Here is a 114996-nt window from a genome sequence, read left to right as displayed (position 1 = left end):
ACAACGCGCAGGGCCCGGCGGTCTTCTACGGCCTGGGCTCGGTCAAGCCCGGCAACCGCATCGAGGTGCAGCGGTACGACGGGCGCACGGCCGTGTTCGAGGTCTACGGCGTGGAGGTGTTCTCCAAGGAGGCCTTCCCCGGAGCCCGGGTGTACGGGGACACCGGGCACCCGGAACTCCGGGTGATCACGTGCGGCGGCGGGTACTCGAAGGCCCGCGGCTACGACGGCAACGTGGTCGTCTTCGCCCGCATGGTGGAGGCCCGCTGAGCGGGGCCCGCCGGGGAGCGGGCCGCTCAGCGGGGCGGCAGCGTCGGAAGGGTCATCCGGTAGCCCCGCGCCAGCAGTTGGGGCAGGTAGGAGGAGATCGCCTGGACGCTCTGCGAGCGGTTGCCGCCCGCGTCGTGCGACAGGACGATCACGCCGGGGCCCGCGCCGCCGAGGACCCGGGAGATGATCGTGCCCGTCCCGGGCTCCTTCCAGTCCAGGGTGTCCACGGTCCAGGCGAGCGGCTCCATGCCCAGCTCGGCCCCGATCTCGAAGGCGGCCCGGTTCCACGCCCCGTAGGGCGCCCGGAACCACACCGGCGCCTCGCCGACGGTCTGCTGTACGACCTCGCTCGTGCGGCCGATCTCGGAGGCGAGGGCGGGCCGGCTGAGCTTGGGGATGAGCGGGTGGGTCCAGGTGTGGTTGCCGATGACGTGCCCTTCGGCGACCATCCGGCGCAGCAGGTTCGGGTTCTCCGCGGCCATCTCCCCGCAGACGAAGAACATGGCGCGTACCCCGTACCGGGCGAGGGTGTCGAGGATGCCCGGGGTGTAGCGGGGGTCGGGGCCGTCGTCGAAGGTGAGGACCATGGAGCTCGCGGTGCTCGCGTCGGCCGGGAGCTCCAGGATGGGCCGTGTCCGGACGGCCGGCTTCACGGCGGCGGGCCGGGCCGGGGCGTCGGAGGTCATGGGGCGCAGCCGGTAGGCCTTCTCGGGCAGTCCCTGGGGGAAGGCGGCCCCGGGTGCTCCCGCCGCGGGGTTCGGCCCCGGCCCGGCGGCGCCCGGCGCACCGCCCACGCCGCCCCCGCCGGGCGTTGCGCCCTCGCCGCCCGTGACCAGTCCGGCGGCGGCCGCGACTCCGAGGAAGACGGCGGTACGCAGGAGCGCGCGCCGCCCTACTGTCGGCTCGTCATTTTTCATTATTACTACGTATCAACGACATCGCGCCAGATGTCGAGAGGCGCGGACGCGCCCCGTCCCCGTCACCCGCCCGGACCAGCCGGGCTGCCGGTCAGCCGCGCCGCACCAGGGGGAACGGGAGCGTCTCGCGGATCGTCAGGCCCGTGAGGAACATGACCAGGCGGTCCACGCCGATGCCCAGGCCGCCGGTCGGCGGCATCGCGTACTCCAGCGCATCCAGGAAGTCGTTGTCGAGCTCCATGGCCTCCGGGTCGCCGCCCGCCGCGAGCAGGGACTGGGCGGTGAGCCGGCGCCGCTGCTCGACGGGGTCGGTCAGCTCCGAGTACGCGGTGCCCAGTTCGGTTCCGAAGGCGACCAGGTCCCAGCGCTCGGCGAGCCGCGGGTCCTTGCGGTGCTGGCGGGTGAGCGGGGAGACTTCGGTGGGGAAGTCCTTGTAGAAGGTGGGCAGTTCGGTCTTCTCCTCCACCAGCCGTTCGTACATCTCCAGGACCACGTCGCCGCGGGTGTCCTCGGGGGCGTGCGGCACGCCGGCCCGGTCGCACAGCCTGCGCAGTACGGGTGCCCCGGTGTCGGCGTCGACCTCCTCGCCGAGGGCCTCGCTGATGGCCCCGTACATGGTCTTGACCGGCCAGGGCCCGGAGATGTCGTGGACGACGAGCTTCCCCTCCGCACCCGCCTTGTGGGCGATCGGGGAGCCGAAGGCGGCGGTGGCGGCACCCTGGATCAGCTCGCGCGTGAGGTCGAGCATCACGTCGTAGTCGGCGAAGGCCTGGTAGGCCTCCAGCATCGTGAACTCGGGGTTGTGCTTGTAGGAGACGCCTTCGTTGCGGAAGGTGCGGCCCATCTCGAAGACCTTCTCCATGCCGCCGACGCACAGCCGCTTGAGGTACAGCTCGGGCGCGATGCGCAGGTACAGGTCGAGGTCATAGGCGTTGATGTGGGTGCGGAAGGGCCGGGCGTTGGCGCCGCCGTGGATCTGCTGGAGCATCGGGGTCTCGACCTCCAGGTAGCCGCGTTCCAGCAGCCCCTGGCGCAGGGCCTGGACGGCGCTGGAGCGGGCCCGTACGACGTCGCGCGCCTCGGGGCTCGCGACGAGGTCGAGGTAGCGGCGCCGGACCCGGGCCTCGGGGTCGGCGAGGCCCTTGCGCTTGTCGGGCAGGGGGCGCAGGCACTTGCCGGTGAGCTGCCAGGAGCGGACCACGAGGGAGGGTTCGCCGCCCTTGCTCGCCCCGGCCTCGCCGCTGACCAGGACCTGGTCGCCGATGTCGACCTGGGAGCTGAAGGAGTCGAGCACCTCGCTCCCGGACTCGTCGCGGGTGAGCATCAGCTGTACGTCGCCGGACCAGTCGCGCAGGACGGCGAAGACCACGCCGCCGAGGTCGCGCACGACCATCACGCGCCCGGCGAGGGTGGCCTGCTCGCCGGACCGGGCAGCGGGCGCGAGGCCGGGGACGGCGGTCTTCAGCTGGGCGACGGTGTGGGTGCGCGGGCGGATTCCCACCGGGTAGGGGTCGATGCCGGCGGCCCGGAGGCGGGCCAGTTTGGCGTGGCGGACGCGGACCTGCTCGGGCAGCCGCTCGGCCGGGGCGAGGCCCCCGCCCTCCTCCCCCACGGCGTCCAGGCCCAGGGAGTCGATGGAGGGCAGCCCCTCGGTGGAGGCGGGGTTGGTGAGTCCCCTGGGATGGCCGTTGCCCCACAGGGTGCGCAGGCTGGGTACGGAGACGAAGCCCTCGGCGATGCCGGAGGCGAGGCTGACGCGGGCGAGCGATCCGGCGTCCTGGTAGCAGAGGAACCGCGGGTACCACTCGGGGCCGTACTTGACGTTCGAGCGGTACAGCGCCTCCAGCTGCCACCACCGGGAGAAGAACAGCAGCAGCTTGCGCCACAGCTTGAGGACGGGCCCGGCGCCGATCCGGCCGCCCTCCTCGAAGGCGGAGCGGAAGACGGCGAAGTTCAGGGAGATCCGCCGGACGCCCAGGCCGGGGGCCGCGGCGCACAGCTGGGCGACCATGAACTCCATGACCCCGTTCGGGGCGGCGCGGTCGCGGCGCATGAGGTCGAGGGAGATGCCGTCCTTGCCCCAGGGGACGAAGGAGAGCAGGGCGATCAGTTCGCCCTGCGCGTCGAAGGCCTCGACCAGCAGGCAGTCTCCGTCGGCGCGGTCGCCGAGCCGGTCCAGGGCCATGGAGAAGCCGCGTTCGGTCTCGGTGTCCCGCCAGCGGTCGGCGCGGTCGACGATCATCTGCATCTCGTCCTCGGAGAGGGCCGAGTGACGGCGGATGAGGGTGGTGGCGCCGGTCCGCTTGACCCGGTTGACGGCCTGGCGGGTGACGCGCATGTCCCGGCCGTCGAGGTCGAAGTGGGCGACGTGCAGGATGGCCTCGTCACCGAGCTGGAGGGCGCTGAGTCCGGAGCGGGCGTAGGCGGTGGCGCCGTCCTCGGAGGCGCCCATGACGGCGGGCTGCCAGCCGTGGCGGCGGGCCACGGCCAGCCAGGCGTCGACGGCCGGGGTCCAGGCGGCGGGGTCGCCCACCGGGTCCCCGCTGGCGAGGCAGACGCCGGCCTCGACGCGGTAGGTGACGGCGGCCTTGCCGTTGGGGGCGAAGACCACGGCCTTGTCGCGCCGGGTGGCGAAGTAGCCGAGCGAGTCGCCCCGTCCGTAGGCGCCGAGGAGGGCGCGGATGCGGAGTTCCTCGTCCCCGTGCAGGGCGGCGGTCAGCCGCTGGGAGCGGAAGAGGGTGGCGGCCGCGTTCAGCAGGGCGAGGGCGCCGAAGAGGCCGAGCAGGAAGTACAGCGGGCGGGGCGGACTGCCGTCGAACTGGCGGGCCGAGAAGAGGCCGCCGAAGACCTCCTTGGCGGCCCAGTCCAGCCACTGGCCGCGGGGCAGCGTGCCGGGGAAGAGGGCGACGAGTCCCCAGCCGACGAGGACGGCGGCGAGCAGGCCGAGGCCCAGCACGAGCAGGGCGTGCCACAGGGCCCCGGGCCGGGAGGCGGCGTAGAACTCGTCGCGGGCGGCAATCAGCACGGCCATCGCTGCGACGGCGATGGCCATGGAGGGGACGCCGATCCAGTAGTCGCCGGCGGCCATGTCCAGTACGTCGTCGAGCATCAGCAGGGCCAGATAGGTGATGACGATCCACCAGGCGACCTTCTTGCGGGTGCCGAGGGCCGCGGCGAGGAGGAAGAGGAACACGGCGTAGGCGAGGTTCGCGCTGACCGGGACGACGATCAGGTCGAGGAAGCGCACGACGTGCCGCAGGAGCCGCCGCAGCGCCGGGGAGAGCGAGAGCAGCGCGCACAGCAGGCCGAGCGCTCCGAAGAACGCGCCGAACCCGTCGGGCACCCGGTTCAGGAAGCGGTTCCGGGTCCCGTGCGTCTCCTCCACGGTGGCACTCATGGTTCGCACTGTAGGGAGGGCCGAGCGGGTGCGCGCGCCGAGCGGAACGGGGCCTCGCCTGACCTCGGCGGGGTGACGGAGCACGTGAACACGGGATTCGAACGCGGTACCGAGGGACCGAAGGTGATCCTGGCCGGGGTCAACGGACGCGTCCGACTCCTCGCTGCGGGCGGCGGCCTACGCGGCGGGGCCGGCCCGGCGGCAGAACGCGCGCCCGCGCCCCGCAGGGCGGCGATCCGGCTGGTCAGGGCGGGCCACTGGCCGGTGACCGTCGTCCCGGAGGAACTGGACCCAGAGGGACTGGACCCGGAGGGACTGGACCCGACGGGACCCCCCGGCCCTACGGGGCGAGGGTGAGCCCGTCCTTGGCGGCGCCGCGGCTGAGGACGGCCTCGATGATCTCCTCCCGGGCGCTCTCGTGGTCGTCGCGGTCGGAGGGCCGTGCGAGGTTGACGACCCGGCCGGCGGACAGGTCCATCATCTGCGGCACGAACTCGGCCTTGGTGACCTGCCAGCGCTGTCCCTCGGCGGCCGGCGGGGCGAAGGTGAAGCGGCCGATCGAGCCGTAGTTGCCCCGCATGTCCCGGGCGCCCGTGTGGTTGAACATCTCGCCCGCGACCTGGTCGCCCATGCCGTAGATGATCCAGGTCCCGTTGACCTTCTCGTAGGCCTGCGGGATGTGAGCGTGCGTGCCGAGGAGGAGGTCGATGTCCGGCCGGCCGCCGGTCTGCGAGGCGGTCAGCGCCTTGCCGAGCGAGAGCTGGGTCTCGTCCGGCCCGGTCTGCCATTCCGTGCCCCAGTGCACGCTCACCAGCACCACGTCCGCGCCCGCCTTCCGGGCGGCCCGCGCATCCGCGATGATCTTGTCCTGCTTCATCAGGCTGACCGCCCAGGGCTGGCCCTCGGGCAGCGGGTAACCGTTGGTGTCGTAGGTGTACGCGAGGTGCGCGACCTTGGCGGAGCCCGCCGTGTACGTGGTCACCGCGGCCGCCTCGGCCGCCGTACGGGCCGAGCCGGCGTGCTTCAGCCCGACCTTGTCGAAGCGGTCCAGGGTGCGGCGCAGCCCCGCGGCCCCGTCGTCGAGGGTGTGGTTCGAGGCCGTCGAGCAGCCGTCGTACCCGGCGTCCTTCAGCCCGTCGGCGACCTCCGGCGGGGACTTGAAGGCCGGATAGCCGGAGAACGGCCCGCCTTCCTCCCCGTAGATGGTCTCCATGTGGCAGAGGGCCAGGTCGGCCGCGGAGACCACGGACTTGACGCCGGAGAACATCGGCCTGAAGTCGTAGCCGTCGCCGTCCGCGTCGTTCGAGGCGCGCTGGATGACGGAGGTGTGCGGGAGTACGTCTCCGCTCGCGACCAGGGTGAAGCCCTTGCCTGCCGGGGCACCGGCAGCGCTGGAGGGAGCCCGTCCGGGGCTCTCGCCGAGGCGGGCGGGTGCGGGGCCGCCGGTCCCCGAGCATCCGGCGGCGGCCGCGGACAGGAGGAGGGCGGACAGGAGGGCGACCGCCTGGGGCCGGGTTCGCTTGGTCATCCGCCCAACTCTCATGAGTACGACTATCTGATATCCGATCACCTGCAATCCATAGAAGTAGACGCCGCAAGTCAAGGAACGGATCCGCACGCGGGCACCGGGCCCACCCCAACGGCGGACACCGGCGGCGCCTCCTGCCGTTCGCCGCGCCGTTCGACCGTTCACCGCCCGGCACGGCCGCCCGGCGGACGACCCGGGTGCTTGGGCGCATCGCCGGGGCGGGACGGTTCCCGGGCGGCTCCCCGCAGGTCAGGGTGGACGAAACGCCTCCGCTACGGACCCCGTACGGACCCCTGCCGGACCCCCACGCACCTCGGAAGGAGCCCCTCGTGCCGCTCTCCCCCGCCCTCCCGCACACGGACCCCGAGGCGCTGGCCGAACTCCAGCGCGACCACGGGCGGGCCCTGTTCGGGTTCCTGCTCGGCCTCACCGCCGGCGACGCCCAGCGCGCGGAGGACCTCGTCCAGGAGACCCTCGTACGGGTGTGGCAGCACCCGGAGGCCCTGGCGAGCGGGCACGACTCGATGCGGCCGTGGCTGTTCACGGTGGCCCGGCGGCTCGCCATAGACGCCCGCCGCGCCCGGCTGTCACGCCCGCTGGAGGTGGACGCGGAGGGGCTGGAGCAGGCGCCGGCACCCGAGGACGCGGTGGCCGGCTCGGTCACGGCGATCGACGTCCGGCGGGCCGTGGGGTCCCTGGGGCAGGAGCACCGCGAGGTGCTGATGCAGGTCTACTTCCGGGACAGGTCGGTGGCGGAGGCCGCCGCCGAGCTCGGCATCCCGGCCGGTACCGTCAAGTCCCGTACCCACTACGCCCTCCGCGCCCTCCGCAAGGGCCTCCAGGGATACGGCTACGGCCTCGGAGCCTGAGCTTCCGGCACCCGGGGAAACCCGGGCCATGGATCCGGGAACGCCGTGAAGGGGCGCGGACCGGACAAAAAACGCACGGAATTGGGCATCAGAGCGTCCAAGTTGCGTAAACATCCCCCGCTCGGCGAGCCGCTCGGTGAAGGCTCGGGCTGACGACGACGGGATGCTCGACGTGTGGGAGAAGGTGGAACGGTGCAGCCGGAGGGTACGAACGGCACCAGTGACGGCGGGCTCGCGGTGCCCATGGCCTGGCTCTACGCCGAGTACATCGCGGACGAACTGCTGCGTACCGGCCGGCTGATCCCGGTCAGCACCCTGGAGTTCCGGGCCGGACGCGACACGCTCGCCCTGACGATCTACCTCTCGGACGCCGCCGGAGAGCTCTCCGGGATCCGCGTGGTCTCGCAGCTCGACGAGTGGATGTCACTGACGGCGTACGGACACCCCTGGCGCGACTGGGTGCACACGCGGTTCCTCGCGCTGGGCGAGGAGGCCAGGGAGGGCGGCGGCGGCGAGGATCCCGACCTGGAGCTGGCCCGGGCGGCGTGGCGCTGGCTGGACCGCACCGAGCTCTTCGCCACCAACCTCGACCCCGGGCGGCACGGCCACGCCGACACCCCGCCCGGACTGGACGAGAACGCCCGGGTGTGGACCCCCGCCTGGCAGCTCGGACTTCCGCTGGGCCACTTGGCGATGCACCTGTTCTGACGCCGCTACAGGGACCGTTCGGCCGGGTCGGTCACCAGTCCGGTGAAATCGGCCTCGTTGCGCTCCGCCCGGGTGACGTACCACCGGGCGATGAGCCACATCACCGGATACACCAGCAGCCCGAGCGCCACCCACACCAGCGGCCCCGACGCGGCCCGCGGCAGCGCGAACACCAGTGGCAGCGTCCCGACCAGCACCGCGAGCGCGGCCACCGCCCCCAGCCCGGCGCGCAGCTGACTGCGCATCAGTGCCCGTACGTAGGTGGCCCCGAGGGTGGTGTGCTCGGAGATCTCCGAACGGGCCGGGGCGTGCGCGGGCGGCCGGCGGCGGGCGCCCCGGGGCACCCCGGTGACGATCTCGCGCCGGGGCGACGACTGCGGCTGCTCCTCGGCCATGGCGTGGGAGTCTACGCAGCACCCGGCTATTTGAGGAGCCGCGACAGCCGCCGGTCGGCCAGCGGCTTGCCGCCGGTCTGGCAGGTGGGGCAGTACTGCAGCGAGGAGTCCGCGAAGGACACCGAGCGCACGGTGTCCCCGCACACCGGGCACGGCTCCCCGTCCCGGCCGTGCACGCGCAGCCCGGACTTCTTCTCGGCCTTGAGCGCACCGGCGGCCACGCCGTGCGCACGGGCGACGGCCTCGCCCAGAGTGACGCGCACCGCCTCGTAGAGGTGGGTCACCTGGTCGTCGTCGAACGAGGCGGCCAGCTTGAAGGGGGAGACCTTCGCCGCGTGCAGGATCTCGTCGCTGTACGCGTTGCCGATGCCCGCGATGACGCTCTGGTCGCGCAGCACGCCCTTGATCTGCCGCCGTTCCCCGGCGAGCAGTGCGGCGAAGGCGTCCCGGTCGAGGTCCTCGGCCAGCGGGTCGGGCCCGAGCCGGGCGATGCCGGGGACCTCCCGGGGGTCGTGGACCACGTACACGGCGAGGCGTTTCTGGGTGCCGGCCTCGGTGAGGTCGAAGCCGCCGCCGCCCTCCAGTACGACCCGCAGTGCGAGTGGTCCCTTGCCGGGGCGCGGCGGCTGCGGGGGCAGGGTGTCCTGCCAGCGCAGCCAGCCGGCCCGGGCCAGGTGGGTGACGAGGTGGAGCCCGCCGATCCGCAGGGCCAGGAACTTGCCGTACCGGGCAGTGGCGCCGGCCTGCTGCCCTTCGAGGGCGGACAGCGGCGGATCGTACGTCTTGAGCACGCTGACGGCGAGCGGGAGGACGCGCTCGACCACCCGCCCGGTGAGGTGCTCGTCGAGGTACTCGCGCAGGGCCTCGACCTCGGGCAGTTCCGGCATGGGTCCAGCCTGCCGCCGCGTCAGGCGAAACGCGAGCCGGGCACGGGGCCCGGTGACGCGACCCGGTCGCGGGGCGCCGAGAGCCAGCCGGTGCGGACCGCCGTCACGAACGCCCGGAATGCCTCGTCCGGGTCGGCCGGGGTCGCGCCGTCGCCCCCGTCCGGGGCCGGGTCTGCCCTCGCGATCCCGTCGGCGATCTCCTCCTCGGGCCGGTCGTCGTCCTGCCACGGCGGGGCGACGTACTGGCAGAGCAGCGCGCTGGAGTCGGCGCTCACCGCGGGCGGATCGGTCCAGCAGGTGGCGTGCTCGTGGAGGATCTGGCCGTCGGCGCGCTCGCGCAGGGTGCGGACGGTTTCCTGGTCGGCGGCGTTCAGGTCGTAGGCGACGACGAGGGTGTCCGGACGGTCCGGTGCGTACGGGACGACGGGCAGCCCGAGCACCCGGGCGGCGGCGAGCCCGAGGATCCGGTCGGACCGGCCGGGCAGCAGCGAGACGGTCGCGGGGGCGCGCGCGGCGGCCTCCAGCGCGAGCGCGAGCCGGGCCAGGCCGCGGCGGCACTGTTCGGGGCTGTCGCCTAGGTAGGCGTACCGGCCCCTCATCCCGGCGTCCCAGCCGTACGGGGAGAGGGTGCCGAGCAGCCCGCCGGTGAGGCCGTAGTGCCAGCCGCGCAGGTCGGCCGGGCCGAGCGGGTCGGGGTGCCCCGCCGTCTCCTGGGCCCTGCGGGACTGGCCGCTGCGCAGTACCTGACGCGCCTGGCGCTTGCGCGCGCCCGACCACTGCGGGTCCTCGGGGGCGGGGAGACCGAGCAGCAGCCCCTCCGCGGCGTCCAGGTCCCCGGCGAGCAGCGTGTGGTGGACCAGCAGGTACGTCTCGGGCCAGGCGGGCAGCCGGTCGCCGCGGCCGGAGAGCAGCGCGGCGGCCTCCGCGTGCCGGTGCTCGTCCTCCAGGGCGGAGACCAGCTCGGCGAGGAGCGGCCGCGAGTCGGGGAGCAGCCGGAGCGCCTCGCGCAGGGGCGCGACGGCGAGGAAGGCGACGCCCCGCTCCACGCAGGCGTAGCCGAAGTCGTAGAGGGCCTGGGGTTCGTCGGCACGCCCGGCGGCGGCCCCGGCGGCCTCGGCGAGGTCCTCGAAGCCGGCGGTCTCGGCCAGGGCCCTGGTGGCTCGGGCGAGTTCGGCGACGGGCAGGGTCTCCGCGCGGGGGCGAAGCGAACGTACGGCTCCGGGCAGGTCCCCTGCCTTGAGCAGCCGGCGGACGTCATCCATGGCGATAGTCATCGCCGCTGATCCTCACGGACCGGGCGGCGCCCCGCAACGGACTTTCCCCGCCCGGGGCAGGGGCGCTAGCCCATGACGAACTCGCACCACACGCACTTGCCGCCGCCGCGCGGCTCCACGCCCCAGACGTCCGCCAGCCGGTCCACCAGCATCAGGCCCCGTCCCGAGACCCCCGCCTCCCCCGCCTCGCGCCGCCGCGGCAGCGCGCTGGAGCGGTCCTCGACCTCCACCCGGAGCCTGCGCTCGTGTCCCGCCAGGACCCGCAGGGTGACGATCGCCGGGCCGTCGGTGTGCATCAGGGCGTTCACGATCAGTTCGTCCGCGACCAGCTCGATCTCGTCGGACCGCTCCCGCGCGCCCCACGCCCGCACCGCCGCCCCGATCATGTGGCGGGCCGCCACCAGGGCCTCGGGGTCGCCGGGTGCCACGTGCTGCTGCAGCCGGCTGCCGGCCTGGGGGGCGGCGGCCACCTCGCGGCGCAGCAGGAGCAGCGCCATGTCGTCGTTCCCGCCCCGGTCGTCGGCGACCTCGCAGAGCCGGTCCGCCAGGAGCTGCAGGTCGGACGGGCCGCTGCGGATCTGGGAGGCCAGCAGCCGGATGCCGTCGTCGAGGTCGGCGCCGGGCTGTTCCACGAGCCCGTCCGTGCACAGCAGGAGCGTTTCGCCCGGGTCGAGTTCCACCGTGGTCACGGGGTACTCGAGCCGGCCGAACTCGGCGGAGAGGCCGAGCGGCATCCCGCCCTCCACCGGCAGCCGGCGGCAGTCCCCGTCGCGGGTGCGCAGCAGGGGGTCGATGTGGCCCGCGCGTACCAGCTGGAGGACCCCGGTGGAGAGGTCGGCCTCCACGTAGGTGCAGGTGGCGAAGCGGTCCGTGTCGAGCTCGTGCAGGAAGACGGAGGCCCGGGCCATGACCGTGCCGGGCGAGTGCCCCTCGGCCGCGTAGGCGCGCAGGACGATCCGCAGCTGGCCCATGACCGCGGCCGCGTGCGTGTCGTGGCCCTGTACGTCGCCGATGACGGCGCCGACCCGGCCGCCCGGCAGCGGGATGACGTCGTACCAGTCGCCGCCGATGTCCCGGCCCATCCGGGCGGAGCGGTACCGTACGGCGATCTCCCCGCCGGGCACCGACGGGATCCGCCTCGGCAGCATGGCCTGCTGCAGACCCTCGGCGATGTCGTGCTCCTGCTCCAGCAGCATGGCCCGCTGGAGGCTCTGCGCGATGCTGCTGCCCAGTGCGACGAGCAGGTTGCGTTCCTCCTGGGTGAAGCCGTCCTTGTCCTGGTAGAGCAGTCCGATCGCGCCGATGGGGCGGGCCTGGGCGATGAGCGGCAGGTAGGCGGCCGCCGAGATCCGCATGTCCGAGATCTTCGCCCAGAGCTCGGGATAGCCCTCGGCGAACTCCTCCGCGGAGTCGAGGAAGCGCGGCTGGAGCGAGCGGACGACCTCGCTCATCGGGTACTGCTCGTCGACGCGGGTGTAGCGGGTGCCGGGGACGAAGCTGTCCCGGGGGCCCTCGGCCACGAGGTGGATGCGCCCGGCCTCGACGAGGCCCATCACCATGCCCATGGAGCCGAGCCGCTCCAGGCCGTGGGCGTCGCCGATGACGTCGATGACGTCCCGTACGGTCCGGGCGTGCGCGAGGGCGGCGGTCGTGGACTCGACCACCGAGGTCTGGCGGCGCCGTTCCTCGTCCAGGCCGAGGCGCTCCGCCGAGTGGCTGAGCTCGTCGGTCGCGTCGCGGACGATGCCGATGATCCGGTACGGCCGCCCGTCCGGGCCGCGCATGACGCGGCCCTGGGTGTGCGTCCAGCGCAGCCGCCCGTCGTGGCAGCGGATGCGGAAGTAGGCGCCGTAGTTGTCCGCCTTGCTCTTGAGGGCGGAGGAGACGAGGGCGTCCAGGCGCGTCGACTCGGTGGCCGGGACGCGCGGGGAGAGGGACTCGGGCCGGCCGTCGTACTCGTCGGGGGTCGTGTCGAAGACGTCCAGGGCCGCTTCGTCCATGTGCATGAGACCGGTCACGAGGTCCCAGTCGAAACTGCCCATGCGGTTCAGCCAGAGCGACCGGTCCGGGTGTGCGGGCCAGTCGTCCGGCAGCGATACGGTGGTCGGCACCGATCCACCATGACACACCGGCCCGTCAGGCGCTCTCCAGCGAGCCGCTCCCGTCCGAGCTCCCGTCCGAGGGCTGCGGCTGCAGGTCCGGGTCGGTATAGGGGTCCGTGTACGGATCGGTGTACGGGTCCGCGTACGGGTCGGTGTACGGATCCAGCGGCTGCGGCATCGACCCGTCGGGCTCGGGCACGAGACCCGGGTCGTTCGGGTCCGGCTGCGTCAGGTCGAACGGAATGTCCGAGGGCACGTCGCCGCCCGGCAGGTCGGAGGGGACGTCCGAGGGAGCGTCCGAGCGCGGCTGCTGCGGCCGGGGGACGGCGTCCGACGGCGAGCCCGGGTTCTGCGGGACGCCGGGGCTCTGCGGCAGGTTCTCGCCCTGCGGGTTCTGCGGGTTCTGCGGGTTCTGCGGGTTCTGCGGGCGCTGCGGGGCCGATCCGGTCGGTTGGCAGTCCGGCGCGGCTCCGGCCGGCTCGCTCCGGCACGGCTGGGCCGAGGCGGGCCCGGACGGGATGCGGGGGCCCGTCGGGATCCCGTCGGCGGGGTCGTACTGGGGAAGCGCGCGCGGCGGCCGGTCCTGGGCGCCGTCGTCGCCCCGCTTGCGTTCGATCCAGGTGTTGTCGGCGATGTTGACGATCACCAGATTGTTGATCACGTGGGTGGTGGGTTCGACGACGACGACCTGGTTGGGCTGGTAGCCGCTCCACGGGTCGCCCTTGTGCACCGGGGATCCCTTGGCGGCGAGCGGGGAGGCCAGCGGGTTTCCGCAGCCGCAGCGCACCCGGGGCATGCCGTGCTCGTCGACGAGGACCGCGGTGCCGGCCTGCAGGACGGACTGGAAGCCGTCGGCCCGGCCGGCGCGGAAGGCGTGGTTGGTGACCCGGGTGTCGGCGCGCAGCACGACGGGCGTCAGGCCGCGCAGGAACTCGGGGAGGCTCGCCTGTTCGATGTCCGCGGCCTGGGCGAAGGCGCGGGCCTTGGCGTTGTCGGCGGTCAGGAAGCGGACCTGCTGTTCCACGTCGCAGCTGCCGAGCCGCTGGGTGCCGCCGTACAGGCCGGGAGTGGCCGCGTTGATCGTCCGGATGCCCTGTCCTGTCGGGTTGGGCAGCGGGGGCTGTACGGGGGCGGACTCGGCGGTGGCCGAGGAGGCGGTGAAGGGGTCGGGGCCGGCGGAGGCCACGGGCTGGAGGTAGACCTCCTGGCTCTCGGGTCCGGCGGCGCTCTTGGGTTCCTCGGCGGCGCCGCAGCCTGCGGCGAACAGCCCGAGGAGGGCCAAGAGGGCGGCGCCGGCCGGTAGGTGACGGCCCGACGTCTGACGAGGTGTCGGAACTGACGGTGCGTGCACGTGGTTCTCCCTTTTCGCCCCGGTTGCTCCCTCCTGTCTGCCGCATGTGCGCGAGAGCCGCAACCGGAGCAGCGTCTTGAACATGTTCAAGGAAGGTCGTAAGGTCATCACCGTGAGTTGAACGCGTTCAAGGCGTTCGGCCGCAGCATTGGGGGGAGTCCAGGGTGTCGGTACTGGTGAACGTGATCGTCACCCTGGGCATGCTCTACGTCGTCCCGGCGGGCCTGCGCCTGATCGACCCGGCCGGGCTCCGCCGGACCGCCCGCCTCTGGCCGCTGCTCGCCGCCCCCGGGGCGCTCTGCCTGTGGCTGCCGCGCGGGCTGCCCGCCTCGGCGCTCGCCGCACTCTACGCGGCGGCCTGCCTGGCGCTCGCGGCCCGGGCCCCGGTCAGGCTGCTGCGGGGCCGTCCCCCCGGGTGCCTCCCGGACCCGTCCGCGATCGCCGTCGCCACCGCGCTGGTCTCGCCCTCGATCGCCGGGACCGCGCTGGTCGCCGAGCGCGCCGGCTACCGGCTCTTCGGCTTCGACCTCGACATCCTGGCGCTCACCGTGCCGCACTTCCACTTCGCCGGGTTCGCGGCCGCGATGGTGGCGGGGCTCGTGTGCCGGGCCGTCCGGGACCGGCCCGCGACGGGGCTCTCGCGCTGGGCGGCGTACAGCGTCCCGGCCGGCACCCTGCTCGTGCTCCTCGGCTACTTCGTCGACGACTGGGCGGAGCTGGTGGGCGCGGTGGTGCTGACCGGCGGGATGTGGGCCGTGGCCCTGCTGACCTGGCGGGAGATCCGGCCCGCGGCCCGGGACCGGGGCACGCGGGCACTGCTCGCGACCTCGGCGGCCGTACTGGTGGCCACCATGCTGCTCGCCCTGTGGTGGGCGGCCGGCGAGGCCACCGGGATCGTGCACCCCACGCTGACCTGGATGGCCGCGACCCACGGCCTCGGGAACGCCCTCGGATTCGCCCTCTGCTCGGTACTGGCCTGGCGCCGGCTCACCACCGACCACTCTCCCTCGCCGACCACGCACCGCCGGTCACCCACCGCTGATCATCCACCGCTGATCATCCACCGCTGACCGCTCACCGACTGGAGACCTCGCCATGACCCGCCTCATCAGCGCCGGCCGGGACACCGTCAACTATCCCGACAAGGGCGCGACGGCCCACCGGCCGCTGCCCGCCGGATACCACCACCTCAACCACCGCACCCGCCTCGGACACGGCCGGGCCGTCTTCGAGGCCGCGGGCACCGCCGTGACCACCTTCCACGCGCACCGGACCTCCGGGATGCGGATACGGGCCGATGCCGGGGCGGTCCGGCCCGGCAGCCGCGTGGTCGTCGGGATCGGCCTCGGGCCGCTGCGCATCGACGCCCCGTGCCAGGTGATCTGGACGGCGTACGAGCCCGCCCGCATCGGCTTCGCCTACGGGACCCGGCCCGGCCACCCCGAGTGCGGGGAGGAGTCCTTCATCGTGGACATGGACGCCGACGGCACCGTGTGGTTCACGGTGACCGCCTTCAGCCGCCCGAACACCTGGTACACCCGCCTCGCCGGCCCGGTGGTCCCCTTCCTCCAGCTGCGCTACGCCCGCTGGCTGGGCCACCGCCTGCGCAAGCTGGCCACCACCGCCTGACCGGTCGATACTGGAGGCGATGGACTGGTTCACGGCGCCCGGATACTGGCTCGCCCGGCTGGTCTTCCAGCGGGCCCTGGCCGGGATCTACCTCGTCGCCTTCGTCGGGGCCGCCCTGCAGTTCCGGGCCCTGATCGGGGCGCACGGCATGCTGCCCGTCCCGCACTACGTGCGGTACGTGCCCTTCCGGCGCGCCCCGAGCCTGTTCCAACTGCACTACTCGGACCGCTTCTTCGCCGGCTGCGCCTGGACCGGCGCGGCACTCGCCGCGGCGCTGGCCGCCGGGGCCGGGGACGAGGTGCCGCTGGGCGCCGCCATGGCGATGTGGGCCCTGCTGTGGCTGCTCTACCTCTCGATCGTGAACGTGGGGCAGACCTGGTACTCCTTCGGCTGGGAATCGCTGCTGCTGGAGGTGGGCTTCCTCGCCGTGTTCCTCGGCAACGCCCGGGCCGGGCCGCCGGTGCTGGTGCTGTGGCTGCTGCGCTGGGTGCTCTTCCGCGTGGAGTTCGGGGCCGGGCTGATCAAGATGCGCGGGGACTCCTGCTGGCGCAAGCTGACCTGCCTCTACTACCACCACGAAACGCAGCCGATGGCCGGGCCACTGAGCTGGTTCTTCCACCATCTGCCGAAGCCGCTGCACCGGGTGGAGTGCGCCGCCAACCACGTGGCCCAACTGGTCGTCCCGGTGCTGCTGTTCACCCCGCAGCCGGTGGCCTCGTACGCCGCCGGGATCATCGTCGCGACGCAGCTGTGGCTGGTGCTGTCCGGCAACTTCGCCTGGCTGAACTGGCTGACGATCACGCTGGCGCTCTCGGCCGTGGACTTCACCGGGCTCGCGGGCGCTCCGCCGGCCGCCGCCTCGCGGGGGGCTCCCGTGTGGTTCGTGGTCCTCGTCTGCGCCGTGACCGCCCTCGTGCTCTTCCTCAGCCGCCTCCCGGTGCTCAACATGATCTCGCGCCGGCAGGTGATGAACCGCTCCTTCGACGCACTGCACCTGGTGAACACCTACGGGGCCTTCGGCTCGGTCGGCCGGGTCCGCATGGAGGTGGTGGTCGAGGGCACCGCGGACCGGGTGCCGCACGAGGACGGCGGCACCTGGCGGGAGTACGGCTTCCGGGGAAAGCCGACCGAACTGCGCAGGGTCCCACGCCAGTTCGCCCCGTACCACCTGCGGCTGGACTGGCTGATGTGGTTCGCGGCGATCTCCCCGGGCTACGCGCGGGACTGGTTCGGGCCGTTCGTGGAGCGGCTGCTGGCGGGCGACCGGGACACCCTGCGGCTGCTGCGCCACAACCCGTTCCCGGACGCGCCGCCCGTCTACGTCCGGGCCCTGCTCTACCGCTACCGGTTCACCACCTGGCGCGAGCTGCGCGAGACGGGGGCCTGGTGGCACCGCACACTGGTGCGCGAGTACCTCCCGCCGACCCGCCTCGCGGACGCCTGGCCGTCAGAGCCCGAGTAGCGCGGCCTCCCGCTCGGCGTCGATTCCGGGGGCCGGCCGGTCCGGCCGCTGCGGGGGGACGCCGCCGAGGGTGCGCAGCCAGGCCCAGGTGTCGGCCACGGTCTCCTCGACCGGCCGGCACTTCAGGCCGGCCTCCAGCGCCCTGGTCACGTCCCCGCCGAACATGTGGTCGTGCAGCTCGCCCTCGGGGAGCCAGACCGGGAGCTCGGTCCACGGCTCCACGCCGGCCGCCAGGATCACCTCCGGGTCGGTCCAGCGCAGGTCGCCGCCGCCGGTGGCGGCGGCGCAGGCATCCAGGAAGGTGCCCATGGTGGCGTGCCCGACCGGGGAGACCAGGTTGTACGGGCCGCCGAGCCCGGCCTCGGCGGCGTCCAGGGTCCAGCGCGCGAGATCGCGTACGTCGATGTACTGGAGCGGGAGTCCGCGGGGGCCGGGGGCGACCACCGGACCGCCGCGTGCGGTGCGGTTCAGCCACCACGGCAGCCGGCCGACGTTCTCGTACGGGCCGAGGATCAGGCCGGCGCGGACCAGCAGGGCACGGTCCGCGAAGGCGTCCACTGCGGCGAGTTCGCCGCCTCTCTTGTCCTCGGCGTAGGCCGTCGACCCGGCGTCCGGCGAGCCCTCGACGAGGGGGCCGTCCTCCCCCTGGCCGGCGGGGGCCGGGTAGGCGTACACCGAGCGACTGGAGATGTAGGCGTACGTCCCGGCGCGGCCGCTCAGCAGGCGCGCGCTGTCGCGCACCGCCGTGGGGGCGCCGCCCCAGGTGTCGACGACGAGGTCCCACCCCCCCGCGGCGAGGGCGGCCAGGCCGCCGGGGGCGGTGCGGTCCCCGTGCAGGGCCGCGGCGCCCGGCGGGGGCGCGTGGTGTCCGCGGTGGAAGACGGTCACCTGCCAGCCCCGGTCGAGGGCGTCCTCGGTGACCGCGCGTCCGACGAATTCGGTACCACCCAGCATCAGCAGCTTCATGCCCGCCAGCCTGCCCGGGGAGGGTGGGGCGGGGGAAGCGGTGATCGCCCTCGGCGATGACGCTCAGGGCGTAGGCGGGACGGGAACCTTCCGGGAAGGGCAGCGCCCCCGGTGCCGATCGGCCCGGGGGCGCGCTGCGCTGCTCTGCGGATCAGTCGATTCCGGGCAGGATGTGCGATTCCGCCAGGTCGTCCTCGTAGCCGGCCAGCCGGATCGGGGCGGATCGGGCCCAGACCTCAAGGCTGCCGAGTTCATCGGTCCGGGGCTTCGCCCGCGTCACCGTCCGCTCCATGGCCGTCGGTTCGGGCTTGGTCTTCTCAGTCACCGCGCACTCCTTTGTGTCGCGTAACCCGGCAAGCGGACCGCGAGCCGGGCAAGGGATAAAGGGTTTCCGGACGCGGTGGCGCCTTAGTGGAGCGCGGCCCGGATGGGGGCCGTCTTGATGCCCCAGAGTACACATATGAGCGGACCTCCGCTCGATAGGAAGGCAAAATCCGCTGCGCCCTCTTAGTTTCGTCCCGAGTTCAGCAAGTCGTAGGTCGGCGGGTACGTGACGGGTGATGTGCTCGGACCCGGATGCGCGAGGCGCTACGGAGGGGGTCGGCGGTGTCGAGGTCCGGAGTGCCGGAGGCCGAAGTGCCGTACGTCGCAAGCGTGGTGGAGCTGATGGAACTGCTGCACGGCAGCCACGACGACCACGCCCTGCGGACGGCGGCGCTGCTTCGCCGCTCCCGCCCCTCCGACAAGGAACTGCAGCTCGCGGGCTTGCTGCACGGCATCGGCCACATGCTCCGTCCGGGTGACAGAGCGCGACACGCCGTACTCGCAGCGGAGGCGGTGCGCCCGCTGCTGGGCGAGCGGGTGGCCCGGCTCCTACGGCTGCACGCACCGGCTGACGGAACCGGTGACGACGCGGGGGAAGCGGGGGACGAGGCCGACGCCGTGGCCACCCTGCGCCAGGCCCACGACGCGGCCGAGGGATCGGCACTGGACGCGGGCGTGCTGGAGGACTGGCGGCCGCTGCTGGAACTGGTCGCGGCCGGGTCCTGCCGGGCCTAGAGCCCCGTGGGGGAACGCGATCGACCCCCTCGGTTCGCCGAGGGGGTCGATCGCGGGCACGTCGTGGCCCGGGGCCGCCGGGACTACCAGTTCGCCGGGGCGTAGTCCTTCAGGAAGACGCCGAACAGGTCCTCGCCGAGCTCGCCGCGGACGATCGGGTCGTAGACCCGGGCCGCGCCGTCGACCAGGTCGAGCGGGGCGTGGAAACCCTCCTCGGCGAGGCGCAGCTTGTCGAAGTGCGGGCGCTCGTCGGTGATCCAGCCGGTGTCGACCGAGGTCATCAGGATGCGGTCGGCCTGGAACATCTCCTGGCCGCTGGTCCGCGTCACCATGTTCATCGCGGCCTTGGCGGCGTTGGTGTTCGGGTGGCCCGCGCCCTTGTAGCCGCGGCTGAAGACGCCCTCCATCGCCGAGACGTTGACGACGTACGCACGCCCGCTGGCCGCCTTCCGGGCGGCTTCCGCCATGGCCGGCCGAAGTGCGCTGATCAGGATGAACGGCGACGTGTAGTTGCACAGCTGGGTCTCGAGCAGCTCGACCGGGGAGATCTGGTCGATGGTCTGCACCCAGGTGTTGCTGTCGACGACGTCGGGCAGCAGGCCGCCCGCGTCGATGGCGGTGCCGGCGAGGTGCCGCTCCAGGCTGGCGTTGCCCGCGACCAGGGCGAGGTCGGCGACCTTCTGCGCTTCGAGCCCGCTCACCCCGACGGGCAGCGCCGCCAGGCCGTCGACCGCGCCGGAGTTGAAGGCGCCGATGACCTGGTGGGCGGGGAGCTCACCGGCGGGCAGCGGGGCGGCCTCGCCCTCGACCAGGGCCGCGTAGGCGCTGGGCAGGCGGCGCACGGTCTGGGTCGCGTTGTTGATCAGGATGTCGAGCGGGCCGGCCCCGGCCACCTGGTCGGCGAGGGCCACGGCCTGGGCGGGGTCGCGCAGGTCGATGCCGACGACCTCCAGGCGGTGCATCCACTCCGCCGAGTCCTCCATCGCCTTGAAGCGGCGGATGGCGTCCTTGGGGAAGCGGGTGGTGATCGTGGTGTGGGCGCCGTCGCGCAGCAGCCGCAGCGCGATGTACATGCCGATCTTGGCCCGGCCGCCGGTGAGCAGCGCGCGCTTGCCGGCGAGGTCGGTGCGGGCCTCGCGCCGGGCCCGGTTCTCGGCGGCGCACTCGGGGCAGAGCTGGTGGTAGAAGTAGTCGACCTCGACGTAGCGCGTCTTGCAGACGTAGCAGGAGCGCGGGCGCTGGAGTATCCCGGCGATCCGGCCGGCCTCCGTGACCGAGGAGGGCAGGATGCCCTCGGTCTCGTCGTCGATGCGCTCGGCGGAGCCGGTGGCGGTGGCCTCGGTGACGGCCTTGTCGTTGGCGGTCTTGGCGGCGCGGCGCTCCTGGCGGCGGCGCTGCTTGACCGTGCGGTAGACACCGGCGGTGGCGCGGCGGACGGCGATGGCGTCGGGGTGGTCGACGTCGATCTCGTCCAGCTCTTCGAGCACGCTGAGGCAGAGCGCCAGCCGCTCGGGGTCGATGCCCGGCCCGTAGTCCTGCCCCTGCTGCCGGCTTTCTTCGGTCACCGTCATGGCCGCTGCGTTCCTTGATCACTCGTCCGCATCCGCCTGCTGCGGAAGTCCTCAAAAGGGGAACTGTACGGATCCCACGCGCCCGGAGCCAAACCCGCTCCCGCGATCCTCACGGACCGCGAGCGGGCGGTCACCGTAGGGGGCTGCGGTGGTGAGTCGCGGGCTCCGTAGGGGTCGTCGTCCCGCCTCGGTGAGGGCCACGCTGGCGTACTCCGGTACTACGCCGGGAGTATGACCGGTGACCACCTGTGGGCGGAGGAATAGCGCAGATGGGTCGGGCATTGTGGACCTTATGAGTGCACTGGCGCCGGCGGTCCTGCTGTGTCTCGTGTCCGCCTTGGCGTACGCGGGTGGCGCGATCGTCCAGGAACGGGTCGCGGCGAGCACGCCGGACCGCCCGTACGCCCCGCTGCGGCGGGGCGGCTGGTGGGTGGCGGTGGGGCTGAACGGCCTCGGTGCGCTGCTGCACGTGGTCGCACTCGCGTACGGACCGCTGAGCCTGGTGCAGCCGCTCGGCGCGCTCACCATCGTCTTCGCCCTGCCGCTGGCGGCCGTGTTCGTGCGGCGCCGGGCGGGCGCGGCGGCCTGGCGCGGGGCGGTGCTGGCCACGGTGGGCCTCGCCGGGCTGCTGGCGCTGACCGGCGGGGACGGGCGGGCGGAGCAGGCACTGGGGGGCGGCGAGCGGAACGTGCTGCTGACCGTGACCGGGGCGGCGGTGGCCGTGCTGTTCGTGGCGGCGCACCGGATGCACCGGGCGGTGCTGCACAGCGTGCTGCTGGCCGCGGCCGCCGGTACGGCCTTCGGCATGGCCTCCGTGTTCACCAAGTCGGTGGCCGAGAACTTCGCCCCCGGGGCGCTGGGCGGCTTGTGGCCCGACCTCGTGGCGATCGCGTCGCTGGCGGCCGTCGGCCTGTTGCTGTCGCAGGCGGCCTACCGCGGCGCGGGGCTGACCGCGCCGCTGGCCACCGTGACGGTGATCAACCCGGTGGTCGCGGCGACGGTCGGCATCACGCTGTTCCACGAGGGCTTCCGCTACGGGGCCGCCGGCACCGCCGCGGCGGTGGCCAGCGCCCTCGTGGCGGCGGCCGGTCTGGTCCTGCTCACGGCCGTGCCCCCGCTGGTGCGGGGGTCAGATGCGGACTCCGTGGCCCCGGAGGTACTTCAGCGGGTCGATGTCGGAGCCGTAGCCGGGTCCCGTGCGCATCTCGAAGTGCAGGTGCGGGCCGGTGGTGTTGCCGGTCGAGCCGGAGCGGCCGATCCGCTGGCCTCCGGAGACCTGCTGGCCGGCCTTCACGCCGAGGGCCGAGAGGTGGGCGTACTGGGAGTACCGGCCGTCGGTGTGCTTGATGACGACCTGGTAGCCGTAGGCACCCGCCCAGCCGGCGGAGACGACCTGGCCGGGCCCGACCGACTTGACGGTGGTGCCGGTCGCCACGGGGAAGTCGACGCCCGTGTGGTAGCCGCTGGACCAGTGGGAGCCCGAGATGCGGTACGCGGTGCCGAGGGCGGCGTCGACGGGGGCGGAGAAACCGCCCGCGGCCGGCTTCTGCTGCGCTGAGGCGGGCTCCTGCGCGGGCTTCTCCGCCGGCTTTTCGGCTGGTTTTTCGGCCGGTTTCGGCGGTGCGGCCTTCTCGGCGGGCTTCTCGGCGGGCTTCTCGGCCGCCGGTTCCACGGGCTTCACCGGGTCGGCGGTCCGCGGCGGCTTCTCGGGGTCCTGCCTGGCGGGCGGCGGCGTCGACGGTTCCGTGGGCGGCTTGGCCGGTCCGGCGGTGATCCGCAGGGTCAGCCGCTGGCCGGGGAAGATCAGGTTCGGGTTGGCGCCCACGGTGGCCCGGTTGGTCTCGTACAGCGCCTGCCAGCCGCCGTCGACGTGCTGCTCGGTGGCGATCGCGGAGAGCGAGTCGCCGGGCGCGACGACGTACGGGTTCGGCAGGACGGAGGTCCCCGTCGGACTCGGCGTGGCGCCCTGGGCCGGGGCCGCCGCCTTCGCCGGCTGGGCCGGCGCCACGGCCTTGGGCTGCGCCGCCGACTGCGCCCTGGGCTGCGAGGGTGCCTGCGGGGCGACGGCCGGCGCCGGGCCGCTGCGGGTGAGGCCGGCCTTCTTGCCGCACTGGGGCCACGCCCCGGGCCCCTGGCCCTTCAGGACCTTCTCCGCGACCGCGATCTGCTGGTCCTTGGTGGCCAGGTCGGCGCGCGGCGCGTAGGCGGCGCCACCGAAGGCCCGCCAGGTGCTCTGGCTGAACTGGAGGCCGCCGTAGTAGCCGTTTCCGGTGTTGATGCGCCAGTTGTTGGTGGACTCGCAGGCGGCGACCTTGTCCCAGGTGTCCACGGTCGCGCCGTGGGCGACCCCGGCGCCGATGAGCGGGAGCGCCATCCCCGCGCCGCCGGCGGTGACGGCCAGCGAGGCCCGGTTGATGCTGCTCGGCTGATACCGGCGGTGCCGGCCCCGTACACCCATGGGAGCCCCCATCGAAGACATCAGGAACCGCACAACTTAACGTTGCGAACAGGGCATGACAAGGGGCGCAACGGGGCGCTCGCCAGCGGTACTTGACGGTGTGTTGCCTGTCAGGAGATCCACGGGCGGCCGCGTGGCGGTAGCGTCGGCAGTCCCGCACACGGAAGCACACCGAAGCACGCAGGAGCGCAACGATGAGCACCAGCACAGCCCAGATCGGCGTCACCGGGCTCGCCGTCATGGGCAGCAACCTCGCCAGGAACTTCGCCCGCAACGGATTCACGGTGGCCGTACACAACCGGACCGCCGCCAAGACCACGGCCCTGGTGGAGGAATTCGGGCACGAGGGCACCTTCGTCGCCGCCGGGTCGGCGAAGGAGTTCGTCGACGCGCTGGAGCGCCCCCGCCGCATCGTCGTCATGGTGAAGGCCGGTGAGCCGACCGACGCCGTGATCCACGAGTTCGCCCCGCTCCTGGAGGAGGGCGACGTCATCATCGACGGCGGCAACGCCCACTTCGAGGACACCCGGCGCCGCGAGAGGGAGCTGCGCGAGCAGGGCATCCACTTCGTGGGCGCGGGCATCTCGGGCGGCGAGGAGGGCGCGCTGCTCGGCCCGAGCATCATGCCGGGCGGCTCCGCCGAGTCGTACGACTCGCTCGGCCCGATGTTGGAGAAGATCGCGGCGAAGGCCGAGGACGGCACGCCGTGCGTCTCGCACGTCGGCCCCGACGGCGCCGGACACTTCGTCAAGATGGTGCACAACGGCATCGAGTACGCCGACATGCAGCTGATCGCCGAGGCCTACCACCTGCTGCGCGAGGTCGCGGGCTACTCCCCCGCGCGGATCGCGGAGACCTTCCGGGGCTGGAACCGGGGACGCCTGGACTCGTACCTGATCGAGATCACCGCCGAGGTGCTCGCGCACACGGACGCCGCGACCGGCGGCCCGTTCGTCGACGTGGTGGCCGACGCCGCCGAGCAGAAGGGCACCGGCCGCTGGACCGTGCAGATCGCCCTGGACCTGGGCGTGCCGGTGTCGGGGATCGCCGAGGCGGTCTTCGCCCGCGCCGTCTCCGGCCACACGGACCTGCGGACGGCTGCCCGCGGGCTCGCCGGCCCGACCGCCACAGCGCTCGCGCCGGAGGCGGCGGAGGCCTTCGCCGCGCAGGTGGAGCAGGCGCTGTACGCGTCGAAGATCGTCTCGTACACGCAGGGCTTCCACCAGATCCGCGCGGGCAGCGAGGAGTACGGCTGGGGCGTGGACCTGGGCGCGATGGCCTCGCTGTGGCGCGGCGGCTGCATCATCCGGGCCGCGTTCCTCGACCGGATCAAGGCGGCGTACGACGCCAGGCCGGACCTCGCGAGCCTGCTGGCGGACCCGGGCTTCGCGGACGAGATCGGCGCGGCGCAGGACGACTGGCGCGCGGTGATCGCGGCCGCCGTGGGTCAGGGCATCCCGGTCCCGGCGTTCGCGGCCTCACTCGCGTACTACGACGCCCTGCGCGCCGAACGGCTGCCGGCGGCCCTCACCCAGGGGCAGCGGGACTTCTTCGGGGCGCACACCTACCGGCGGACCGACCGCGAGGGCTCGTTCCACACCCTCTGGAGCGGCGACCGCTCGGAGGTCCGCACCGACTGACGCCCGGCACCGGCCGTCACTGGCTGAGGGGCCCGGGCTGGGGGACCGGCGCGGGTCCCGGAGGCGGGGGGATGGGGTCGGGCTCGGGCACCGGGGCGGGCACGGGCGGCACGGGCCGCGGCATGGGCTCCGGATCGGGGAACGGGCCGGGTCCCGGGACCGGCGGTTGCGTCTGCTCTACGTTTCGTCCCATGTTGTTCAGTTTCCCGCGATGGCGGCGGGTATGCCCCCTACAGCGGCGCCGGACGCAGCGCGAGACCGGCGGCCAGGCCCGGCGCCGGGCTGGACAGCACCGGGACCGGGCTCGTGGTCAGGCGGGCGGCCCCGGCCATGGAGGCCTGGGCGAGCACGATGACGTCGGCGCAGGTGACGGCGTCGGCGGCCGCGGCCACGCGGGTCAGGTACCCGGCCGTGTCCCCCACCTCGAAGCGCTCCCAGGCCCCGGCGACCAGATGCGTACGGACGGACACGCTCCGCTCGCCCGCCTCCTCGGCCAGCAGCGCGGCGGTCGGGGCGAGCGTGGACTCCAGGGCGGCCAGTACGGCGATCCGCCCGCCGGTGCGCACCGCCGCGGCCGCCATCGGCCGGTCCACCCGCAGCACGGGGACACCGAGCCGCGGAGCCAGCGACTCCGCGGTCGCCCCGATGGTCGAACAGGTGACGAGCACGGGCGCGGGCCCCGCGCCGGTCAGCAGGGCCAGGAGGGCCGGAGCCACCGCCCGGGGCCCTTCGGCGCGGGCCCGTTCCAGCAGTTCCGGCGCCACCAGGTGGCGCAGTACGGCTCCCGGATGATGCCGGTCGCGCAGCGCGTCGAAGACCGGGACGTGCACGGGCGAGGTGTGCAGCAGGACCAGGCCCGGTTCCGTCACCAGAGGTCGGAGTCCGCGGCGAGCCGGGCTTTGGCCGCCGCCACGACCTCGGCGGCCGGCTCGGGCGCCTCGTCGGGGTGCTTGGCGGCCCAGCTCGCCGCGTACGGGCAGAGCGGCACGACGGGCACGCCCTCGGCGGCCGCGATCCCGTAGAAGGTCCGCACCAGCCCCCCGGCGATGCCCCGGCCCTCGTGGGCCGGCTCGACGACGGTGTGCACCGCCACCAGGGCGTGGGGCGCCTCGGCGAGCACGAAGTAGGCGATGTGTCCGACCACCGCCCCACCCTCCACGGCGAGCAGCCGTCCGGCCTTGCGCTCGTCCCGGAACCCGATCGGTGTGCTCTGGCTCTGCGGCATGGTCCCCGACTCCCGTCAGACAGCCACCGCGTGGGGGCTGCGCTCCTGATCCGTACCCGGCACCGGGGCGGAGGGATCCGCGCCCAGCTCGACGATCCGGTTGTCGCCGTCCACGTGCACGACGCGGGGCTTCAGCGCCCGCGCCTCCGCGTCCTCGACCTGTGCGTAGCTGATGAGGATGACCAGGTCGCCGGGGTGCACCAGATGGGCGGCGGCCCCGTTGATCCCGATGACCCCGGAGCCGCGCTCGCCCTCGATAACGTAGGTCTCCAGCCGGGCCCCGTTGGTGATGTCCACGATGTGGACCAGTTCCCCGGGCAGCAGATCGGCCGCGTCCAGCAGATCGGCGTCGATGGTCACGGAGCCGACGTAGTGCAGGTCGGCCTGGGTGACGGTGGCCCGGTGGATCTTGGACTTGAACATGGTGCGCAGCATTTTGAACTCCTGGAAGACGGCTCCCTGCCAGCTTTATGCAGGTCAAGGGCGTCCTTCACTGTACATCGGCGCACGCGTCAGATCGAAGATTATTAGGAACATCGGCACCTTCTGACGAGAAGGCTCCCGGCCTGCGCATTCGCGCGAACCAGCCTGTCGTGACGCCGCCGACCAGGCGTCCAATCGGTCAGCCACTTTGGAACGCTTGGGGACTGATGTTGACCAGATGCCGACTTACCTGATGGCCCATCAGCGGCATGGGGGGCAGAGGACGACTCGCTCCCCGGCGCTCCTCCGAACTGATCGCCGGTTTCATTGCCCAGCCTCGGTAGGTGCGAGCCGGCCGCCGGGGAGGCAGGAGGCGGTTGTTCGTGCGCTGAGTTCAGTGTCGTAGTCGGTGCGGACGTGGGTTCCGGCGCCCGAGGCGACGTCGTCCATCCGCAGGGCGTTGTCGGTGATGTCCTGAACGCGTTGGGGGAGAACGGCTGCCCAGGTCAAGAAGCGTGAGGTGCGGGGAACGTAGATGCAGGCGCGTGGCTTGATGATCGCCCGCGCGACTGCTTCTGCGACGTGCGCGGGCTCCAGCGGGCGCAGCAGACGTGGCTCGATGCCGGGGGTCATGGCGGTCGTGATCATGTAAGGGAGGACGGCGGTGACATGGATGCCGTCCTGACGGAGTTCACGCCTCAGGCTCTGGGAGAAGGACACGACTGCGGCCTTGGTGGCGCTGTAGACGGCGAATCCGGCCAGGGGTTTGACGGCTGTGATGCTTGCGATGTTGACGATGTGTCCGCTGCCCTGGGGCCGCATGTGTTCGAGGGCTGCGAGAGAGCCTCGTACGACGCCGCCGAGGTTGACCTCGCAGGTGTAGGCCAGCACGTCGGGTGCCTGGCCATGAAGTCGGCCCAATGGCATCACGCCCGCGTTGTTGACCCACACGTCCAGGCGGCCGTGCCGTTCCATCGCCGCAGTGGCCATACGATCGGACGCGCCCAGGTCGGTGACGTCCGCTTCCACGGCGGTGTGCTGGTGGCCCAGCTCGGCGGCTACCGCCCGAACCCGAGGCCCGTCGACGTCGCCGAGGACCAGCTGGTAGCCATCGCGGTGGAGCCGGCGTGCGATGGCGTGCCCCAGGCCACGCCCTGCGCCGGTGATGACGGCGACCGGCGTGTCGCGGGCGCTGCTGGGCCGGGGAGGGTGGGGGGTCTGGTCGTGTCGTGCTCGCACGTCAGCTCAACGACGCGGCCTGGTCCAAGTCACCTGCGGCGGTGGGGTGGGCATCGTGGGCCGGGGTGAGCAGGAAGACCCGGATGTCGCGGCCGCTGGTGGCCGCGTAGTCATCGAAGACGGGTACAGCCGCCAGGATGCTGGGGCGGGCAGCATGGAGTTCCTCCGCGGTCAGCTGACGAGCATGGACGGAGAGGGTTTGGCCGTGCCAGGTCACGAAGGCGGCGGGCTGGCGCAGGAGGTCCTGTGACCAGGCTGGATGTCGCGGACGGCCGAAGTTGGTTCCCATGACCAGGAAGCGATCCTGCCCGAACTGAGCTGTGGCCAAGGGAGTGTTCCTGGGGTGGCCGTGACGGTCGGTGGTGTGCAGTAGCAGGGTGGACAAGGCCATGCTGCTGGGCATCCACCGTCCCCCGGTGCACCGGGAGACCAGCCGGTCGATCGGCGGCAGGAGCAGCGGACAGATCTGTCGGAAGAGACGGGTGCCGACCCCTTTCCAAAAGGCACGACGCAGTGCATCGAGCGTGCGAGGCATCGGCGCCTGTCCTTCTCCGTCTCCGACGGTGTTGAGGTGTTCACACACCTGCCGGTCTGGGGCGAATAGCCATGACCGCAGTTGTGCGCCGACCAGCGGCAGCGCTCTGCGCGTGCTGCGGCAGGGGATCCGGCGGCAGGCTCTGCACGCCGTCGCCCACGCGCCATCCTCCGCATGCCTTCTTCTGCCCATGGGACTTAACGGTGCGGCAATCGCAGAGGTTCTTCTGAAGCCCGGCCGTTGAAGCCCGGCGTCGCAGGTCAACCGCTCATGCATCCGCAGTACGAGGAAGGATTCGAGCAGCCCGCTGGGCAATGGCTGCTTGGGCCACAGGCACGGGTCACGGATTCAGTGTCCGGCGCGCGATTTCCTCGTTGGGCTACTTTGTGAGAAGTGGATCACGAGCGGATCGGAATCGAAGCACGTCCGGGGCGGGGCCGCCGCTGCGCATGACGGGGGTGTGGAAATCCTACGGGCGCCATGCGGTGCTCCGCGGCGTGGATGTGGTGGTCGAACCCGGCTCCCTGGTCGGTGTGGTCGGGGAGAACGGTGCCGGCAAGACCACCCTGCTGCGCACGATGGTGGGTGAGCTTGCACCGGACCGGGGGACAGTGCACCGGGAGGGCGAGGTGGGGTACTGCCCGCAGGACACGGTGGTCAACCCTCTGCTGAGCGTGGCCCAGCATCTCGAGCTGTTCCGCGTGGCCTACCGGCTGCCCGACGTGGCGCGGGCGCGGGCACTATGGGCGGTGCTCGGCGGCAAGGGCGTGCTGGAGCAGCGGGCCGGGACGCTGTCGGGCGGGACCCGGCAGAAGCTCAACCTGGTACTCGCGCTGATGCACCAGCCGACGCTGCTGGTCCTGGACGAGCCCTACCAAGGCTTTGACTGGGACACCCATCAGAGGTTCTGGCGCCTGGCACGGGATCTGCGCGACGGCGGTCAGGCTGTCGTCGTGGTCTCGCATCTCGTCCACGACCTCGGGCATTTCGACCGGGTCTACGAACTGCGCGACGGCGTGCTGCTTGAGGGGGTGCGCGCCGCGTGAGCCCCTTCGGTACGTCCTTCACGACGGCGCTGCGGTTCGTGCTCGCGGCCCATGTGCGCAATCGCCTCGCGCTGGTCCTCGCCGTCACGTTCCCGCTGCTGTGGATCTTCCTCACACGGACATACGGCTACCACGTGACACTGCACTTCCAGGTGTTCCCGGCCGGCGGCTACATCGAGGCCGACAACAACCACACCACCCAGGTCAACAGCGCGATGAACGCGGTCACCGTGATCGCCGGCTTCATGACGTTCATGGAGGCGCTGAAATCCGGGCCGCTGGACCGGCGCCTGGTCCTGGCCGGATACCGGCGGCGCCACCTGATGACGGCAAAGGTGGCGGCCCTGGTCGTCATCGCCGCCGTGCTTGCGGCATACACGGCCGTACTGCTTCACCTGTCCTTCGACCAGGAACAGTTCGGGGCACTGGTGCTGGCGTTGTTCACGGCGAACGCCGCGTTCGGCGGGATCGGGATCATGCTGGGCTCCCTCCTGCGGGGCGAGCTGGAGGGCTTCTTCGCGATCATCATGGCCAGCATCATCGACAACGGGCTCCAAAGCCCGGGCATGAACCCGCCGGCCGACCAGCCGGGCCTGCCGCTCCTTCCCCTGAACGGACCGTCCCAGGCTGCCTATGCCGCGGCCTTCACCGACGCGTGGCCAGGCGCGTACGCGGCCCGCGGACTGGTGTGGTTCGCACTGACCGCCACCGCAGGAGTCCTCATCTTCTCCCTGCGCACCCGTTCCTACCAGCGACCCCGCCCACGCGGCACACCGGCACGGCTCCCGGCGCAGACCGTGGGCAAGGGGAAAGCAGCCGACGCCGCTGGCGGTCCCGGACGGGTACAGAAGGGCATCTGATGCTGACGCGGCCACAGCCGCCGGCAACGGCGCCAGGCCCGCGCACCGCACCCGCAGCAGCGGACACAGGCATGTTCCGCCCCGAGTAGATGGAGACGCACGTGCCCCCCGGACAGCAAGGCGAACTCAGCCGCGAGACGATCACGCCGCCGGACAGCCAGCACACCGCCGTCACACTCCCCGACACCCCGCAAGGCATCCGGCTTCCCGGTCCCCACCGATACGGTGCCGCCCTGTTCGGGCCGTGCCAGGAGCTGGACGACCAGGCCGGACGCACACCGGAGTGGCTGGAACGGGACATCGACCACCTCTACCCGGCACTGCCACAACCCGAGGCAACCGGCGACCTTTTGACCGCGGCGTGCACGGAGCGCCTCCTGCCGGCAACCGCCCAACGCCTACAGGCGCGGCTGCACGCGGCGCTTATCGGACCGGTGCGCCAGACCGTCGATCACGGCGGCCGGCGCTGGAGGCCAAAGCTCGCGGCCACCGTGATCGACGCACTGGGCGCCGACAGCCGCCCTTACGGACCCCTGTGGGCGGCCTGCGAACTCCTGCACACCGGGTCACTGATCATCGACGACATCCAGGACGGAGCTCCACTGCGTCGCGGACACCCCAGCGCCCACCTCGTCCACGGCACCGCCACCGCCATCAACGCCGGCACCGCCGCCTACTTCGCGATGCACCGGGCCATCCGCCGCACCCTGCCCGACGACCCCCGCCTGCGTACCAACGTGTACGACGCCTACCTCAACGCCCTGCAAGCCGCGCACACCGGGCAGGCCCTCGACCTCCAGGGACATCACGAGGAAATGACCGCCGCGCTGGACACCGGGGACACCGGAACCCTGAAGCAGCTGGTGGCCCTCACCCACCGGCTGAAGTCCGGCGCGCCCGTCGCTGCGGCGTTCCGCATCGCCGCCCTGGTCGCCGCGGCCAGCCCTGCCCAGTGCGACGCGCTCGCCGCACTGGGCGATGCCGTAGGCACCGCCTACCAGATCACCGATGACGTCGCCGACCTGCGCGGCGTCACAAGCCAGGACACCATGACCAAACGCGTGGCCGAAGACCTGCTCAACGCCAAGGTCACCTACCCTCTCGTCCACGCCGTCGCATACCTCCCCCGCGACGAAGCCCGCCACCTCTGGCACCAGGTGCGCTCCGGCTTGGCCCGGGAGGCCGCGGCCCGTGCCGCACGACGCATCGCCGACTGCGGGGCCCTCGACCAGTGCGCGGACGAGGCCGACCAGATGGTCCGCGACGCGTGGGCAACGGCTTCAGCCCTGCTTCCCCCCTCGCCGGTGACCCTGACCTTGGGCAGGCTCTGCACCGACGTCCTGCGCTCCCGAATCGCCTGATTCCCAAACCGTAGGGCCTGCTTACGCGAACCGGAGCGAGACGTCAGTCCGCTCACCTTGCCGCCAGATCCCGCACACAGCAGTCAGCCGGTGCTCTCCAAGACGACGCCCAGCAGGGGGCGGACGACCGAAGGGGCGCAGGGGCCACTGGGCAACCTTGGAGAAGGGGCGGCCGTGAGGCAGGCCCTGGGGTGACGCTGAGGCCGCCGGTGGAGCCGATGCTCGCGCATGCCGCGGAGTCGGTGCCCGGTCCCTATGCAAGGAAAGGCGGGGCCGCCTTTGAGTAGAAGTTCGATGGGCGCCGGGCCTGTATTCACGCCGGTCGGGCCCCGGCAGCGGGGTGTTGTTGCAGTCGCCGGGGGCGCTGACGCGGGACCGGTTACCCGAGGCACGCGCGCACGCCACCGTCGCGCTGCGTTCCGGTCCGTGGGCGGCGGGGGGCCGACCACCGCCGAACGCTTGAAGCTATCGCGTGGAAGTACCCCATCAACTCGCCCTGGCCTGGCCTGGGCTGCCCCACGCGCTCGGCTCCATTCCGCCCACAGCGCCCTCTACGGAACCGATCCCCAGGACAACCGCGGCGGGTTCCTCCACGAGGTCCTCCACCGCCCGCTCGGCGAAGCCGTCGAGTACACCGCCAAGCCGGTACCGAGCGCATCCCCCGCCTACCTCGCCGGTCACCTTTCGAGGCAGCCCCTGCCCCGCTCAGCAACGACCGTATTGCTTTGGCCGGCTCCGCCCACCCCCGTCCGCGACGACGAAGTGGATGCGGGGATTGGTACCGAAACGCTCGCGGGCCTGCTTGATGTGGTCCTCCACGAGGTCCACCGCCATCACCTGCTGGACTGTGCGGGCCATCAGGTCACTGGTGTATCCGCGTCCGCAGGCCATGTCCAGCCGCTACGGGCCGGGTGCCACCGTGCCGCCAGGCCCATGTCGGTGCTTCCACCGGTGACCACGACGGAGCGGCCGTTTGTCATCCGCACTTTGTCGTCGGCTTACCTGAAGCCGGCCCGCACGGCCGCGCCCGATCACCGCAGATCTCCGGCCGACGCCGACCGGCCGCCAGCACGCCATACGTCGGAGCGGCCTCGCCCTCGACGCTGGAGCAACGCGCCGGCCAGTTGCGCGGACCGGGGCTGCTAGGGACGAATAGAAACGATCAGCGGATGAGCCGGTCGGCACCGGGCACACCTCAGTGGATGAGTTGGCCCCGGTGAAGCCGACCGGCCGCGCGGAACTGTACGCAGAAGTCGATGTGCTCAAACAGTGTGGGTAGCCGCGGCCCGTGAAAGCTCTGCGGGTGCCGCGCTAGTTCGAGTGGTCGATGACGTTGCCGTTGGAGCAGTTGTTGGCGTGATCACCCACCCAGTCGCCGAGGACGGGCACCACAGCGACTTCCTGCAGGCATACGGCTGCGGCCGTGAAGTTCCAGTTGTTGGCGGCGTTGACGCCGCCGCCGAAGTTGGAGTCGTTGTCTGCGTGCGCCGGCGTGGCAAGGCCGATACCGACAAGGACCAGCGCGGCAGCAGTGATGATCTTCTTCATGCCTGCTGCAACGAAGACCCCTGGTCCAGGACACGGCCCGATGGGTCTGGGGCACCTGACTGGCTCTGCGGGTGGCACGCGGATGGATGCTCCTGCCACATGCGGTACACGCCCCACATGGTCGATTGGCTCACGCTGCTCGTCGCGAACGGCGGCGTCTCGGACACGTGGGAGCGGGTATCCCCCGGGGACGTCACCGTGACCACCAGGGCTGCTGGCCCCTAACCCCGCGCCGGGCCGGGCCGCCAGGGAAGGAACTGCATGCACGGGTCGTGATCCACGGAAGACACGCCTTCCCGGCCGAGGTCTGCCAGCCGGTTCACTGCCCCGCCGGGCGTCCGACGGGGGCCTGGCCGCGCCTGGATGTCACGGGTGCTCTGGCGGCCGGGACGTGGCGGCGTGTTCGGGTCACGCCGCCCCTACCCGAAGTGGGCCGTGTGGCGGTCCAGGTGGGCGGCGGCCAGTTCGGCCAGGGCCGGTCCGCTGCTCTCGTAGGCCAGTGGGGCGAGGTCCGGAGGCGGGACGTAGCCGTCGGGCATGGCCGCGTACGCGCGGTCCATCAGGCCCTGGTAGGCGTCGGCGAGCATCCGGGGCCAGGCCCCGGTCAGCGGGGGACGCATCCGGGCTTCGGCCGCGAGCGCCGCGTGGTGTGCTGCGGCCTCGGTGGCCGCTTCCTTGGCGGTGAGGTCGGTGATCAGCGGGCGGCATGGGGTGAACGCTGCGAGTGGGCCCGGGAGCGCGCAGGCGGTGCCGTCGGAGGCGAGGAGTGCGTCGGCGAGGGCGGTGGCGATGAGGGGGGAGGTGTGGAGGCCGTCGCGGTGCGTGCCCGAGGCCACCCAGAGGCCGTCCTTGGGGGTGGGGCCGATGACGGGGTGCCCGTCGAGGGCGAGGGGCCGGTTGCCGTGGTGGGTGTGCACGACTGCGGCTGTGGCCAGGTGATGGTCGAGCTGGCCGAGGGCGGCATCGAGGAGGAAGCGCAGGGCTCCGGCCGTGGGATGGGGGGTGGGGGTCAGGCAGGGGTGGGCGCTGGCGCCGATGTAGCGGGATCCATCTGCCTGCGGGACGGTGTGCAGCCCGCAGGCGTAGGCCCGGTTGGGGGTGCGGATCACGGCGGGAAGAGGCTGGCGCCCGGCGACGGTGAGGGCGGTGCCGGCCGCGGCCAGGACCGGAACGACCGGCAGGTGCGGGTCCAGGGCTTCGAGGACCGGGGTGGTCCAGGCGCCGGCCGCCACCACCGCGCGCGGTGCCCGGAAGACGCCGGCGGGGGTGTCGAGGAGGTAGCCGCGGTCGGGCGGGGCGGTGAGGGTGCCGGCCGGGGTGCGGATCACGTTCGGCAGTACGGCCAGGGCGGCGTCCAGGGTGGCCAGCCAGGCCCGGGCGTCGAGGAAGCCTTCCTCGGGCAGATACCAGGCCCGCAGGGCACGGTCGTTGTCCAGCGGGTGGTATCCGGGGATGTCCGACGGGCCGGTCTCCTGACATCCCAGCCCGTAGTCGGCCGCCGACTGGGCGATGGCGGTGAACGAGGCGTCGTCCAGACGCGAGGAGACCCCGTTCAAGAGGACGAACGTGCCGGCGCCGTACCCGTCCACCGGCGGGGCACCGACGCCCGCTCGGGCACGTACGCGCTCGCGCCAGGCCGGCCACCGGGCGGCGGCCGTGACCGCAAGCTCGGTACGCAGCCGCCCGTGCCGAGTCCGCGCTGTCTGCCCCGTGACCTCCCCCAGGGCGCCAAGCATCGCGCCCGCCGCACCCGACGCCCCCGCACCGCTCATGTCGCCGGCCAGCACCACCCGCACGGTCGGCTCCGCCGAAGCCAGCGCGAACGCGACCGAACGGCCCACCACCCCAGCGCCGACCACCAGCACGTCCACACCCTGCACCGGCACAGCCACTCCCCCAACTCATCAACCCCGAGCCTGCGGCGGCTGGCACCCCGCCACTGCGGCAGTCCCGCCATCCAGTCACCCCCGACACATCCCATGCGACCGGCGCACCTTTCGGCTGTACGGGATCGGGGCCGTCCGGTACGTCTCACGCATCCGCCCTGACAATGCCGCCGGCCCCTGTGTCTCTACGGAATCCCGGTGTAGCGGCTGACCGTCACCATCACCCCGCTGAAGAGACCTTCCCCGTCCGGGGACTGACGGTCGTGGAGTTCCAGCAGTTCGAAGCCCGCGGCTCCCAGCGCCTGCTCGAGCTCCTCGGGGGCGAGCATCCTGAACCGGGCGAAGTCCTCCGCAGTCGGCGTTCCCGCCTCGTCCTGCCACGTGCGCCGACGATCCAGGAGACGGCTGCCGGGATCGACCTCGTAGTGGACCTGTGCCGTGGCGCGGAGCTCGGGGGTATCGATGGTGAACCGTGAGGGGAGCGCGACTGCCCTGTCCGGCTGGAACGCGAGAGTTTCCAAGATCAGAAGTGTGCCGGCCTTCGCGTGCCGTGCCATGGACCGCAGGGCCGCGGCGATGTCCTGGTCGCTGTGGAGGTTGGCGATGGCGTAGCCGAAGCTGATGATCGCGTCGAAGGACCGACCCAGGCGCAGGCGGCGCATGTCCGCCTCGATGAACAGGGCACCGGGGAACTTCTCGGACGCTCGCCGCAGCATCTGCGGCTGCAGGTCCACGCCCACCGCGTCCACGCCATCGGCCGCGAAGTGGGCGACGTCCTCACCCGTGCCGCAGCCGACATCCAGCAGCGAAGCCGGCGTACCGCCGAGGTACCGACGGAAAGCCCGCTCGCACAGCGCGACATCGAGGTGGTGACTGTCGCCGTACACCTCATCGTAGAACTGCGGATTCCGGTACAGGAAGTTCTGCAACTGCCTCTCCATCACATGCTCCCTCGCAGGCTGGTGGGACCCTCCCCCGGATCACCGTCGGCCATGCGACGTCGCCCAGCCCGAATCCGCCCCCGACGTCTACTTGGGCGCCGCCCACCTGCTGAGCACCTAAGCCACCAGATGCCTCGCCCCTGGCGATGATCACTCGGTGAGCCCGGCTGGGCCCAGGGCGACTGACGGCAGGTCCCCTGAGGCCGGCGTGCGGCTGGTCCGGCTGGAGCTCGCCGCTGAGCGGACTTCCGCATCAGCGTTGGGTCCGATCCGATAGCCGATGCGGCGCACCCGGTCCGGCAGCCACCCATGCGCGGACGGCGCCTTCCCAGTCGGCGGCGTCCGGTGACCTCGGAACACTGACCTGCGCGTGGTCGTCCAACTCCCCGACCCGGAGGGCGGACGGCGCGTCCGCTGCGCTCGGCCGCGCCTTCAGCCCGGCGAGGCCTGAACGCAGCAGTGCGGGCCGCCGCCCGACGCAGGGGGCGGCCCGTACTGCTGCGGGCCGGGTGTCAGCAGCCCCTGGCGGTGACGGTAACGTCCTCCGGGTACCCGCGCTCCCACGTGTTCGCGATGCCGCCGTTCGCGACGAGCAGCGTGATGTCGTGCAGGGTCAGGCTGTACGTGCCAGTGCCGCGGCAGGTGTAGATGTCGGTGATCGTGGTGACGCGCTCTGCGGGCTGCCCGCAGTAGACCCGGTCCCCTACAGACGGTCGTCGCCACGATGGTCGTGGAAATCGAAGCGGACCAGGAACGTCCGCTGGAGTCGCGCCGCTTGGACCACCGGGCTCCCGGTGAGACGATGCCGACCCCAGGGCGGCCGTGGGTGCCGTGCGAAGGCTGCCTCACGGTTCGGGTGCAGGGTGTGCGTCTGCTGGCCTCGCCCTTCCCGTGTGCCAGCAGGGGGGCCAAGTGGTCGAGGAGGGTTTGTCCGCTGCGAGCACACGGGATGCATCAGCCGTGTTCTCGTTGCCCGTGCCCACACACTGGGTGCCCCTGCGCCAGCAGTTCGCCGCCGACGGCTACGTCGCCCTACCCGGGCTCATCAGTCCCGCGGGGCTCGCCGAGCTGGGAACGGAAGCCCGGAGACTGGAGGCCGAGTCGGTGCGGCGCGACTTCCGCATGCCCGCCATGGCGGACAGTCCCCGGCACATGACCACGCTCGGCGGACACCACATCGCCCGCGCTTCACCCGTCATCACGCGTCTCTACAAGGACCCGGAGCTGATGCGGCTGCTCTCCTCGCTCCTGGGCGAAACGGTCGCCCTTGTCCACGACCCCGTCGAGCGCCATGTCCTCAACGTCCTGCACCGGCCCGGGGACACCCACGGCGCACACACCGACGACTACCCGCTCGCCCTGGTCCTCTTCCTGGAAGCCCCACCGCACCCCACGGACGGCGGACTCCTGGAGTTCCACCCCGGCCGCGGCGACCTCGACGCCCTCGACGCGCCCGGCGCCCGCCGCGTACATCACCTGCCGGCCGACGGATACCTTCTGCGCAGCGACGTCACCGCCCACCGCGTCACCCCGCTCAAGCGTGAAGGACTGCGGCGTACCGTCCTCAACTTCGCGTACACCACGCCGGGACGCCAAGGGGCGACCACCTCGACCGCCTCCCTCCTCTACACCTGAGGCGCGTCCGGCCGGTCAGGCGCAGTCCAGCAGCCGAGGGCGGGCAGCCGATGGGCATTCCCAGCGGCCGGGCGCGCCGGGCATCGGGCATCGGGCATCGGGGTCCGGTTGCGCGGCGGGCGGCAGTTCGGGCATGCGGCTCTCCGGCACAAGAGGTGTCGCTCGTTCGAGGGCGAGGAGACGTTTCCGCTGTTCCGGGCGGTACGCGGTGTGGGACATGTTCCCGGCGCCCCGTATGGGGTCTCCCCTTTTCCGGAGGTGTCCGTCCGTGGTTCTTGTCATCGTCGTCGCCGTACTGGCCCTGCTCGCCGGCCTGGCCGCCAACCGCTGGCTGCGTCCCCGGCTCCTCAACGAGGACGACGACACGGGAATGGCGGTGAAGGACCTGGTCGGCCCCCTGCTGACACTGACCGTGCTGCTGCTCGCGTTCGTCCTGGTCACCGCCAACGGCTCGTACGGCAAGGCCGAGGTCGCCTCACGCGGCGAGGCACGGGCCGTCGACCAGCTCGTCGAGGCAGCCGAATACGCGCCCGACGCACAGCGGGCCGCGATCCAGGCGGACGCCGTCTGCTACGCCCGTGCCGTACGGAAGCAGGAGTGGCCCGCCATGGCCGACGGCAAGGGCTCGCCGGCTCCCAGCGTCTGGTCCACCGACTTCCGCCGGGTCTTCCGCGAGGTGGAAGGGAAGCCGGTCTTCGGCATGCTCGTCAGCGCGGACAACAAGCGCTCCGAGGAGCGCGAGGAGCGCCTCACCCAGGCCACCGCGAGTATCCCGAGCGCCATCTTGTGGTTCCTGCTGGCGACGCTGGTCATCACCGTGATGGCTTTGGGTGTTTGCCTTCCGCGCCGCAACAACCGGGGGCAGCTCATCACCCTCACCATCATCACCGCGCTCCTCACCACCACCCTGTGCATCATCCGCGACGTCGACCGCCCCTTCGGCGGCATCATCAACGTCCACCCCACCGCCATCACCGAGGCCGAACGCCAGGCCACCCGCGACTTCACGACGAACCACCCGGCCTCCGACCTGCCCTGCGACAACCAGGGCAACCGCCGCACTGCCTGACGGACAGACACCGTCCGCGGGCCAGGCCCTCAAGTAGGACGCCACCACCGCCACCGGCTGTGCCACACCCTCAGTAGTTGCGCCCTCGTTCCGGTCGATGGTGACCCCGGCGCGCTCTCGCGCTGATACACGTGCCTGGATGGGAGGCTGCCGACCCAGGGCGTTGACGGCGACGTGTGAGGGCTGCCGGACCCGCCTCGGCCGGAATCGGCTGAGAGCGGCCAGGTGAGGGCCGCTCCGGAGCCGAGCGGTGACTCGGCCACCGGTAATGAACAATCCTCGCCCGCGCCATGTGCCAGCACGTGCGGTGCGCTCGTCAGATGGAGGTGGCCCTGTGCGTGTGGCCCTGCTGATCGGAACTCTGGCGGAGGTCGACTCCTGCCAGGCCTTGTACGCGAACGCCCTGGCCGGGCTGGGTCACGAGGTGTGGGTCGGCTGCGTCAACGGCCTGTCCGCTCGCAATGACAAGATCCGGGTCGTGGCCGGGCGGGTGGAGGGCCCCCTGACGGCGGGTACGTGCCTGCCCGGGCCTGCGGGCGGGCGGACGCTGGAGGACATGGACGTGGTGTGGGTGCTCAACCATCCGCAGTCGTCGGTGCAGACCGAGGCGTGGCAGTTGCTGTGGCGCCTGAACATGAGGGTGCCGTTCGTCAATGACGTCGCCGGCATCCTCATGCTGGGCAATAAGACCAACCTTCCGGTCGTGGTGCCGGCCGGGCATCTGCCCGACACTCTGGTCTCCAGCTCGTATGACGAGGTGTTGGAGCGGTACGGCCAGGCGCCCCAAGCGCTGTGGGTGCTCAAGCCGACCGACGAGGACGCGGGTGCCGACGTGTACGTGCTGCAGCCCGGCTCCAGCAACAACCAGGTCCTGCTGCAGTCCCTCACCGGGAACACCGCGCTCGGCGACCTCCTCACCAAAGGCGGTCTCGGAGGTTTCCGGGCCCGTTACTGCGTCTTGCAGGAATTCGTGCCCCACCGCGCGGAGAAACGGGTCGTTCTGGCGGCCGGCCGGCCCGCAGCCGTTCTGGAGCACCGCCTCGCCGCCGGCGAGCACCGCGGCAACACCGCCCACCGGGCGACCTGCGCCGAGTCCACCCTGACCGGGGAGGAGAGGGACCTGTGTACGGCGATCGGTGAACGCCTGGCCCGTCACGGGGTGCGCTTCGCCGGCCTCGACCTCGCGTATCCGTACGTTTTCGAGGCCAACCTCGTCAACCCCGGCGGCCTCGACGAACTCCTCGCGCTCGGCCTGCCCGACCGCGCCCCGCACATCCTGCGCGACCTCCTCGCACAGACCGTCACCGAGCCCGCGGGAGTCAACGCGTGAACGAGGAAATCAGCGGGGCCCACCCGGCCGGCATGCCGGAGGAGGACGGCCTGCTCGCACAGGCCCGGCGCCTGCTGCCCGGCATTGTCGACCTGCGCAGGGCCCTGCACCGCGAGCCGGAGCTGGGTCGGAACCTGCCCCGCACCCGGGAACGGGTCCTTGAGTCCCTCAAAGGCCTGCCCTTGCACGTGACCACCGGAACGCGCCTCAGCTCGGTGACAGCCGTACTCGAAGGCGCACGGCCGGGCCCCACGGTGCTGCTCCGCGGCGACATGGACGCCCTGCCCCTGCACGAGGACACCGGCCTGGACTTCGCCTCCCGCACCGCGGGTGCCATGCACGCCTGCGGTCACGATCTGCACACCGCGATGCTCGTCGGGGCCGCCCGCCTCCTCGCGGCGCGACAAGACCGGCTCGCGGGCCGGGTGGTGTTCATGTTCCAGCCCGCCGAGGAAAGCGGCGGCGGCGCCGCCGACATGATCGAGGAAGGCGTCCTGACCACCCCCGACGGCCATGGCGTGGACGCGGCTTTCGCCCTGCACGTCACCACACGCTTCTCATCAGGCACCCTTCACCTGCGGCCGGGCCCCATGTTCGCGGCCTCCGACCTCATCCATCTCACCGTGCGCGGTCGAGGCGGCCACGCCTCGGCGCCCCACCTGGCCCTCGATCCGATCCCGGTGGCCTGCGAGATCGTCCAAGCCCTGCAGAGCCTCGTCACCCGCACCGTGAACATCTTCGACCCGGCCGTGATCACCATCGCCCGCATCGAAGCGGGCACCACCACCAACATCATCCCGGAGACCGCCGAACTTCACGGCACCTTCCGCACCCTGACCCCCGACACCCGCCGCCAGGTACGCGCCGGCATCGAACGGGTCGCCCGCCACATCTGCGCCGCGCACGGCGCAGAGGCCGGCATCGAGCTGACCGAAAGCTACCCGCCCGTGCACAACGACCCGGCATTCACCACCGTCGTGGAACGCGCCGTGGCCGCACAGCTCGGACCGGGCATCATCCACGACCTCGCCGTGCCGGTGATGGGCTCCGAAGACTTCGCCTACATCCTCGAAGCCGTCCCCGGCGCCATGGCCTTCCTCGGCGCCCGCCCGCCGTCAACGACGGCCACGAACATGCCGGACATGCACTCCAACCGAGTCGTCTTCGACGAAGACGCCATGGTCACCGGCATCGCCGCACATGCCGCCGTCGCCCTGCACCACACCAGCACGGCAGAGCCGTAAGCCGCCCGCTGCCGCACCCGCCGTCCGCGCCCGACCGGGGGCCCGCCCAGCGCCGCGGACGCCGGCGGCTACCAGCACGGTCAGCCGGCCGCAGCCAGCCCTCCCCCGAACCGACGATGATCTTCCGGACGAGGCGGTCGGCGCCGCCCCCAGGACCGGCCAGCCGAACTTCGACGGCGTTACGCGCCGGGGCAGCGGGGGCGGCCCTGCGTAGACGTCCTCGGGCGGGAGGACCCGCAGGCCGACGGGCAGCGCGCCCCTGCTCCGCGGCGAGTGCCCCCAGCATGTCGACCTCGGCCTCGCCGTCGATGTTGACAGCCGCTCCAGACCGGGCCGGCTCACCGGGAGGCTCCCACCACGGCCGCGGCGCCGTTGCCGTGGACGGCGAGGCGCTCGAACTCCTCGCCGTACCTGCGGTTGTCCCAGTCGTTGGACGCCACGATCCACAGGTCCGGTGCCTGCGGGACGCATCGTTCGCGACGATGTCCGGGCGTGGTGCCACAGCGCGCCGTCCTCGTAGACCAGCGCCTGGTTCGGCCGCAGAGTGACCTCGAAGAACGGATCGCCTCCGCCGGTGGGCACGAGCTGGTTGGTTCCCCCGGTGATGTTGTGCCGTCCGAACACGGCGATCATTCCGTACGGGTGCCCGTCCCGGTGGGGCCCTTCCGGCACGGACACGCCGTCGATGCCGGGCCGGCTGACGACCCGGCACTGGTGGACTTTGATCTGCCAGTCCCTGTCCCGGTCCAGACCGATGGCCTGGGCGCCCGCGGCGATCTGGGCCGACGGGTCGGAACCGCAGCAGCGCGAACGGGCGCGGCACACCGCCCACGAACCCGTTCACCAGCCTGGGCTGGACGAACGGCCGGTGCGGCAGCAACTCCAACGCCCAGGTGCCGGATTCCTCGAAGAACATGCGGTACTGAGCGAACCGGCGATAGCGCTGCCGGCCGCCGGTGAATTCGTCCAGAGGCAGTTCCCCCGAACTCGACGAGGACCCTCCGGACCGGGCTCCGGAAGATCGACAACCCGGAACGGGCGCTCGGACGGCACGCTCTCCCCCTGTGCTACTAGTGCGTTGCGGAGCCGGCGGGGCCACTTCCCGATCGGGCCCCCGGCAGGCGCGAGCCGAGACACGGCGCGCTGTCCCGCTCACGCCGAGCCGAGGCGACACCGGACCATCACCTGGAAGGCCCTGCCGGCGCCCAGACGGCGGGCGGGTAACGGCCGCTGGAGGCGCCCGCCCGCTGTACGGCGTACGGCAGCGGATGTTCTTGACGGGCAGGTCATGCTCGGTGCGCAGGCGCTCGGCCACGAGCGAGCGGTGGCATGCCTGCGGATCGCGCTCGACGCAGAACAGAGCGGTCACCGGGCCGCTCGGAAGCTCCGCCACGAGCGCGCCGAGGTCGAAGGGGTCGAGGATCTCCGCGGGACGGGGCCCGAGCCGTGGGTGGGGCTACTGCGCAGAGCTGACGTAGGTCTCGTACTCCTTCGCGTTCATCAGCCCGTCCGGGTTCGCTGTCGAGGGGTTGATCTCGATCAGCCACCCGCCCTGGTACGGATCGTTGTTGATCAGCTCGGGCTCGGCGAGCACCCGGTCGTTGCGTGCGCTCACCTGACCGGCCGTCGGCGTGTAGATGTCGATGAGTGCTCTGGCGGATTCGGTGGAGCCGCACGGGTCGTCGGCTTCGAAGCGGTCGCCGACCTTCGGGAGCTCCACGGCGACGAGGTCGCCGAGCTGCTCCTGGCCGTATTCGGTGATGCCCACACGGACCTTGCCGCCGCTCACGGCCTGGACCCATGCGTGGCGCTTCGTGTAGTTGAGTTCCTCAGGGATGTACATGAACCCAAGGTTGCTACAAAGAGTGCATTCAAGGTGACTCTTCGCTATTGTTGAGGCCGGGTGTCGCCTGGTATTACCTCCAACCGCCGACCAGCGCCGCGCCCGGCTGGTCCGCCGGCAGCTGCTCGCTCCCGCCGTGCGCGGGGACACCGCACACGAGGTGGCCCGCGCCCTCATCGGTCTGCACGCCACCGACCCGGCGACCGTCTTCCTCGCCGCTGACGGCCCCCACGGCCGACCCTCAAGGCCCGCGGCTACCGCTTCACCACCGTCTCCCAGGCCGTCAGCCTGCCGCCCCAGGCCTCTCGACGCCAGCAGGCGGTCCGGCGTGCCGCCCGCACACGGGCCGACGGTGGTCACCGCCCCCGTCGGGAGGGCTCCTCCCCGGGACGCCGCCCGCCGCCCAGGCCCTGGCGGTCGGGCGTTCGCGCGGCGGCGCGGCGGGTGGGGTCGGCGAAGCCCCGGTGGACGGACGCGTCGAGGAGGGCGAGCTCCGCGCGTACCGCGGGCAGCCGCTCGGCCGGCAGGGTTTCGAGGAGGTCGTCCAGCAGTGCGCGGAGCCGCCGGCACACCTGGAGGGACGTGGACCCGTACTCGCGGATCTCGGTGACGCCGAGCTCCAGGTAGTTCTCCCAGCCGCGGCCCTCCACCACCAGCCGGGGCCGGCCCTCGCCGTCGGCGAGCACGTAGCGGCCGCGGAGCCGGGCCCGGCCGACCACGTGCAGGAACGTGTCGATGTGGTTGAGCACCTGTACGGCGGTCGTGGGGTCGTTCACGGCGGGCGAGAGGGCGCGGATGGCGATGTCGACGAGGACGCGCAGGGCGAAGGCGGGATCCTGCTCGATGGTGCGCTCGGTTCCGAGGGCGACGAGCCCGGTCACCCGCCGCGGGTCCGGCGCCCGCGCGGAGCCGTGGGCCTCGACGAGGGTGGTGCCGGGCGGTACGAAGTCGCCGACCTGGTGGGCCAGTACGAGGACGCAGTCGTGGCGGACGGCGGTGGCGATCAGCCCCGCCGCGTCGAACGCCTGGATGACTCCGCCCCGTTCGGACCGGATGAGGGTCACCGGACCGGTGGACGGCGGGGAAGACCCGTCGTGTGCCGAGGAGTGGTGGATGCGTTCCGTCGCGCCGATGAGCACCTTCTCCCCCAGACGCCCCACCAGGTCGGCGATGGCCACGGGCCGGAGGTTGTGGGTGAACCGGTTGAGGTAGATCAGCAGAAGCACGAGGCTGAGGGAGACGGCCACGCCGGACAGGGTCACCCCCAGGTCGGGGACGGTGTCCGACTCGATTCTGCGCAACAGGGAGAAGGCGTACGCGAACGTCCCGGCGAACGTGGCGAGTACCGCCTTCTGGAGGCGGTCGCGGTACCACAGGCGCATGTAGCGCGGAGACAGCGTTCCGGTGGCCTGCTGGACGACGAGCACGCCGATCGTCACGACGAACCCGAGCAGCGCGACCATGGCTCCGACGACGGAGCTGAGCACACTGCTCGCCGTCGTCGCGGAGTACCGCCAGCTGTCCGGCCACCAGCCCGCGCCGTCCACGCCGGCGGCCCACTCGGCGAGCAGGGCCCCCAGCAGGAGCCCGATCAGGGGGATGATCCACAGGCTTGCCTTGATGTACTGCAGCAACCGGAAGCGTGCCGCCCAGGACATCATCGTCCGCTCCCGCCTGAGACGTCCGGCTCGTGCTTTTTCATGCTAGAGCCGTTTCCCGGCGGGTGCAGGGGCGGGCGATCCGCTCGGCGGGCCCACCGGTAACGCCGCGCCTAAGCTGAGGGAGTGGCGTCGGAAGGGTCCTCCCATGGCTGACTACCCGCTGATCGAGAATCACGGCCTGATCGGTGATCTGCAGACCGCGGCGCTGGTGACCACCGAGGGAACCATCGACTGGTTCTGCTGCCCGCGCTTCGATTCGCCCAGTGTGTTCGGGGCTCTTCTCGACTGGGAGAAGGGCGGCCATTTCACGGTCAGGCCGACGGACGAGACGTACACCACGAAGCAGCTGTACCTGCCGGACACCGCGATTCTCGTGACGCGGTTCATGACCGAGGCCGGTGCCGGCGAGGTGGTCGACTTCATGCCGGTGACCGGAACGACGGCCACGGACCGCCACCGCCTGGTCCGCATGCTCCGGTGCGTCCGCGGCAGCATGACCTTCCGGATCGACATCGCCCCACGGTTCGACTACGGGCGCAAGCCCCACACCCTGCGCCTCACCGAGAACGGGGCGGTGTTCGCCTCGGACGACCTGGACCTCACGCTCAGCGTGGTGCGCGAGCCCGAGGACGAACGGGTGGTGCACACCCTCACGGGCGATCACGACCTGCGCGTCACGCTCCCGCTGGAGGCCGGCCAACAGCGGGGGCTGGTCATCGAGTCGGCGGCGGAGGGGCCGCCGCGCGAGATCCGCGTCGCCGAGTTCCAGGAACTCTTCGCCGACACCCGGCAGTACTGGCGCTCGTGGCTCCACCAGTCCCGGTACGCGGGCCGCTGGCGCGAGATGGTGGAGCGCTCCGCCATCACGCTGAAGCTGATGACGTACGCACCCAGCGGGGCCCTGGTCGCGGCCCCCACGGCGGGTCTGCCGGAGCAGTTGGGCGGCGAGCGCAACTGGGACTACCGGTTCACCTGGATCCGGGACGCGTCCTTCTCCGTGTACGCCCTGCTGGGACTGGGGTTCACGGAGGAGGCGCGGGCGTTCATCGCCTGGCTGGGCGACCGGGTGAAGGAGAAGGCGGGCAGCGACAGCGACTCGGGGCCGCTGAACATCATGTACCGGGTGGACGGTTCCTCCGACCTCTACGAGGAGACCCTGGACCACTGGGAGGGGTACCAGCGGTCCGCTCCGGTGCGCATCGGCAACGGCGCGGCGACCCAGTTGCAGCTGGACATCTACGGCGAGGCGCTCGACAGCATCTCCTTCGCCCACCAGCACGGCATCCACCTGGACATCCACGGCTGGAGCTCGCTGCGCACCCTGCTGGACTGGCTCGTGGACCACTGGGACCAGGCCGGTGAGGGGCTGTGGGAGACCCGCGGCGGGCGCAAGCACTTCACCTACGGCCGGGTGATGTCCTGGGTCGCGTTCGACCGCGCGCTGCGGCTGGCGGTCGCCCACGGCCGGCCGGCCGAAAGCGCCCGCTGGGCCGCCGAGCGCGACAACATCTACGATCAGATCCTGGCCAAGGGCTGGGACGCCGACCGCAAGGCCTTCGTCCAGCACTACGGCAGCGACGTGCTCGACTCCTCGCTGCTGCGGATGCCGACCGTCGGGTTCATCACGCCCGACGACCCGATGTGGAAGTCCACTCTGGAGGCGATGGACCGGGAACTGGTCACCGACAGCCTGGTCTACCGCTACAACCCCGAGGCCTCGCCCGACGGCCTGCGCGGCGACGAGGGAACCTTCTCCCTGTGCACCTTCATGTACGTCGACGCCCTGGCCCGCGCCGGCCGGGCCGATCAGGCCCGGCTCGTGCTCGAGAAGATGATGACCTACGCCAACCACCTGGGCCTGTATTCGGAGGAGATCGCCCTGACGGGCCGCCAGCTCGGCAACTTCCCGCAGGCGTTCACCCACCTGGCGCTCATCGACGCGGCCATCACGCTGGACGAGACCCTGAACCGCACGCGGCAGGGCGGGGGCTAGGACCTAGACCTCGGGCACGGGGCCGAGCAGCACGAGGACGTCGCCCTCGCGCGGGGTCACGGCCTGCGTCTCGTCGACCGGGTCCAGCCTGCCGTCGGCGCCGACCACGAACAGTGTCGCGTGCCCCGGCGGGACCGGATCGGAGGCGGGCCGCACCAGGAACCGGGCGCCCTGTTCGTACCGTGTCGCCAGGACGTGCCGGACGAGTGAGGCGCCGAACAGGATGGCGCCGCCGGTGTAGGGCGCGACGACACCGTGGCTCTCGTGGGGCGGTCCCACCCGGTAGACGGGGCCCTCGACGTTGTCCTCGACCACGACCGAGGCGAGCGCGTTGAAGTCGTCGTCATCGGTGAGCAGGAAGACGGCGTTCACCCCTTCCAGCCGCGCCCGCGGGTTGGTGGCCGTGGCCAGCAGGTCTCCTCGGGCCAGTTTGATCCCGGCGTCCTTGATCCGTTCGCGTTCCTCGCCCATGCCCGCCCACATCTGTACGTCGAGCCCCGCCGACCGCAGGGCCGTGCCCAGCGCGATCGCCCACGGGGCTCCGCCCACGAGCAGCGGCCGCGTGAGGTTCGGCCGGGCGACGCCGAGCCGCCGGGCCACGGGGCCCGCGGTCAGGGCGTACAGCACGACCGTCGAGACGATCACGAGGAAGGTGATGGGAAGGATCTTGGAGGCGCCGCGCAGTCCCAGTTGGACGAGGCTCGCGGCGAAGGCCGCCGCGGTGGAGGCCGCGACGATGCCGCGCGGGGCCATCCATCCCGCGAACGCCCGTTCCCCCAGGGTCATGTCCTTGCCCATGGTGGCGACGAAGGCCACGAGCGGCCGTACCACGAGGACCAGGAGCACGACGAGGGCGAGCGTGGGAAGGAGTACGGGGGTCAGGGATGCCGGGGTGACGCTGGCCGAGATGGAGATGAACAGCAGGCCGATGATCAGCTGGACCAGTGTCTCGAAGAAGGGCCGGCGCGCGGGCATGTCGAAGCCCCGGATGTTGGCCGCGGCCATGCCGGTGACGATCGCGGCGATCAGCCCGGTGTCGTCGCGGACGATGTCGCAGCCCGCCGACACGGCGATCACCGTGGCCAGTTGAGCCAGGGTGCCGAGCGTCTCGCCGAGCCGCAGCACGCGCAGGGTCAGCCACAGCAGTGCGATGCCCACGGCTCCGCCGACGAGGCCGACGGCCATGCTGATGAGGAACTGGCCGATCTGGTAGCCGCGGCCGATGTCGATCTGGTGCGTCGTGTCGATGGCGTGGAAGACGAGCGCTCCGAGGATGGCGCCGATCGGGTCGGTCAGTGTCCCTTCCCAGATCAGCAGGCGCCGCACCTTGTCCGTCGGCCGCACGTACTGGAGCAGGGGCCCCACGACCGTGGGGCCCGACACGACGAGGATCATGCCGACCATCGCGGCCACCCGGAGCGACATGCCGAACAGGGCCGGGCCGACGGCGCAGACGGCCAGGAAGGTGAAGGCCACGCCGAAGAGGAGCAGTCTGCCCACGATCCCCCGGGTGTGGCCGGTGAGGTTGCGCAGGTCGAGGCCGAGACCGGCGTCGTAGAGGATCACCGCCACGGACAGGGACACCAGGGCGGAGAAGTCCTCCCCGATCAGCTGGTCGGGATGGATGACGTCGGTCAGGGCGCCCGCGGCGAAGCCGACCGGCAGCAGCAGGATCAGCGCGGGGACGCGGAGCTTTCCGGCGAGGATCTGGCAGGCGGCCGCCAGGGCCACGACCAGGGCGATGCCGAGGAGGATGTCGTCCTCGCTCACAGCGGTTTCCTTCCTCGCGCCGCGGGCGCGCCGGTGGATTCAGTCGCCGTCGACCGCGTCCCCCGTCGTGGGGCCGGTCCGTCGCAGGTCGGCGTCGGTGAGGGGCTCCAGTTCGCCATGCGTGTCCAGCCAGTAGAGGAAGAAGACGGCCGGGACGATGAGCAGCAGGGCGACGAGGCTGACCACCGACAGCCAGAGCAGCGTCTGGGAATCGCCCGCGGCGTCCGCCACCGACAGGGACGTGGGGATGAGGTAGGGGCGCTGTGCGAATCCCCAGGCGAAGACGGCCGCGCCGACGGCGGCGACGGCGGCGAAGCGGGCCCAGTGCGTGCGTCCCCGCAGCACGAGCAGGGCCGTGGCGACGAAGAACAGCGCGGACACCAGCGCGAGGGCGAGCCCGGCGCCGTGGGTGAGTCCGTGCCAGACGTGGGGGGCGTCGCCATGGGTGACGAGGAGCACGCCCACGGCGATCAGGGCGACCGCGACGAGACTGACGAGGGCGCGGAGCCGGAAGTAGCCGACCAGGTCGGGTGCGTCGAAGCGCTTGGCGTCGGCGGTCAGGAACACGGCGCCGAGGAGTGCGGTCCCGGCGACGGTGAGCAGCCCGAACAGGAGGGACGCGGGATTGGCCCACGCGTCCGCCGAGGCTTCGGTACCCGGTGCGATCCGGCCGGTGGCGATGGCACCGACGGCCGCTCCGAGGAAGAACGGGGTGAGCAGGGAGGCGATGGCGAACACGGCGCCGTAGAGGCGCCGACGGGCCAGCCGACGGCTGGGTTTGCGCAGGGCGAATCCGGCGCCGCGCAGGACCAGGCCGAGGGCGGCCAGCGCGAAGGGCAGCCACAGCGCGGTGAACACCGTCTGGAACAGCACGGGGAAGCCGGTCCACATGAGGATGAGGACGAAGATCAGCCAGACGTTGTTGACCTCCCAGACGGGCGCCATGGCGTGGTCGATCAGCCATCTGGGGCGCTTGCCGCGCTCGGCTCCGCCGGCCGTCAGGTCCCAGAAGCCCGCCCCGTAGTCGGTCCCGCCACCGCAGGCGTACGCGGCCACGGCGAGCAGCATCACGAAGGCGACGAGGTCGGCCATCACGCGCCACCTCCCCCGGGCGGAGTGGGGCGGCTGTCTCCCGGGGACGGGGCGTCGCCGGCCGGGACGGCCGGGACGGCCGGGCGCGGACCGTAGGGGGTGACCGCCTCCGGTGCGTCCGCCGGCCGCCCGTCCGCCGGCCGCCCGTCCGTCTCCGCGTCGGCCCGTCGCCAGCCGTCGCGCATCTTCAGGAGCACCGTGAGGAACGCCCCGAAGATGAACACGTACACCACGATCACCAGGCCGAACATGATCCAGAGGGTGGTGGAACGGGTGGAGGTCACGGCCTCCGCGACGCGCATGTTCTGGTAGACGATCCAGGGCTGGCGGCCCACCTCGGTCGTGATCCAGCCGCATTCGACGGCGATGACGGAGCCGACGCCGGCGCAGGCGGCGCTGCGGAAGAACCACTTGGACTCGGGCAGCCGGCGATGGCGCCACCAGACCAAGCCGTACCAGAGGGCGAGGAGCAGGAGCACGCTGCCGACCAGGACCATGGTGTCGAAGGCCCAGTGCGCGATCGTGGCCTGCGTGGCGTTCGGCCGGTCGCCGGCCGGCACGGAGGACAGTCCCGTCACCACGGTGTCCGGGCTGAACCCGGCCAGGATGGAGTCCAGCTGAGGGAACTTGATGCCGCCGGAGATCGATCCGTCCGGGTGGAGGCGGCCGTAGAGGTACTCCGGAACGTGGCTGTCGGTCTTCCAGACGATCTCCGTCGCGGCGAACTTCACGGGCTGCTTCTGGAACACCTGCCGGGTGATCGAGTCGCCCAGGAAGAACTGGACGGGTGTGGCCACCGCGGCGAGGGTGAAGGGGACCGTGAAGCCGAGCCGGTGGTAGCGGTCCCGGCGGCCGCGCAGCCAGCCGACGGCGTAGACGCCTGCCACGACGTAGCCCGCGGTCAGCAGCATCGCCACCACGAAGTGCCAGTACTGCGGCCCGAACATGGGGGTGAAGATGGCCTTCCAGACGTTCACGTCGACCGGGTTGCCCTGGGAGTCGAGCGTGAATCCCTGGGGCGTGTTCATCCACGCGTTGGCCGCCAGGATGCCGAAGGCCCCCAGCAGCGCCGTGGCGGGCAGCGGCAGCCCGAGCAGGAAGTGGGTGCGCGGCTTCAGCCTGCGCCAGCCGTACAGGTAGATGGCGATGAGCACGGCTTCGAGGAAGAACGCCCAGGCCTCGACACCGAACCCGATGCCGAAGACATCGCCCCACTTGCCCATCAGCCCGGGCCAGAGCAGACCGAACTCGAACGACAGAACGGTTCCGGTGACGACGCCGATCGCGAACTGCACGGCCATCACGGCCGACCAGCGCCGGGCCAGCAGCAGGGCCGTCGCGTCGTTCTTGCGCAGGCCGATGTAATGCATGATCAGGGTGATGAGCGGCAGGGCCACACCCATCGGCACGAGGATGATGTGGGAGGCGAGGGTGAACGCCATGAGCTGCCTGGCCGGAAGCAGTTGGGCGGGGGCGTCCGCCGCCAGCAGGTGGAGCGTGGTGTGCATGCGTTCCTTTGCCGCTCGGGATGACAGGCCGGACGAGGGTCAGCCGCCGGTGGCGAAGCCCGGGTAGAGGGTCATCCCGCCGTCCACGAAGAGCGTGGTGCCCACGACGTAGTCCATGAGGTCGGAGGCCAGGGCCACGGCCGCGTTCGCGATGTCGTCCGGCTCACCGATCCGCTCGTACGGGATCAGCCGGAGCAGATCCTTCCGAGCCTCCGGCGTCTCCCACGCGTCCCTGTTGATCGGTGTCTTGATGGCTCCGGGTGCGATCGCGTTCACGCGGATCTTCTTCGGCGCGAGTTCCTGGGCCAGGGTCGCCATCAGCATGTGGATGCCCCCCTTGGAGGAGGCGTAGTTCGCGTGGCCCGCCCAGGGGATGACCTGGTGGACGGAGCTCATGCAGATGATCTTTCCGGCCGCACGGGACACCTCCGGGACGACGCCGCGCCGCAGGAACTCCTTCGTCGCTTCCCGTGCGCAGAGGAACTGGCCCGTGAGGTTGACGTCCAGCACCTTCTGCCACTGGGCGAGCGTCATCTCCTCGAAGGCGGCATCGCGCTGCAGTCCGGCGTTGGCGACCAGGATGTCGATCGTGCCGAACTCCCGGACCATCCGGTCCATCATGGCCACGACCTGGTCCTCCTGGGACACGTCCGCCTCGTACGCGGCGGCGCGCACGCCGAACGAGGTGATCTCCTCGACCACCTTCTCGGCCTCTTCGGCGCCGGCCACGTAGTTCACGACGACGTCGGCGCCGGCCCGGGCCAGACCGATGGCCGTGGCCTTGCCGATCCCGCTGTTGGCGCCGGTGACCAGCGCTTTCTGACCCTTGAGCAGGTGAGCGGGGATCACTCCCCGCGGTACGCCCTCGGTGGGACTCACGATCGGCTGCCTCCTCGCATGCCAGGTCCGGTCCGCCGGACCGGGGTCCGGCGGGGTCCGAACGCCACGGAAGCACCCTCGTCGCGGATCGGCGGCCCGGGCGGCGTGCCCTTGGGCCACGCGGCCGAGCATCACCCCCCGGTCGGAGGAACCTCGGAGTCAGCCCAGCCGTTCCACGAGGTGGTCGCCCACCCGCAGGGCGTTCGCGATCGCCGTGAGGGACGGGTTGACCGCGCCGATGCTCGGGAAGAAGCTCGTGTCGACCACGTACAGGTTGTCGAGATCGTGCGCCTTGCAGTTCACGTCCAGGGCGGAGGTGGCCGGGTCGTCGCCGAACCGTACGGTGCCGGCCTGGTGGGCCGTGGCGCCGATCGGCATCCCCTTGTGGAGGTAGATGCTGCGCGTCAGGAGCTGGTGCTCGTGCATCCCCAGATGGCTGAGCATGCCCTGGAGCTTGTGCCGCAGGCGCCCCAGCCCCGCGGTGTTGTTCTTCTCGTCGAGCACGAGACGGATGGTGCCGTCTCCTGCGAGGGTGACCCGGCTGTCGGGGAGCGGAAGGTCCTCGCCGCACAGCCAGAAGTCGACCGCGTGATGGGCCATGACCTCGAAGGGCATGTCGGGGGCCACGGCGCCCGCCCAGCGGGGCGCCTCGCCGTGGATCTGGTCGGCGTCCGACTTGCCGAGCATCTGGATGCCGCCCAGCGGGTAGTCCCAGTCGTCGGCGCCGAGGTACCAGTCGTGCAGGGCCAGGGTCTTCTGGAACTTGGTGTCGTTGGGTTCCTTCGAAAGGGCCATCAGCGCGAGGTTGTTGTGGCGCATGTAGTGCCGGCCGACCACGTCGGAGCTGTTCGCCAGCCCGCGCGGGTGACGGTCGTTGGCCGAGGCCAGGAGGAGTGCCGCGGAGTTGACCGCCCCACAGGCGACGACCACGATGTCCGCCGTGTACGAGGCCTCCAGCCCGTCCTCGTTCCGGGTCACGACGCTGCTGACGCTGCGCCCGGCCGGGTCGGTCTCCAGTCGGACCACCCGCGCGCTGGTGACCATGTCGACGTTCGGGTGCCGCAGGGCCGGTTCCACGCAGATCACCTCGGCGTCCGACTTGCCGCGCACCAGGCAGGGGAAGCCGTCCACGCGGTCGCAGCGGACGCAGACGCTGGCGCTGGTGGCCCGCCCGTGCTCGTCCTGGGTCAGGTTCACGCCGATGGGCAGGTGGAAGGGGTGCAGACCCCGCTTCTCCAGGTCGTCACTCAACTGCTGGATCCGCGGCTCGTGTTCGACGGGCGGATAGGCGTACTGGGCGCTGTACGAGCCTTCCCACGGGTCCTCGCCGTGGCGTCCGTGGACCAGGTAGAGGTGCTCGGCCTCGGAGTAGTAGGGCTCCAGGTCCTCGTAGCGGATCGGCCAGGCCGGCGACAGCCCGTCGTGGTGGCGCAGTTCCCCGAAGTCCTCGGGCCGCAGCCGGAACAGGGCGGCGCCATAGAACTTGGTGTTCCCCCCGACGTAGTAGTTGACCTCGGGCGGGAACTCGTCGCCGTTCTTGTCCAGCCAGAACTCCGGGGCCCGGTACTTGCCCTTCACGAACACGGCGGTGGAGTCCCAGTTGTCCCGCTCGCGGGGGAGGTAGTCACCGCGTTCGAGGATGAGCACCCGCTTCCCGGAGGGGGCGAGCCGGTGGGCGAGCGTGCCGCCGCCGGCGCCCGAACCGATGATGACGACGTCGTAGTGCGGGGAGTCGCCCACGGCGACCACCGTCCTTGCGCTCGCGGGGCCGCCCTGTCAGCGGCCCTCTCTCTGCGCGCTGCCGGGACGCGGCAGCCACCCCACCTCTTCGAACGTATCCCTCCTCCCCGGGTCCGGCGACCGGACGGGACGCCCGCACCCGGCCGTCACAGAACGGCGATCGGGTTCACGGGCGAGCCGGTGGCCGAGGGAAGTCTGAGCGGCGCCACCACGCACAGGAAGGACCACCGGCCCGCGCGGGCGCACGCCACGGTCAGCTCCTCGAACTGCAGGTAGTCCATGAGGTGCAGACCCATGGCGTGCACCGCCAGCACGTGCACCGGAAAGTCCACCCCGGCCACCGCGCTGGGGGCGGTGTCGTTGTTGCCGTCCGAGCCCAGCGCGGCGACCTGCCGCTCGGCCAGGAACCGTACGGCCGTGGGATGAAGGCCGGCCCGGGCCCGCGCGGCGTTCCACGCCCCGCGCTCCTGGCGCCGCGGTCGATGCCCCACCCGTACGAACAGCAGGTCGCCCGGCCCGACCCGGACCCCCTGGGCCTCCTCCGCGGCGGTCAGGTCGGCGGCGCTCACGTGGTCCCCGGGCTCCAGCCACGGCACGTCCCGCAGCCGCGGAACGTCCAGGAGCACGCCACGGCCGACGATGCCGTCCCGCACGAGCTCGACGGAGAGCGCGCCGGCGCCGTGGGACGTCACACTGCTCGCGGGCACGCCGTTGTAGAGCTCCCCGTCGAACAGCACGTGACACAGCGCGTCGAGATGGCTGTCCGCGTCCCCGTGCACGTTCATCGCGAACCGGTCGCGCGCGAAGTGCAGCGCGTCACCGCCGGTCGCGCCGGTCTCACCGTCGGCGGGCGCGATCATCCGGTGGCGTGCCGGGTCGGGATTGTCCGGGCCGGGCAGGGTCTCGATGGGCGCGGCGAGCGACACCGTACGTCCGGAGCGGACCTCGGCGGCGGCGGCCACGACGCGCTCGGGCGTCAGGTGGCCGAGCGCACCGCGCCGGTCGTCGGGGGCGCTGGGGCTGCGCTCGCGCAGCTCCTCGTACAGCGCGCGGAAGGCGCCACCGGTCATGGCCTGCGGCGTCGACGGCCCGCTGCCGGGGGTCACCGGGATCCCCACGGGGCCAGGACCCAGCGCAGGACATGACGGTCGCCCGGTTGCAGGACGGTGAGCGCCGTGCCGCTGCGGAAGGCGTCGGCCGGGCAGGACATCGGTTCGATGGCGACCCCGCGCCGGCGCCGCCCGGGCTCCGACAGCGTGTCCCCGGTGTACACCTGCACGTACCGGATGCCCTCGACGAGCCGTACGTCGATGCCGTGACGCCCCGAGGGGTGCGCGAGCCGCACCGTGCAGTGGCCGGCGGGATCCCGGTCGAGCCCGGTGTACGCGGTGTCCAGGCGCTGCTCGCCGATGGGCCTGGCGGTGCGGAAGTCGTACGCCGTGCCCTCGACCGGCTCCTCACCGGTGGGCAGGCCGTGTGCGTCGCTGCCGAGCCGGTGGCGAGCGGGCACGGTCAGCAGCACGGTGTCCACCAGGTCGGTGCCCACGGTCAGATAGGGGTGCTGGCCGACACCGTAGGGCGCGGCGGTGTCCCCCTGGTTGGTGGAGGTGACGGTGGTCTCCAGCCCCTCCGGTCCCAGCCGGTACTCGGCGCGGACCTCCAGCCGGTACGGGTATCCGGGCTGCGGGAAGAGGGTGGTGCCCACCGTGACGGCGTTCTCGCTGCGGGCGAGCAGCCGCCACGGGACCCACCTGAGGAGGCCGTGGATCGCGTTGCCGTTCTCCGGTTCGGTCAGCGGGAGTCGCAGGTCCTCATCGCCGAACCGGTACTGTCCGCCGGCGATCCGGTTCGGCCAGGGAACGAGGAGCTGTCCGCGGCCGCCGGTGATCGGCTCGTCGGCGGCGAATCCGTCGAGGAGCGGCCGCCCGTCCACCTCGTAGTGGCGCAGGGCGCCGCCCAGTTCGACGACCACCGCCGTCTGCGGGCCGTGGCGCAGCCGCCACTGTTCTCCTGATGCCGTGCGGGGCATGTGCGGCTCCTCGGCCGGTACGGCGCGCAGTCGGGCGACGACGGCTTCGACAACGGCTTCCGGGGGCTGGTCGATGTCCACCACGCAGGCGTGCTCGTCGGGCGCCGGCTCCTGGAGGTCGGCGAACTGGCTGTCCATCAACCGTGCGGGGAAGAAGTGGCCGTGCCGGGCCAGCAGCCGGGACCGGATGAGCTGCCGCGAACCGTGCAGATGGACCAGACGGACGTCGGGCCGTCCCCCGGCCAGCTGGTCCCGGTAGGCGCGCTTGAGGGCGGAGCAGGCCACGACGGCGGGTTCCCCCGCCGCGACGCGGCGGTCGATCCATGCCGCGACCGCGGCCAGCCACGGGCGCCGGTCCTCGTCGGACAGGGCCTCGCCGGCCGCCATCCTGGCCCGGTTCGCCGCCGTGTGGAGGTCGTCCGCGTCCTGGAAGGCCCAGCCGAGCCGCTCGGCCAGCAGTAGTCCCACGGTGGTCTTCCCCGAACCCGCCACGCCCGTCACGAGCACCACGGATGCGGGCACCGTCACGGGATGACGTGCCATGCCGGCCCCCTTCATGAGACGGAGCCGGACGACGCACCGGCGGCGGGGGGACGCGCGGTCGGCGGTCCCGCCGCCTTGCCCACCGGTGGAACGGCGGGTCCGGGCGGCAGCAGCTGGGTCGTCACGAAGGCCACGACGGCCGCGAGGATCACCACGGGGGTCATGGCCACGCTGCCCATCACCAGGACGACGAGGACGATGCTGCTGACCGGCAGCCGCAGGGCACTGGTCGTCGAGGCGGCCATGCCGATGGCCATCCCCGGTACGACCCCCAGGCCCGGCAGGGGCGCGAGCAGCACACCCACCGCACAGCCCAGGAACAGCGACGGGAACACGGGGCCGCCGCGCAGGCTGCCCAGGCACAGGGAGTAGGCGACGCCCATGCAGAGCACCACGGCGATCAGGGCCCCGACGCCCCAGGCGGACGGATCGGCGGCCATCGCGCCCAGCGTCTCCTGGCCGGAGGACGCCACGTTCGCGGGCGAGCGGCCGGTGGTGAGCCCGTACACGGCGGCGCAGACGCCGGCCGCCAGGGCACACAAAGTCGTATGGGCGAGGGGACGCTTCGCGACGAACCGGGCGGTCGACCGCCCTCCTCGCATGATCAGGTGCATGAGGAAACCGATGGCCACGGCCATCGGGATCGACCAGAGCACGTCCCCGGGGTCGAGCCGCGGAAGGGGTACGCCCACCTTCACGGAGAGGCTGGGCGCATCCAATCCGGTCCAGCGTCCGAAGCCGGTGAACACGAGGGAGCCCACCCCGCTGGACAGCAGCGCGGGCAGCATGACCGCGAACAGCTGAGGCCCGCCCACTCCGGCCACCTCGATGAGCAGGACCCCCGCGATCAGCGGACTCCCGAAGATCACCGCGACGGCCGCCGCCGCTCCCGCCGCGCCCAGCAGCGCCGTGCTCTGGGCGGTCGCCGGCACCCGCGCCAGGTCCCTGAAGAGCAGCGCCAGACCGCCGCCGAGGGCGATCAACGGGGCCTCCGGACCGAGCGTGGCGCCGAGGGGGAGGCTGAGCAGGGCGGCGAGGATCACGCCGGGCAGGGCTGCGGGGGAGACACCGCCCGTGTGGAGTCCTCCGGCGGGGATGTGTCCGCCCCCGCCGGGCATGTGGGTGACCACGAGCCCGACGGTCACGCCGGCCACGAGCAGCAGCGGCAACGGCCACCACCACGGCGGGGCGTCCCATCCCAGGGACTCCGGCAGACCATGCCACATCAGGTGTTCCAGTTCTTGGAGACCGACCAGGAACCAGAAGGCCACCAGGGACACCGGAACACCGATGAGGGCGCAGAACACGAGTGCCTTGAGATAGCCGGCGCTGCGCAGGAGTTCGCGCAGCCGTTCCGCCTCTTCGGGCTGGGTGGCCCCGCCGGGCCCGGCGGGGTGCGGATCCGAGGCCGTCATCCGCCGTGCCCCGGCCCGGTGCCGCACGTCCGTCTCGGGCCACTAAGGGTTCCGGGCATGTTCGCTCATCTCCCAGGGAGTGCGGGTGGACCGGAGCGGACCGGGTCGCCGCGTCCGGGGCCGCGGCGGGGCCTGGACGGGCCAGAGCCATTGCAGCATCCGGCCGGGGGCTTCGCATGTCCGGACGGGGCCTCCTCCCCCGGCCTCCCCCAGCCGTCCCCCGGCCGGCCCCCGGCCTCGCCGCCTTCCGGCGGCGCAGACCGCCGGCCGGGCGGATCATCGAGTCGAGAGGTTCGGCCGCCCCGGTGGCGGCGTCAGGTGCCAGGAAGAAGGAATTCCATGACGGAGCCGAGTCCTCAACCCATTGGCACCGGTCAGCCGCAGGAGGCGGACCGGCTGCGCGATATCCTCCGCACTCCCGGCTACCTCGTCATCCTGGTCTACTCGGCCCTCCTCGGCATTCCGGTGTCGCTCGTCGCGTTCTGGTTCCTCGTCGGTCTCCACGAACTGCAACACGTCTTCTGGACGGACCTTCCGCACCACCTGGGCTGGGACACGGCCCCCTGGTGGTGGCCGCTGCCCCTGCTGCTGACCGCCGGTGTGGTCGTCGGCCTGGTCGCCGCCCGGCTCACCGGCGGGGGCGGCCACATACCCGCGGGCGGTCTGCACGCCGGCGCGATGCCCCCGGCCGCGCTGCCGGGCGTGGTGCTCGCCGCGATCGCGAGCCTGCCGCTGGGCGCGGTCCTGGGCCCGGAGGCACCTCTGATCGCCCTCGGCGGCGGCCTGGCCCTGCTCTTCCGGGACCTCACACGGACCCCGGCGACCCCGCAGACCACGGCGCTGCTGGGCGCGGCCGGTGCGGCCGCCGCCATCGCGGCGATCTTCGGCAACCCGCTGATCGCCGCCGTGCTCCTCATCGAGGTGTCGGGGATCGGCGGCCCCCAGCTGTTCGCGGTCATGCTCCCCGCCCTGCTCTCCAGCGGGATCGGGGCCCTGGTCTTCACGGGCTTCGGCAAGTGGACCGGCCTGGCGACCGGCAGCCTCAACCTCACGCTGCCCGCGCCCCTGCCGTCCCTTGACGCGCCGGACGTGCTGTGGACCGTACTCATCGCCCTCGTCCTCGCCGTGCTGCTGAACCCCGTCCTGGAGGCGGGCCGCCGGGTCGCGGCGTTCGTCTCCGCCCGGGTGTTCCCCCGCACCGTGCTGTGCGCGCTGGGCGCCGCGGCCTGCGCCGCCCTCTACGCCCTGATCACCGGCCGCTCGCCCGCGGACGTCGCCCTCTCGGGCCAGGCCGCCCTCGGCGAGCTGGCCGCCGACCCGCACGCCTGGGCCGTCGGCGTGCTGATCGCCGTCCTGGTCCTCAAGACCGCCGCCTACGCCCTCTGTCTGGGCAGCCTGCGCGGCGGCGCCATCTTCCCCGCGGTCTTCCTCGGAGCGGCGGCCGGAGTCCTCGTGGCTCCCCTGCCCGGGCTGGGCCCTGTACCGGCCATGGCGGCGGGCATGGCGGCGGCCACCGCGGCCGTCATGCGGCTACCGGTCAGCAGCGTGGTCCTCGTGGTGCTGCTGCTGGGCAGCTCCGCGATGATCCCCATCGCCATCCTCGCGGCCGTGATCTCCTTCGTCACGACCGAGCTGCTCCCCGCCGGTACCGCCCATCCGCCCGCTCCGCTCGTCGAGCAGCCGCCCGCGGACCCTGGCGGCGCCAAAGCGGCCGGGACCCTCTGACAACACGTCAGCAGGTCCCGGGGCGGGACACGGCGGCACGCGGTCAGTCCGCCGGAAGTTCCTCCGCCGGCAGCCGGCCCGCGCGCACCGCGTCGACCAGGGCCTGGTGGTCGCGTTCGTTCTGGTCGGCGTACGCCTCGGCGAAGGTGACCAGCGCCCGGTCGAAGGCCTCGCCGCGGCCCAGGTACGAGGCGATCGCGATCCGGTCGCCCGACCGCGCGTGCGCACGGGCGAGGGTGAGGCCGCACACCTCGGCGAAGGCCGCCAGCTGTTCGGGCGACATCGTCTCCGGCATGGCGATCCCCTTCCAGTCGCGCAGCTGGCGAATGTAGAAGTCGCGCTGCCTGCCGTCGATCCCGTCCACCCGTTCCCAGCCCAGGAACATGTCGCTCGCCGCCTGCATCAACCGCTGTCCCGAGACCACGCGCTCGCCCTGGTTGCGGTACCGGCTCGCGCCGAGGTGGTCGGCGAGCACGGAGGTGCCGGCCTCCTTGGCCTGCAGCAAGAGCGGGTCCCGGCCGTCGCGGCCGAGCAGCAGCAGGATCCAGCAGCGGGTGCCGACGCTGCCGACGCCGACCACCTTGCGGGCCATGTCCACCAGCCGGTAGTCCTCCAGCAGGGTCCGCCGGTCACTCGCCATCGTGAGCCCGTAGGTGTCGAGGAGACGTTCGAACCGCCCCTCCAGCTCGGTGCGTTCGGCGTCCGGCAGCAGTTCCGTGAGCGGCACCAGCAGCGGGGGGTCCGCCGCGATGCGCGGCCGGCCGTCGACCAGCTCCGTGAGCTTGTCGAAGGCCTGCAGCGTGTCACGCGTACGGGCCTTGGCCATGGCCCGGGCCAGCTTCTTCCGTCCGACCTTGTCGAGCTGGTCCGTGGCCAGGGCCTCCAGGTGCTCCTGATCGATCTTCGCGTACCAGACGTCGAGGTTGCCCATGCCGGCGAAGCCGCGCATCGCCTCGCGGTACGAGCGCACGGCGGCGCCCACGATGCCCGCGCGCTCGGCGTCGTCGAAGCCGTTCGCCCGGGCCGCGATCACGAAGCTCGCCGACAGCCGTTTGACGTCCCACTCCCAGGGACCGGGCAGGGTCTCGTCGAAGTCGTTGATGTCGAACATCAGCCGCCGCTCCGGAGAGGCCAGCAGCCGGAAGTTCAGCAGGTGCGCGTCCCCGCACAGCTGGACCGTGATCCCCGAGTCGGGGCTGCCCGCCAGGTCGGATGCCATGATCGCGGCGGCTCCCCGGTAGAACCGGAAGGGCGATTCCAGCATCCTGCCGTAGCGGATCGGGACCAGCTCGGGTACCCGGGTCACCGACTGCTCTTCCAGGATCGCCAGCGGGTCGGGCCGGTCCGGAGACGGCCGGTACACGGCGTGCCCCGAGCGGGGCGAGCGGCTCCGGGCCTCCTTGCCCTGGGCCGCGCGTTCCTGGGGTGTACTGCCGGGCACCGCGCGCATGGCGGCGGTCGTGCTCTGGGACATCAGTGTGCTCCTGCCTGGACCTGCGTCCTCAGCACTCGAACGGCGCCCGGTTCGCGCGCCGTTCCAGTGGCGGCCTGGGGCGTCCGCGTCAGCCCCGGTTCTCGATCTCGGCCTCGGCGACGGCGACGGCGATGCCCAGCGCCGTGGCGATGTTGCCGGCTGCCGTCATCACGCGGGCGGTGCCCACGATGGGGCGATCGCGACCAGCACGTCCTGCGACTGCTCGCGGTCAGGCCCGCCTCCAGGACAGGGGTTCCCGATGCGGTGGACATGTCTCACGTCCTCCTGAGTGACCACGGGTGATCCTTCGGTTCAACCCTAGGACCTGGCCCGGTACCCCGCATGGGGCGCGGCGTGCGGTCCGGAGTGCGGCGGACCGGGCCGCGGCGCAGTCTTGAGGCAGGGCACGGCGCTGGCAGCAGCGCGACACAGCGGAGGGAGCGGCGCCGGTGGCTGGAGCCGACACCTCGGGACGCACGCCGGGCGCCATGCGCGGTGTGCTGGCCCCGCTCGCCCTGGCCCAGTTCATCTGCAGCTTCGCCGGTTCGAACATGAACGTGATGATCAACGACATCAGCGAGGACCTCGACACGACCGTGCAGGGCGTGCAGATCGCGATCACCATCTTCCTCCTGGTCATGGCGGCCCTGATGATCCCCGGCGGCAAGCTGACCGACCGCTACGGACGCAAGCGGTGCTTCCTGACCGGTCTCGCCGTCTACGGTGTCGGCGCCCTGCTGAGCGCGGCCGCGCCGGGACTGGGCGTCCTCATCCTCGGCAACTCGATCCTCGAAGGCATCGGCACGGCGCTGCTCATCCCGCCCGTCTACATCCTCACGACGCTGCTCTTCACGGACATGACCTCACGTGCCCGCGCCTTCGGGACCGTCATGGCGCTGGGAGGCATCGGCGCGGCCGCCGGGCCGCTGATCGGGGGGCTCATCACCTCGGCCGTCAGCTGGCGGGCGGCCTTCGTGTTCCAGGCCGTGGTGATCGCCCTGATCATCCTGCTGAGCCGCCGGATCAGGGACCCGCTGCCGCCGGATCCCACGCGCCCCTTCGACACCGGTGGAGCGGTCCTCTCCGCCGTCGGGCTCATCCTCCTCGTCACGGGAATCCTGGCGGCCGACGACAACGTCTGGCTGATGCTCGCCCTGATCGTCCTCGGTGGGCTCGTACTGCTGTGGTTCTTCCTGTGGGTACGGGCCAAGGAGCGGGCCGGCAAGGAGCCGCTCCTGCCGACGAGCCTGTTCCGCAACCGCACGTCCAACCTCGGACTCGTCACGCAGAACCTCCAGTGGCTGGTGCTCATGGGGACGTCGTTCGTCGTCGCCGCCTACCTCCAGGTCGTACGCGGATACGACGCGATCCAGACCGGCGTGATCTTCACTGCGGCCACGCTCGGCCTGCTCGTGTCGTCCCTGGCCGCCGCCCGCCTCGCGCAGCGGCGCGCCCAGCGCACGCTGATCATGGCGGGTTTCGTGCTGGCGACCGTCGGCATCGCCGTCCTGCTGGCCCTGGTACGCGGCTCTCCGAGTCCCTGGGCCTTCGCGCCCGGGCTGCTCCTGATCGGCCTGGGGCTCGGTGTGATGCTGACCCCGTCGGTGAACATCGTGCAGTCGAGCTTCCCCGAGGAGCAGCAGGGCGAGATCTCCGGGCTGTCGCGCAGCGTGTCCAACCTCGGCTCGTCCCTCGGCACCGCGATCGCCGGCACCATCCTCGTCGCCGGCCTCACCACCCATGCCTACGCCGCCTCGATGATCACGCTGGCCGTCCTCGGGCTCGCCGGTCTGGCCGCCGCTGCGTTCCTCCCCCGGAGCACGGGGCCGAGCACCGTTCCCTAGCCGTCGAGAGCCATCGAGAGCTTTTGAGTGCTGTTGAGTGCTGTTGAGTGCTGTTGATACAGCGGATTGGAGACGTCCGTGAAGGACCTCAAGTTCGAACAGAAGAGTTCCCTGTCCCGCCTCGAGGCCGCGGACCAGCTCTCCGCGCTCGCGGAGGCGCTGAGGCAGGGCGGCGAAGTCGAGCTGGAATTCGGCTCCGGGACGCTGAGCCTGCAGGTCCCCGACGAACTCCGCACCGAGATCGAGGTCGAGGTCGGCGAGGGGGAGATCGAGCTGGAGCTCGAACTCAAGTGGCCCACCGTACGGAACGAGCCCGCGCCGCCACGGACGAAGCGGGCGGCGCGGGGCAAGGGCTCGGCGTCACGGGCGTCGTGATCGCGTGTCACACCGCCTGCCCCCCGGCCCGCCCCGGGCGATCGTCACGGCCGCCTTCGTGATCGGCCTGGCCGCCGCGCCGCCCGGCCCCGCGTTCGCGTTCACCGGCGGCAACCACGAGGAGATCACCCGGGCGGCCCTGCCCTGGGAGCCGGTCACCCTGTCCGAGATGGCCGACGCCCGCGAGGGGGCGGTCAATGCCAACGACCGCGGAACCTACTTCCTCCTCGGCTCCCTGCACTGCGACAACGCCGACTACCTCGCCCCCCGCTACGTCCCGCACTATCCCCGCAGCCGGGACGAGGCCGGCACCGAGCTCCTCGCCTGCGTCCGTACCTCCGTCGCCCGCTTCCGCAACGCGGTCCGGGCGGCCGACGGCCTGGTCGACGCGGACGGCAAGGTCCGGGCCGACCAGAGCGACCTGTCCTCCCACTGCACCTGGAAGGAGACGTCCGACCGCGCCAAGTGCGAGGTCCTGGAGCAGCTCGGCCGCGGCTGGCACCAGATCGAGGACTTCTACGCGCACTCCAACTGGTCCGACCGGGCCGCCCCCGGCCCGGTCGGCCTTGCCAACCCTCCCGGACTGGCACGTACCGATGTCGCCCCCTTCCTCGACATCCGCCGTTACAGCGCCATGAGTGACGCCGACTGGACCCGGGAGGCGCGTGCCCGCCTACCCGTGGACCTCACGACGGGCTGCTACTCCGATGTCGACTCCACCGGAGTGAAGGACGACGACTGCGCCGGCCGCGTCACGCACAACCAGGCACTGAACAAGGACACCGCCGCGTCCCCCCGCTCGAAGACCGGCGACAACTTCGACCACGCCGTGTCCGGGGCCACCGCCGAGATCACCCGCCAGTGGAACGACTTCAAGGCCGAACTGATCGCGACCTACCCGGACCACCGGCGCGGCGAGCAGATGGTCTGTGCCCTGGTTCACGACGCCCCGCAGTCGAGCTGCCCCTGACACGAAGAGCGGCAGCTTTTCCCCTATTACGCCGAAATGCCCCATTGGGTGGGTGATCACGACGGGTTCGGGGTACCAACCAGCATGATCACTGTTGGGGTCGAGGAGGAGTACCTGCTGGTCGACCCGGGGACTCTGCTGCCCATACCGCTCGTGCACGAGGTGCGTGCCACGGCCAGCCTGACACCGATCGCGGACGAGCGAGAGGTCCAGGACGAACTGCTCCAGGCACAGATCGAAGTCGCCACCCCCGTCTGCACGGGCCTGGAGGAGATCGGGGGCCATCTCCTGCGGCTGCGTCACGCGGTCGCCTCCGCCGCACAGGCCAACGGCTGCCGCATCGCGATCTCCGCCACCGCGCCGGTCCGGGACGCCCTCCCCGTGCCCGTCACCAGCACGGCGAGGTACCTGAGGATGCGGGGAGAGGCCCGGCTGCTCGTCGACGAGCAGCTGATCTGCGGCATGCACGTCCATGTGGGGATTCCCGACCCGGAGACCGGAGTGGCCGTCCTGAACCGGCTGCGCGTCTGGCTCCCGACCCTGCTGGCGATGTCCGCGAACGGGCCCCTGTGGGACGGGCGGGACACCGGCTTCGCCAGCTGGCGCACGATCATCTTCGGCCGCTGGCCGGTCAGCGGCCCGCCACCGTATTTCGCGGGGTTCGCGGACTACGAGGCGCGGGCCGACGCGCTGGTGGGGTCCGGGCTCATCCCCGATCGGGGACAGCTGTACTGGCAGGCCCGGCTCTCCGAACGCTACCCGACCGTCGAGGTGCGCTGCTGCGACGTGCAGCTGGAGGCGGACGACGCGGTCATGCTCGCCGGCGTCGTCCGCGGGCTCGCCGCCACCGCGATCGCCGAGGAGAAGGCAGGAGCCGCCCCTGCGCTGTGCCCGCCGGAGATCCTGCAGGCCGCGACCTGGCATGCGGCCCGGCACGGGATGAGCAGCACGTTGATGGACCCGGAAGGCCGGCTGCGGAGCAGCGGGGACGTCCTGTGCGCGCTGCTGCGGCACATCGGGCCCGCCCTGGAGGAGAACGGTGACTTCCGCGAGGTGAGTTCGCTCGTTCACCGGCTCCTGCGGCACGGCACGGCGGCCGACCGCCAGCGCCGGGCCCTGGCAGGGACGGGCCTGCCGGCGCTCGCGGAGCTGATCACCACGGGAGCCACCACCGGGTGAGTCCCCTGCCGAGGTGCGATGCTGGAAGGAGTGGAGGGCCGGCGGCTGGACTGTCGGGCCGGCCCCGTCAGCAAGGGAGATTGACGTGGGTCTTCTTCGAGGAGTAGCGCGCACCGCGGTGGTCGCCGGTACGGCGACGGCGGTGTCCAACCGCGTGTCGCGGCGCCAGGCGGGCCGGTGGGCCGCGCAGGACGATCAGGCCGCTGCGCAGCAGCAGTACGCCCAACCCCCGCAGCAGCAGTACGCCGCCGCACCCGCCGCACCCGCTGCCGCCGTGCCGATGGCGGATGACATGAGCAGCAAGATCGACCAGCTCAAGGAACTCGGAGCGCTGAAGGAGCAGGGAATCCTGACCGAGGCCGAGTTCGCGGAGCAGAAGAGCAAGATCCTCGGGGGCTGATCGTCCGAGGGCGGCCCGGTCGTGCTCACTACGGCAGCGGGCCGCCTTCGGCGTCTTCTCCGGCGTCGAGGGAGGCGAGCAGGGCCTGTACGGGGATCCGGCCGCTCGCCACCATCTGCGCGCCGCTGCGCCGCAGGGCCCGGGCGAAGGGGGCGGCCCACCGGTTCTCGTAGACCAGGATCGCTGCCGCGTTTCCCGGCTGGAGGGCGTTGCCCGCTTCTTCGAGGTCGTCCTGGCCGAGCAGTTCGGACGACGCGCCTTCGAAGACGGACAGGCCGAAGGAGTTCCCCTCACCGTCGAGGTCCGTGAGTTCCAGGGCGGTGACGGTTCCGTCGGCGTCCTTCTGCACGAAGCGGAGGTCGAGGAGGTGGACGATGCCCTTGTCCACCAGGTCGATCAGCAGCGGGAAAGCCTCGCCCGTCAGGCGGGTTCCCGGGAACTCGACGACCAGGTAGTCGACGGGGCCCATGTCTTCGATGTCGTCGCTCATGAGCGCTCCTCGCGTGTGGCTCGACGGCCCGGCGGTGTGGGCCGGACGACCGCGTCGGTGGCCGGACACGGCCGTGTTCTCATTGCAGCATCCGCCGCGGGGCCCCGCACCCTCAGCCGGTGAGCTGGTAGAGGCTCCTGCCGACGAGCCACAGTCCCAGGAGCAGGCACACGACGACGATCGCCTGCTCCTTGTGCCGTTCCAGCCACGCGCGCAGGCCGAGCAGGGCGCGTTGGGCCTGCTCCGGCGAGAACACCATGTAGAGCTCCATGGCCAGCAGGGTGGAGGTGGCCAGGAGGCAGAAGCCCATGAGGGCCAGGAACGACTCCCCGTGGGTGAGGTCGGCCTGCACGACGGTGGCGGCCGCGGCGGCGACCATCCCCCAGGGCTGGAGGAGCACGGCGAGGGCCGCCGCGGACCATCCGGTGGCGTCGTCCATCCGGGACGACATGGATGTCCCGGACGACGTGGACGAACCTGTCGGCATGGACGATCCGGAAGCCGCGGCCCCCACCTCCGCGGAGGGATCCGGACCCGCGGCGCCGCGACGGCTCCGGCGCCGCCGGTGCTCGCTGTACACGACCAGGCCGACACCGATCACCAGCGTGGCCACGAGCGCCGCGATCGACGGAGGAGAGCGGGGCGGGGGCGGCTGCCCGCCGGTGAAGAGGAGGACCATCGCCATCACGGCCACCAGGCAGGCCAGCCAGGCGAGGATGAAGGCCAGGCCCTTGCGCACCCCGCGGGGTGCGGACACCACCAGGACGAAGGCCATGACGGGCAGCGGGAACAGGGTGACCGCCAGGCCGATGAGCAGCAGGTCGAGCACCATCGCGGCGCACCCCCTCGGCGGAAAGGCTCAGGCGGCGCCCACGGCCTGGTCGAGTTCGGAGTCGAGGGCGAGAGCGGCGGTGATGAGGGCGAGGTGAGTGAAGGCCTGGGGGAAGTTGCCCAGCTGTTCTCCGGTGAGGCCCACCTCTTCGGCGAAGAGCCCGACGTGGTTGGCGTAGGTGAGCATCTTGTCGAAGGAGTAGCGGGCCTGATGGACACGGCCGGCCTTGGCGAGGGCGTAGACGTGCAGGAAGGAGCACAGGGAGAAGGTGCCCTCGGAGCCCTGCAGGCCGTCGGGAGAGGCGGCGGGGTCATAACGGTAGACGAGGCTGTCGGAGACGAGTTCGGTGTCCATCGCGTCCAGGGTGGACAGCCAGCGCGGATCCTTCGGTGCGATGAAGCCGACCAGGGGCATCAGCAACAGGGAGGCGTCCAGGACGGTGTTGTCGTACTCCTGGACGAACGCCTGACGCTTCTCGCTCCAGCCGAGGGTCATGACCTGGTCGAGGATCGCGTCCCGGGCCGCCGTCCAGCGGGTCAGGTCGGCGGGTCGGGCGGTGGCCACGGCCTGGCGGATGCCGCGGTCCAGGGCGACCCAGCACATGAGGCGGCTGTACGTGAAGTCCTTCTGGCCGCCGCGGGTCTCCCAGATGCCCTCGTCCGGTCGGTCCCAGTTGTCGCACAGCCAGTCCAGCAGGGCGACGCAGCGCAGCCAGTCGTCATACCCGATGACGTTGCTGACCTGGCCGGTCTGGGCGAGGGCGTAGATGGCCTCGCCGTAGATGTCCATCTGCAGTTGGTCCGCGGCGCCGTTGCCCGACCGGACCGGTCTGGAGCCGCGCCACCCTTCCATGTGGTCGAGGACCTCCTCGGTCAGGTACGGGTCGCCGTCGACGCGGTACATGATCTGGAGGGGTTCGCCGTTGGGAGCGCCGCCGTCCCGCAGCCGCCGGAGCAGCCAGCTGCGGAAGGCGTTGGCCTCGTCGATGAATCCGAGGTCGCGCATGGCGCGGACCGAGAGCGAGGCGTCACGGACCCAGGTGTAGCGGTAGTCCCAGTTGCGCTCCCCGCCCTCCTGCTCCGGGAGGCCCATGGTGGCGGCGGCGATCGGCGCGCCGGTCGGTGCGTACGTCATCAGCTTGATGGTGATCGCGGAGCGATTGACCATCTGCTGCCAGCGGCCGCGGTAGGTGCAGCGCGAGGTCCAGCCGTGCCAGAAGTCGCGGACGTCGTTGAACTCCTCGGTCATGTCGTGCACGTTCATCGCCGGCGGGGGCGCGCCGTCGGCGTCGCAGACGGTCAGGAGGACGCCCGCGCGTTCGCCCTCGGCCAGGGCCACGGTCGCGCGCACGTCCGACTCGTCGGCCTCCAGGTCGACCGGACCCAGGGCCTGCAGGTACGCGGTGATGCCGGGGCCGTCGAAGCGGGCGGTGGCACCGTCGAACGTCAGGTCGTGCGGTGCCCGGCCGTAGTCGAAGCGCGGGCGGCACTCCAGGCTGAAGCGGGCGGTCCCGCGCACCCCCCGCATGACCCGCACCACTTGGTGTCGGTCGGTGACGGTGTGCGGATCGTGCACGGGCATGAAGTCGACGACCTCGCCGACGCCCTCGGGGGTGAGGAAACGGGTCATCAGGACGGCGGTGTCGGCCAGGTAGAGCTGCTGGGAGACGACCTCGGCGTTGCCCGCCGGTCCGCCGGCGGAGACGTCGGGCGCGTCGGCGGTGATGGCGAAGTAGCCGCCCCGGCGGTCGTCGAGCAGGCCGGCGAAGATGCTGGGCGCGTCGAAGCGGGGCGAGCAGAACCAGTCGAGCACGCCCTCGGAGGAGACGAGGGCACACGTCTGCAGGTCCCCGATCAGCCCGTGCTCGGCGATGGGCGGGTAGGGGAGCATCGGCCGCGCCTTCCTGTGAGTCCCGGTCCGGTTCTCAGGAACCGAGGACCTTGGCCTTGGCCTGCTCGTACTCGGCCGGCGTGAGGTCGCCGCGGTTCTTGAGCTCGGCGAGCTTCGACAGCTCCTCGGCGTGGCCGGTGGGCCCGGCGCTGTCGCGCACGTAGGAACGGAAGGCCTGCTCCTGCTGCTGGGCCCGGTTGAGCTCGCGTTCGCCCATCCCGCGGCCCCGGGCGATCAGGTAGACGAAGACGCCCAGGAACGGCAGCAGGATGACGAAGATCGTCCATCCGGCCTTGCCCCAGCCGCTCAGCCCGTCGTCACGGAAGATGTCGGCGATGACGCGGAAGAGCAGCATGAACCAGAGCACCCAGAGGAAGATGAGCATCATGGTCCAGAAGAAGTTCAGCAGGGGATAGTCGTAGTCGTCTGCCAGGTTGAGCAGCGAGTTCTGCATGTCCCGGTCTCCTGTCGGTCGGGTCGGTCAGGCGGGCACCGGGGTGAAGGGGTACATCTCGTCAGCGCCCGGCTGTACGACGCCGTAGCTGCTTTCCGGTACCTCGTTCCAGGCGCCGGGCAGGTCGCCGAGGGGCTCGGACACGATGAGGCGGGTCTCGTCGGAGATCTCCTGGAGGAACGCCATGTCCGGGTGCAGCTTGCGCAGCGAGTCCACCTTGCTGCTGTAGAACAGCGAGCGGGAGGCGTGCCCGCTGGAGTAGCGGAAGGCCCAGACGCGTTCGCCGTCGGTCATGGCGAGCGTCATCTGGAGCGGGAACTCCACACCGTGCTCGTGCCCGACGCGCTCCACCACTCCCGCCATCGTGGCGATGGCGGTCGGCGGGTCCTGTTCCAGGCCGTACGTGAGGGCGAGGTAGAACATCACCTCGGAGTCCGTCGTTCCGCCGATGTCGGTGTAGAGAGCGGGATCGACGAGCAGGGTGAGGTCACGGCGCATCAGGTGGAAACCGGAGATCGCTCCGTTGTGCATGAACATCCAGCGGCCGTGCCGGAACGGGTGGCAGTTCGACTGCTGTACCGCCGTCCCGGTCGACGCCCGGATGTGCGCGAAGAACAGGGGGGAGCGGACGTGGTCCGCCATCTCCCGCAGGTTGCGGTTGTTCCATGCGGGACCGACGTCCCGGAGGAGCGCCGGAGTTTCGATGTCGTCCGTGTACCAGCCGACGCCGAACCCGTCGCCGTTCGTCGTCTCCACTCCGAGCTTGGAGTGGAGACTCTGGTCGATCAGCGAGTGAGCCGGTTTGTACAGGATGGTGTCGAGCAGCATGGGCGTACCCGAGTACGCGAGCCATCGGCACATGGGTCATCACCTGCGTCTCTACGGCACTGCGGGAAATGAACCGCCGTCCCGCGCGCCCCCGGAATGGGCTGCCGTGCCTTCCCACCACGCTGCGGTCGACGTCATGTGGATCTCATCCGGCCATCTCATTCTCGGGTCCCTCCCCCGGGAGCGCCACGCGGGGCGCCGGCCCCGTCACCGCGCCGGCCACCGGCCGCCAGCAGCGCGAGTACGGCCAGCACCGCCAGCAGGATGAGCACCAGCAGCACGACCGTGAGCACCGTCGGGTGGTTCCACAGCGCGAACACCAGCGCGAGGACGAGCAGCACACCGGTGGTGAGCCAGCGCCGGTGGTCTTGGACCCAGGTCCCGACGCGTCCGGTGTGCACTCCGTGCGCCGCTCCCCAGCCCGCGGCGGAGTCGGCCGCGCGCTCCGCCGTACCGCGGACGCCGCGCGGCAGCCGGCCGGCACCGGACAGGTAGGCGCCGAGGGCGACGACGATCCCGAGGACGATCGCGGTGCGGATGCTGACCCTCAGGAACCGCACGAGCGTGTCGAAGATGGCGGCGGCCGCGGCGGGCGACTGGACCTGCTCCGGGAGGTGGTCGAGGTAGTAACGGCGGGCGATGACCAGAGCGATGGCCAGGATGAGGCACGCGGCGGCCGCGCACAGCATGGTGGTCACCAGGGCCCGGCGCCGGCGCCGGGCGAGCAGGACTCCGGCCACCCCGAGGAGCACGGTGAGTACGGGCAGCCAGTTGCCGAGGACGTCGAGGAGGTGGACCAGGCTCCTGATCTTCGCCAGTTTGTCGGACTGGAACAGCACCATCTGCTTGTTGACCTCGGGGATCTTCTCGGCCGGGGAGATGCCGGCCTTCACGAGGTCCTCCTTGACCTTCTCGACGGCCTCGCCGATGTTCAGGGTGACGGTGCCGCCCTCGACCTCCACCGCGCCGCGGCCCTGACCGGTGAGCGCGTGGACCACCGCGTTGTGGGCGGCCCGGTTCGCGGTGGTCCAGATCTTCTCGAACCGGTCGCCCTCGACGAACCGGGTCGCCACCTTGGAGACGGCCGCGTCGGCGGCGGAGTCCAGCTGGGGGCCCAGGGCCTTGACGGCATTGCCGACACGGGGCGGCAGCCCCTGCGATTCGAGCCACTTCGCCAGGTCGGACGTGACCTCGGCGCCGTCGACGCGGACGTCGGCCGCCTCGGTGATGCGGTGGACGGCGGCGGCCTCGACGTCCGGGTTCGAGGCGAGCGGGGCGACCGTGGAGACGTACCGGTCGGTGTCCAGCACGATGTCGTGGACCCACACGGTGAGCAGCGAAACCGGGACGAGGATGCACGTGAGCGTGATCAACACGGCCGAAACGGTGCTGGCCACGATCCTCCGGGAACGCGAGGCCTGCCGTCCCGGGGCGGGCGCCTCGGCGGGCGGCTCGGACGGCAGACTCATAGCGCTCCCTGGGGACGACTGAGGTGAAAGGCCGCTTCCCGGTCATTGGACATGGCGCAGCGCGGGTCCGCGCGTTCAGTTGGGCTCATCGTGTGAGGCGGGTGAGGCGGGTGCGGCGGGTGCGGCGGGTGAGCGAGGCGCGGGACGCGTGTGAGGCACCGGGCCGGCCCGTCCCCCGGGCCGCTGCGCGGCCCCGTCCTGAGGGCGGCCGCGGCGGCTGACCGCCGCTCCCCGCTGCCGACGGGCCGCCGAGGTTAGAAGATGGAGTATGACCGACCTCCGGCCGGAGCGCGTCCAGCCCCCCAAGGGACGGGCGCGCCGGCCACAGCGTCTGTCCTCGTTGCTGAGCGTGCGCAGCGTGGCCGGCGAGGTGTTCCTCCTCCAGCTGGCCGTCGTGGTGCTCCTCGTCGCCGCCGCGGTGGCGGCGCTCGTGGTGCAGGGACGGAGCGACGCCATGCTGGATGCCCGGCACCGTACGCTCGCCGCCGCCGGAACCTTCGCGGAATCGCCGGGCATCGTCGCGGCCCTGAAGAGTGCCCATCCGAGCGCGGTGCTGCAGCCGAGCGCCCAGGCGGCCCGGAAGGTCGCCGGGGTCGACGGCATCAACGTGTACACGCTCGACGGGGTCACCCTCACCCACAGCGACCCGCGGCAGATCGGGCGGCGCGTCGTCGGCCCCTTCTCCAAGGCGGCGGCCGGTACGTCCTTCACCGAGACGTTCGAGGGGTCCCTGGGGCAGTCGGTGGTCTCGGTGGTGCCCGTCAAGGACCCCGACGGCCGCGTCATCGCCGTCGTCTCCTCCCCGGTCACGGTCCAGAACGTCCAGGGCATGGTGAACCGGCAGCTGCCGGTCGTCCTCGGCACGGCGGCCGGGGTGCTCCTCCTGAGCGCGGGCGGAACGGCTCTGGTGAGCCGGCGGCTGCTGCGCCGGACCCACGGCCTGGGGCCGGCCGAGATGACGCGGATGTACGAGCACCACGACGCGGTGCTGCACGCGGTGCGGGAGGGCGTACTCATCGTCGGCGACGGCGGACGGCTGCTGCTCGCCAATGACGAGGCGCGGCGGCTGCTGGACCTGCCCGCGGACGCGGAAGGGCGCCCCGTCACGGACCTCGGTCTGGAGGAAGCGATCGCCGAGCCGATCGCCTCGGGCCGTTCCGCGACGGACGAGCTGCACATGTCGGCCGATCGGCTGCTCGCGGTGAACATCCGGCCCACCGCCCCCTACGGGCAGGCCGGGACCGTCGTCACCCTGCGGGACACCACCGAGCTGCGGGCCCTGTCGGGCAGGGCCGAGGTGGCCCGGGAGCGGCTGAAGCTGCTCTACGACGCGGGGGTGCAGGTCGGTACGACGCTGAACGTGGAGCGCACCGCGGAGGAACTGGCGGAGGTGGCGGTCCCGCGGTTCGCCGACGTGGTCACGGTCGACCTGCTGGACCCGGTGCTGCGCGGCGAGGAACCGCCCGAGGCGAACACCGAGATGCGCCGCACCGCCGTCGTCGGCCTCGGAGGCGACCACCCGCTCTCCCCGGTCGGCGAGCTGATCCGGTTCGCCCCCACCGGGCCCATGGCCACCGGGCTGGCCATCAACCGCGCGGTCCTGGAGGCCGACCTGCGCGCCTCCCACCGCTGGCGGGCCCAGCACCAGGCCAACGCCCGGCAGATCCTGGACCGCGGCATCCACTCCCTGATCGTCGTACCCCTGCGGGCCCGGGGCGTGGTGCTGGGGATGGCCGGCTACTGGCGGGGGCAGGACTCCCCGCCGTTCGACGAGGAGGACGTGTCCTTCGCCGAGGAGCTGACCGCACGGGCGGCCGTGTCCGTGGACAACGCCCGCCGCTACACCCGCGAGCACAACATGGCCGTCACCCTGCAGCGCAGCCTGCTGCCCCGGGGCGTGCCGGAGCAGTCCGCCGTCGAGGTCGCGCACCGCTATCTGGCCGCCCGGGCCGGGGTGGGCGGTGACTGGTTCGACGTCATCCCGCTGCCCGGCACCCGGGTGGCCCTGGTGGTCGGCGACGTCGTCGGCCACGGTCTCCACGCCGCCGCCACCATGGGCCGGCTGCGCACCGCCGTGTACAACTTCTCCACCCTCGACCTGCCCCCGGACGAACTCCTGAGCCACCTGGACGAGCTGGTCGCCCACATCGACACCGACGAGCAGGAGTGGCAGGGAATCACCGGAGCCACCTGCCTGTGCGCCATCTACGATCCCGTCTCGGGGCAGGTGACCGCCGCCACCGCCGGGCATCCGGGCCCCGCTCTGGTCGCCCCCGACGGGACCGTGTCCTTCCCGGAGGTGCCGGTCTCCCCGCCGCTGGGCCTGGGCGCGGGCATGCCCATCGAGACCACCACGCTCACCCTGCCCGAGGGCTCCCGGCTGGCGCTCTTCACCGACGGTCTGATCGAGAGCCGCGACCTCGATCCGGACGCGGGCCTGGCGGCCCTGCGCGCCGCCCTGTCCGGGCCCGCCCGGACCCCGGAGGAGACCTGCACTGCGGTGATCGAGGCGATGCTGCCCACCAGGCCCAGCGACGACGTCGCGCTGCTGGTGGCCCGCACCCGCCGGCTGGACCCGGCGCGGATCGCCGAGTGGGACGTCGCTCCCGACCCCGCGGCGGTGTCCCCGGTGCGCAACGCCTGCGCCCGCCGGCTGGCGGAGTGGGGCCTGGAGGACATCGCCTTCACCACGGAGCTCATCCTCAGCGAGCTGATGACCAACGCCGTCCGCTACGGCACCGAGCCCATCCGGGTGCGGCTGCTGTACGACCGCTGCCTGGTCTGCGAGGTCTCCGACGGGTCCAGCACCTCCCCGCACCTGCGCCGGGCCGCGGACACCGACGAGGGCGGCCGCGGCCTGTTCCTCGTCGCGCAGTTCGCCGAGCGCTGGGGCACCCGCTACACCCCCCGCGGAAAGATCATCTGGAGCGAGCAGGCGCTCCACGAAGGGACCGCGCCGGCCGCGATGGACCTCGGGGAGGCGCTCCTGGCCGGGTGGGACGACGACGCGTTCCGATAATCGCCGGTACGTCCGCCGCGGGGAAGAGGCCGGACACCACCCGTCGGGACTGCGCTGCCGAGGCCGTCGAACGTACGCTGGGCTTGATCGGTACGCGACCGCCCGTTATGGAGCCTTTGTGCCCGCATCCCGTCTCCGGACAGCCTTCGTCGCCTCCTGCCTGGCCCTCGCGGCGGCACCCCTCGGCGCTTGCGGAGACAAGCCCGTCGCCGGGCCCAGGGCGCCCGCGGTGGCGATCTCGGCCGCGGACGCCGGCGGCATGGCGGCGCTGACCGCGGCGGCGAAGAAGGAGGGCGCGCTCAACGCGATCGCGCTCCCCCGCGACTGGGCCAACTACGGCGCGCTGATCGACGGCTTCGAGAAGAAGTACGGGATCAAAGTCACGGTGGAGAACCCTGAGGGGACCAGCCAGGACGAGATCAACGCCCTGAAGGAGCGCAGGAACGGCGGCCGCGCCCCGGACGTGATCGACGTGGGCGGCTCCTTCGCCCAGTCCGCGGCCCGGCAGGGCCTCCTCGCTCCGTACCGGGTCGCCGCCTTCGACCAGATCCCGGAGGACCAGAAGGGCCCGAACGCCCGCTGGTACAACAACTACGGCGGCTACATGTCGATCGGCTGTGACGCCAAGCGCGTGAAGACCTGCCCCTCGACCTTCGCCGATCTGCGCAAGCCCGAGTACAAGGGCCAGGTCGCGCTCAACGGCGACCCCACCAAGTCCGGCTCGGCCTTCGCCGGCGTGTACGCGGCGGCCCTGGCGAACGGCGGGTCCTTCGACGACATCCAGCCCGGTATCGACTTCTTCGCCGAGCTCAGCAGGAACGGCAACTTCATCCCGGTCGCGTCGTCACCGGCCACGATCGAGACGGGCCGGACCCCGATCAGCATCGACTGGGACTTCCTCAACCTCGGATACGCCGACACGTTCCGCGAGAAGGGCGCGGACGTCGACTGGCGGACCGCCATCCCCTTCGACGGCAGCTTCGCCGAGTACTACGCGAACGGGATCAACAAGGACGCCCCGCACCCCGCGGCGGCACGCCTGTGGCAGGAGTGGGTCTTCAGCCCGGAGGGCCAGAACCTCCGGCTCGGCGCCTACGCGCGCCCCGTCCTGATGGAGGCCATGGAGAAGGACGGCACCCTCGACAAGGCGGCCGCGGAGAAACTGCCGACGGTGGAGGGCACGCCGACGTTCCCGACGGAGGGACAGACGGCGAAGGCCAGGGAGACCGTCAACCGCGGCTGGGCCGACGCCGTCTCGGGCTGAGGCGCGGGTGGCCGGTCCCCCGTACGGGGCGGGCGTCGCCGGCCGCCGCCCGGGCCGGCCCGGCTCGTCGTCAGTGCCCGGCGGCGTCAGTGCCCGGCAGCGGCCTTGACCAAGGCGACCGCTGTCCCGATCGCCGCGTCGATCCCGCCGGCGAGCAGCGCGAAGGCCGTCCCGCCGCCCATCCGGATCCCTCCGTAGCACCCCCACGCGAACAGGGTGGCGACGTTGACCCCGGCCGCCACGAGCAGCGCCGTGTCCAGGCCCATCGCGCCCAGTGCCGAGACGCCGATCAGAACGAGCGGGCCCACCGCGGACAGCAGCAGCGGGCTGCTGACGAAGAGCATCGCGCGCAGTTCCCGTCCCCGTGCGAGGGCTCCGTGCGTCACGCGGTGGGCCTGCTGGTCGGCGACCAGGGCGGCCAGCCACAGGCCCACCGAGGCGGTCCCGATCGTCGCCGCGGCTCCGAGGGCGCTCACATGACTGCTGCCGGCGAGGCCGATGACGACGGAGATCATGGTGATCGTCGCGTAGAGCCGTTCCTTGAGCTGGGCCGCGGCCATCTCCGTGCTCACCGCGTCCGCCGCATGGTCCGTCACGGAACCACCGTAAGGCGCGACCGCACCGGGCCCCCGGAGCAACACCGGGGGGCCCGCTGCGGTCGGCCGTCAGACGACGGGGGTCACAGCTTGCGGCACAGCAGGGCGTCCGGCGTCTTGCCCTTGGCCCACGCCCCGGTGAAGGCGACGCCCGCGGCGTACTCGTCGGTGCCGCACTGGCCCTTGTGGTTGCCGTACGCGAACTCTCCGCCCGGGCCCGCGGCCGGCCGGTTGTCACCCCGGTCGAACCAGACGGTTCGGCCGTTCGTCCCCAGGGTCCGGCCCGCCTGGGCGCACAGGACCGCGGAGACCGCCTGGCCGCGCACGCTGTAGCCGGTCATGAACTGGTGCGGCCCGCACTGGTACTTGGTGTAGCCGCCCGCCCAGTCACCCTGGTGTACGTGGCGTTCGTCGTTCACGACGGCGGGCGCGGCGCCGGTGGCCGGCAGGCCGGGAGCCCCGGCGTCGGTGCACAGCCCGCGCCCGTCACGGTGGGCCAGGCCGACGAGCCGCTGCCCGTCGGGGCAGGTCCCCTTGCGGGCTCCCGCGTCCCAGTCGCCGAGCGCCCGGACGCGTGCCGACTGGACCGCGTCGGCGTGGTCGAGGTTGAGCATGTCCCAGGTGTCGGAGACGGCGACCCGGCCGCTCTTCTGCGGGGAGGTGACCAGCCGGTTCCAGTCGCCGGCGCGCCAGTCGCCTCCGTCGAGGAGCCCGGAACGGCGGCCCGAGGTGTCGAAGTTGAGGATCGACCAGGTGCCGTGTCCGGTCCACCCGACCAGCGGCCAGTAGGCGAAGTCGGTGTCGTTGGCGATCAGGTGGTCCACGAGGTTGCCGAACCAGGCGCGTGCCTGCGGGTTGGTCTCGTCGCTGCCGATGCCGAACTCGCTGATCCACAGGGGTGCGGTGAAGTGGCGGCCGGATTCGGCCGTGACGTAGAACGCCTGCCGCTGCAGGGTCGCGAAGAGGTCCTCGCGGGAGAGTTCCTGGTAGCGCGGGTCGTGGGTCTCGCCCATGCCCGTCGCTCCGGTGTGGTTCGGCCCGGTGTAGCCGTAGAAGTGCGCCGCGTACACCAGCTTGTTCGAGGCGACGAGGGTGTGGGAGAGGGTACGTACCGGTTCGAGCGTCGGACGCCCGTGGGGCAGCCCGTCAGCTGGGATGCCCTGCCAGTTGATGCCTTCGACGATCACCAGCAGGTCGGGGTTGGCCTCGGTGAGGAGCCGGTCTCCGAGGCGCTGGGACGCGGCCCACCAGTCGTGGCCGTTGCCCCGGTTCCAGTTGGCATCGTCGGTGACGGTGCGGCGGACCTCGTTGTAGAGGTCGGCTCCGACGACGCGCTGGTTGTCCTTGTAGCGCCGGGCGAGGTCGAGCCAGTCGTTCTCCCACTGCGCGGTGGACTGGCTGGTGTTCCAGCGCTCGTTGCCGTCCAGACCGCAGCAGAAGCGCGAGGTGTTGGTGTGGTTGTTGAGGATCACCGCGAAGCCCTCGGCCGTGGTGGCCGCGATGACGGCGTCGAAGACCTGGAGCGGGGTCCTGCCGCGCAGGCTCGGGTTGGCGGCGACCGAGGCGTCGGAGACCGGGCGCTGGTCGTGGAGCATCTCGTTCGAGAACGGCAGCCGGATGCTGTTGATGCCGAGTTCGTGGAATCCGGCGAGGATCCGCGCGATCGGCGCGCGGTCCAGACCGAGGGGCATCTGGTCGGCCTTCTCACCGTCGTGGTGGCCGGCCGGGTCGTTGATGTCGCCGGAACCGCTCCAGGATCCCTGAGCGCCGTGCCAGTTCGCGGACTTGAGCTTGAAGCGGTTGCCCTCGGCATCGACGACGTAGCGGCCGCGGGTGCTGAGGGGCGCGGTCCAGGAGTCGGACAACGCGGCCGCGGCCGGGGCCGGGGTCGTGGCGGTCGTCCCGGCCGTCGGGGACGCGACGGCCGGGGAGGCGGGGAGCGCTCCGAGGGCGAGCGCCGCGGCGAGTACCACGGGGAGTAAGGCTCTTCTCACTGTGTCCTCCGTGAGGCCTGGGGGGGGGTGGGACGTACGTGGTCGAGCGGTGGGACGGTGGCGCGGTGGGTCCGTCGTGCGGTGGTGGTCGGCGCCGTGCCGGATCGCCGCCTGGACGCCGGCGAAGCACGTGCGCAGCGCGTCGCTGCTGAACCGCTTGAAGTCGAGCTGCTGGGAGGGGTGGGGGCAGGTGGGCGAGCCGACCGCCTGCCTTCGTACACGCCAAAGCCCCTGAGAATCAACCTATCTGACGATGCGTCAGAAATCCTGTGCCAAACCCTTGACGCCCTCCGAGAGCTGTCGACAGGCTTCCGAACCGCGCCGCCGTGTTGGCGCTGACCCGCATCGGAGGCGCTTCCCTTGGAACGCGGCGCTCAACCTGAGTCTCCAGCACGAAGGCGTTCGGGGACCTCGCGCCGGGGCTGTTCCGGATCGGCGTCTTCGTCCCGTACGCCGTTCCCGGCGTGGCCGCGGCCCTGATGTGGGGCTGCCTCTACGTGACCGCTTCGGCCTGGCCCGCGAGATCGGCGAGCTCCTGCGCACCGAGGTGCCCGACCATCCCGTGCCGGCGGCCCCGGCCCGGCGCTACCGCGTACCGGGGGCCTGTGCGAGGCGGGGGGCGCCCGCCGCGGGGGCGACCTCCAGGATGCGCGGGGGACGGTATCCGGCGGACCCGAAGGCGGCGGTGACCGACTCGGCCACGGCCCCCTCCCGCCCGTCCTCCACGAGTGCGATGACGGAGCCCCCGAAGCCGCCTCCGGTCATCCGGGCGCCGAGGGCCCCGGCGCTCAGCGCGGCGCTCACGGCGAGGTCGGTCTCCGGACAGGAGACGCGGTAGTCGTCGCGGAGGGAGGCGTGGCCCTCGGTGAGGATCGGGCCGAGCGCCGCGGCGTCCCCCTCCCGCAGCCGGGAGACGGCCTCGGTGACCCGGGCGTTCTCGGTCACCACGTGGCGGACCAGCGGGGCGAGTTCCGCCGGCAGGGCCCCCAGGGCCCGCGCGAGTTCCCCGGTGGGCAGGTCGCGCAGGGCGGGCAGGCCGAGCAGCGCGGCCGCGCGTTCGCAGCCCGCGCGCAGGGCCGCGTACGCCCCGTCCCCGAGGTCGTGGGCGACGCGGGTGTCGATCACCAGGAGCCGCAGCCCGTGCCCCCGCAGGTCGAAAGGCACCTGCGCGTGGTCCTCCGGGGTGCGGGCGTCGAGGTGCAGGGCGGCCTCGGCGGTGCAGCAGACGGAGGCCATCTGGTCCATGATCCCGCAGGGGACTCCGGCGAAGCCGTTCTCCGCGCGCTGGGCGATCCGGGCCAGTTCGGGCCCGGGCAGCCCCAGTCCGTACAGCTCGTCGTACGCGACCGCGACCGCGCACTCCAGCGCGGCGGAGGAGGAGAGTCCGGCGCCGGTGGGCACCGTGCTGTCGAAGTGGAGGTCGGCGCCCCCCACCGGGTGGCCCGCCTCGGCGAGCGCCCAGACCACGCCGGCCGGGTAGCCGGTCCAGCCCTGCACGCCGCCCGGGCCCAGCCCGGCCACGGCCAGGTCGGTGATCCGGCCGTCGCCCTGCGCGCTGTGCAGCCGCAGCCGGCCGTCGGTACGGGCGCGGGCGGCGAGCAGGGTGGTCTGCGGGAGGGCCATCGGGAGGGCGAAACCGTCGTTGTAGTCGGTGTGTTCGCCGATCAGGTTGACCCGGCCCGGCGCCGCCCAGATCCCGTCCGGGGAGCCGCCGTAGAGCCTCCGGAAGGTGTCCGCGACCCGCTCGGCCCGGCTGTCGTCGTCCCCCGGCGCGGTCCCGTTCACGACAGGGCCTCCCGGAGTCGCCGCGCGGCCTCCTCGGGGGCCACGTCGTTGATGAAGGCTTCCGTTCCGGACTCCGTCCCGGCGAGGAACTTGAGTTTGCCGGGAGACCTGCGGATGGTGAACAGCTCCAGGTGCAGGGCCAGTTCCGCGCCCCGGGTGCGCGGTGCCTGGTGCCAGGCGGAGACGTACGGCGTGGGACGCGGCCCCTGCGGCCCGCCGGGTACGGGGAACAGCCGGTCGAAGCGGCGCAGCAGGTCCAGGTAGATGCCCGGGAACTCGGCCCGCTCGGCCTCGGTGAGGCAGGTCAGGTCGGGGACGCGGCGGTGCGGGTGGAGGTGCACCTCGTACGGCCAGCGGGCGGCGTACGGCACGAAGGCGGTCCAGTGCTCCCCGGCGGTCACCACCCGCTCGGTGGCGGCGCGGGCACCGGCGAGCAGGTCCTCGAAGAGGTTGCGTCCGGTGGCGGCGCGGTGGGCGGCCGCGGCCGCGGTCATCTTGGCGGTGCGCGGCGTGACGAAAGGGAAGGCGTAGATCTGGCCGTGCGGGTGGGAGAGGGTCACCCCGATCTCGGCGCCCCGGTTCTCGAAGCAGTACACCTGCTCGACGCCCGGGAGGGCGGAGAGTTCCGCGGTGCGGTCGGTCCACGCGTCCAGGACCAGCCGGGCGGCGGCCGGGGTGAGATCGGCGAATCCGGCCTCGTGCTCCGGGGTGAAGCACACGACCTCGCAGCGTCCGGCTTCGCCCGCGAGGGAGGGGAAGCGGTTCTCGAAGACGGCCACTTCGTAGTCGGCGGCGGGGATCTCGCCGAGCCGGCCGTCCCGGGAGGGACAGAGCGGGCACTCCCCGGCCGGCGGGTGGTAGGTCCGGCCCTGCCGGTGGGAGGCGATCGTGATCCAGTCACCGGTCGCCTCGTCCCGGCGCAGTTCCGGGTGACTGCGCACGCGGCCGAGCGGGCGCAGGTCGGGGGCGTCGCGTACGGCGCCCTCGTCGTTGTCGAAGTAGATCAGTTCGCGGCCGTCCGCGAGTTTCGTGAGCGTCTTCTTCACTCACCAAGACTAAACAGATTCCAAAACAAATCAACAGCTGTCAGCGTGCTATGTTGTGGCTTTCTGTGTGGATTCCCCGACGCCCGGGAGTGACCTGTGGCCGAGCAGCAGGCTGCGCAGCTGGCCCACCAGCGACGCGTCTTCATCCTCGACGCCGTCCGGCGCGACGGCTCGGTACGGGTGGCGGACCTGGTGGGACAGCTCGGCGTCTCGGACATGACGATCCGCCGGGACCTGGACGCCCTGGCCCGGCGCGGCGCCGTGGAGAAGGTCTACGGCGGGGCCGTCGCCACCGCCGGGGCCAGCGGACACGAGCCCGGGTTCGACGCCAAGTCCGCTCTGGAGGCGGCCGCCAAGGCCGCCATCGCGGACACGGCCGCGACCCTGGTGGAACCGGGCAGCGTGGTCGCGCTCTCGGGCGGCACCACCGCGCACGCGGTCGCCACCCGGCTGCTCGGCGTCCCGCGGCTCACGATCGTCACCAACTCCCTCCCGGTGGCCGATCTGGTGCGGGCCGCCGACCACGACGCCGCGGGCACCGCCCCCACCCTGCTGCTCACCGGCGGCTCCCCCACCCCCTCGGCCGCGCTGGTCGGCCCGCTCGCCGACCTGGTGATCGGCTCCCTCCACGTGGACCTGCTGATCCTCGGCGCCCACGGGGTGGCGGAGGAGGCGGGGCTGACCACCCCCAATCTCACGGAGGCCCAGACCAACCGGGCCCTGGTCGCCTCGGCGCGCCGGATCGCCGTCGTGGCCGACCACAGCAAGTGGGGGGTGGTCGGGCTCAGCGGTTTCGCCGCGCTGGACCGGGCCGACTGGTTCGTGACCGACGCGGGCATGCCGGCCTCGGCCCGCGCCGTCCTCACGGAGGCGGTGGGTGAACTCCTCGTCGCGGGCGAGCAACCCGGCGAAGACCGCGAGCGAGATCACGAGCGGGGGCACGAGCCGGATCACGCCGAGAAGGACTGATCGCCGTGCCAGTGGAGGCCGCCCGTGCCCAGCCGGATCGTGGCGCGGGGCCGCATGGGCTCCTCGCCCCTGCGGGCGAGCAGCACGATCTCGTCGACCCGCGCCGCCATGCTGCCCAGGCGGGCCGCGCACTCCGCGGCCAGCCCCCGGGGGTCGTGGGTGCGCCCCAGTGACAGGTGCGGCGTGAAGGACGGGAACCGGCCCCGGCATGCGGGGAAGGGCTCCACCAGTGCCTCCTGAAGCGCCGTCCAGGGGGCCGGGCCGGCCGCGGCGGGGTCCAGCCACACCGTGGCGCAGGCGCGGTGCCGGAAGGTGCGCACTCCGCTCAGGCGGACGGAGAACGGCCGGATGCCGGCGGCCGCGGCGGCCAGCAGCGGGGCCGCCCCGGCGAACTCGTCCTCGGGGACGAAGCCGAAGATCAGGTTCACGTGCGGGGGCCAGCGGCGGATCTGGGGGTCGTGCTCGGCCCGGATGCTCTGGATGGGGGGCCACAGTCCGGCCGGGGGAAGCCACACGACGGCGGTCCGGGGCGTGGGAGCCACCCCGAGGAAGCCGGGGACACCGGCTCCGCCACTGGTGGTCGGGAACCCGTTCACACCGCCATGATGCCCCCGCACACCGGCCGGGGGCCGCGTCTCAGCCGGTGAAGGAGCCGTGCCGCCCGGCGCCGCCCGCGAACCGGTCGGCGCCGGCCTGGGTCTCACCCGCGGCGAGCGGAACGAGGCCGTGCCGGTACTCGGCGGCCAGGGCTTCCGCCTCGCCCAGCCCGTGCTGCTCCCGTACGGAGAGCCTGTCGTGCCGCAGGCACGACTGCGGGAACCCGGCGATCTCGTGGGCCAGCCGCTCCGCCGCCCGGCGGGCTTCCCCGGACGGTACGAGGCGGTTGACGAGCCCGATCCCGTACGCCTCGGCGGCGCTCACGGGGCGGCCGGTGAGGATCAGGTCCATCGCGCGGCTCTCGCCGATCAGGCGCGGCAGCCGCACCGTACCGCCGTCGATCAGCGGCACGCCCCAGCGGCGGCAGAACACGCCGAAGGTCGCGTCCTCCTCGGCCACCCGCAGGTCGCACCACAGGGCCAGTTCGAGCCCGCCCGCCACCGCGTGGCCGCTGACCGCGGCGATCACCGGTTTGGTCAGGCGCATCCGCGTGGGGCCCATCGGCCCGTCGCCCTCGGCCGGCACCCGGTTGCCGCGATCGGTGCCGACGGCCTTGAGGTCCGCGCCGGCGCAGAACGTACCGCCCTCGCCCCACAACACGGCGACGGATGCCTCCTCGTCCTCCTCGAACACCCGGAAGGCGTCGGCGAGTCGGGCCGTCCACCGCGTTGCGGACGCCGGGGCGGCTGAGGATCACCGTACGGACCGGGCCGTCCGCCTCGATCCGGACGGCAGGCTGGTCGGCGGGCGTCGTCCCCGGTGTCTCGGAGGTCGTGGCCACAGCGGAACTCCCTGGGTCGTGTGGTGTGCGGACGCCCACTCTGCGGCAATCGCGCGGGCGGCACGAGAGCCGGCGCCCGCCCGGACTGCGCCCGCCGCCGCGCGGACCTACGCTGCCAGAGGGAGGTGATGCCCGATGTCTGCACCCCGGGCAGCAGCGGCCCGATGCGCGGCCGCCGGAACCGTCACTCTGCTGGTGTTCGCCGGCCCGGGCACGGGCGCCGCGAGGGCCGATGACAACGGCATCGCCGACAAGAGCGCCCCGGCCATCGCGGCGGCCGCCCGCGAGGCCATGTCGGGGCTCACGTCCATGCGCATGGCGGCCAAGGTGACCGACGGGTCGGGCACCACCGCTCTGGACCTCCGGTTCGACGCGCGGGGCAACTGCGTCGGCACCGTCACCCCTCCCGGCGGTACGGGCACGGCCGACGTCGTCAAACGCGGCGTCGACGTGTGGATGAAGCTGGACGACGAGCTGCTGCGGGCCCAAGTGCCGGGCGGCACGGCCGACGACGCGATCGCGCTCATCAACGGCCGTTATCTGCACGGCACCACGAGCAGCCCAGTGCTGAGCGACTTCGCCGAATTCTGCGACCTCGACTTCTACAAGAAGGAGTTCACGTCGAAACCGGCGAACGAACAGCTCGACAAGGGTGCGCGCACCACCGTTGACGGCCGGCCGGCCATCACCGTCAACAGCCGGCAGGACGACAGGACGGGCAGCTACCAGGTCTCCACCGAGGACGAGCCGTACCTCCTGCGCATCGAGGGCACCGACGGCTCCGGCGAGCGGGTGGAGGCCTCCTTCTCCGCCTTCGACGAGCCCGTCCGGGCCAAACCCCCCGCCCCCGCCGACTCGGTCGACCTGTCCGAACTCCAGTAGCGAAGGGATCGACCATGATCACCACTGACTTCGTCCCCGGTTCCCCCTGCTGGATCGACCTCGGCGCGCCCTACGTCCCCGCCGCCGCGGCCTTCTACGGCGCGGTGCTCGGATGGGACTACGAGCCCATGGGCGAGAGCGAGGAGCTGGAAGGCGGGATGTTCCGGAAGGACGGCAAGATCGTCGCCGGGCTCGGCAAGCTCACCGAGGAGGGAGCACGCTCGGCCTGGATGGTCTACTACAGCGTCGCCGACGCGGACGCCACGACCCGGGCCGTCGAGAGCGCCGGAGGCGCGGTGCGCGTGCCGCCGAGGGACCTCGACGAGTGGGGGCGGATGGCGCAGTACGACGACCCGCTGGGTGCCCAGTTCGCCGTGTGGCAGCCGGGCAAGGACAGCGGGGTCCAGCTGGTGGACGAGCCGGGCTCACTGTGCTGGACGGAGCTGTACACGAGCGACGCCGCGGCCGCCAAGGAGTTCTACGGCGGTCTCCTCGGCTGGCGGTTCAGCGATATGCCGCTGCCGGGCGGCGGGGGCACGTACGCCCTGATCACCCCGGCCGGGCTGCCCGAGGAGCGCATGCACGGCGGCCTCATGGAGCTGCCCGAGGAGCACCTCGCCCTGACGGGCGGGCGGCCGTACTGGCACCCGGTCTTCGCCGTCGACGACTGCGACGCCGCGGTCGCCAGGGTCACCGGGAACGGTGGCAGCGTGCAGAGGGGACCGGAGGACGCCGAGGGCGTCGGCCGGCTCGCCGTCTGCCTCGACCTCGCGAACGCGGACTTCGTGGTGCTCGCCCCGGCGCGGAGCTGAGCCCGGGCACACCCGGGCGGGCCCACCGGCCGGTGCCCGCGTCCTCAAGCCCTGGAACGGTACGCGCGCATGCCCAGGGGCATGAAGACCACGGCGATGCCCGCGGCCCAGATCAGGGACCACATGATCGCCTCGCCTGCCGGGGTGCCGAGCAGCAGGCCCCGGAAGGCGTCCGACAGGTGGGTGACGGGGTTGACGTTCACCCAGGCCTGGAGCCAGCCGGGCATCGTGTCGACCTCCACGAACGCGCTGCTCGTGAAGGTGATCGGGAAGATCAGCGTGAAGGCGAAGACCTGCACCTTCTCCGCGTCGCCGGCCAGCATCCCGATCAGTACCGCCGTCCACGCGACGGCGGCGGCGAAGGTCAGCAGCAGCAGGAGCCCGCCGAGGAAGCCCGCGGCGCCGCCGGTGACCTCGAAGCCCAGCAGGGCGCCGAGGCCGATCATCAGGAGCATCGCCCAGAGCTGTTTGGCCAGGTCGGCCGTGATGCGGCCGAACAGCGGCGCCCCGCGGGCGATGGGCAGACTGCGGAGGCGGTCGAAGACGCCCTTGGTGAGGTCGGTGTTCAGGGCCATGGCGGTGTACATGCTCATGAAGAGCGTGTTCTGGACGATGATCCCGGCGAGCGCGTACTGGAGGTACTCCTGCGGGGATCCGGCCATCTGTCCGCCGAAGACGTAGGTGAACAGGAACACGAACATGATCGGCGAAATGCTGTAGTCGACGAGTTCCAGCGGGTTGTGCTTGACGGAGACCAGGCTGCGCCACGCCAGCGTCCCCGTCTGCCGCAGGGCCGCCAGGGGGTGCACCCGGCCGCTGCCGCCGAGGGTGTCGGTCAGGGAGGTGGAGGCGGTGGTCATGACAGGCTCCCCGCTGCCGCGTACTGCTCGTCGTCGCCCTCGCCCTGCTCGGGCGCCGGCTCGGCCCGGTGGCCCGTGAGGACCATGAACACCTCGTCGAGGGAAGAGCGCCGCAGGGTCAGCTCGGCCACGGCGATGCCCGCCTGGTCCAGCCGGCGCACCACGCTCGGCATCAGCTCCGGGTCCTTGACCGGCACGGTGATCTCGTCGCCCTCGATCTTGGCCCGGGAGCCCGCTTCCTCGGTGAGCAAGGCGTGCGCCGTGTCGAGGTCGGCGGCGTGGGCCGGCCTCAGCTGGAGCACCTGGCCGCCGACCTGCGACTTCAGACCGTCGGGCGTCCCGTTGGCGATCACCCGGCCCTTGTCGATCACGACGATGCTGTCGGCCAGCCGGTCCGCCTCGTCCAGATACTGCGTGGTCAGCAGGACCGTCACGCCCTCCGAGACCAGCGTGCGCAGCATGTCCCAGACCTCACCGCGGCTGTGCGGATCGAGACCGGTGGTCGGCTCGTCCAGAAAGAGGATCCGGGGCCGCCCCACCAGGCTGGCCGCCAGGTCGAGACGTCGTCGCATGCCGCCCGAGTACGTCTTGGCGGCCCGTCCCGCCGCGTCGCTCAGCTGGAAGCGGCCGAGCAGTTCCGCCGACCGCGCCCGGGCCTGGCCGCGCGGCAGGCCGAGCAGCCGCCCGATCATCAGCAGGTTCTCCGTACCGGTGAGGTTCTCGTCCACGGCGGCGTACTGGCCCGTCAGCCCGATCAGCGCCCGGACCCGGCCCGCCTGCCGCACGACGTCGTACCCACCGACCTCCGCGCGCCCGGCGTCCGGCTGCAGGAGGGTGGCGAAGATGCGGACGGCGGTCGTCTTGCCCGCTCCGTTGGGACCGAGCAGGCCGAGGACGCTGCCGGCCGGCACCTGGAGATCCACACCGGCCAGTGCACGGGTCTGCTTGAACCGCTTCGCCAGACCTTCGGCCTGGATCGCGTTCCTCATGGAGATCACCTCGGACGCCGGGTACGTGCTGCCACTTCCCTCAACTGTGACGTACACCACTGACAGGGGCGATGTGGTCGGCCGCGAGCGCGGTGGGGCGGCGACCGGCGGGCAGCCGGATCAGGCGGAGGTGGCCGGCGTCGCCTCCAGGTAGGCGTCCAGGTAGGCCCATGCCTTCGTGCCCGAGCGCGGGACGACCTGGGTCCTGGCGTAGGTCATCCGGTATCCGGGCAGTGCGTCGGGCGTCCCTTCGAGCAGCCTGCCGAACCGCGTGAGCCGGACCTCGCGGAACCGCAGCGTGCCGTGCGAGAACAGCCGGTGCCGGGCCGAGCCGGCCATGTGGAACCTCCTGGTGTGTGTGCCGTTGACGCGTGAGCCCTGCCCCGGCGCACATGGGATCACGCCAGGGGGCGGGAGCAGGTCGACTTCGCCACGAAGGCGAGGCCGTCGTACTCCTGGGCGGGGACGAGCGGTGCGAGGTGGAAGCGGTAGGTGAACCGGGGGACGCTGGCGCCGAAGCTGCGCTGTTGGCCGGGCCCGCGCAGCCATTCCCGTACGGCGGGCACCGCCTGCGCCTCCCCGCCCCGCAGGTCGACCAGGTAGTCGCCCGGTACGGCGGCCGTCAGCCGGGATTCGACCGAGCGGCCGTCGCCGCCGATGCGGTGCGGGACCGCCGGGCCGGCGGTGCCGATGCCCCGGCGGGCCCGGAACCGGCCCTTCCCGAAGAGCAGGCCGAGTGCGTAGTAGGTCTCGCCGTGGCGGGCGTGCAGCAGGCTCCCGAGCGCGGGCACCCCGGCCCCGTACGTGCCCTTCGCGATGTGCCCGTTGTGCGCCCATACGGCGACACGCTCGCCGGTGCCGTCCACCAGCGCGTCGACGGCCCGGGCCATGTGGCGGTCCCGGACGGCGTACAGGCTCTCCTCTCCGGGGTCCGGCTCCAGGGGCAGGGTGATCAGATCGGCGCAGCGGACCAGGATCCGCGCGTGCCGGATCGCGTCGTCGGCCGCCTCGGGACTCGTGCGGGCGGCGAGGCGCGCCCGGTGCTCCTCCAGGAAGCCGGCCAGCTCACCGGCCTCCTCGTACAGACGCCGGGCGGGGTCCGGCCGCGCCCCGGGCCGGCAGGCGGCGAGGACGCGCAGGCTCTCCCGTACGGACTCGGCGGTCGTGGGCGCGGCCTGCTCCAGGAAGGTGCCGACCGCGGCGGCGGAGTCCGCGCAGCGCTGCGGGTCGATGCCGACGAAGCGCACCCGGTCGGCGGCCGGGACCGTGCGGTTGTGTTCGCGCATCCACTCGACCATCGCGAGGATCTCGTGGGTCCGCCAGGTCCAGAAGTCCAGCCGGGAGACCAGGCGCCCGGCATCGCCCGCGCCGCCCGCCACGTAGGCGTCCACGGCCAGGGCCGCCGATTCGCTGGCCTCCATCGCCAGCGCCCTGAACCCCATCTCGCGGACCAGGAATTCCAGCAGCCGGTGCTTGAGCAGGAAGAACTCCCGTGTGCCGTGGGTGGATTCACCGAGGCCTACGACGCGCACACCCTTCAGGACCTCGTACAACGGCCGCAGGTCCTCGTACGGTTCGCCGGCGGAAAGGGTGGTGAGGGGCAGGGCGCGCGCGGACAACCAGCGCGTGATCTCGTCGGAGTCGGACAAGAGCGGTCTCCTCGGCCGTGCGGTACGGCAGCCCCACTACGGCAGCCCCACTACGGCTGCCGCGCTTCGGCGGGGCCGCTCCTGCCGTCACACGATCGTAGTCCGTGCGTTCACGGCGCGCGGTGGACCCGGGCGAGGACGAGGACGGTGTCGTCGGTCGGCGGGGCGGACAGCAGGCCGGCGAGGGCGCGGTCCGCCCGCTCATCCAACGAGCCGTGTCCCTTGGCCAGTTCGGTGCGCAGCGCGTCCAGGCCGGCCTCGATGTCCCGGCCGCGCGCTTCGATGAGGCCGTCGGTGTAGAGGACGAGGATCGCGTCCTTCGGCAGTTCGACCTCCGTCGCCCGGAAGGGGCAGCCGCCGACACCGAGCGGGACGCCGAGGACCTCGCCGATGGTCTCCACGGTGCCGTCCGGGTGCAGCACCAGGGGCGGGGGGTGGCCGGCGCTGGCGATGCGAGCGCGTCCGCTCCGCGGGTCGTAGACGATGCACAGGCAGGTCGCGAGCTCGATGCCGCTCTCCCGGGCGCACGCGTCGAGCTCGGTGAGCAGGTCGTCGGGTTCGCTGTCGTGCCGGGACAGGGCCTGGGTGGTGATGCGGAGGCGGCCCATGGCGGCGGCCGCCGTCACTCCGTGCCCCATCACGTCGCCCACCACGAGCGCGACCCGCCCGTCGGACAGGTTGATCACGTCGTACCAGTCCCCGCCGACCTCGGTGATCCGGCTGCCGGGCACGTACCGGTGGGCCACGTCCACGTAGGGGCTGCTCGCCAGGGCGGTGGGCAACAGCGCCCGCTGCAGGGTGAGGGCGATGTCCTGGACTCGGGAGTACAGACGGGCGTTGTCGAGGCAGATCGCGGCGCGCGAGGCGAGCTCGCCGGCGAGGTTGACGTCGTCCTGGGTGAAGGCCGGCCGGCCCGCGGACCGGCCGAACATGGCGATGCCCTGTACGGTGCCCCGGGCGATGAGCGGGGCGACGAGGACCCCGGTCACCCCGCTCTCGGCGAAGAGGCGCGCGCGTGACTCGATGGCGACGCTCCGGGCCAGGAACTCCTCGTTGACGACGGCGGAGAGGGCGCGTCCGGTGCCCAGCATGTCGTGCATGACGGAGCCGGGCGGGTAGCGGATCTTGTCCACCCCGCTGACGAGCTCGATCGCCGGCCCGGGGAGGATCGTCCCGGAGGCGATCCTGCGGGTGTACAGCGGCCGCGCCGGGTCGAAGTCCTCCGACTCGTCCATCCACTCCACGACTTCGACCACGGCGCCGTCGCAGAAGTCCGGCATGGACGCGTCGACCAGCTCCTGGGCCGTCTGGTTCACGTCGAGGGTGGTCCCGATGCGCGTGGAGGCCCCGTCCAGCAGGGCGAGGCGCCGGCGGCTGGCGGTGGCTTCCAGGATGGCCTGTTCCCGGTCCGTCACGTCGACCATCAGTCCGCCCACCCCCGGTCGCGAGCCGACCGCCTCGCTCAGCGGGAAGAAGCTCACCGACCGCACCTGGTCGCGGTCCGGATGCCCCTGCGGGCGCGTGCCCACCAGCGCCCCGACGACCGGTTCGCCGCCCTGGGCGACGGCGCGGAGCATGCGCTCGTACTCGCCCCCGTCGGACATGATCATGATCTCGTCCATGCGGCGCCCGAGGTGCGCCTCGATCGGCAGGCCGTCCATGTCGGCGAGCACCTGGTTGAGGTGGACGTACCGGAGGTCCGGGTCGAGCATGACCAGACCGATCGGGCAGGTCTCGAAGAGGGCGTCGAGGAAGGCGAGGTTGGTCTTGACGCGGTCGAGCTCGTCGCTGCGGCTGGCCAGGCCCATCACCACCGGACCGCTGCCGGCTCCGGTGACGGGGAAGACCCGGAAGCCGCAGTCGAAGGCCGTGCCGTCGCGGTGTCGCGCCGCCAGCCGGCCCCTCCAGTACCCGAGGGTTCTGCCGTTCTCCGCCAGCCGGGCACCGGAGACGGATTCGCCGCCGTTCTCGTCGGCGAAGAGGAGGGCGGCGGGCTTCGACAGGATGGCGGCGGAGTCGTACCCGAAGAGTTCCCCCGCGCCGGGCCCCCAGTAGCAGACGAGGCCGTGGTCGTCGATGCCGAAGACGGCCACGCGCACGTGCTCCAGCAGCGTCCCCGGCTCGGACCAGAACGGGCCGTGAGCCTCCTCGCCCCCCGGCCGAGCCGATGGCACGAGACGACCCCTTCCGCCCGTCGATACCTCCACCCATTATGCGGACGCCGCCGTGATTGCGCCGTGATCGCGCGGTGATCGCGCGGTGGCGGGCCCCGGGGCGCACCCAGTCGGCCATGGGGTCTTTTTTCGCGAACGGGGTGCCGCGAGGGCCGGGGAGTCGGGCCGTGCCATCGGCGGCGTTTCGCCTAATCTGGCAAAAAATGCCGCATCTTCGCGAAAGGGAAACCCGTGCCTTCTCGTCTCAATCCGTACATCAGCTTCAACGGCAACGCCCGGCAGGCCATGGATTTCTACAAGGGGGTCTTCGGCGGCACCCTGACGGTGAACACGTACGGTGACTTCGGCAGCGGGAAGGAGGCCGGGGGCTCCGACGACATGATCATGCACAGCATGCTCGAGACCCCCAACGGCTTCACGCTCATGGGCGCCGACAACCCGCCGGGCTCGGAGAACAAGCCCGGGAACAACATCTCGGTGAGCGTGAGCGGCGACGAGGCCGACGAACTGCGCGACTACTGGTCCAAGCTCTCCGCCGGCGGCACCGTCACGGTCCCGCTGGAGAAGCAGATGTGGGGCGACGTCTTCGGCATGTGCACGGACCGCTTCGGCACCATCTGGATGGTCAACATCGTCCAGCCGCCCGCCTGACCGCACCGCCGGGTCCTGACCCACAGCGCCTGGCGGCCCGGTGCGGTGGGCCACCCGTCCACCGTGGCACCCCGGCGGCCCGTCTTGCTCCATCCCGGCACCTGACGCGGCCGCCCGGCTCCCGCATGATCGATTCCCTGCCCCGGGGGAGGAGCGCGTGCGCTCCTCCCCCACCGCCTTCCTTCGATCACGGGAGCCCCGTCACATGTCCGACATCCACGTGCGTGCCGTACGGGCCGAGGACTTCGCCCAGTGGCGCGCCCTCTACGGCGGGTACGCCGACTTCTACAAGGTGGAGCAGACCGAGGAGGCCGCCGCCACCGTCTGGTCCTGGGTGACCGACCCCGGCCACGAGGTCAGCGCCCTGGTCGCCGAGGACGCCTCCGGCCGCCTCCTCGGTCTCGCCCACTACCGCCCCTTCGCCCGGCCGCTCTCCGCGACGGTCGGCTGCTTCCTCGACGACCTGTTCGTGGCGCCCGAACACCGCGGCTCGGGCGCCGCCGACCGGCTGCTCGCCGCCCTGCGCGAACTCGCGGCCGAGCGCGGCTGGAGCGTGGTCCGCTGGATCACCGCGGACGACAACCACCGCGCGCGGTCGAAGTACGACCAGGTGGCCACCCGCACCATGTGGGTCACCTACGACATGGCACCCCGCCGCTGACCCGGCACGGGGGCAGTGGGCGGGCCGCCTCCGCCCGGCGGCCCGTCCCTTGGCGAGGACGGCCTAGGAGCTCGTGAGGATGACGAGCTGCTGGGTCGCGCGGGTCATCGCGACGTAGCGGCTGACGGCTCCCTCGACGCCCTCGCCGAACGTCTCCGGGTCGATGAGGACGACGAGGTCGAATTCGAGCCCCTTCGTCAGTTCCGGCGTCAGCGACCGGACGCGCGACGCCGGCCGGATCGCGCCCTCGCCGAGGTCACCGGTGGCGATGACACAGGCGACCCCCTCGGCATGCGCGGCGAGCCACGTGTCGAGGACCGAGTCCAGCTCCGCGACGGAGCCGTGTGCGACGGGGATCCCGCTGCTGCGGATGGAGGTCGGCACGTTGGCGTCCGGGAGCGCGGCGCGGATGGCCGGCTCGGCGTACGCCATGACCTCTTCCGGCGTGCGGTAGTTGACGCTCAGGGAGGCCACGTCGATCCGGTCGAGCCCGACCCGTTCGAGCCGTTCCCGCCACGACTCCGTGAACCCCTGTCGGGCCTGCGCGCGGTCGCCGACGATGGTGAAGCTCCGGGACGGACAGCGCAGCAGCAGCATCTGCCACTCCGCGTCGGTCAGTTCCTGGGCCTCGTCCACGACGATGTGGGCGAACGGGCCGCCCAGCAGGTCCGGTTCGGCGCGCGACAGTGCGCTCTCGTCGACCAGGGTGTCCTGCAGGTCCGCGCCGCGCAGCATCCCCACCGCGCCCTCGCTCTCGTCGAGCACGACGTTCTGCAGCAGGCTGTCGATGGCGTCGGACCGGCGCGCGCGTTCGGCGGCGACGGCCGCGTCGTGCCGGCGCTTGCGTACGGAGGCCTCCGCGTCGCCGAGCCGCTGCCGGGCCGCGTCCAGGAGCGGCAGGTCGGACACCGTCCAGGCGTGGGTGTCCGTACGCTGCAGCGCGCGCACCTCGTCGGGGCCGAGCCAGGGAGCGCACTTGCGCAGGTAGGCGGGCACCGACCACAGGTCCCCGACGAGGTCGGTCGCCTCGATCATCGGCCACGCCCGGTGCAGGGCCTTGAGCAGCGCCCGGTCCTGGAGCAGCGCCCTCCGCAGCAGGTGGGGCGGGGCGTCGCCGTCGTCCTTGTCCATGAGGATCGTGGCCAGTTCCTCCCGGATCTGGTCGTGCGCCTCGTTGTGCGGGGTGCCGGGCTCCACCGCGTCGAACGCCACCGCCCAGTCGTCGGCGCTCAGCCACAGGTCGGACCAGGGGGTCTCCACCTCCATCCCCTCGGTGGGCGGCTCCTCGTAGATGCGGACGGCCGCCTCGATCGCCTTCACCAGGCCCGCGGACGACTTCAGCCGGGCCACGTCCGCGTCGGTCTCGACCGCCGCCGCGGCCCCTTCGGTGACGAGGTCGCGCAGGGTGCAGGTCTGCACGCCCTCCTCGCCGAGGCTGGGCAGGACGTCGGCGACGTAGGCCAGGTAGGGCTCGTGCGGACCGACGAAGAGCACGCCGCCGCGGCGGTGGCCGAGGCGGGGGTCGGAGTAGAGCAGGTGCGCGGCCCGGTGCAGGGCGACGACGGTCTTGCCGGTGCCCGGTCCGCCGTCGACGACGAGGGCCCCTCGGGATCCCGCCCGGATGACGGCGTCCTGGTCGGCCTGGATGGTGGCGAGCACGTCGCGCATCCGCGGCGAGCGGTTGGTGCCCAGGCTGGCGATGAAGGCGGACTGGTCGTCGAGCGCGGCGTGCCCTTCGAGCCCGTCGGCGGTGAACACCTCGTCCCAGTAGTCGCTGATCCGGCCGCGGGTCCAGCGGTACCTGCGGCGGCTCGCCAGGCCCATCGGATGCGCGTGGGTCGCCGCGAAGAACGGCTCGGCCGCGGGGGAACGCCAGTCGACCAGCAGCCGGTGCCCGGTGCTGTCGGTGAGGCCGAGGCGTCCGATGTAGACGGGCTCGGCGTCGTCCGCGCCGACGACGTGCCCCAGGCACAGGTCCAGGCCGAAGCGGCGCAGGGTGCGCAGGCGACTGGTCAGGCGGTGGATCTCCGCGTCCCGGTCCATCGCCTCGCGGCCGATGCCACCGGGCGCCTTGCGCGCGGCCTCCAGGCGGTCGGACAGTTCGGCGATCGACTGGGCGAGGCTCTCCGAGATGGCCGCGAAGTGCTGCTCGTCGCGGTCGATCAGCGCCGCTTCGGCCTTGCCGGAGAGGCGCTCGGGAAGGTCGAACGCGCTGGTTGTGGTCAGGGAGTTCACGGCATCAGCTCCGATCCGAGGTCGTACGACGGACAACTCGACAACAGCACACACACGTGGCGGATCTCCCGTTTCTGCAGGTCGGACCTCGGTCCGCGAAGTTTGCCTCACGGCCGGGGCCTTGCCGCAAGCCCCCCTGTGCGCTATAAGTTGAGAGTGGCAAGGAGTGGTTCTACCTCCTTGCCTTTTCCTTTGCCCTCGTGGCAGAGCGGCCCCGCTTCCGGTCCAACCGGGTCACCGGACCGCTGCACTGTGAGGGCAACGAGCCGGAACCGGTACAGACGGGCACGGTCGTCACCGGCCCCCGAACGGGCCAGTGCCGCCAGGCGCGGCAGCCACCGGCGGCAGGCAAGAGCACGGCGAGGCACCCGGGACCGCCGGCCCGGGTGCCTCGGCGTCTCCCGCCCGGCGGGACCGGCGGGGCACCCCCTATGCTGCGGGCGTGCCGTCGTATTCCATGGGGCAGGCCGCCCAGTTGCTGCGCGTGAGCCCCGAGACCGTCCGCCGGTGGGCCGAGACGGGACGGCTGCCGGCAGGCCGCGGCCCGGACGGATCGCGGATCGTCGACGGGGTGGCCCTCGCCGCCTTCGCCAAGGACCGTGCCGCCGGGCTGCGTCCCCTGCCGTCGGGCACGGCCGTCACGTCCGTCCGCAACGCCTTCGCCGGGATCGTCACCGCCGTGCGGCTCGACGACGTGGCGGCCCAGGTGGAGATCCAGTCGGGGCCGCACCGGGTGGTGGCCGTGGTGACCAGGGAGTCGGTCGAGGAGCTCGGCATCACGGTCGGGGCGATGGTGACGGCCCGCGTGAAGTCCACCGAGGTCCACATCGACCTGACGTAGCCGGGCCGGCCCCTGCCCGCCGGGCGCGCGGTCGCCCTCCCCCGCCCGGTCATCCTCCCCCGCCCCGGTCACTCGCCCGGCGCCCCGTCACCCGCGGCCCGGCGCCCCGTCACCCGCAGCGCAGCGCCGCGTACAGGTCCAGCTTGTGGTCGAGGCGGGACAGGTCGCGGCCCGTCAGGACCTCCACCCGCTCGATCCGATAGTGCACGGTGTTGACGTGCAGGTGGAGCGCCTCCGCCGTGCGCGCCCAGGAGCAGTTGTTCGCCAGGAAGACCTCCAGGGTCTCCCGCAGCATCCCGTCCCCGAGCGCCCCCAGGATCCGCGTCGCGAACACGGACCGTACCTCCGGCGGGACCCCCGCCATCAGCTCGGCGAGGGTGTCCAACTGTTCGGCCTCGCGCACCGGAACGGCCTCGTCCGCCGCCGTCAGCGCGAACCGGGCCTGGCTGAGCGAGGCGCGCAGCCCCTCCGCTCCCGCGGCCTTGGCCCCCACGCCCAGCCGGAGGTCCGCCTGCGGCCCACCGCACCGCCGCAGCAGCGGCCACACCGCGCGGAGCCGGTCCGCCGCGTCGCCCGCGGAGTCCGGGTCCTCGTGCAGCACCGCCACCGAACCCCCCACTGCGTACGAGGCGTTGTCGAGGTGCCGCAGACCCTCCGCCAGGGCGTCGCCCGAGGTCGCCGTCAGGACCCGGTACGACCCGCCCGGGGGCAGCCCGGCCGCGGCCAGCGCCTCCTCCAGGGCCCCCGTGTCCGCCGGTGCGGGGCCCGCCGGGGTCCCCTCCAGCAGGGCGATCAGCCGCTGTCCGGCCACCCGGTCCGCGGCGAGCCGGCGCGCCTGGCCGCCGCGGCACTGGGCGAGCACGTCGGCGATCTCGTGGAGCACGCGCGGAGGCGCCGCGTCCGGGGCCGGGACGTGCAGCTGCCAGGCGTCGTACGGGGAACTCTCGGCCTCGATCCGCAGCCAGACCCCGCCCCGCGCGGAGGCGGCCGACGCCCGGGCGGCGGGGAGCTCGGGCGCCGACGGGGTACGGGCCACCGTGCGGCCGCTCGCGGTGAGCAGGTAGCAGGACACCCGGCCCAGGTGCGCGCAGGCCCGGTCCAGCAGTTCGGCGGGGCCGGCACCGCCCTCGACGAGCCGGCTCAGCTCGCCGCGCACGTTCTCGGGCAGGGCGAAGAGCCGGGTCGGACGCCGGCTCAGGTCGCCCCACTGACGCAGGTACACCGCTTCGGTCACCGCCCGGAAGCTGGTCCGGGCCGGGACGGCCACGATCGGCACCCGGTGGGCCCGGCAGGCGGCCACCAGTTCGTCGGGGACCCTCCCGTGGGTCTCCTCCCCGGCGAGCAGCGCGGTGGCACCGGCATCGGCGAGGGCGGTGACGAAACGATCCGCCTTGGCCTCGTCCCCCTCGGACCACCACACCAGTCCGCTCAGCACGAGCTCTCCGGGCCCCAGGAACCGGCCGGGCTCCTCCAGGTCGGTCGCGGTGACCCCGACGACCTCTTGGCCGAGAAGGGCTTCCTCTCCCCAGAGCAGGCTGAGGCCGAGGCTGTCGAGCTGGAGCAGGTCGAGGACGTGCACGGCGGGACTCCTTGCGGTGGGCAGCGCCCACATTCGCGAGGTGAATAGAGGCTGAGCCATCGTAAATGCTAGGCGAACCACGCGGTGAGCCTCTTGGTTGATTCTCCAGAACGACCCCCGGCCGCCTCGTTCCTTTCCGTGGCCGGGACCAGTCGTTTCGCCCCCGATGCCTTGCTTCACTGGCGAAAACCCCCTGTGACCGGAAAGGCCGGTGGCGCGAATTGGACCTCAACACAGTGCTCGACGTACGCGACGCGCGGCGCCGCGAACCCTGGCGTCCCGGCGACGCCTGGCTCGGCGGCGGTACGTACCTCTTCTCCGAGCCACAGCCGCACATCCGCCGCCTGGTCGACCTCTCCCGGATGGGCTGGCCGCCCCTGTCCTGGCAGCCCGACGGCTCCCTCGACATCGCCGCGACCTGCACCATCACCGAGCTGTCGCGGTTCGCCCGGACCCTGCCGACCACCGCCGCCCCGCTCTTCGAGCAGTGCTGCCGCGCCTTCCTCGCCAGCTTCAAGATCTGGAACATGGCCACGGTCGGCGGGAACCTCTGCAACGGCCTGCCCGCCGGCCCGATGATCTCCCTCACCGCGGCCCTCGACGGCACCGTCCTCCTCCAGGGCCAGGACGGCGCCACCCGCCGCCTCCCGGTCTCCGACTTCGTCCTCGGCGCCGGGGTCAAGGACCTGAAGGACGGCGAGCTGCTGCGCTCGGTGCGGCTGCCCGCGCGCGCCCTGGATTCCCGTACGGCCTTCCGGCAGGCCTCGCTCTACGGGCTCGGGCGCTCCGGCGCCCTCGTGATCGGCGCGTCCGACCCCGCCGACGGCTCCCTCACGGTCACGGTCACCGCGGCCACCGCGCGACCCTTCCGCTTCTGGTTCGCGCTGCCGCCCACGGCCGCCGAGCTGCGCGAGGCCGTCGACGAAGCCGTCCGGCCCGAGGAGTGGTTCGACGACATCCACGGCCTGCCCGCCTGGCGGCGGCACATGGCGCTGCGCCTGGCGGAGGAGATCCGTCGCGAACTCACGCCCGAGGAGGCTTCCCGATGAGCTACGAGATCGAGATCAACAAGCAGCGCTTCGAGGAGGAGCCGCGAGCGGGCCAGTGCCTGCGCACCTACCTGCGCGAGCGCGGCTGGTTCGGCGTGAAGAAGGGCTGCGACCAGGGCGACTGCGGGGCCTGCACCGTACACGTGGACGGGCAGCCGGTGCACTCCTGCCTCTATCCCGCCGTCCGCGCCGAGGGCCGCTCGGTGACCACCGTCGAGGGCCTGGCCAAGGAGGGCGGCGAGCTGCACCCCGCCCAGCGGCAGTTCCTCGACGCCCAGGGCTTCCAGTGCGGTTTCTGCACCGCCGGCTTCCTGATGACCACCGCCGCCCTCCAGGCCGAGCAGGGCACCGCCCACGACGACGGCAAGCTCGACGACCTCCCGCGCGCCTTCAAGGGCAACATCTGCCGCTGTACCGGCTACCGCGCCATCGAGGACGCCGTGCGCGGGGTCAAGCACACCGAGAGCCCCTGCGCGGGCCAGGCGGTGGGCAAGAGCATCGGCGCCCCCGCCGGACCCCAGGTCGTCACCGGCACCGCCCGCTACACCTTCGACGTCGAGGTACCGGGGCTGCTGCACATGAAGCTGCTGCGCTCCCCGCACCCGCACGCCCGCATCCTCTCCATCGACACCACCGACGCCCTCCAGGTCCCCGGCGTGCACGCCGTGTTCACCCACCACGACGCCCCCGACCGGCTGTACTCCTCCGCCCGGCACGAGCATCCCACCGAGGACCCGATGGACACCCGCGTCCTGGACGACGTGGTCCGCTTCGTCGGCCAGCGCGTGGCCGCCGTGGTCGCGACGAGCGAGCAGGCCGCCGAGGAGGGCTGCCGCCGCGTGGTCGTCACGTACGAGGAACTCCCGTACGTCGTCGACCCGGAGGAGGCCATGCTGCCGGGCGCCCCCGTCCTCCACCCCAAGGGCCCCGAGTCGGGGATCTTCCGCGCCGAGAACAACGTGTGCGGCGAGGTCCACCACACGATCGGCGACATGGAGAAGGGTTACGCGGAGGCCGACGTGGTCTACGAGGAGACCTTCCACACCCAGCGCGTGCAGCACGCCAGCCTGGAGACCCACGGCAGCGTCGCGTACTTCGAGCCCAAGGAGGAGGGCGACGGCGAGCGCATCACCGTCCGCTCCTCCACCCAGGCGCCGTTCCTGACCCGGCGGGCGCTGTGCGCGCTCTACGACCTGAACGAGGACGAGGTCCGCGTCGTCGCGGGCCGCGTGGGCGGCGGGTTCGGCGGCAAGCAGGAGATGCTCACCGAGGACATCGTGGTCCTCGCCGCCCTGAAGCTGCGGCGCCCGGTGAAACTCGAATTCACCCGGGCCGAGCAGTTCCACGGGGCCACCACCCGCCACCCCTTCAAGATCACCATCAAGATCGGGGCCAAGGCGGACGGCACCCTCACCGCGCTCCGCATCCGCGTGCTCTCCAACACCGGCGCCTACGGAAACCACGGCCCGGCCGTCATGTTCCACAGCGTCGGCGAGTCCTTCGCCGTCTACAAGGCGCCGAACAAGGAGGTGGAGGCGTACTCCGTCTACACCAACGGCGTACCGGCGGGCGCCTTCCGCGGCTACGGCCTGGGCCAGGTCCTGTTCGCCCTCGAATCGGCGATGGACGAGCTCGCCCTCAGGCTCGGCATGGACCCGCTCGTGCTCCGCGAGAAGAACGTCATCGGCGCCGGCGACCACATGGTGACCCCGATCGGCCACGAGGAGGACCTCTTCATCGCCTCGTACGGGATGAAGCAGTGCATGGACGTCGTCCGCAAGGCCATCGCCGAGGACCGCAGCCACGAGGACGTGCCGGAGGGCTGGCTCACCGGCACCGGCTCGGCGGTCGCGATGATCGCGACCGGCCCCCCGGGCGGCCACTTCGCCGACGCGTGGGTCAGCCTGCTGCGCGACGGCACGTACGACATCGCGGTGGGCACGGCGGAGTTCGGCAACGGCACCACCACCGTCCACAAGCAGATCACCGCCGGCGCGCTGAACACCACCGTCGACCGGATCACGGTCCGCCAGTCGGACACGGACGTCGTCCGCCACGACACGGGCGCCTTCGGCTCGGCCGGCACGGTGGTGGCGGGCAAGGCCGTGATGCTGGCGGCCGGTTCCCTCGCGGAGCGCCTCCAGACCTTCGCGGCCCGGCACACGGGCGTCGCCCGCCACCTGTGCACGCTGGAGGCCGAGGCCTTCGACTGCGCGGGCCGGACCGTGACCCTCAAGGAGCTGTACGAGGCCGCGTACGACAAGGGCAGCCTCGACGAGATCGCGGCGGACGGCCACTGGGGCGGCTCCCCGCGCTCGGTCGCCTTCAACGCCCAGTGGTTCCGGCTGGCGGTGGACCCCGGCACCGGCGAGATGAAGATCCTGCGCAGCGTGCACGCGGCGGACGCCGGCAAGGTCATGAACCCGATGCAGTGCCGCGGCCAGGTGGAGGGCGGTGTGGCCCAGGCGCTGGGCGCGACCCTCTTCGAGACGGTACGGGTGGACGAGCGCGGGGAGGTGACCACGGCGGCGTTCCGCCGCTACCGCCTCCCGCAGTACGCCGATGTCCCGCGCACCGAGGTGCACTTCATGGAGACCTCGGACGCGATCGGCCCGCTGGGCGCGAAGTCCATGTCCGAGAGCCCCTTCAACCCGGTGGCCCCGGCCTTCGCGAACGCCCTGCGCGACGCGACGGGGGTGCGGTTCACGGAAATGCCGGTGACGCGGGACGTGGTCTGGCAGAGAATGCAAGCCCACGAGGGGGAAACCTCGCACAAGTGCAAGCCACATAGTGAGATAGGGGCGGCAGATGCGTTTCCACGATGACGAAGTCCGGGCATCGGACCCGTATGGCCAAACTCATGTTGCACGGAGACCTGGACCACCCGGCGACCCTGAGCGTCGCGGACCTGCGGGAATGGGCCCAGTACCGCATGGAGGTGGTGTTCGACTGCGCCACCAACGGCCCACAGCACCATGTGTTCGAGGGCGCGCTGCTGCGTGACGTGGTCGCGGGGGCCGGCCCCGCCTTCGACGCGCGGCGGCGCAAGGACCGCTCGCGGTTCCTGCTCGCCGTCAGCGGCGGGGACGGGCACCACACCGTCCTCGCCTGGGCCGAGCTCGACGAGGACTTCGGCGACAGCCCGGTGCTGCTCGCCACCCGCCTCGACGGGGAGGACCTCGACGAGGCGGGGGCGCAGCTGGTGGTCCCCTCAGACCGGTGCGGGGCGCGCTACGTCAGCGCCGTCACGCACGTGTGGTTCGGCGCCCTGGCGGCGCCTGACCTCTGACCGTGGATCAGGCGGTGGCGAGGGAGATCTCGGTCGACTTGATCAGCGCGACGACCGGCGAGCCGGCGGACAGCCCGAGCGCGTCGACCGCGTCGGCGGTGACGGCCGCGGTCAGGTGACCGCCGTTCACGTTCACCTTCACGGCGGCCATGGCCGGGCCGGTGGCGACGTCGGAGACCGTGCCGGTGAGCTGGTTGCGGATGGAGATGTTCTCGACCGGGCCGGTGGCCAGGGCCACCTCGGTGGCCTTGACGAGCGCCTTCACACCGGAGCCCGAGCTGAGGCCGAGGTCCTTGACGGCGTCGGCGGTGATGGCCGCGGTGATCTCCTGCCCTCCGTCCAGTCGGACCTTGACCGTCGCCATGGCCTCGCCGACGGTGACGGCGGTGACGGTGCCTGCGATCTGGTTGCGGATGCTGAGCGTCATGAAGGTTCGACCTCTTACCTGGACGTGTCGTGCGGCCCGGAGGGGACCGCCCGAGACCGACCGTAAGCCCCCTTGATCCGGCGCGCGCGGATCCCCTCGCATCCGCCGGCGGGAACCACCCTCCCGGCTGGCGCCTGCCGGGGGGGAGCGCCGTCGGCTCCGCCCGGCCGCGCCGGGCCGACCGACTACACCTGCTCCTCGCACACCCTGATCCCGGCGGGCCCGAGCATGCGGAGCGTTGTCCGGGCCGCCCGCGCGCTCGGCCCTCGCGCCCATTCCTCGAATGGTCGGGTGAGGTCCAGCGTGAACATCGGAGAGCCGTCGAACGCGTGGGTTCCGTATGGGAACAGAAGGCTTCTCGCCTTCCTTTCAGAGCATGATGAGCAGACGGGTCTTCGGCTTGAGCTTCCTGTTCACCGAACGGCTCTGCACGTAGACCTCCAACTTGGGATTTCGGCCCGCCTTTACCGAGACCGTTCCCTGGATTCCCGTGCCGAAGAGAAGGCTACGGGCGGCGTCGCCCGTGTAGGCGCGGTCCGTGTCCTTCTCGACGACGATGACTTCCTTGTCGGGCTGGACCTGGACCCGGGTGCCCAGCTGGTAGTAGCAGGATCCGCGTTCGTACGTCACGCCCGGGTGCGAATCGACGAAGGACCGGATCTCGACCTCCGTGTCGACCTTCAGGAGGCGGTACTTGTCGGCCGGGACCGGTTCGAGGTTCGCCCGGACGTCGTCGACCGAGATGTCCTGGCCGACCGCGAAGAGGTTCTTCGTGCCGCGCACGCCCTGCTCGCGCCCTCGGAGGAAGCTGGTGGCGGCGGCGCGTACGGTGCCGATCGCCTCCTCGACGCCCTCCTGGGAATCCGCGTCCCAGATGGCGATGTTGCCGGCCGGGAAGCCGTAGTTCTGCGCGGTGCGCTTCGCCAGGGAGTTGGGGACCAGGATCGCGGAGGTCCAGTGGCCCGGCAGGGCGCCCATCTTCGCCGCGATCCGGTCGAGCCAGGGGCCGAGGATGGTCATGTCGCCGTCGTGCCGCCGGTCGCCGCCGGAGGCGTTCTCCTCGCCGTCCGTCACCACGATCTGGAGGAAGCTGTGCTCGCCGTACTCCTCCCAGATGTGTCCCAGGTCGTCCAGGGACTTCACGGAGGCTTCGATCAGGGCCGTGGCGCCATTGTTGACCTTGTACAGGCCCCGCATGGACGGAAGGTGCTTCACGTCCATGTCCCAGACCAGATTCTCCACCCTGTGGTCGAAGGAATAGAGGCTGATCCGGGTCTCGTGACCGAGGCTGTCCGATTCCGCCTTCAGGCCCGCCACGAACTCGTCCACGACGCGAATGAGTTGACTCTGGTGCTGGTGCATGGAACCTGAACTGTCCACTACCAGCGCGACGTGGTTCACCTTGTGCTGGATTTTGTTGGCGGACATCTCTGTGCTCCTTTTCGAGGCTCCCCGAGTGATGTATCCACACTATGGGGAGGCACTGACAACGGAGCTTGACGGAACATCACCCGGCGCCCAGGTCAGGCCCGCCCCGGCGGTGATCGCCTGCACGGTGCGGGCCGGCGCCGCGACATCCGTCCCGGCGCGCAGCTCACCGCTGTCCGCCGCCTCCGCCAGCAGCTCCTCGACCGCCCGCCCCTGGGCCTGGTGCACGGCCAGGGCGTGCTCGTAGAGCTGCGGATCGGCGAGGTCCATGCAGAGGAACGCCCGATGATGGGGGAAGGTCTCCGGCGTGTCCATCCCGGCCACCGATTCCGCCGTGAGCGCCGCCAGGGCTCCGAGCGCCGAGGCGTGCTCCCGGCGCACCCGGCCGGCCCGTTCACCGGTGTCCTTCGCGGACTGGTCGGCGAGGGCCAGGAGGAGGGCGCGCTTCGATCCGAAGGGCTGCACGAGGGTGCCGGGCACCAGCCCGACCTCGCGCGCCACGGCGGCCAGCGTGAGCCCGGCCGGCCCGACCCGGCCCATGACCTGGGCCGCGGCGCGCAGGATCACCGCGTCCTCGACCCCTCGGGGACGTCCCACCAGCGCCACCCCCTTGTGTCCGCGCTGCTGCCGCGGGCCGCGCTGCGGGACAGCGAGGAGCCGGCGAGCCGCGCCGGGGCAGCGAGCTCTCCGCCGAGAGCCTCGCGCACCGGCTGCGCCTCGATCCGCCGCCCGGGGCGGACCGGCCCGCTCGCACCGGTCGCGTACGAGGCGATGAACCACGCGGTACAGCCCCGGACGAAGCTGCTGCGGCCGGGACTCGACCTTGCGCCCCCGCCCGGCCCCTGGCCTACTACGTGAACGAGGAGGAAGTCCCGCAGTCCGGCTCGCGGTTGACGGTGGCGTTCAACCGCACCCGGGGCCGGGGCGGCCAGGCGGTCGGCTGCTCGGCGCCCGCCGCGGCGCGGGACGCGGGGAGGACTCCGGCGGCCTGGCCTTCGACCACCTCGTGGACACGTCTGCCCGCTGATCCGGGGCCGCGGCCCGCCGGTGCGCGGGCCGGGGCAAGATAGCAGCCCTTCGCGGGACCGCCGGGATGTTTGTCCGATGGTGATGTCCTCCCGCAGTCGCGCCACGCCTGCACTAGCGTCCCGTGACACCCCCGGGAATGCGGGTGTGCACCGCACGGCACGTGCGGCCCCTCCTGCCCCGCCACTTTCCCGGCCCATGGAGCGAGGAGGCACAGTGCTGTCATTGCGGCGGAGATCCTTCAGCAGCTTGTCAGTGGCCACGAGATACACGATCGGAAGCGGTGTCGTCATCACCGCGCTTGCCCTCACCCTGATCGCCCTGCTGATACCCGTGGACCGATTCGGCAGCACCGCCTCGGCCGCCGTCGCGGGTCCGGCGGCGGGCGACGACGACGGCGGCGGGACGATGAGCACGGCGTACGGGCCGCTGACGGCCGCGGACCGCGACTTCGTCCGCAAGGTACGGCTCGCCGGGCTGTGGGAACTGCCCGCAGGACGGCAGGCCCAGCAGCGCGGGTCGCGCCCCGCGATCCGCACGGCCGGGGAGCACCTCGTCGACGGCCACACCGAGCTGGACCGGCAGGTCATCCAGGTCGGCCAGGCCCTCGGCGTCGATCTGCCCAACCAGCCGTCCGCGCAGCAGCAGGACTGGCTGGGCCAGCTGACCCGCGCCAAGGGGGACGAGTACGAGCGATTGTTCGTCCAGCTGCTGCGCCGAGCGCACGGAAAGGTCTTCGCACTGCTGGCCGGGATTCGGGCGCAGACCCGCAACTCCATGGTGCGAGCCCTCGCCACGTCCGCCAACGCCACGGTCCTGGACCACATCACGGTCCTCGAAGACAGCGGACTGGTCGACTTCGACACGCTCTCCGACAATGTCCGAACGACGAAGTGAAGTGATCGCATGAGTCAAAAGGGCCACAAACGCCCCCGGTTGTCGAACAAGCTCCTGGCTGTGGTGTCCGCCCTCGTGCTGGGCGGTGGCGGGGTCGCCATCGTCGCCGGGAACGCGTCCGCGGGCCAGGAGGGCGACCGCACGACGAAGCTGGCGGCCACCATCGACTGTCCCGACGTCGGGGAGAAGCTCACCGCCGTGCCCGACCAGGCCAAGACCGAGGTGGACGAGGGTCTCGCCAAGCTGGACGACCAGGTCGCCGACGCCTACCGGCGGCTCGCCGCCGGCGAGGCGAAGGGCGATGCCCTCCTCGGTGAGCTCAGGCAACAGCGGGACAAGACCATCTCCGGCATGGCCGACGCGATCGGCCGCGGTGGCCAACCCCCGCAGGACATAAAGGCGTTGGGCGGCTGCACGATGAAGGAGGCGCCCGTCGCGAACGACGCCGAAGCGGGCGGCGGGGGCAATCTGAGCGCCGCCGCCAAGAGCGGCGCCGGCGGGCAGAAGGGCGGTCCCGCGAAGAGCGATTTCGTCAACATCACCAAGGTCAAGCCGAACGTACGCACCCCCGCCGCCGCGGGGAACGCCTCCAAGGGGTCCTTCAGCTCTCAGTGCGGCCGCAACGAGAACGGCCACTTCAACCCCGACAACGTGATCGTCGCCCCCGGTGTCTCCAACGGCGCCCACCACATGCACGATTACGTGGGCAACGAGACCACCGACGCCTTCTCCACCAACGACAGCCTCGCCGCGTCCGGCACCACCTGTGGGAACGGCGACCAGTCGAGCTACTACTGGCCCGTACTGCGACTGCGCGACGGCAAGACGGAGCGGGACGCCAAGGCTCCCGGCGGCGGCCAGGACGCCAACGTCGGCACCATCCTCAAGCCGAAGCAGGTGTCGATCACCTTCAAGGGCAGCCCCGTCGGCAAGGTCACCGCGATGCCCCGATTCCTGCGCATCATCACCGGTGACGCCAAGGCCCTCACGAACGGCAACGCCAACGCCAACGCCTCGTGGAGCTGCACCGGCTTCGAGAACCGCCAGTTGAAGGACAAGTACCCGGTCTGCCCCAAGGGCAGCGACGTGGTGCGCACCTTCACCTTCCAGAGCTGCTGGGACGGCCGGAACGTCGACAGCGCCAACCACCGGACACACGTGGCCTTCCCGGACAAGAACGGCCGCTGCCAGCAGGGCTTCAAGGCCATTCCGCAGCTCGTGATGCGCCTCACGTACGGGGTGGCGCCGGGTGCCCGCATCGCCGTGGACAGCTTCCCCGAGCAGCTGCACAAGCCGGTGACCGACCACGACGACTTCATCAACGTGATGTCGAACGGCCTGATGAACAAGGCCGTGAGCTGCATCAACGAAGGGCGCACCTGCCGCTGACCCACCCTGGTCCGTACCGGTCCGGTTCCCTCGGGATCCGGGCCTGTACGGGCCCTTCCGCTCCCGGGCCGGGCGCTCCTCACCCCCACCACCGCGCCCGCCCCGGGAAAGGTGTTGGCCCGGAGCCGACTTCGGGCCAACACCGCACACAACAGTCCGGCCCGGCCCCGTGACGACGGGGCCGGGCCGGACTGCTTGCGGTGCAGAGGCCGTTCAGAGCCTTTCAGAGGGCTTTCGGGGGCTGTCAGGGGGCTTTCAGAGGCCGTTGACACGGGCCATGCGCCCGACGACGACGGGGGTGAAGTCCGCGGTGATCACGCGCGCCGCCCTGCGGGTCACGCGCGAGTGCTGGCGTCGCACCTGGGCCATCAGCCGGCGACTGCGCAGGGCCATCTCCAGTTCGAAACGGGTACGGGGGTCGCGCAGGCCGGTGCCGAAGAGCTTCTCCAGCTGGCGCATCCGGTAGCGCACGGTCTGCGGGTGCACGCTCAGGGCTTTGGCGGCCTCGGGGGCGCCGCCGCCCTCCAGCCAGGCGAGGAGGGTCACCTCCAATCGCTCGCTCTGGCGCGGGGTCAGGTCGGCCAGCGGCCGCAGCCACCGGGCGGCCAGCGCGTGGGCGAGCGGTTCGTCCTGGAGCAGCAGCAGGGTCGAGAGGTGGTCGTCCACGAACACGGCCCGGAGTTCCAGGCCCGGGCGGGCGGGCGTCAGGGCGAACAGGCGCAGTGCCCAGCGCAGCGAGGAGGCCGTGTCCCGGAGCGGGACCGCGTGGCCCACGGCGGCGAACCGGCCGCGGAGCAGCTGGTCCAGAGGCGCGCGGGTGTCCGGGTCGAGACTGGGCACCAGCAGGCAAGGCCGGCCCGCGAACGTGCCGGTGAGGGCGTCGGCCAGTACGGCGGCGAGCTGTTGGGCCTCGACGGGCGAGGCCGGCACGATGGCCCGTACGGCGGGCGGGAGGGGCCAGCCGGCCGCCTCGGCGAGCTCGACGAGGGAACTCTCGGAAGCGGCCCGGTCGTCGGTGAGCGCCTTGAAGAGATCCTCGCGTGCACGGTCACCCGCACAGTCACCCGCGCGGCCGCCCTCACGGACGCCCTCACGGACGCCCTCACGGACGGCCTCGTAGCGGCCTTCGTGCGTGACCTCGCACTCGTCGTTCCTCTGGAGGGGGATTCCGGCCTTGATCCGGGCACTGGTCCCGGCCTTGGTCTCGGCCCCGACTCCAACCGTGTCCATGTCCATGTCCGTGTCCGCGATGTCGTCCTCGCTCTCGTCCGGGTCCTCGTCCCGGTCCTGGTCCTCGTCCTCGTCCGGTGTCTGTTCCCGGGTTTGCTCCTGGTAGCCGAGCGCGGTGAGGAGAGCCTCTTCCACGCACTGCCTGAGCAACTCGTCATCGATGGCATCGTTGTCATCGATAAGTGCGGAAAATTCCGGAATTCCATGCAGAAGCTCCTCCACTATCTCGGCGGCCAGCGCGGGCAGTTCTTTGCGCAGGACGCGGGTCCACTCGCCACGCGGGCGGGACCAGATGCGGTTCAGAAGTTCGCACATCGTTTTCCTCGTTCGTGCCGGGGTGAGGCTTGTCCGGGGAAGAGCGACAAGCCCGCCGAGGTTGCCCCTCGCGCCAACATCCTTGTCTGGCACGGGAGTTGCGGCCCTCGTACTCCCTCCTGGAGAGGTCCGGCCACTTACGGTCCCGTAATTTTGCAGCGATTTTGCCGTCCGGGACGCGTAGGTGACAGGCGGCGCGGTGGCCAGTCGCAACCTCCGCTGGAGGGGAATCTTCCGGTGTTGTTCGATGCGTCGGAGACGCGGTGCGAGAAATTATCACGTTTCGATAAATCCTGTGGAGCTGGTGTGCAGCTCCACGATGCTGCTGCACTCCGGCCCCAAGTTCCCTCGGCCGGCGCGGAGTTTCACAGCGCTGCCGGGCACAGAGGACACAACGACCCCCGGGTGCCCGAGCGCCAGGTGGAGTGCTCGGAGCCCAGGCGCACAGGAGAACTGGATGCCCCTGCCCCAGCCTCACATGTCCCGCTCACACAGAGCCCGCCGCAGAAGCCGTCACGCGGCAGCGGCAACGGCTCCGGCCGCCGGCCGGAGGGCCGTCCGGCGGCCTTCCCTCCTTCCCACCGCGGGCAGACTGCGCCCCGGGGTGATCAGCGCCGCCGCCGCGGCCGTCGTCTCCCTCGTCGTGGCCGCCCGCGCGGGCGCACTGACCCAGCTGTGGGACTTCCTCGACTACGGAGCCGGCGTGCTCTCGCTCGTCTCGCTCACCTCCACCGTCCTGTGGGGGCTGGTGGCCAGCGACCGGCTCCTGCTGGGTTCGGGCCACCGGCTGCTCGCCCAAGGGGTGCACCGCGGCCTCGCGGTGGCGGGGCTGGGATTCCTGGCCCTCCACATCTGGGTCAAGATCGCGGAGCAGCGTACGACGGCGGCCTCGGCGCTGGTGCCGTTCACGGACGTCGGCCAGCCGGTCCTGATCGGACTCGGCTCGCTGGCCGGATACCTCTTCCTCGCCGTGGCGATATCCGGTGCCGTGCGCAGCGCGTTCGCCACCAAGGGCCGCTCCCTGTGGTGGCGGGCCCTGCACTTCGGGGCCTATCCCGCCTGGGGCGCGTCCCTGGTGCACGGGCTGAAGGCGGGCCGGCCCGCCGACGTCTGGGTCACGGCGGCCTACGCGCTGTGCCTGGCCGGTGTCGCCGGAGTGCTCGCGTTCCGCCTCAAGTCCCGTATGAACGACGTGACGTCCCGGCCGGCCGGCCCACAGACCGCGGCACAGCCGTCCGTCGTGCTGGCGGCCGTGCCGCGGCCCAGACGGGGTACGCGTCCGATCGCCTCCGACCGGCCGGCGCCGCCGCCCCGGCCCGACGACCCACCGCGCGCCGCCGTGTACGCCCCGAGCCGGGCCGGCGGCGGCCTCGGCGCGGACGGCGAGCAGGTCGCCACCGGGGACCGGTGGCTGTGAGCGCCCTTCCGACCCCCAGCCTGGGCTGCGTGGGCGCCCCCAGGCTGCTGGCCGGGCTCGACCAGGCACCCAGGCTCGACCGTGTCGCCCATCTGACCGCGCACGGCTCGCTTCCCCGGTACCGGCCGGACGAACTGGTCGACCTCTCCGACAACATCGACCTGCGGGGCCGCGGCGGGGCGGGCTTCCCCTTCGCCCGGAAACTGCGCGCCGTCATGCGGTCCGCCCGGGGCGGGGACGGACAGACCGCGGTGGTCGTCAACGGCAGCGAGGGCGAGCCGAGTTGCCTCAAGGACACCGCGCTTCTGCTGCACGCCCCCCATCTGGTGCTCGACGGAGCCCTGCTGGCCGCCGCCGCGATCTCCGCCGAGGACGTCGTGGTGGGGGTCACCCGGACGGACGTGGAACAGTCGGTACGGGCCGCCATCGCGGAACGCGGCCCGGCCGGCCGCCGGGTGCGGGTGGCACTGCTCCCGGAGCGGTTCGTCACCGGAGAGGGAACCGCCCACATCAACGGCCTCAACGGGGGTGACACGCTGCCGTCCGGACAGAAGGTGCGGACCAGCGAGCGGGGCCTGGGCGGCATGCCCACCCTGCTGTCCAACACCGAGACCTACGCCCAACTCGCCGTCGCCGCACGGCTCGGCGCGCTGGACTACCGTACGACCGGCCTGCCGAGCGAGCCGGGCACCGTCCTGCTGACCGTCGCCGGCACCACCGTCGTCGAGACGCCGACCGGGGCCGCGCTCTCGTACATCCTCGACCTGTGCGGCACCGATCCCGGCCAGGGCGTACTGGTCGGCGGCTATCACGGCAAATGGCTCGATCCGGGGTCCGCCCGCGCCGCGGAGGTGTCCCGGCAGTCCCTCGACTCGCTGGGCGCGCGGCTGGGGGCGGGGGCGGTCCTCCCCCTGCCCGAGGACACCTGCCCGGCCGGCGAGGTGGCACGGGTGACCCGCTGGATGGCGAACGAGTCGGCCGGCCAGTGCGGCCCGTGCGTACGGGGACTGCCCTCACTGGCCGACGTACTGGAGGACGCGATCCGAGGAGGGGGCAGGACCGCCCTCGACATGGTGGAGGCGCGGCTCAAGGCGGTCCTGGGCCGCGGCGCCTGCAGCCATCCCGACGGCACCTCGCGCTTCGTGGCCTCCGCGCTCAGCGTGTTCCCGGACGAGTTCCGGGACCACGCCCTCGGCAGCGGGTGCGGCCGACGGGTGCTGGGGGCGCTGCCGCTGCCCGAGGACGAGAGTCCGGAGCGGCTGGTCGTGGACTGGACCCTGTGCAGGGGCCACGGCCTGTGCGTGGACATCCTGCCCGACGTCGTACGGCTCGACGCGGACGGCTTTCCGGCGCAGGCGTCGATGCCGGTGCCGGGGCGGCTGCGGCCCAAGGCGCTGCGCGCGGTGCGGCGCTGCCCGGCCCTTGCCCTGCGCATCCAGGACTGAACCATTGCGCCGGGTTCAATCTTGGCGCGATCTGACAAATTCCCAGGGAATTCCGCTTCGGCCGTCCGGAGCCCCGTATCAATTACCGGGGGCAAGAAAACGCGCAACCGAACCTGAAGGAGAGATCGTGAAGAGGATGCGTCGTGAGATATTCGCCGGGTCGGCGGTCGCGGTACTGATGCTGACGGCCGCCTGCGGCACCGGGGACAATTACTCGGGAAAGGGGACATCAGTCCAGCCGGTGGGCGACAGCAAACAGGTCGGGAATGGTTACGACGACGTATACGGAAGCGGATCCGGGGCCGACCCGTCGGGTACGGCCGGCAAGAACGGCCCGGCCGGGCAGCTGAAGGCACAGGAGATCGGGACGGTCGGTTCGGGCGTCACCGACAGCGAGGGGTTCACCCTCTACCGGTTCGACAAGGACACGCCCAAGCCCCCCAAGTCCAACTGCGAAGGGGACTGCGCCACGGCCTGGCCCGCAGTGGCCGCGGACGACGTCTCGGCAGGTGAGGGCATCGACAAGAGCCTCCTCGGCTCGGTCGCCCGGGCCGACGGCACCCGGCAGCTGACGCTCGCGGGATGGCCCGTGTACCGCTACGCGAAGGACGCCAAGGCGGGCGACTCGCTCGGCGAGGGCGTCGGCGGAACCTGGCACGTGCTGGGACCGGACGGGAAGCCGGCCGCTCCGGCCAAGAGCGGCGGCGCGGACAGCGGGACGGGCGGCGCGGCCGAGAAGACAGACGAACTCAGCGTCAATCAGAATGCCCAGCTCGGCCCCATCATCGCGGACGCGGAGGGCCGGACGCTCTACCGGTTCGACAAGGACAGCGCCTGGCCCATGAAAATCGGCTGTGTGGACGGCTGCACGGACACCTGGAAGCCCGCAGAGCCCGTGGACAAGGCAAATGTGACCGGAATTGCCGCCGAATTGGTGGGCAAGGTGAAGCGACCCGACGGCACTGAGCAATTGACGATCGACTGCTGGCCTGTCTATACGTTCACCGGTGACAAGGAACCCGGGGACATCAGCGGCCACAACAACAAGGGCCTCTGGTTCGCCGTCACCGACAAGGGCAAGAAGGCGAAGGTCACCGGCTAGGACCGGATCGGGACCGGCCCGGCCCCACCCGGCCCGGCGCCCCGGCACACGCCCCGCCCTGCCCGCCCCTCCACGCGTGGTGCCCGGGACCCCTCCCCACCCGGGCACCACGACCCCGTCCCGACCAGCCAGAGAGGTCGCCATGCCCTTGTCCACCGACCGCCGCACCCGGCGGACGGGCCCGCCACGCGCGACCCTCGCCGCACTGTGCCTCACGGCCCTCCTGTGCGGCGGCTGCGGCGCCGGACAGGCGGCCACGCACAGCACCTCGGCGTCCGCGGAGCAGAGCTCGGACTCCCCGCGCGGCACCTCGATCGAGGAGATCGCCGCGGCCATCGGCTGCACCGCCGAAGTGAGCGTGGAGGCCGATGAGTTGCGGCAGGGGGGCTGCGAGACAGGACCGGCCGGCCCCTACCGCATCGTCACCTTCGCCGCCCAGCAGGGTCTGCACTCCTGGCTGACCGAGGCCCGGACGTACGGCGGCCTCTACCTGGTCGGAGACCGGTGGGTCGTCACCGCGGGGACGGAGGACGCCCTGGCGGTGGTGCGCGGCGTGCTCGGCGGCGCCCTGGAGAAGGGCGACACGCACGCCGGGCCCTCCGAGCACACCGGCCCCTCCGAGCACGCCGGATCCCCCGAGCGCGCCGGATCCTCCGGGCCCTCCGCACACGCCGAGCACTCCACCCGGCCCTGAACCCCCGTGGCGTGTCGGCCAGTTGACCTGATTTCCGCTCGTTCGTGAGGAGCACAAGGCACGACCCTTCGGGATGATTCGGGAGGGCCTGCGCGTGCAACAAGGTGGAGCCGTAAGCGACTTCACCGAAAGGAACGCCTTCGTGCTCCTGAAACGCTTCGCACCACTGCTCGCCGCCGCCGGACTCCTCGCGTCCACCGTGCCCCTGCTCTCGGCGACCCAGGCATCGGCCGCCCCCGCCGCGGACCACCTGCGGCAGAAGCCCGCCTGGCACCGTTGCAGCCCCGAGCTGCCGGCCTCGTACGAGTGCGCCACGCTCAAGGTGCCGCTCGACTACCGGCGTCCCGACGGGCGCACGATCGACCTCGCCATATCGCGGATCAAGAGCGAGAACCCGGCCAAGCGGCACGGCGCCATGCTGCTGAACCCCGGTGGCCCCGGCGGTTCCGGGCTCGACCTGCCGCTGATGATGCACGAGGCGATGCCCAAGGAGGTCCGGGACCAGTACGACCTCATCGGCTTCGATCCGCGCGGGGCCGGCGCCAGTACCCCGATCACCTGCGGACTCGACGAGGCAGAGCAGAACTTCGACCGCGCCTACCGTCCGGAGACCTTCGGCTCCGACGTGACGTGGGCCCGCACCGTCGCCGACAAGTGCCGCGAGAAGGCCGGTTCGGTGCTCCCGTACATCACCACCCGCAACACGGCGCGCGACATGGACACGATCCGCGCGGCGCTGGGCGAGCGCCAACTCTCGTACCTGGGCTACTCGTACGGAACCTACCTCGGCGCGGTCTACTCACAGATGTTCCCGGACCGCACGGACCGCTTCGTGCTCGACAGCGGTGTGGACCCGCGGCTGATCTGGCGCGGCATGATGCAGGTCTGGGCCACCGAGGCCGAGCCCGCCTTCGCGCGGTGGACGCAGTGGGCGGCGCAGCGGTCGGCGGAGTACGGGCTGGGCGACAGCCCGAAGGCCGTGTCCGAGACGTTCTGGGGGCTGGTGGCGCGCGCCGACAAGGAGCCCATCGACCTCGAGGGCCTGAAGGTCGACGGGGACATGATCCGTGCCGCGCGCGGGGTGTTCTTCTACCCGGCGCAGGCCACCCCCCTGGTCGCGGCCCTGAAGGCGGCGGCCGAGGGCAGGCCGCTGCCCGAGGGCATGACCCTGACGGAACTGAAGCGGCTGCTGACCGGCGGCGCGGCGGCCGAGCCCGCCTCGGACAACGGCACCGCCGTGTTCTGGGCCGTGGTGTGCGGGGACACCGGCAGCTGGCCCCGCTACGCGGAGCAGTACGAGCGGGACGCGGCGAAGGACAAGGCCAGGTACCCGCTGCACGGGGACTTCGCGTCCAACATCAAGCCGTGCGCCTTCTGGGACCGGCCGGTCGAGGCGGCCACGCCGATGAACAAGAAGGCGAACGTGCTGACCGTGCAGAACGAGTGGGACTCACAGACCCCGCTCGTCAGCGGCCAGGGCCTGCACCGCGCGCTCAAGGGCTCGCGGATGGTGCTGGCGGCCGGCGGTGAGGGTCACGGCGTGTACCTCGTCGACCCCACCTCCTGCGCCAACGCGCCGGTCCACGCGTACCTGACCACGGGCAGGCTTCCTGCCGGGGACGTGACCTGCCAGAACCCGCCGGGCGCGCAGCAGCGCGGGGCCCTGGCCCCGTCGAAGCCGCTGCCGATCCCGTCCGGGCCCGGGCGGTTCTGACCGGCCTGACACCGGCCTGACGCCCGCCTGACACCTGCGGCGGACCGCTACCGGTTCGTGGGGGACGCCTCCGCGGCCGCCTTGATACGGCGGCCGAAGTCGGGGGCGTCCTTGCGTGCGGCGCCCGCCGCGAGGCCCACGAGCAGTTTGCCGATGCCGTGGCCGTGCAGGGTGTTGAAGATCCGGACCCGGGTGCGGCCGTCGGGGAGGCCTTCGAGGTCGTAGCCGCCCTCCGCGGTGATGAGGTTCTTGCTCTGCTCCGTCCAGCGGATCAGGCGCGGCGGGTCGAAGCCGTCGATGCGGAACTCGCGGGCGGTCTTCATCCCGGCGTCCTTGACGGTGCTGCGGAAGACCGTGCCGAGGGCAGTGGGGCCCTCCGGGATCCTGGTGATCTCCTGGACGCGCGGGCTGAAATCAGGGTCGTTGCGCCCGTCGGCGAGGTAGGCGAAGACCTCCTCGACCGGCCGGTCGATCTCGACGCTCGCCTCGAACTGTCCGGACATGTCGGCTCCTCGGTGTGGCTACCTGTGATCCACCATCTCAGAACGCCCTCCCTCGCGCGCGCCGACCGGCCGGTCGCGGTCAACGTGTCCCGCACCGTGCAGGGCTCCGACGGGCTGCTGTTCAAGGGGAAGGTCAGCACCAAGGGGCACGACGTCACCGCGGCGACCGGTGGCACGCACAAGTGCGACGGCACCAACGGCACCCCGACCCCGGTCGGCGGCTGCCAGTTCAAGCTGAAGGCCGGCGACGAGGTGGCCTTCACCTGAACCTCGTTCTGACGGAGCGCCCCCACGACAGGAGCGGGGGGGGGGGGGGGGGGGGGGGGGGGGGGTGCTGGGGGGGGGGGGGGGGGGGGGTTTGTTCGCCAAACCGAACACCCCACGCGCTCGCCGCCCCACC

At 72.1% G+C, this 114996-nt stretch carries 96 protein-coding genes and 5 pseudogenes (1 of these 101 cut by a window edge); 43 read left to right on the top strand and 58 right to left on the bottom strand.

Annotation, left to right across the window (positions count from 1 at the left end):
• A protein-coding gene (locus ACZ4VT_RS04985) for a class F sortase (protein ID WP_351300244.1) crosses the window boundary here: on the top strand, positions 1–269 show its final stretch. Its footprint begins 394 nt before the window's first position; 269 of the gene's 663 nt are visible here — the last part of the coding sequence; its start codon lies beyond the left edge, outside the window; it ends in the stop codon at positions 267–269.
• A 26-nt stretch (positions 270–295) separates the two neighbouring features.
• Here ACZ4VT_RS04985 and ACZ4VT_RS04980 read toward each other — a convergent pair whose 3' ends face one another.
• Both ACZ4VT_RS04980 and lysX read right to left on the bottom strand, forming a co-directional pair.
• Entirely contained in the window at positions 296–1186 is an 891-nt protein-coding gene (locus ACZ4VT_RS04980) for a polysaccharide deacetylase family protein (protein ID WP_467946682.1), read from the bottom strand.
• A 91-nt stretch (positions 1187–1277) separates the two neighbouring features.
• Positions 1278–4583: a bifunctional lysylphosphatidylglycerol synthetase/lysine--tRNA ligase LysX gene (lysX, locus tag ACZ4VT_RS04975; RefSeq protein ID WP_467946681.1), complete on the bottom strand. Its 3306-nt coding sequence runs from the start codon at positions 4581–4583 to the stop codon at positions 1278–1280.
• A 72-nt stretch (positions 4584–4655) separates the two neighbouring features.
• Between lysX and ACZ4VT_RS04970 the strand changes: the two are divergent.
• Positions 4656–4794: pseudogene (locus tag ACZ4VT_RS04970) on the top strand (universal stress protein); the annotation flags it as partial.
• A gap of 129 nt (positions 4795–4923) precedes the next feature.
• On the opposite strand, the gene ACZ4VT_RS04965 reads toward ACZ4VT_RS04970, so the two are convergent.
• On the bottom strand, positions 4924–6111 hold the full coding sequence (locus tag ACZ4VT_RS04965) for a CapA family protein (protein ID WP_467946679.1): 1188 nt from the start codon (positions 6109–6111) through the stop codon (positions 4924–4926).
• Positions 6112–6440: 329 nt separating this feature from the next.
• Between ACZ4VT_RS04965 and ACZ4VT_RS04960 the strand changes: the two genes are divergently transcribed.
• On the top strand, positions 6441–6980 hold the full coding sequence (locus tag ACZ4VT_RS04960) for a sigma-70 family RNA polymerase sigma factor (protein ID WP_351300259.1): 540 nt from the start codon (positions 6441–6443) through the stop codon (positions 6978–6980).
• Between the two features lie 243 nt (positions 6981–7223).
• A complete protein-coding gene (locus ACZ4VT_RS04955) occupies positions 7224–7688 on the top strand; it encodes a hypothetical protein (RefSeq protein WP_467946840.1) in 465 nt (154 codons plus the stop codon).
• A gap of 5 nt (positions 7689–7693) precedes the next feature.
• Here ACZ4VT_RS04955 and ACZ4VT_RS04950 read toward each other — a convergent pair whose 3' ends face one another.
• From ACZ4VT_RS04950 to ACZ4VT_RS04930, 5 genes are all read right to left on the bottom strand, one after another.
• A complete protein-coding gene (locus tag ACZ4VT_RS04950) occupies positions 7694–8083 on the bottom strand; it encodes a hypothetical protein (protein ID WP_467946678.1) in 390 nt (129 codons plus the stop codon).
• A 26-nt stretch (positions 8084–8109) separates the two neighbouring features.
• Positions 8110–8970, bottom strand: a complete 861-nt coding sequence (locus ACZ4VT_RS04945) for an Fpg/Nei family DNA glycosylase (protein WP_467946676.1) — start codon at positions 8968–8970, stop codon at positions 8110–8112.
• A 20-nt stretch (positions 8971–8990) separates the two neighbouring features.
• The gene (locus ACZ4VT_RS04940; protein WP_467946674.1) at positions 8991–10244 is read right to left on the bottom strand and encodes a hypothetical protein; all 1254 of its coding nucleotides are present in this window, start codon (positions 10242–10244) and stop codon (positions 8991–8993) included.
• A 65-nt stretch (positions 10245–10309) separates the two neighbouring features.
• Positions 10310–12373, bottom strand: coding sequence for a SpoIIE family protein phosphatase (locus tag ACZ4VT_RS04935; RefSeq protein WP_467946673.1), 2064 nt, complete (start codon positions 12371–12373; stop codon positions 10310–10312).
• A gap of 7 nt (positions 12374–12380) precedes the next feature.
• Positions 12381–13628 carry a DUF6777 domain-containing protein gene (locus ACZ4VT_RS04930; protein WP_467946671.1) on the bottom strand — a complete coding sequence of 416 codons (1248 nt, stop codon included), beginning with the start codon at positions 13626–13628 and terminating at the stop codon, positions 12381–12383.
• A 233-nt stretch (positions 13629–13861) separates the two neighbouring features.
• On the opposite strand from ACZ4VT_RS04930, the gene ACZ4VT_RS04925 reads away from it, so the two are divergent.
• From ACZ4VT_RS04925 to ACZ4VT_RS04915, 3 genes are read left to right on the top strand one after another with little or no spacing between them, the layout of a single operon-like run.
• Positions 13862–14767: a YndJ family protein gene (locus ACZ4VT_RS04925; RefSeq protein ID WP_467946670.1), complete on the top strand. Its 906-nt coding sequence runs from the start codon at positions 13862–13864 to the stop codon at positions 14765–14767.
• A 25-nt stretch (positions 14768–14792) separates the two neighbouring features.
• Positions 14793–15326, top strand: a complete 534-nt coding sequence (locus ACZ4VT_RS04920) for a DUF1990 family protein (protein WP_467946668.1) — start codon at positions 14793–14795, stop codon at positions 15324–15326.
• Positions 15327–15345: 19 nt separating this feature from the next.
• A complete protein-coding gene (locus ACZ4VT_RS04915; protein ID WP_467946666.1) occupies positions 15346–16788 on the top strand; it encodes a lipase maturation factor family protein in 1443 nt (480 codons plus the stop codon).
• Here ACZ4VT_RS04915 and ACZ4VT_RS04910 read toward each other — a convergent pair.
• A complete protein-coding gene (locus ACZ4VT_RS04910; protein WP_467946664.1) occupies positions 16774–17754 on the bottom strand; it encodes an NAD-dependent epimerase/dehydratase family protein in 981 nt (326 codons plus the stop codon). The genes ACZ4VT_RS04915 and ACZ4VT_RS04910 overlap by 15 nt on opposite strands.
• Positions 17755–17905: 151 nt before the next feature.
• Positions 17906–18079: a hypothetical protein gene (locus ACZ4VT_RS04905; protein ID WP_467946852.1), complete on the bottom strand. Its 174-nt coding sequence runs from the start codon at positions 18077–18079 to the stop codon at positions 17906–17908.
• A gap of 341 nt (positions 18080–18420) precedes the next feature.
• On the opposite strand from ACZ4VT_RS04905, the gene ACZ4VT_RS04900 reads away from it, so the two are divergent.
• On the top strand, positions 18421–18813 hold the full coding sequence (locus tag ACZ4VT_RS04900; protein ID WP_467946838.1) for an HD domain-containing protein: 393 nt from the start codon (positions 18421–18423) through the stop codon (positions 18811–18813).
• 83 nt (positions 18814–18896) lie between these two features.
• Here ACZ4VT_RS04900 and ACZ4VT_RS04895 read toward each other — a convergent pair whose 3' ends face one another.
• Positions 18897–20384 carry an SDR family NAD(P)-dependent oxidoreductase gene (locus ACZ4VT_RS04895; protein WP_467946662.1) on the bottom strand — a complete coding sequence of 496 codons (1488 nt, stop codon included), beginning with the start codon at positions 20382–20384 and terminating at the stop codon, positions 18897–18899.
• A 292-nt stretch (positions 20385–20676) separates the two neighbouring features.
• On the opposite strand from ACZ4VT_RS04895, the pseudogene ACZ4VT_RS04890 reads away from it, so the two are divergent.
• Positions 20677–21417: pseudogene (locus ACZ4VT_RS04890) on the top strand (DMT family transporter); the annotation flags it as partial.
• Positions 21418–21513: 96 nt separating this feature from the next.
• On the opposite strand, the gene ACZ4VT_RS04885 reads toward ACZ4VT_RS04890, so the two are convergent.
• On the bottom strand, positions 21514–22842 hold the full coding sequence (locus tag ACZ4VT_RS04885; RefSeq protein WP_467946661.1) for a transglycosylase family protein: 1329 nt from the start codon (positions 22840–22842) through the stop codon (positions 21514–21516).
• Positions 22843–23036: 194 nt separating this feature from the next.
• On the opposite strand from ACZ4VT_RS04885, the gene gndA reads away from it, so the two are divergent.
• Positions 23037–24482, top strand: coding sequence for an NADP-dependent phosphogluconate dehydrogenase (gene gndA / locus ACZ4VT_RS04880; protein WP_467946659.1), 1446 nt, complete (start codon positions 23037–23039; stop codon positions 24480–24482).
• A 230-nt stretch (positions 24483–24712) separates the two neighbouring features.
• Here the strand turns inward: gndA and ACZ4VT_RS04875 are convergent, their stop codons facing one another.
• From ACZ4VT_RS04875 to ACZ4VT_RS04855, 5 genes are all read right to left on the bottom strand, one after another.
• Positions 24713–25351, bottom strand: coding sequence for an aspartate/glutamate racemase family protein (locus ACZ4VT_RS04875; protein ID WP_467946657.1), 639 nt, complete (start codon positions 25349–25351; stop codon positions 24713–24715).
• Entirely contained in the window at positions 25348–25707 is a 360-nt protein-coding gene (locus ACZ4VT_RS04870) for a GNAT family N-acetyltransferase (RefSeq protein ID WP_467946656.1), read from the bottom strand. The genes ACZ4VT_RS04875 and ACZ4VT_RS04870 overlap by 4 nt, the downstream gene beginning before the upstream one ends.
• A 15-nt stretch (positions 25708–25722) precedes the next feature.
• The gene (gene panD / locus ACZ4VT_RS04865) at positions 25723–26142 is read right to left on the bottom strand and encodes an aspartate 1-decarboxylase (RefSeq protein WP_030717564.1); all 420 of its coding nucleotides are present in this window, start codon (positions 26140–26142) and stop codon (positions 25723–25725) included.
• Positions 26143–26454: 312 nt separating this feature from the next.
• Entirely contained in the window at positions 26455–27369 is a 915-nt protein-coding gene (locus ACZ4VT_RS04860) for an SDR family NAD(P)-dependent oxidoreductase (RefSeq protein WP_467946653.1), read from the bottom strand.
• Position 27370: 1 nt separating this feature from the next.
• The gene (locus tag ACZ4VT_RS04855) at positions 27371–27904 is read right to left on the bottom strand and encodes a nitroreductase/quinone reductase family protein (RefSeq protein ID WP_467946651.1); all 534 of its coding nucleotides are present in this window, start codon (positions 27902–27904) and stop codon (positions 27371–27373) included.
• Between the two features lie 449 nt (positions 27905–28353).
• Here ACZ4VT_RS04855 and ACZ4VT_RS04850 point away from each other — a divergent pair, with 449 nt between their 5' ends.
• The 3 genes from ACZ4VT_RS04850 (at position 28354) to ACZ4VT_RS04840 (ending at position 31171) form a co-directional block, all read left to right on the top strand.
• The gene (locus tag ACZ4VT_RS04850) at positions 28354–28950 is read left to right on the top strand and encodes an ATP-binding cassette domain-containing protein (protein WP_467946650.1); all 597 of its coding nucleotides are present in this window, start codon (positions 28354–28356) and stop codon (positions 28948–28950) included.
• On the top strand, positions 28947–29810 hold the full coding sequence (locus tag ACZ4VT_RS04845; protein WP_467946648.1) for a hypothetical protein: 864 nt from the start codon (positions 28947–28949) through the stop codon (positions 29808–29810). Before ACZ4VT_RS04850 ends, ACZ4VT_RS04845 begins: the two co-directional genes overlap by 4 nt.
• A gap of 101 nt (positions 29811–29911) precedes the next feature.
• Positions 29912–31171, top strand: coding sequence for a polyprenyl synthetase family protein (locus tag ACZ4VT_RS04840; RefSeq protein WP_467946647.1), 1260 nt, complete (start codon positions 29912–29914; stop codon positions 31169–31171).
• Positions 31172–31876: 705 nt separating this feature from the next.
• Here ACZ4VT_RS04840 and ACZ4VT_RS04835 read toward each other — a convergent pair.
• The 4 genes from ACZ4VT_RS04835 to ACZ4VT_RS04820 form a co-directional block, all read right to left on the bottom strand.
• A complete protein-coding gene (locus ACZ4VT_RS04835) occupies positions 31877–32062 on the bottom strand; it encodes a class I SAM-dependent methyltransferase (RefSeq protein ID WP_467946645.1) in 186 nt (61 codons plus the stop codon).
• A gap of 420 nt (positions 32063–32482) precedes the next feature.
• Positions 32483–32719, bottom strand: coding sequence for a hypothetical protein (locus ACZ4VT_RS04830; RefSeq protein ID WP_467946643.1), 237 nt, complete (start codon positions 32717–32719; stop codon positions 32483–32485).
• Between the two features lie 419 nt (positions 32720–33138).
• A complete protein-coding gene (locus ACZ4VT_RS04825; protein WP_467946641.1) occupies positions 33139–34605 on the bottom strand; it encodes an NAD(P)/FAD-dependent oxidoreductase in 1467 nt (488 codons plus the stop codon).
• A gap of 185 nt (positions 34606–34790) precedes the next feature.
• Positions 34791–35546: a class I SAM-dependent methyltransferase gene (locus tag ACZ4VT_RS04820; protein ID WP_467946639.1), complete on the bottom strand. Its 756-nt coding sequence runs from the start codon at positions 35544–35546 to the stop codon at positions 34791–34793.
• A 975-nt stretch (positions 35547–36521) separates the two neighbouring features.
• Here ACZ4VT_RS04820 and ACZ4VT_RS04815 point away from each other — a divergent pair.
• The 4 genes from ACZ4VT_RS04815 to ACZ4VT_RS04800 all read left to right on the top strand — a co-directional run bounded on the left by ACZ4VT_RS04815 (position 36522) and on the right by ACZ4VT_RS04800 (position 40824).
• On the top strand, positions 36522–37181 hold the full coding sequence (locus ACZ4VT_RS04815; RefSeq protein ID WP_467946638.1) for a HalD/BesD family halogenase: 660 nt from the start codon (positions 36522–36524) through the stop codon (positions 37179–37181).
• 268 nt (positions 37182–37449) lie between these two features.
• A complete protein-coding gene (locus ACZ4VT_RS04810; RefSeq protein WP_467946636.1) occupies positions 37450–38250 on the top strand; it encodes a bestrophin-like domain in 801 nt (266 codons plus the stop codon).
• Between the two features lie 340 nt (positions 38251–38590).
• Complete coding sequence (locus ACZ4VT_RS04805; RefSeq protein ID WP_467946634.1) at positions 38591–39580, top strand: ATP-grasp domain-containing protein; 990 nt, start codon at positions 38591–38593, stop codon at positions 39578–39580.
• Positions 39577–40824 (top strand): M20 metallopeptidase family protein, encoded by a 1248-nt coding sequence (locus ACZ4VT_RS04800; RefSeq protein ID WP_467946632.1) that lies wholly within the window; start codon positions 39577–39579, stop codon positions 40822–40824. Before ACZ4VT_RS04805 ends, ACZ4VT_RS04800 begins: the two co-directional genes overlap by 4 nt.
• 498 nt (positions 40825–41322) lie before the next feature.
• Here the strand turns inward: ACZ4VT_RS04800 and ACZ4VT_RS04795 are convergent.
• From ACZ4VT_RS04795 to ACZ4VT_RS04780, 4 genes and pseudogenes are all read right to left on the bottom strand, one after another.
• A pseudogene (locus ACZ4VT_RS04795) lies at positions 41323–41649 on the bottom strand (2OG-Fe dioxygenase family protein); the annotation flags it as partial.
• Positions 41636–41923 (bottom strand): annotated as a pseudogene (locus ACZ4VT_RS04790) (2OG-Fe dioxygenase family protein); the annotation flags it as partial. The pseudogenes ACZ4VT_RS04790 and ACZ4VT_RS04795, both read right to left, overlap by 14 nt.
• A 357-nt stretch (positions 41924–42280) precedes the next feature.
• Entirely contained in the window at positions 42281–42667 is a 387-nt protein-coding gene (gene gcvH / locus ACZ4VT_RS04785) for a glycine cleavage system protein GcvH (protein WP_467946630.1), read from the bottom strand.
• 356 nt (positions 42668–43023) lie between these two features.
• Positions 43024–44328: a DUF2254 domain-containing protein gene (locus ACZ4VT_RS04780; RefSeq protein ID WP_467946628.1), complete on the bottom strand. Its 1305-nt coding sequence runs from the start codon at positions 44326–44328 to the stop codon at positions 43024–43026.
• 145 nt (positions 44329–44473) lie between these two features.
• Here ACZ4VT_RS04780 and ACZ4VT_RS04775 point away from each other — a divergent pair, with 145 nt between their 5' ends.
• A complete protein-coding gene (locus tag ACZ4VT_RS04775; RefSeq protein ID WP_467946627.1) occupies positions 44474–46321 on the top strand; it encodes a glycoside hydrolase family 15 protein in 1848 nt (615 codons plus the stop codon).
• A 3-nt stretch (positions 46322–46324) separates the two neighbouring features.
• Here ACZ4VT_RS04775 and ACZ4VT_RS04770 read toward each other — a convergent pair whose 3' ends face one another.
• The 8 genes from ACZ4VT_RS04770 to ACZ4VT_RS04735 all read right to left on the bottom strand — a co-directional run bounded on the left by ACZ4VT_RS04770 (position 46325) and on the right by ACZ4VT_RS04735 (position 57297).
• Positions 46325–48091 (bottom strand): cation:proton antiporter, encoded by a 1767-nt coding sequence (locus tag ACZ4VT_RS04770; RefSeq protein ID WP_467946625.1) that lies wholly within the window; start codon positions 48089–48091, stop codon positions 46325–46327.
• A 39-nt stretch (positions 48092–48130) separates the two neighbouring features.
• Positions 48131–49183, bottom strand: coding sequence for a cytochrome d ubiquinol oxidase subunit II (locus ACZ4VT_RS04765; RefSeq protein WP_467946623.1), 1053 nt, complete (start codon positions 49181–49183; stop codon positions 48131–48133).
• Positions 49183–50691: a cytochrome ubiquinol oxidase subunit I gene (locus tag ACZ4VT_RS04760; RefSeq protein ID WP_467946622.1), complete on the bottom strand. Its 1509-nt coding sequence runs from the start codon at positions 50689–50691 to the stop codon at positions 49183–49185. Before ACZ4VT_RS04760 ends, ACZ4VT_RS04765 begins: the two co-directional genes overlap by 1 nt.
• A 39-nt stretch (positions 50692–50730) precedes the next feature.
• Positions 50731–51525, bottom strand: coding sequence for an SDR family oxidoreductase (locus ACZ4VT_RS04755; protein ID WP_467946836.1), 795 nt, complete (start codon positions 51523–51525; stop codon positions 50731–50733).
• 204 nt (positions 51526–51729) lie between these two features.
• Positions 51730–53310 (bottom strand): GMC oxidoreductase, encoded by a 1581-nt coding sequence (locus tag ACZ4VT_RS04750; RefSeq protein WP_467946620.1) that lies wholly within the window; start codon positions 53308–53310, stop codon positions 51730–51732.
• 146 nt (positions 53311–53456) lie between these two features.
• Positions 53457–54380 carry a cyclase family protein gene (locus ACZ4VT_RS04745; RefSeq protein ID WP_467946835.1) on the bottom strand — a complete coding sequence of 308 codons (924 nt, stop codon included), beginning with the start codon at positions 54378–54380 and terminating at the stop codon, positions 53457–53459.
• Between the two features lie 32 nt (positions 54381–54412).
• Complete coding sequence (locus ACZ4VT_RS04740; protein ID WP_467946618.1) at positions 54413–55882, bottom strand: gluconokinase, GntK/IdnK-type; 1470 nt, start codon at positions 55880–55882, stop codon at positions 54413–54415.
• Positions 55883–55893: 11 nt separating this feature from the next.
• Complete coding sequence (locus ACZ4VT_RS04735) at positions 55894–57297, bottom strand: chloride channel protein (protein ID WP_467946616.1); 1404 nt, start codon at positions 57295–57297, stop codon at positions 55894–55896.
• Positions 57298–57636: 339 nt separating this feature from the next.
• On the opposite strand from ACZ4VT_RS04735, the gene ACZ4VT_RS04730 reads away from it, so the two are divergent.
• Positions 57637–59022, top strand: a complete 1386-nt coding sequence (locus ACZ4VT_RS04730; RefSeq protein ID WP_467946614.1) for a chloride channel protein — start codon at positions 57637–57639, stop codon at positions 59020–59022.
• Positions 59023–59065: 43 nt separating this feature from the next.
• Here the strand turns inward: ACZ4VT_RS04730 and ACZ4VT_RS04725 are convergent, their stop codons facing one another.
• Positions 59066–60496 (bottom strand): DUF2252 domain-containing protein, encoded by a 1431-nt coding sequence (locus ACZ4VT_RS04725; RefSeq protein ID WP_467946613.1) that lies wholly within the window; start codon positions 60494–60496, stop codon positions 59066–59068.
• Positions 60497–60984: 488 nt separating this feature from the next.
• On the opposite strand from ACZ4VT_RS04725, the gene ACZ4VT_RS04720 reads away from it, so the two are divergent.
• The 5 genes from ACZ4VT_RS04720 to ACZ4VT_RS04700 all read left to right on the top strand — a co-directional run bounded on the left by ACZ4VT_RS04720 (position 60985) and on the right by ACZ4VT_RS04700 (position 65264).
• Positions 60985–62340, top strand: coding sequence for an MFS transporter (locus ACZ4VT_RS04720; protein WP_467946834.1), 1356 nt, complete (start codon positions 60985–60987; stop codon positions 62338–62340).
• Positions 62341–62418: 78 nt separating this feature from the next.
• The gene (locus ACZ4VT_RS04715) at positions 62419–62715 is read left to right on the top strand and encodes an amphi-Trp domain-containing protein (protein ID WP_467946611.1); all 297 of its coding nucleotides are present in this window, start codon (positions 62419–62421) and stop codon (positions 62713–62715) included.
• 4 nt (positions 62716–62719) lie between these two features.
• Positions 62720–63685: a hypothetical protein gene (locus ACZ4VT_RS04710; protein WP_467946609.1), complete on the top strand. Its 966-nt coding sequence runs from the start codon at positions 62720–62722 to the stop codon at positions 63683–63685.
• A gap of 84 nt (positions 63686–63769) precedes the next feature.
• On the top strand, positions 63770–64864 hold the full coding sequence (locus ACZ4VT_RS04705) for a carboxylate-amine ligase (RefSeq protein WP_467946607.1): 1095 nt from the start codon (positions 63770–63772) through the stop codon (positions 64862–64864).
• Positions 64865–64949: 85 nt separating this feature from the next.
• Positions 64950–65264: an SHOCT domain-containing protein gene (locus ACZ4VT_RS04700; RefSeq protein ID WP_467946606.1), complete on the top strand. Its 315-nt coding sequence runs from the start codon at positions 64950–64952 to the stop codon at positions 65262–65264.
• Between the two features lie 28 nt (positions 65265–65292).
• On the opposite strand, the gene ACZ4VT_RS04695 is transcribed toward ACZ4VT_RS04700, so the two are convergent.
• The 6 genes from ACZ4VT_RS04695 to ACZ4VT_RS04670 form a co-directional block, all read right to left on the bottom strand.
• Complete coding sequence (locus ACZ4VT_RS04695; protein ID WP_467946604.1) at positions 65293–65754, bottom strand: DUF6325 family protein; 462 nt, start codon at positions 65752–65754, stop codon at positions 65293–65295.
• A 112-nt stretch (positions 65755–65866) separates the two neighbouring features.
• Complete coding sequence (locus tag ACZ4VT_RS04690) at positions 65867–66586, bottom strand: GAP family protein (protein WP_467946602.1); 720 nt, start codon at positions 66584–66586, stop codon at positions 65867–65869.
• Positions 66587–66613: 27 nt separating this feature from the next.
• The gene (locus ACZ4VT_RS04685; protein ID WP_467946600.1) at positions 66614–68476 is read right to left on the bottom strand and encodes a glycoside hydrolase family 15 protein; all 1863 of its coding nucleotides are present in this window, start codon (positions 68474–68476) and stop codon (positions 66614–66616) included.
• A gap of 34 nt (positions 68477–68510) precedes the next feature.
• Positions 68511–68930, bottom strand: coding sequence for an SHOCT domain-containing protein (locus tag ACZ4VT_RS04680; protein ID WP_467946598.1), 420 nt, complete (start codon positions 68928–68930; stop codon positions 68511–68513).
• 27 nt (positions 68931–68957) lie between these two features.
• On the bottom strand, positions 68958–69791 hold the full coding sequence (locus ACZ4VT_RS04675) for a class II glutamine amidotransferase (RefSeq protein ID WP_467946596.1): 834 nt from the start codon (positions 69789–69791) through the stop codon (positions 68958–68960).
• A 125-nt stretch (positions 69792–69916) separates the two neighbouring features.
• Positions 69917–71134 carry a hypothetical protein gene (locus ACZ4VT_RS04670; protein WP_467946594.1) on the bottom strand — a complete coding sequence of 406 codons (1218 nt, stop codon included), beginning with the start codon at positions 71132–71134 and terminating at the stop codon, positions 69917–69919.
• A gap of 361 nt (positions 71135–71495) precedes the next feature.
• Between ACZ4VT_RS04670 and ACZ4VT_RS04665 the strand changes: the two genes are divergently transcribed.
• Entirely contained in the window at positions 71496–74246 is a 2751-nt protein-coding gene (locus ACZ4VT_RS04665) for a SpoIIE family protein phosphatase (RefSeq protein ID WP_467946592.1), read from the top strand.
• A gap of 118 nt (positions 74247–74364) precedes the next feature.
• Positions 74365–75510 carry an ABC transporter substrate-binding protein gene (locus ACZ4VT_RS04660; protein WP_467946590.1) on the top strand — a complete coding sequence of 382 codons (1146 nt, stop codon included), beginning with the start codon at positions 74365–74367 and terminating at the stop codon, positions 75508–75510.
• Between the two features lie 86 nt (positions 75511–75596).
• On the opposite strand, the gene ACZ4VT_RS04655 is transcribed toward ACZ4VT_RS04660, so the two are convergent.
• The 4 genes from ACZ4VT_RS04655 to galT all read right to left on the bottom strand — a co-directional run bounded on the left by ACZ4VT_RS04655 (position 75597) and on the right by galT (position 80931).
• Positions 75597–76106 carry a hypothetical protein gene (locus tag ACZ4VT_RS04655; protein WP_467946588.1) on the bottom strand — a complete coding sequence of 170 codons (510 nt, stop codon included), beginning with the start codon at positions 76104–76106 and terminating at the stop codon, positions 75597–75599.
• 83 nt (positions 76107–76189) lie between these two features.
• Positions 76190–78100 carry a glycoside hydrolase family 5 protein gene (locus ACZ4VT_RS04650; RefSeq protein WP_467946586.1) on the bottom strand — a complete coding sequence of 637 codons (1911 nt, stop codon included), beginning with the start codon at positions 78098–78100 and terminating at the stop codon, positions 76190–76192.
• 585 nt (positions 78101–78685) lie between these two features.
• Positions 78686–79885 (bottom strand): galactokinase, encoded by a 1200-nt coding sequence (galK, locus tag ACZ4VT_RS04645; RefSeq protein ID WP_467946584.1) that lies wholly within the window; start codon positions 79883–79885, stop codon positions 78686–78688.
• Positions 79882–80931, bottom strand: a complete 1050-nt coding sequence (galT, locus tag ACZ4VT_RS04640) for a galactose-1-phosphate uridylyltransferase (protein ID WP_467946582.1) — start codon at positions 80929–80931, stop codon at positions 79882–79884. Before galT ends, galK begins: the two co-directional genes overlap by 4 nt.
• 96 nt (positions 80932–81027) lie before the next feature.
• On the opposite strand from galT, the gene ACZ4VT_RS04635 reads away from it, so the two are divergent.
• A complete protein-coding gene (locus tag ACZ4VT_RS04635) occupies positions 81028–81900 on the top strand; it encodes a DeoR/GlpR family DNA-binding transcription regulator (protein ID WP_467946580.1) in 873 nt (290 codons plus the stop codon).
• On the opposite strand, the gene ACZ4VT_RS04630 is transcribed toward ACZ4VT_RS04635, so the two are convergent.
• Complete coding sequence (locus ACZ4VT_RS04630; RefSeq protein WP_467946578.1) at positions 81882–82496, bottom strand: 2'-5' RNA ligase family protein; 615 nt, start codon at positions 82494–82496, stop codon at positions 81882–81884. The genes ACZ4VT_RS04635 and ACZ4VT_RS04630 overlap by 19 nt on opposite strands.
• Before the next feature lie 40 nt (positions 82497–82536).
• A pseudogene (locus ACZ4VT_RS04625) lies at positions 82537–83338 on the bottom strand (crotonase/enoyl-CoA hydratase family protein).
• A 135-nt stretch (positions 83339–83473) separates the two neighbouring features.
• Here ACZ4VT_RS04625 and ACZ4VT_RS04620 point away from each other — a divergent pair.
• Together ACZ4VT_RS04620 and ACZ4VT_RS04615 are read left to right on the top strand one after the other, a co-directional pair.
• The gene (locus tag ACZ4VT_RS04620) at positions 83474–84220 is read left to right on the top strand and encodes a hypothetical protein (protein WP_467946576.1); all 747 of its coding nucleotides are present in this window, start codon (positions 83474–83476) and stop codon (positions 84218–84220) included.
• Positions 84221–84234: 14 nt separating this feature from the next.
• Positions 84235–85032, top strand: a complete 798-nt coding sequence (locus ACZ4VT_RS04615) for a VOC family protein (RefSeq protein WP_467946574.1) — start codon at positions 84235–84237, stop codon at positions 85030–85032.
• A gap of 44 nt (positions 85033–85076) precedes the next feature.
• Here ACZ4VT_RS04615 and ACZ4VT_RS04610 read toward each other — a convergent pair whose 3' ends face one another.
• From ACZ4VT_RS04610 to ACZ4VT_RS04590, 5 genes are all read right to left on the bottom strand, one after another.
• The gene (locus tag ACZ4VT_RS04610; RefSeq protein ID WP_467946572.1) at positions 85077–85892 is read right to left on the bottom strand and encodes an ABC transporter permease; all 816 of its coding nucleotides are present in this window, start codon (positions 85890–85892) and stop codon (positions 85077–85079) included.
• Positions 85889–86881 carry an ATP-binding cassette domain-containing protein gene (locus tag ACZ4VT_RS04605; RefSeq protein WP_467946570.1) on the bottom strand — a complete coding sequence of 331 codons (993 nt, stop codon included), beginning with the start codon at positions 86879–86881 and terminating at the stop codon, positions 85889–85891. Before ACZ4VT_RS04605 ends, ACZ4VT_RS04610 begins: the two co-directional genes overlap by 4 nt.
• A 120-nt stretch (positions 86882–87001) precedes the next feature.
• On the bottom strand, positions 87002–87220 hold the full coding sequence (locus ACZ4VT_RS04600; RefSeq protein ID WP_467946568.1) for a hypothetical protein: 219 nt from the start codon (positions 87218–87220) through the stop codon (positions 87002–87004).
• A 59-nt stretch (positions 87221–87279) separates the two neighbouring features.
• Complete coding sequence (locus tag ACZ4VT_RS04595; RefSeq protein ID WP_467946566.1) at positions 87280–88530, bottom strand: erythromycin esterase family protein; 1251 nt, start codon at positions 88528–88530, stop codon at positions 87280–87282.
• A 110-nt stretch (positions 88531–88640) separates the two neighbouring features.
• A complete protein-coding gene (locus tag ACZ4VT_RS04590; protein ID WP_467946564.1) occupies positions 88641–90704 on the bottom strand; it encodes a SpoIIE family protein phosphatase in 2064 nt (687 codons plus the stop codon).
• Positions 90705–90935: 231 nt separating this feature from the next.
• Here ACZ4VT_RS04590 and ACZ4VT_RS04585 point away from each other — a divergent pair, with 231 nt between their 5' ends.
• The gene (locus ACZ4VT_RS04585) at positions 90936–91355 is read left to right on the top strand and encodes a VOC family protein (protein ID WP_467946562.1); all 420 of its coding nucleotides are present in this window, start codon (positions 90936–90938) and stop codon (positions 91353–91355) included.
• 205 nt (positions 91356–91560) lie between these two features.
• Positions 91561–92016, top strand: coding sequence for a GNAT family N-acetyltransferase (locus tag ACZ4VT_RS04580; RefSeq protein ID WP_467946560.1), 456 nt, complete (start codon positions 91561–91563; stop codon positions 92014–92016).
• Between the two features lie 63 nt (positions 92017–92079).
• Here ACZ4VT_RS04580 and helR read toward each other — a convergent pair whose 3' ends face one another.
• A complete protein-coding gene (helR, locus tag ACZ4VT_RS04575) occupies positions 92080–94251 on the bottom strand; it encodes an RNA polymerase recycling motor ATPase HelR (protein WP_467946558.1) in 2172 nt (723 codons plus the stop codon).
• Between the two features lie 442 nt (positions 94252–94693).
• On the opposite strand from helR, the gene ACZ4VT_RS04570 reads away from it, so the two are divergent.
• Complete coding sequence (locus ACZ4VT_RS04570) at positions 94694–95092, top strand: TOBE domain-containing protein (RefSeq protein ID WP_467946556.1); 399 nt, start codon at positions 94694–94696, stop codon at positions 95090–95092.
• Positions 95093–95201: 109 nt separating this feature from the next.
• Here ACZ4VT_RS04570 and ACZ4VT_RS04565 read toward each other — a convergent pair whose 3' ends face one another.
• Positions 95202–96671 (bottom strand): PucR family transcriptional regulator, encoded by a 1470-nt coding sequence (locus ACZ4VT_RS04565; protein WP_467946554.1) that lies wholly within the window; start codon positions 96669–96671, stop codon positions 95202–95204.
• 221 nt (positions 96672–96892) lie between these two features.
• Here ACZ4VT_RS04565 and ACZ4VT_RS04560 point away from each other — a divergent pair, with 221 nt between their 5' ends.
• The 3 genes from ACZ4VT_RS04560 to ACZ4VT_RS04550 are packed head-to-tail and all read left to right on the top strand — an operon-like array spanning position 96893 to position 101009.
• Complete coding sequence (locus ACZ4VT_RS04560) at positions 96893–97720, top strand: FAD binding domain-containing protein (protein WP_467946552.1); 828 nt, start codon at positions 96893–96895, stop codon at positions 97718–97720.
• Entirely contained in the window at positions 97717–100545 is a 2829-nt protein-coding gene (locus tag ACZ4VT_RS04555) for a molybdopterin-dependent oxidoreductase (protein ID WP_467946550.1), read from the top strand. Before ACZ4VT_RS04560 ends, ACZ4VT_RS04555 begins: the two co-directional genes overlap by 4 nt.
• A gap of 35 nt (positions 100546–100580) precedes the next feature.
• The gene (locus ACZ4VT_RS04550; RefSeq protein ID WP_467946548.1) at positions 100581–101009 is read left to right on the top strand and encodes a molybdopterin-dependent oxidoreductase; all 429 of its coding nucleotides are present in this window, start codon (positions 100581–100583) and stop codon (positions 101007–101009) included.
• A 7-nt stretch (positions 101010–101016) separates the two neighbouring features.
• Here ACZ4VT_RS04550 and ACZ4VT_RS04545 read toward each other — a convergent pair whose 3' ends face one another.
• The 3 genes from ACZ4VT_RS04545 to ACZ4VT_RS04535 form a co-directional block, all read right to left on the bottom strand.
• The gene (locus tag ACZ4VT_RS04545) at positions 101017–101436 is read right to left on the bottom strand and encodes a TOBE domain-containing protein (protein ID WP_467946546.1); all 420 of its coding nucleotides are present in this window, start codon (positions 101434–101436) and stop codon (positions 101017–101019) included.
• A gap of 369 nt (positions 101437–101805) precedes the next feature.
• Positions 101806–102864: a vWA domain-containing protein gene (locus tag ACZ4VT_RS04540; RefSeq protein WP_467946544.1), complete on the bottom strand. Its 1059-nt coding sequence runs from the start codon at positions 102862–102864 to the stop codon at positions 101806–101808.
• Between the two features lie 42 nt (positions 102865–102906).
• Complete coding sequence (locus ACZ4VT_RS04535) at positions 102907–103461, bottom strand: TetR/AcrR family transcriptional regulator (protein ID WP_467946543.1); 555 nt, start codon at positions 103459–103461, stop codon at positions 102907–102909.
• A 684-nt stretch (positions 103462–104145) separates the two neighbouring features.
• Here ACZ4VT_RS04535 and ACZ4VT_RS04530 point away from each other — a divergent pair.
• The gene (locus ACZ4VT_RS04530) at positions 104146–104787 is read left to right on the top strand and encodes a DUF4142 domain-containing protein (protein ID WP_467946541.1); all 642 of its coding nucleotides are present in this window, start codon (positions 104146–104148) and stop codon (positions 104785–104787) included.
• A 9-nt stretch (positions 104788–104796) separates the two neighbouring features.
• Complete coding sequence (locus ACZ4VT_RS04525) at positions 104797–106176, top strand: DUF1996 domain-containing protein (protein ID WP_467946540.1); 1380 nt, start codon at positions 104797–104799, stop codon at positions 106174–106176.
• Positions 106177–106431: 255 nt separating this feature from the next.
• On the opposite strand, the gene ACZ4VT_RS04520 is transcribed toward ACZ4VT_RS04525, so the two are convergent.
• On the bottom strand, positions 106432–107721 hold the full coding sequence (locus ACZ4VT_RS04520) for a PucR family transcriptional regulator (RefSeq protein ID WP_467946538.1): 1290 nt from the start codon (positions 107719–107721) through the stop codon (positions 106432–106434).
• Positions 107722–108325: 604 nt separating this feature from the next.
• On the opposite strand from ACZ4VT_RS04520, the gene ACZ4VT_RS04515 reads away from it, so the two are divergent.
• The 5 genes from ACZ4VT_RS04515 (at position 108326) to ACZ4VT_RS04495 (ending at position 114093) form a co-directional block, all read left to right on the top strand.
• Positions 108326–109138 (top strand): hypothetical protein, encoded by an 813-nt coding sequence (locus ACZ4VT_RS04515; RefSeq protein ID WP_467946536.1) that lies wholly within the window; start codon positions 108326–108328, stop codon positions 109136–109138.
• A gap of 29 nt (positions 109139–109167) precedes the next feature.
• Positions 109168–110583: an NADH-ubiquinone oxidoreductase-F iron-sulfur binding region domain-containing protein gene (locus ACZ4VT_RS04510; RefSeq protein ID WP_467946534.1), complete on the top strand. Its 1416-nt coding sequence runs from the start codon at positions 109168–109170 to the stop codon at positions 110581–110583.
• Positions 110584–110719: 136 nt separating this feature from the next.
• Positions 110720–111685, top strand: coding sequence for an SCO0930 family lipoprotein (locus ACZ4VT_RS04505; protein ID WP_467946832.1), 966 nt, complete (start codon positions 110720–110722; stop codon positions 111683–111685).
• A 142-nt stretch (positions 111686–111827) separates the two neighbouring features.
• A complete protein-coding gene (locus ACZ4VT_RS04500; RefSeq protein WP_467946532.1) occupies positions 111828–112379 on the top strand; it encodes a hypothetical protein in 552 nt (183 codons plus the stop codon).
• A gap of 142 nt (positions 112380–112521) precedes the next feature.
• Complete coding sequence (locus ACZ4VT_RS04495; RefSeq protein ID WP_467946531.1) at positions 112522–114093, top strand: alpha/beta fold hydrolase; 1572 nt, start codon at positions 112522–112524, stop codon at positions 114091–114093.
• Positions 114094–114140: 47 nt separating this feature from the next.
• Here ACZ4VT_RS04495 and ACZ4VT_RS04490 read toward each other — a convergent pair whose 3' ends face one another.
• Positions 114141–114596, bottom strand: a complete 456-nt coding sequence (locus ACZ4VT_RS04490; protein ID WP_467946529.1) for an SRPBCC family protein — start codon at positions 114594–114596, stop codon at positions 114141–114143.
• Positions 114597–114620: 24 nt separating this feature from the next.
• On the opposite strand from ACZ4VT_RS04490, the gene ACZ4VT_RS04485 reads away from it, so the two are divergent.
• A complete protein-coding gene (locus tag ACZ4VT_RS04485) occupies positions 114621–114863 on the top strand; it encodes a hypothetical protein (RefSeq protein ID WP_467946528.1) in 243 nt (80 codons plus the stop codon).
• Positions 114864–114996: the final 133 nt, after the last annotated feature.

Source organism: Streptomyces sp. NPDC029164 (assembly GCF_055563995.1).
The sequence above is the reverse complement of the archived record's forward strand: the minus strand, read 5'-3'. Positions and strand labels throughout refer to the sequence as shown.

Excerpts from the sequence above, each read along its gene's own strand:
- ACZ4VT_RS04980 (WP_467946682.1), bottom strand. The coding sequence starts at position 1,186 with ATGAAAAATGACGAGCCGACAGTAGGGCGGCGCGCGCTCCTGCGTACC.
- lysX (WP_467946681.1), bottom strand. The coding sequence starts at position 4,583 with ATGAGTGCCACCGTGGAGGAGACGCACGGGACCCGGAACCGCTTCCTG.
- ACZ4VT_RS04965 (WP_467946679.1), bottom strand. The coding sequence starts at position 6,111 with ATGACCAAGCGAACCCGGCCCCAGGCGGTCGCCCTCCTGTCCGCCCTC.
- ACZ4VT_RS04955 (WP_467946840.1), top strand. The coding sequence starts at position 7,224 with ATGGCCTGGCTCTACGCCGAGTACATCGCGGACGAACTGCTGCGTACC.
- ACZ4VT_RS04950 (WP_467946678.1), bottom strand. The coding sequence starts at position 8,083 with ATGGCCGAGGAGCAGCCGCAGTCGTCGCCCCGGCGCGAGATCGTCACC.
- ACZ4VT_RS04945 (WP_467946676.1), bottom strand. The coding sequence starts at position 8,970 with ATGCCGGAACTGCCCGAGGTCGAGGCCCTGCGCGAGTACCTCGACGAG.
- ACZ4VT_RS04940 (WP_467946674.1), bottom strand. The coding sequence starts at position 10,244 with ATGACTATCGCCATGGATGACGTCCGCCGGCTGCTCAAGGCAGGGGAC.
- ACZ4VT_RS04920 (WP_467946668.1), top strand. The coding sequence starts at position 14,793 with ATGACCCGCCTCATCAGCGCCGGCCGGGACACCGTCAACTATCCCGAC.
- ACZ4VT_RS04915 (WP_467946666.1), top strand. The coding sequence starts at position 15,346 with ATGGACTGGTTCACGGCGCCCGGATACTGGCTCGCCCGGCTGGTCTTC.
- ACZ4VT_RS04910 (WP_467946664.1), bottom strand. The coding sequence starts at position 17,754 with ATGAAGCTGCTGATGCTGGGTGGTACCGAATTCGTCGGACGCGCGGTC.
- ACZ4VT_RS04900 (WP_467946838.1), top strand. The coding sequence starts at position 18,421 with ATGGAACTGCTGCACGGCAGCCACGACGACCACGCCCTGCGGACGGCG.
- ACZ4VT_RS04895 (WP_467946662.1), bottom strand. The coding sequence starts at position 20,384 with ATGACGGTGACCGAAGAAAGCCGGCAGCAGGGGCAGGACTACGGGCCG.
- ACZ4VT_RS04885 (WP_467946661.1), bottom strand. The coding sequence starts at position 22,842 with ATGGGTGTACGGGGCCGGCACCGCCGGTATCAGCCGAGCAGCATCAAC.
- gndA (WP_467946659.1), top strand. The coding sequence starts at position 23,037 with ATGAGCACCAGCACAGCCCAGATCGGCGTCACCGGGCTCGCCGTCATG.
- ACZ4VT_RS04870 (WP_467946656.1), bottom strand. The coding sequence starts at position 25,707 with ATGCCGCAGAGCCAGAGCACACCGATCGGGTTCCGGGACGAGCGCAAG.
- panD (WP_030717564.1), bottom strand. The coding sequence starts at position 26,142 with ATGCTGCGCACCATGTTCAAGTCCAAGATCCACCGGGCCACCGTCACC.
- ACZ4VT_RS04855 (WP_467946651.1), bottom strand. The coding sequence starts at position 27,904 with ATGCCTCGCACGCTCGATGCACTGCGTCGTGCCTTTTGGAAAGGGGTC.
- ACZ4VT_RS04850 (WP_467946650.1), top strand. The coding sequence starts at position 28,354 with ATGACGGGGGTGTGGAAATCCTACGGGCGCCATGCGGTGCTCCGCGGC.
- ACZ4VT_RS04835 (WP_467946645.1), bottom strand. The coding sequence starts at position 32,062 with ATGGCCTGCGGACGCGGATACACCAGTGACCTGATGGCCCGCACAGTC.
- ACZ4VT_RS04830 (WP_467946643.1), bottom strand. The coding sequence starts at position 32,719 with ATGAAGAAGATCATCACTGCTGCCGCGCTGGTCCTTGTCGGTATCGGC.
- ACZ4VT_RS04820 (WP_467946639.1), bottom strand. The coding sequence starts at position 35,546 with ATGGAGAGGCAGTTGCAGAACTTCCTGTACCGGAATCCGCAGTTCTAC.
- gcvH (WP_467946630.1), bottom strand. The coding sequence starts at position 42,667 with ATGTACATCCCTGAGGAACTCAACTACACGAAGCGCCACGCATGGGTC.
- ACZ4VT_RS04780 (WP_467946628.1), bottom strand. The coding sequence starts at position 44,328 with ATGATGTCCTGGGCGGCACGCTTCCGGTTGCTGCAGTACATCAAGGCA.
- ACZ4VT_RS04775 (WP_467946627.1), top strand. The coding sequence starts at position 44,474 with ATGGCTGACTACCCGCTGATCGAGAATCACGGCCTGATCGGTGATCTG.
- ACZ4VT_RS04765 (WP_467946623.1), bottom strand. The coding sequence starts at position 49,183 with ATGGCCGACCTCGTCGCCTTCGTGATGCTGCTCGCCGTGGCCGCGTAC.
- ACZ4VT_RS04760 (WP_467946622.1), bottom strand. The coding sequence starts at position 50,691 with ATGCACACCACGCTCCACCTGCTGGCGGCGGACGCCCCCGCCCAACTG.
- ACZ4VT_RS04745 (WP_467946835.1), bottom strand. The coding sequence starts at position 54,380 with ATGACCGGTGGCGCCTTCCGCGCGCTGTACGAGGAGCTGCGCGAGCGC.
- ACZ4VT_RS04740 (WP_467946618.1), bottom strand. The coding sequence starts at position 55,882 with ATGGCACGTCATCCCGTGACGGTGCCCGCATCCGTGGTGCTCGTGACG.
- ACZ4VT_RS04735 (WP_467946616.1), bottom strand. The coding sequence starts at position 57,297 with ATGACGGCCTCGGATCCGCACCCCGCCGGGCCCGGCGGGGCCACCCAG.
- ACZ4VT_RS04730 (WP_467946614.1), top strand. The coding sequence starts at position 57,637 with ATGACGGAGCCGAGTCCTCAACCCATTGGCACCGGTCAGCCGCAGGAG.
- ACZ4VT_RS04725 (WP_467946613.1), bottom strand. The coding sequence starts at position 60,496 with ATGTCCCAGAGCACGACCGCCGCCATGCGCGCGGTGCCCGGCAGTACA.
- ACZ4VT_RS04720 (WP_467946834.1), top strand. The coding sequence starts at position 60,985 with ATGCGCGGTGTGCTGGCCCCGCTCGCCCTGGCCCAGTTCATCTGCAGC.
- ACZ4VT_RS04705 (WP_467946607.1), top strand. The coding sequence starts at position 63,770 with ATGATCACTGTTGGGGTCGAGGAGGAGTACCTGCTGGTCGACCCGGGG.
- ACZ4VT_RS04695 (WP_467946604.1), bottom strand. The coding sequence starts at position 65,754 with ATGAGCGACGACATCGAAGACATGGGCCCCGTCGACTACCTGGTCGTC.
- ACZ4VT_RS04690 (WP_467946602.1), bottom strand. The coding sequence starts at position 66,586 with ATGGTGCTCGACCTGCTGCTCATCGGCCTGGCGGTCACCCTGTTCCCG.
- ACZ4VT_RS04685 (WP_467946600.1), bottom strand. The coding sequence starts at position 68,476 with ATGCTCCCCTACCCGCCCATCGCCGAGCACGGGCTGATCGGGGACCTG.
- ACZ4VT_RS04680 (WP_467946598.1), bottom strand. The coding sequence starts at position 68,930 with ATGCAGAACTCGCTGCTCAACCTGGCAGACGACTACGACTATCCCCTG.
- ACZ4VT_RS04675 (WP_467946596.1), bottom strand. The coding sequence starts at position 69,791 with ATGTGCCGATGGCTCGCGTACTCGGGTACGCCCATGCTGCTCGACACC.
- ACZ4VT_RS04665 (WP_467946592.1), top strand. The coding sequence starts at position 71,496 with ATGACCGACCTCCGGCCGGAGCGCGTCCAGCCCCCCAAGGGACGGGCG.
- ACZ4VT_RS04620 (WP_467946576.1), top strand. The coding sequence starts at position 83,474 with ATGTCTGCACCCCGGGCAGCAGCGGCCCGATGCGCGGCCGCCGGAACC.
- ACZ4VT_RS04615 (WP_467946574.1), top strand. The coding sequence starts at position 84,235 with ATGATCACCACTGACTTCGTCCCCGGTTCCCCCTGCTGGATCGACCTC.
- ACZ4VT_RS04610 (WP_467946572.1), bottom strand. The coding sequence starts at position 85,892 with ATGACCACCGCCTCCACCTCCCTGACCGACACCCTCGGCGGCAGCGGC.
- ACZ4VT_RS04605 (WP_467946570.1), bottom strand. The coding sequence starts at position 86,881 with ATGAGGAACGCGATCCAGGCCGAAGGTCTGGCGAAGCGGTTCAAGCAG.
- ACZ4VT_RS04600 (WP_467946568.1), bottom strand. The coding sequence starts at position 87,220 with ATGGCCGGCTCGGCCCGGCACCGGCTGTTCTCGCACGGCACGCTGCGG.
- ACZ4VT_RS04580 (WP_467946560.1), top strand. The coding sequence starts at position 91,561 with ATGTCCGACATCCACGTGCGTGCCGTACGGGCCGAGGACTTCGCCCAG.
- ACZ4VT_RS04555 (WP_467946550.1), top strand. The coding sequence starts at position 97,717 with ATGAGCTACGAGATCGAGATCAACAAGCAGCGCTTCGAGGAGGAGCCG.
- ACZ4VT_RS04550 (WP_467946548.1), top strand. The coding sequence starts at position 100,581 with ATGTTGCACGGAGACCTGGACCACCCGGCGACCCTGAGCGTCGCGGAC.
- ACZ4VT_RS04545 (WP_467946546.1), bottom strand. The coding sequence starts at position 101,436 with ATGACGCTCAGCATCCGCAACCAGATCGCAGGCACCGTCACCGCCGTC.
- ACZ4VT_RS04540 (WP_467946544.1), bottom strand. The coding sequence starts at position 102,864 with ATGTCCGCCAACAAAATCCAGCACAAGGTGAACCACGTCGCGCTGGTA.
- ACZ4VT_RS04525 (WP_467946540.1), top strand. The coding sequence starts at position 104,797 with ATGAGTCAAAAGGGCCACAAACGCCCCCGGTTGTCGAACAAGCTCCTG.
- ACZ4VT_RS04520 (WP_467946538.1), bottom strand. The coding sequence starts at position 107,721 with ATGTGCGAACTTCTGAACCGCATCTGGTCCCGCCCGCGTGGCGAGTGG.
- ACZ4VT_RS04505 (WP_467946832.1), top strand. The coding sequence starts at position 110,720 with ATGCGTCGTGAGATATTCGCCGGGTCGGCGGTCGCGGTACTGATGCTG.
- ACZ4VT_RS04500 (WP_467946532.1), top strand. The coding sequence starts at position 111,828 with ATGCCCTTGTCCACCGACCGCCGCACCCGGCGGACGGGCCCGCCACGC.
- ACZ4VT_RS04490 (WP_467946529.1), bottom strand. The coding sequence starts at position 114,596 with ATGTCCGGACAGTTCGAGGCGAGCGTCGAGATCGACCGGCCGGTCGAG.